This is a genomic window from Mesorhizobium sp. BR1-1-6 (assembly GCF_020165355.1).
In the GTDB taxonomy this organism is placed as follows: domain Bacteria; phylum Pseudomonadota; class Alphaproteobacteria; order Rhizobiales; family Rhizobiaceae; genus Mesorhizobium.
In genome coordinates this window covers 169,453-284,795 of sequence record NZ_JAIUHZ010000007.1, presented here as the reverse complement: position 1 = coordinate 284,795, position 115,343 = coordinate 169,453, and the positions used below count along the sequence as shown (strand labels likewise).

Here is a 115,343-nt window from a genome sequence, read left to right as displayed (position 1 = left end):
CTTCGACATGGGCGTCATCACGCGCGGCCAGACACGGATCGAGAACGAGCCGCTGATGGACCGGTTCAAGCTGAACGTGCCGACGCTGCATCTCGACACGATCGGCGCCGGCGCCGGCATGATCCTCAAGGTCGATCCGCTGACGAAGAAAGTCTCGCTCGGGCCGGAAAGCGCCGGTGCCGATCCCGGCCCGATCTGCTTCGCCAGGGGCGGCACCGAGCCGACCATCGCCGATTGCGACGCCATCCTCGGTCGGCTGAACCCGCATTATTTCCTCGGCGGCAAGGTCGTGCTGCAGGTCGAGAAGGCGCGCAAGGCCTTCGAGGAGAAGTGCTCCCGTCTGCTCGGCGTCGGCGTGGAGGAAGCCGCTGAAGGCATGATCGATATGCTGGAGGCCGACGCCAACAACGCGCTGCGCCGCGTCATCTCCGGCCAGGGGATCCACCCTTCGGAGTTCACATTGCTTTCCTATGGCGGCTCGGGGCCGCTGCATCTGGCCGGCTGCTCCAGGGGCATCGGCTTCAAGGATATCATCACCTTCCAGTTCGCGGCCGCTTTCTCCGCCTTCGGCTGCACCACGGCGGATTTCATGCGCCGGCATTCGGTATCCACCCAGATCGACATCGGCGCGCGGGCGAGTGAGGCCGAGCTGCTGGCCTTCGGTGCCAGAGTGACTGCGGTCTGGGACGATCTCACCAGGGCCGCGGTCGACGAGATGGTGGCCGACGGTCATGCGCTGGACAAGATCAGGACGGTGCCGTTCCTGATGATGCGCTATACCGGCCAGCTCGAGGACGTCGAGGTGATGGCGCCGCTCTCGGCGATCAATTCGGCCGGCGACATGTGCAAGGTCATCGACGAGTTCGAGGCGGTCTACGCCAAGGTCAACCATCGCGTCTCGCGTTATGGCGAAGCCGGCTTCTCGATCACCGAGCTCGGCCTGATCGCCACCGCCGACAAGGTCAAGCCCGTGCTGCTCAAGCGGCCGCTCGGCCCCTCAAACCCCGCATCCGCGCACAAGGGCGTGCGCGAGGCCTATATTGGCGGCCGCTGGCACAAGGCCGATCTCTACGAGATGGATCTTCTGCTGCCGGGGCATGAGGTGACCGGCCCGGCCATCATCGAACACCCCGCCACCACCCTCGTCGTCCATCCGCGGGACCGTGTCTTCGTCGACGAATGGACGCTGCTCCACTACTCCCACGCTTGAGAGGGCGAACGCCATGCTGGACAAACCCGCCTCCGCCCTGCGCCTCCGCGAGCGGCTGATCGAATCCGAACGGCTCATGGACGAGACCGGCTGCTATGACGGCATTACCGATCTCGAACTGCGCAACCAGGATCCGCTGAAATTCGAGACGCTGCACACCAAGCTGCGCGCCTACTGCGTCTCGGCGCGCGAGATGGCGCGTCGCATCTCGGCTTCGCCCGGCGTGCGCGAGGTCGGCGAGATGGTCGTCGCCATCTACACGCCCGAGGGCGACGCGATCGCGCTCTCCAACGGCATCATGGTGCATGTGCACACGATGAGCCGCTTCATCAAATGGATGATCAGACAAGGCTATGAGGAAAATCCCCGCATCGTCGACGGCGACATCTTCGCCAACAACGACGCCTTCATCGGCACCGTGCAGGTGCCCGACGTGATGGACGTGGTGCCGATCTTCCACTCGGGCAAACTCGTCGGCTGGGCGGGCGCGGTCTGCCACGAGCTGGAGGCCGGCGGCATCACGCCGGGCGGCGACGTGGCGCTGGCACAGGAGCGCTTCACCGAAGGCCTGTTCGTCTGCGCCGAAAAAGTCGGCCAGAACGACGAGTTGCGGCGCGACTACGTGATCCGCTGCGAGCGCAATCTGCGCATGCCCATCTACTGGGTGCTGGACGAGAAGGCCAAGGTCGCCTCCTGCATCGACATGCGCGAAAGCGTCAAGGCGCTGATCGACGAGATCGGCCTCGACTACTGGATGAAGGTGTCCAAGGAATTCATCGAGGAGGGCCGCCGCGCGCAGCTCGCCCGCACGCGACAACTGACCGTTCCCGGCATCTATCGGGGGCATACTTTTTACGGTCACGTCACCAAGGGCAAGCCGGGCTACCAGCCGCTCGGCGATCCCGACTGGCTCTACAACATACCGATCGAGATGGAGATCACCACGGGCGGCAAGATCATCATGGATTTCGAGGGCACGCAGCCCTGGGGCTACCATTCCATGAACTGCACGCCGGCCGGCATGGATGGCGGCATGTTCGTGACGCTGACCCAGCACATGAATTTCGAAGGCCTGGTCAATGACGGCGCCTGGATGGCAACGGAGCTGAAGCTGCCGCATGGCACCTGGACCAATCCCGACAATGAGATGGTGGCCACCGCCACGTCCTGGGCGCTGCTCTTGCCGGCCTATGGCGTCTTCCAGCGGCTCCTGTCGAGATCATTCATCGCCCGCGGCTTCGTCGAGGAGGCCTTCGTCGGCCAGGTCAACAGCCCGATGATCGAGATGGGGGGAACCAGCCAGTACGGCACGCTGTTCGGCATGGCGCATTTCGAATGCGCGGCCGCCGGTTCCGGCGCGCTTGCCATCAAGGACGGGCTGGACACCGCCTATGTCGGCTGGAACCCTGAATCCGACATGGGCAACATCGAGATCTGGGAACAGAACATGCCGATGGTCTATATCGGCCGCTCGATCGTTGCCAATTCCGGGGGCGCCGGCAAATATCGCGGCGGCTGCGCCTTCCTGTCGACCTGGCTGGTCAGCAAGACCGACCATCTCCGGCTGGTCACCTCGGAACACTCCTCGCGCGTCTTCGACAATGGCGGGCTCTGCGGCGGCTATCCGGCGCCGACCTGCCAAAAACACCGTGCGGTGCGCGACAGCAACATCTTCGAGCTTGCACAAAAGGGCGCGCCGCTGGCGCACCATACCGGCACCAATCCTTATCGTTCCGAACTCGAGGTCCGGCTCGAAGGCCAGCACGTGACGATGGAAGGGCCCTATATCACCGCACCCCACAAAACCGGCGACGTGTTCACCCATTCCTACAATGGCGGGGGCGGCTATGGCGACGTGCTGGAGCGCGACCCGCTCAAGACAGCATCGGACGTCGAGAACGGCTATCTCACCAGGGAAGCTGCCGAAAATATCTTCGGGATCGTGCTTGACGAGGACGAGGACGGCTATCCCGTCGCCGATCTCGAAGCCACCAAGCGCCACCGCGCCGAGACGCGGTCGCGCCGGCTCGCTCGGGCCAGGCCGGTCTCGGAGTGGTTGGCCAAGGAGCGCGAGCGGGTGAAGGCGGCCGATTTCGCACCCGAGGTGAAGAAGATGTATGCCAGCGCCATCAAGCTCTCGCCGCGCTTCACCAGGGATTTTTCAAGCTTCTGGGATGTCGACGCCAAATCGACCTTCGGCGTGGAGTAGGGACCATGACCTCATACAGCAAGGAAGTCATCGCCGATCTGGTCGCGGGCACGCTGCCCTGGCCGCAGACGCGCCGCGTCATGAGCGCCTACAAGGATGACGACCGGTTCTTCAAATATGTGTCGGTTTTGCAGGACCGAGTCGGCTGGAGCGATCCGATCCTGCTTCCCGTGGGCGACCACCTCTTCATCTGTCAGAGCGGCGATGAGCGGGTAACCCGTTGCGAATGCGGCCATTCCTTCGGCGACTACCGCAAGAACTGGAAGCTGAAGGCTTCGATCATCGTGCGCGACAGCGAGGAGGCGCTGCGCGAGATCTATCCCAACAGCGACCTGCCGGATCCCGAATGGATGGAAATCCGCGAGTTCATCTGCCCGCAATGCGGCACGCTGCACGAGGTCGAGGCCGCGGCGCCGGGTTATCCCATCGTGCATGATTTCGAACCCGACCTGGAAGGTTTCTACCGCGATTGGCTGGGCAAGCCGCTGGAGCCGATGGAGCCGATGGACAAGGAAAGCTGATGGCAAGGACACAAGTTTCGTCACCGGCTCCGAAGGTTATGTTGGCCTATGAAGTTCAGATACTCTCGGGACTGATGGACCGTCCCGTGCCGCGCGGAGGCCATGCCCGATGACAAACCTTTCCGGCCGCGGCGCAATCGTCACCGGTGGCTTCTCCGGAATGGGCCTGGCGATTGCCACGGCATTGGCGCAGGCCGGCGCCAATGTCGCCGTCGGTTCCTATGTCGCACCTGGCGGCGTGGAGAGATCCGACGCCGCCTACTATCCCGGCGCTGACGAGATAGAGCGCGTGCGTTCGGCTCTCGGCGCGCATGGAACGAGGATTTACACCGCCTATCTTGACGTGCGCGACAGCGACGTCACGAACCGTTTCGCGGCCGACGCCGAGGCGGCGGTGGGTCCTGTCGACATCCTGGTCAACGCCGCCGGCACCACGGCCGAGCAGCCGGTCTGCGGCCATTCCGACGCGCTGTGGGACAAGATCGTCGACACCAATCTCACCGGCGCCTTCCGCGCCACCCGCGCCGTGCTGCCCGGCATGATCGAGCGCGGCTGGGGCCGCATCGTCAACATCGGCTCGACCGCCGCCTCGGTCGGCTGGAAGGACAATCCCGCTTACTGCGCCTCCAAGGCCGGTCTCCTCGGCCTCACCCGTTGCGTGGCGCTCGAAGGGGCGGCGCATGGCGTCACCTGCGTCATGATCAGCCCGACCTGGGTCGAGACCGAACTGATGCGCCGCAACGTGGCGCAGGTCGTCGAGCGCGAGGGCAAGGGCCGCACGGCCGAGGACGCGATGGCCGAGATCGCCAGGGGCAGCCCCCAGCAGCGCATTCTCCAGCCGCAGGAGATCGCGGCGCTGGCCGTGTTCCTCTGCTCGGATATGGCCAAGGGCATTACCATGGAAAACATACAGGTCACCGGCGGAGCACTTTGGTAGCGCGCACGGCTGTTTGCGGGCCTCGATGGAGAGGCCGGCAATGGAAAGAGAAGTCCGATCCCGTCCGGGCGTGTCCCGGACCTGATCTCTCGGCGCTCGCCTGGCTGTAAGACAAGGTGACCGCATTTGCCATTGAGCGCGTGGCGCGATAGGTTATATTGCACTGCACAATGGAGATGCCGTCGATTGCACCCTTCTTACGGAGATGCCTGCCGGCTAGGCGGCGGTCCGGGGTAGGCTCGGCGAGAACCTGAGATGAAGATTCCAAAGTCCTTGCTGGTCGATCCCGAGAGGAACTCGGTCTACGGCAGTTTTGCCGTTGCCGTCTCGGTCTGGGCATTCTCCTACTCCGTCATATTCGGCCAGGTGCTGATCCTGGCCTACTATGCGGTGTGGCTGCCCCTCATCATGGTCGACTACAGGCGGTTCCTGCGGCATCTGTCCAGCGCCTGGCTGCCATTGTCGTTCGCGGCCTATGTATGCTTCTCCGTCTTCTGGTCGGACGCTCCCGGCGTCACCGCGAGAACGGCCGTCCAGTACTTCTCCCACATCGCCTGCGCCTATGTCGCGGCGCGAGCCGTCAGTGTGCGGACCCTGACGATCGGCGCCCTGGTCGGCATATTCGTCGTCCTGCTCTACTCTCTCAAGGTCGGGGCCTATTCCGAGGACGTCCTCGACGGCACTTATAATTTCGTCGGCGCCTTCGCCTCAAAGAACCAGATCGGCTTCGTCGCCTCGCTCGGCATCTATTTCAGCGTCGTCTTCATCGCCTTCCTCAGGCACGGCCGGCTGAGCCTGTTCCTGACCGTGCCGGTGGTGCTTTTGTCGGCCTATCTGCTGGTCATCTCGCATTCGGCCACCTCGATGGCCTCGACACCGGCGGTGCTGGCGCTGGTGATGCTGCTTGCCATGAGCAAGGTGCTGTCGCGACGCTACCGCCGGGTGATCTTCCTGGTCGGCACAGGCATGCTGGTCGTCGCTATCCTTGTGGCGCTGAATCTCGGCCTCATGGACTTCGTCCTCGGCCTGTTCGGCAAGGATTCGACGCTCACCGGGCGCACCTATCTGTGGGAGCAGGGCTGGAACGCCGCGCAGAGGGCGCCCATGCTCGGCGTCGGCTATGCCGCATACTGGGTCCAGGGTTTTGCCGAGGCCGAGCGCCTGTGGAACGAGTTCTACATCACCACCCGCACCGGCTTCCACTTCCACAACACCTACATCGAAGCCCTTGTCGAACTCGGCTTCGTCGGGGCGACGCTGGTTTCGCTGGTCATCCTGCGCACGCTTTACGGCCATGTCTCGGCGGTCGCGTTCGGAACATGGCGGGCGGATTCGGTCGTTCTGGCCGGCGTCATGGTGCTGCTCCTGATCCGCTCCTTCGTCGAGGTCGAGATCCTCAACCCCTACATCATGGGTTCCTTCCTGATGTATTTCAGCTTCTTCAAGCTGGCGCGACTGCCCGTTGCCCGTCCTCGCCTGTCTGCGGCAAGGATCGAAGAGGCAAATGCCGCCAGAGGCTGGAGCGGCCCCGAGCCTGGCACGGACGCCGCTCGATGAATACCGATCGGTTTCCCGTTTGGGATTGCGTCAAAGCAAGGCGATAGAGCGGCTGGCGATTCCCTCAAACGCCGCCCCGCTCCAGCAATTTCAGGAAAGTGTGTACGGCTTCCCCGGGAAACGCGCGCAGCGCTTTCCGTCCGGAATTGCGCAAAAACAAAGGGATAGAGCAGCTCACCGTTTTCGTGAACGGTGAGCTGCTCTTATCTCGGCCGTTCGACCACTTACTGGCTGGGCATTGGCGCCAGCTTGACCTTGATCACATCGCCCGGCAGCACCGGCGTGTCTTCCTTGACCGCAATCTCGCTCGTCTTGCCGTCGGCAGCGCGCAGCAGTGAATAGATCAGGGTGGGCTCTTCGTTGGTTGCGCTGGCGGCCACGGTGGCGGGATCGGTGGCCTGGGCCATCAATCCTTTCTGCATGTTGACCCTCAGCGCGGCCTCGTTCAGGTCGGCTTCGGTCTGCTGCCGGTCGGCGGCGAGGCTCGAGCTCAGCGTGTTCTGGGCATCGATGGCATCCTGCGTTGCCTTGCTGATCGCTTGCTTGGCGGTGAGGATGGCCGTTTCGTAGTCCAGGATCTTGCCCTGAAGGTCGGTGACGGACTGCTGCGAATCCAACAGTCTTGCGTTGGCGACCAGGCCTTTCTGGGCCAGCGGACCGATGCTGGTGAGTTGCTGCTGCGCCAGGTCGACCTGCTTCTGCTGGTTGACGATCTTCTTCTGCAGCGATTCGATCTCGGCCTGCAGGACCCCTTTCAGGTCGCTGAGCGCCTCGAGCTTCAGCTTCAGCGCCTTCTGGTCAGCCGTGAGGATCGTCATCTCGTCCGCGACGATGGCTTGCAGTCTCGGATCGCCCTCGACCTCCTTCGGCACGTCGAAGCTGGACTTGCCCGCAAGGTCGGCATCGATGCGCGCGCGCTTGACGATCAGTCGAACGCGCTGATCGTCATATATGTCGAAATTGCCTTTGGCGGTGACCAGGTCCTTGCCGAGCTGCGGGCCGTAGTCGGCGCTTCGCCGGATGCCGCCCGCGATGCTGACCGCCTTCAGCACCGTAAGATCGGGCACATAGGGGAATTGGCCGGGGTTCTGCACCTCGCCCGAAATATAGAACGGCCGGAACTGCGCCATTTCGACCGATGCCTCGGGCCGGTCCGACAAGGCGAGCTTGTGCTGCAGCGCCTCGCCGATCGCCGCCGCGACTTCGGCCGTTGTCTTGCCGGATGCCGGCAGCTCGCCGACGAAAGGCACCGACAGCATTCCGGCCGGCCCGACCGTGTATACGCCATTCACCGCCGACCAGTCGCGGAACGTGCCTTCGACGGTCTGCCACTCCGCGATACGGATGGTGAGCTTGTCTTGCGATCCGAGATGGTACTCGTCGGCAAGGGCGATCCGAGGCAGGGCGAGCGACAGGGCCAGGCAGCTGGCCACGAGCCGCAAACGCCGCGAGCGGCCCGAATGCGGGCCGCTGCAAAAAACTTCGAACATGTCTATCTTCAACTGAATGTTCCGATCCGCTTTGGCCCCACCAGCCCGATGAGCCTGCGCCCGATGCCTGCCGGGAGAAATCTCCCGCGTGCGATCCGGTTCGCGACCGCTCAGTAGCAGCCGCGCGACATCCAGACAGCCGGAACTGTCTTGATGATGATGCGAATATCCTCAAAAAGTGACCAATTCTCGACATAGTGGCGATCGAACGCGACGCGGCTGTCATAGGAGACGTCGTTGCGGCCGCTGACCTGCCACAGGCCGGTCAGGCCGGGGCGGGACTTCAGGTAATACACGGCGGCGCTGCCATAGATCTCCAGTTCGTCGCGCACGACCGGGCGAGGTCCAACAAGGCTCATGTCGCCCTGAAGGATGTTGATGACCTGCGGCAACTCATCGAGACTGAGTTTCCTCAGGACCGCGCCGACCCGGGTGACTCGCGGATCGTTCTTCAGCTTGCGGGTGGCTATCCATTCCGCCTTGGCTTCCGGATTGGCCGCCAGATAGGCAGCCAGCACCCTTTCGCCGTCCGGCACCATGGTGCGGAACTTGAGACAAGGGAAAACCCGTCCGCCACGCCCGATTCGCCGGTGACCGTAAAAAATCGATCCGCCATCGGAGAATTTGACGAGCAGCGCTATCATCACGAACAGCGGGCTGAGAGCGATCAGGGCGGCCAGTGAACCGGCAATATCGAAACTGCGCTTGATAAGGCCGCCGATCGGCGGTGGAAAATCGACGCCAGCCTGCGAAAACTCCGCTGTGGCCGACTTGGCAACATCCCTCATGCCAAAACTCCATGCGTTGACCGGATGGTTTACGGCACGATATCAAAAAAATGTTGCAGCGCAACACACAATTTCCCGCACCTTTGAAATAGTCACGTCATGAATTGACTAAATAATAAGCGTGCCCTGCACAAATTTCGGAATATTTAGCACATTTATGACAATAAATGGGCATAGCCGGAAAAATAGAGGCGCTTTTGGGGCAACTTCTAGGCGGGGCGTTCTTTATGCCCTTGAATGGAGCTCGTTGGTGCTTTAGCGCGGCACGATATTCGGTGGTATTCATATAAAATACTATTCAATATTGTAGATTCTACTGAAAAACACCAAAGAGCCGAAGTTGCGCGTAATCCCGTCGTGTGCGTTGCAGCATGAGCGAGTCGAGCGCAAAAGCTCACCTAAAAATAAATGCAGTTGCCCTTGCGGCCTTTTGCTCGCCTTAATAGAATTGCAAATTATACCTGTCAAAGTGGCGACAGGTTGAAAGGCCGGAAGCAACCGGCCGGGAGCGGGCGACTTAACAAGCCCGCATGACAAGGGACGACGCTCGGGTGGGGCAACGATTGGAATATACCCGGGCCGGTTTGTGGGCTGTTGGGTATGTCGCTTCCAAAATTCATCGTTGGGATGATTTTCGCTCTTGCGATCGTCGTTGGCTGGTCATGGCTGGGCGGCGCTTCAATAGGCACGACGCTGCTGCGCGTCATCATTTGTGCCGTGGTCATCCAGGCGGGCTACTTCGTGCTCGTCTATGCCATGATCGTCAAAAGCGCGCCGACGCCGGCCGACAGGACACGCGAGGCCGAAAGAAAGCTGAGTTCGGCCGAGGTGGCCGAGGGTGAAAAGCTCGGCGGCGCCGGGCGAAGCCTTCACTGACCCAGACCAGGCTGGCCTCAGGCCACGTCGGCGGGTTCGGACTGAGATTGTTCGCCCGAAAGCATCCGGGACAACCGGCTTCCTGCTTTCGCCTTCAGCCGCCGATATTGCCCGACCTCGACGACACGGCCGTTTTCCATCGCGACCACCCAGTCGGCGAACGCGATCATCGATGGCCGGTGCGCGATGGTCAGGATCGTCATCGAGCCGCGCAGCCCGTCGATCGATTGCGCGATCAGTGCCTGGTTTTGCCAGTCGAGCGCGCTGGTCGCCTCATCCAGGATGAGCAGTGACGGCTTGCGCAGCAAGGCGCGCGCCAGCGCGATCCGCTGGCGTTCGCCGCCCGACAACCGCACGCCGCGGTCGCCGACCACCGTTTCCAGCTTGAGGTCGAGCCGTTCGACGAATTCGGCCGCATGGGCCGATCGCAATGCGGCCCACAGTTCATCGTCGCTTGCTTGCTGTGCGGCCAGGCGTAGGTTCGCCGCGATCGTGTCGTGCAGGAGAAACACGTCCTGCGGCACGTAGGCGACCTGGTCGCGCCAGCCCCGGCGATTGGCGGCGTCGATCTCGACGCCATCGACGAGGATCGTGCCGGCTGTCGGCTCGAGCAGGCCGAGCAGCATGTCGGCGATCGTGCTCTTGCCTGATCCCGAAGGGCCGATAAGGGCGGTGACCTTGCCGGCCGGAAGGCCGAAGGTGATGTCGCTCACCACCGTCTTGGCGGCGCCGTCCTCGTAGGCGAAGGAGACGCCGCGAACATTCAGTCCGAAATCGAGCGACAGCTTTCGAGCGTCCTGGATCCCGGCATGGCCAGGTTCCCGCTGGGCGTCGAAACGCATCTGCAGACTACGCATCGCGGCATAGGCGGGCAGGTTGATCAGGACCTGCTGCGCCTGCGTCTGCATGTCCATGAAGCGCGGCGCGATGCGCATGAAGACCAGTAGCAGCACCACGATCTCGGCCAGTGAGAGGTCGAAGCGAACCAGCGCAACATAGATGAACAGGCTCAAGCCGATCACGCTCGCCACCTGGAACAGGGCGGTGCCGGTCGAACTGTTGCGCACATAGGCGATGTTGTCGGCCTTCATTCTTTCAAGTGTCGCCTGCAACTGCGCGAAATAGGTCGCCTCGATGTTCAGGCTCTTGGCCACCTTGATGCCGCCGAGGAATTCCGAGACCGTCCGGTATTGATCCTGGCGGTTGGTGGTCAGGACCTGGCCAAAGGCGGTGGCCCGCGACCGGAATGGCCGCAGCGCGAGGAACATCAGCATGCCGATGACCACGGCGAACAGCGTCATGACCGGCGAAATGAACATGGAGATCACGAGATAGCCGGCCAGAAGCACGGCGATCTGCACCAGCATCAGCAGCGAGAAGGCCGCGCCCTGGACGCGGTCTATGTCCCCGGTCAGCGCATGGTCGAGGTCGGAGCCGCGCATGCGCGTGAAGACGCCCCACCGTGCCTTGCCGATGCTTTCGAACAGGTTCATGCGCAGGCGGTTGATGAAATCGAAGAGAAGCCTGGCCATGTAGACCGACTTGAAGCGGTTGAAGGCGGCCTGCAGCGCGACCAGCGCCACCAGCATGCACAACATCGTGGTCAGCTTCAGCGTGCCGTCCGGCACCAGCCAACGCATGAAATCATTGTCGGGCAGCTTGATCGCGAAGTCCTGGCCGGAGCGTCCGACCAGCTGCAACAGCGGAACCAGCAACAGGATGGAGATGCCTTCGGTCAGGCTGCCCAGGATCAGGAAGAGCAGCGCCGTCCAGGCCCGCCGCCCGCCTATCTGGGCGATAACGGCGCCGAACCCGGCGATTTCCCGAAACAATGACGGGCGAAGGAGCGATGATTTCGACATCTCCTGCTATCCCTGTCCGGCCATCAGGTCATGCTCGACGAGGCTCACGACCTCGCCGATCCTGTCGAGGCCCGTCGGCACTTCGAGCCTGCACACGCCGACGCGATCGGCGAGCCGTGCGCAATGCCCGAGATGCGCCGCCGCGAAATCGCCGACCAGGGCGGCGCGGCCGAAACGCGTGACGTATGAAAATCTGATCACGGCCGGCAAAGCGGCGATGCCGGGCATGGGCGAGATCTCAGCCTTTCGGCCGCGCTCGAGAATATAGATGCGGGTCGCCGGAATCCTGTCGCGCGAGAACGCCCCGTGCAATCGGTGCTGGGCCTTGTTGATGGCCGGATGCACCTGCGGCCGCACTTGTGCCCCTTCGAGCGAAATCGCGGCAGCCGCGTCGGCCGCCAGCTTGATCTGGGGAAAACCCGGCACGATCATCGGCTCGTCCGGATGGCTGAGATCGAGCGCCACGACGTCATCGGTAAGCAGTTCGTGCCCGGCACGGATCATGGTGCTTGCCGTCGTCGATTTGCCGGCGCCCTTGTCGCCCATGAAGATGGCGCTTTTGCCGGCAATCGCGACGGCGCTGGCATGCAGCACGAGCAGGCCGCGCTGGTGCAGGATGAGCGCCATCACCGGTCCCAGCAGCGGGAACGCGATCAGCGCATCGTCGATGCCGGGCGCCGGCTCGACCTCGATGCGGCAGGCGTCGCTGATCAGGAACGCGCCGACGGCGTGCCATGCCAGATATTGCCGATCCGGTTCGAAGTGGAAAATGGTCGCGGCCTCGGGCGAAGGCTTCGGCATATCGATCGCGCCGACGCTGATCACGATATCCGCCGCTGCCGGTTCGGCCGGCTCCAGTTCTGGCAATGTCACCTCGGAAGCGATGGTCAGGCCGTAGGCTCGATAAAAACGGCGCTGTCCGCGCGGCCAGCCTTGCGCGTGCGCGCGGAGGGCCAGCGGCTCGTTCAACGGCGTCATGCGGCACTCCCGGCGCGCTGCACCTGCCGCAGCCACAGCGACAGCGACGCCGAGCGCCAGACATACTGGACATCGAGCGGCGCCGGCCGGTCGGGCCGACTGAGCAGCCGGGCATAGGCAGCCTTCACGGCCGGCAGGTTTATGTAGGGCTCGATGCGGCCGGCGTCCGGGCCGAGCACCTGTTCCAGGAGGTCGCGGTGGTTGCGCAGCATGCCGTTGACGAGATTGCCGGTGAAATCGATCTTGTCGCGCCGCCACTGGACCGCCGCCGGCAGCACGTCTTGCATGGCGCGGCGCAGCACGTACCGGCCAAAACCGCGGCTGAGCTTCTCCTCGCCCGGCAACGCCAGGCAGAACTCGACCAGCGGCTTGTCCCAGAAGGGATAACGAGGTTCGACGCCGAAATTGGCGGCCGCCTTGTCGAGGACTTCGAAAGCATGCGGCACATAGCCGTTGGAAAGAATCCAGCGGTGGGTCAGCGCCTCGCTGGCGCTGACGTCGGCCGGCTTGTAGCCGGCTCGGTGAACCCGCTCGATAAGCTCGGTGCGGCCGGCAAGATCGGCATTGATCAGGTCGCGCCAGCTTCCGCCTTGCGAAGCCTGGGCTGGTTTTCGCAGCCTCTGCAGGAGCCGGTTCGCGGTGTGCCTGAGCCTGGCCACGCGCCAGGCGGGTCCGTAGATGGTCAGGAACTGGAAGTACATGCCGAGCATGCCGTCGCCATAGGTGTTGGAAGCGCTGCGGATCTCGCGCCACAGCTCCAGCCACTTGCCTGCATTGGCAAGCTCGTGCAGATGGCCGTGCCCCTGCGATACGACTTCGTCCCCGCCATGGCCGTCGAGAAGCACCTTGACGCCTTTGGCGCCCGCCGTCCTGTAGACCTCCCGGGTGAGCGTAAGGCCCGGCGCCAGGAACGTTCCTTCCTGCTCTTCCAGCACCCGTTCGAATTCCGCGAACGGCGCGTAGTTGCCGACCGGGATCAGCGTGCCGTCGACGCGCCCTTGTTCCAGCACCGCGTCTATGAAGGGGGTTTCGTCCATCGCCGAACCGCGTTCGAAAACCAGCGAAAAGGTGGGCAGCCTCGGCTTTCTCTCGGACAGGTTTTGCCGGCCCGCCACGCAGGCGATCGAAGAGGAGTCCAGGCCGCCGCTCAGCATGGCCCCGACCGCCGCGCTTCCGCGCATGCGGTTGCGCACGGACTGCGAGAAGAGGTGGGCGAATTCCTCGGCGGCGTCCGGCCGCATAGGCCGCGACGACGGCTCGATCTTCCAGTATCGCTGCAGCGTCACGCGCTGCCCCGTCACAGTGAGGCTGTGGCGCGCCGGGAGGCGGAAAATATCGGTATAAGGCGTCGCTTGCGGATCGTCTGGCAGCCCTGCCAGGAAACCCGAGATCTGATGTTCGCTGAGGCGGGCGCCGGCGCTGGTGACGCCAAGGATCGGGCCGATTTCGGAGGCAAAGACAAAGCGCTGCCCGTCCGCGTGATAGTAGAACGGTTTGACGCCGAAATGATCGCGCGCGCAAAACAGCACCTGCCGCTCGGCATCCCAGATGGCGAAGGCGAAGTCGCCTTGCAGGTGCACGGGACAGGCTTCGCCCCAGCGCAGATAGGCCCACATCAGGAGCACGGCGTCGGCAACCGATGCGTCGCGGACGCCGAGCCGTGCCGTCAGCTCGTCGCGATTGTCCAGGCGGCAATCCGCGGTGACGGCCAGTTTGCCGCCCGCCATCGTCAGCGGGCCGGGGCCGGCTTCATCGGTCGTGTTGAGCCAGGCGTGGCCGAGCGCGACAGCCTTGTCGGTCCACCACGAACTGCCGTCGCGGGCGCGATGACGCATGCGGGCCAGCATGCGCTGGATATCAGCTGCGGACTCCGGCGCCTCGTGCCCGTGCAGGATACCGGCCACGCCGCTCATCAGTCATTGACCATAGTCGACGAGAGGGACAAACCTGTCTATCGAGCCGCCAAGGACGACATGGTTGCCGCTGATCAGCCAGGCATGCGCCTTCAGCTGCCGGCCGGTGTCGCGCTCGATGCCGATGCGGATCTTCGAGGCGTTGCCCTGGCGGGCGAGAATGTACTGGCCGGCGAGCGCCTGGGTGAGGCAGCTTGCGCGCGGCACCAGGCGGGCCGCGGCGGCAACGCCCCAGGCGACACGGCGCAGCTCTCCCGTGCTGGCGCATTCACGCGCCTCCAGCCGGGTGACGATGCCGCGAAGGCGGTTGTAGGAGAACAGGGTCAGCCCCAGGCGAACGGCCGCGACCACCAGCAGGCAGCGGCAGAGGAACAGCATTTCCGGGCCACTCAGGGAGAGAGCTCGAAGCCGACGCCGCCGGTGCTTCGTCTGGTCGGGACTTTTCTCCGTCGCAGGTTCTTGCCGCAAAACCGTGACCCGCTTTTGCGGAACCTGCCTAGACAGGTTCCTCATGATGCAGCCTCGCAAGTCCGCTATCGGCCAGACCTTTCAACAGCGCGTCGACATCGGCCCTGCAGCGCTCGGCGTCGACATCATAGCGCGCGAGCACGGCCCGGCGGATTTCGGCAATTGGTTTCGGCTCCTGAATCAGCTCCCAGATGAACGTGCCTACCCCGTTGAGGCTGTAGTAGATGTTGGATTTCAGGTTAAGAAGCGCCAGGCCATTGCCGAATTCGCAGGCAACCGCTTCCTTGGTCGCACTTACGCGATCGTGGTCAGATGGGTTCCAGTTCATCCGAAAACCTCGTTTGCTACACACTGTCCGCAATGCGTGCCGACCATTCTGGCGATGAAGAAAAGCCGGGTCAGGCAATGAAGAGAAGCCGGGATTTTCACCCCGACTCCCTGTATGGTTCTTGGATTCCAGAGGCCCAACGTGTCCCTCCAGAATCAGGACAGGTTCAGGAGAACGTCAGGTCGCCAATCGGCGTGTGCGCAGGAAATGCTGCGTCGAGCGCCGTGTTGCCGCCACCGCCCTGAGTGATGGTTTCAATCGAACCATGAACCGTCAGGCTGGGCGTTTCGTACTCCTGTTTTTCAACATTCTGTTCCATTTTACACTCCATCAAGGACTGGAAACGGCCTGTCGATTGCCGGCGGCACTTTCATGCTGCGATGCAATAGCTGCATGGCAGCATTTATGAGTCAAGCCTGATTTACCGCGCATTAATCAATTATGGACTGCGCGCGCAGACACAGTCGTGAGTAACGATCTCAAGCTTTGGCCTTGATCGCCTCGAGATCCCTGCATATGGGCCTAATGCACTAGGTCAGCATAAGAAATTGATTTGCATATATAAACTTTTTAAGCCCTGTCACTTCAAGGCATGGCGACAATAATGCCCTAGCGCCGGGTCTCCCGGTAGGTTTGCTACGGAACGCCGAAAAGGCCACTCGTCCCCTGGGGTCCAGCAGTTCTCCTCATCGTTCGCCCGAGCCGGTTTCGATAAACGTCGGGGCCGGATTTTTGCGCTGCAAAAGGAAAAACTGGACGGCGCAAAAGTTTTTGGCGATGCTTGCTTCGCACCTGCAGCATAGGCGTCGCGCCGATCGCTTCTGGAGAACCGTGCGCCCGATGGCCCTGACCGAACGTTCATATGAGCGACTGCGCGCCGCCGATTGCGCCAGCGAGATCGCCTATGTGCAGGCCTGTCTGCGGCTGTTCTTCGCGGCGCGATCCGGCGCCGCGCCCGGCGATGCCTCCGGCCTCTCCGTAACCAATGTCACCGACATAGCCAGGTTGAACAAGGTCGCGACCTTTATCCTCAAGGTGCTGTCGAGCGCACCCGCGAACGGGCCGCCGGCCCAGCTCTCCCAATGGCTCGACGCCTACCGCCGGAAGACCGTTTCGATGAACGCGTCCTGCATCATGGATTCGATGGCGATCCAGGCGGCGCTGCGCGACAGGCAGATCGATTTCGTTTTCCTGAAAGGTCCCTTCCAGCAGCATCTGCTTTACGACGACCATTTCATGAAGCCTTCGGGCGATGTCGACATATTGGTGGCGCCGGGCGGGTTTTTCAGGGCGCGCGAGGCGCTCCGCTCGATCGGCTACGAGATCGCCGGCAAGTCGCGCTCCGTCTGGTGGGTCCGTTTCCTCGGCGAACAGCACATGATCCGCGGCGACGGGCCGACGCAGTCCACCGTCGACCTGCATTATCGGCTCCAGCAACCCGGCTCGCCCAGCCCGCGCGACGCGGATGGCTTCCTGCGGCGCAAACGGCAGGTCGAGATCACCGGCGTCGAGGTGCCGTTCACATCGGTGGCCGACACTCTGCTGTTGTCCTGCATCAGCGTCGCCAAGGCGCTTTTTAACCGGGAACCCTGCGCCGGTTACGTCTGCGACGTGCGCGCCAGCGCCGACCGCTTGGACGAAGCCGAGCAGCAGCGCCTGCTCGACGCCGCCGCGGCGCAGGGGCTGGACGACACGCTGCTGCTTGGCCTGCGCGCCGCCGACGTGCTCCTCGGCGGCGCCGACACGCTCTTGTCGCAGCGCGCCGCGCGGATTCTGTCGCGCATCGGCAATGAGGATCTGCTCAACATGGTCATCGCGCCATGGCTGTCATCCCTGCGATGGCCGCAGCGGCGCACCGTGCTGTGGGAGTTGTGCGGTCGTGCGCCGGTCCGCTATCTGGCGGAAGCCGGCTGGGCGGCATCGGCCGACATCAGCCGCCGCATCTTCGAACGGCAGGGCAGCCCGTGACGGGAAGCCTGTCGGGCATCGAACACGTACAGGGCGAGGGCAGAATGGAACCTGTGCAAGAGGCAAATTCATGTCGATGACAAAATCAAAGGTCTGCGTGATCATCGCGGCCCGAAACGCGGCGCGAACAATCGCGGTCGCCATCGCGTCCGCGCTGCGCGAACCGGAAGTGGCCGAAGTCGTCGTCGTCGATGACGCCTCCACCGATGACACGGCCCAAGTCGCCCGCGCCGCCGATGACGGCAGCGACCGGCTCGCGGTGATCCGTCTCGACGTCAATCGCGGCCCCTCCTTCGCCCGCAACGCCGCCATCGCCGCCTCGCAATCGCCATTCATCGCCATTCTGGACGCCGACGACTTCTTTCTCGCGGGCAGATTTCACAATCTGTTTGCCGGCGCGGACTGGGATTTCGCGGCCGACAACATCATGCTCATCAGGGACGACGCCTTGAGCGATGTCACCCAGATCGTCGCACCGCAGTTCGCGGCCGAGCCGGAATTCCTCGACCTGGAGCGCTTCGTCGAAGGCAACATCTCCAGGCGCAACGTGCGCAGAGGCGAACTCGGTTTCCTCAAGCCGGTGATCAGCCGCGCTTTTCTCGACAGGCACGGCTTGCGCTATGACGAGAGCTTGCGTCTGGGCGAGGATTACGAACTCTACGCGCGCGCGGTCGCCAGCGGCGCGCGCTTCAAGGTCATCCGCTCCTGCGGTTACGGCGCCATCGTGCGGGCCGATTCGCTGAGCGGCCGCCACAAGACCCAGGACCTGAAGCGTCTTGCCGACGCCGACCTGGCGCTGCTGGCGATCGACAGCCTGCCTGAGGGTTCCAAAGCGGTGCTGCGCCGCCACGAGCGCCACGTGCGCGACAAATACCGGCTGCGCAATTTCCTCGACGTCAAGGCCGAGCGGGGCCTGGCGTCGGCCGCGGCCTATGCCTTCGCAAGCCAATCCAACCTGGTTCCCATCGTCCAGGGCGTGGCGTCCGACAAGCTCGAGGCGCTGTTTCGCCGCGTCGGGTTCGCCTCCCGTCGTCAACATGTGCCGCCAATGCGTTTTCTCATGGCCGGCACCAGCACGGGCAAGCAGCCTTGAATGCGGGCGTCCGGCCGCGCTCTTGCCAGCCCGTCGCGCAAAGCATTTCCGGCGGATTTATGAGTTTACGAATTGGGTGGTTGCCTAGCCGGCCGGAGGATGGCAGTCTATGTTGCGGTGCAGCAATTAGGATGGCCAATGAACCGGCCTCCGATCGGACTGCCCGATATTGAACCGGTAAGGGGCCCGGCCGACGGCCGGACTACCACAGGACTTTGAACGCATGGCCTCGATATTCGGCTTCAGATCAAGGAATCCGGCCCGCGACCGCCAGACCGACATCTCGCGCCTCGACCGCCTGGCGAAGCTGTTCGAGCAGATCGCGGCCGAGATCGAGGCCGAGCGAAACGGGCTGGAGAATCGCTACAAGGCGACGGCCACCAACGCCGCCTTTCTGGTCGAGGCCATGGAGAACGGCTCGGCGTCTGCGCGCCGTTCCGCCGAGGTCGATGAATTGACGACGTCGATCCTGAATTGCGAGCGCCGCATCGCGGCGCTGTCGCGCCAGAACGGCATGGTCCGGGAGCTTCGTCATTCGCTGGATATGGTTTTCGATGAGGACGGGTCGTCCGATATGACGGCCAGCGAGGGGCTCGCCAAACCGGCAGGCGCCGGCAGAGGGTGAAGGCTGAAGGGTGGATTTGGCGCGAGGCGAGAAGGCAGCTTGGGGAGGGGCTGACGAGAGAAAGAAAGCGCCGTTTGGCAACGGCTCGAATGGCTACTTTGGGTTGGGGATGCACAGCGCAAAGGTTGAGTTTCGTATGAATGCGGATCCGAGAACCACGTTCACCGTCGCAGTTCGCGGCATATCGTCAACGCGCCAGGCCAGGCAAGCCCGCCCGGGCGGTTCCACCGGACGCAGGGCTGCCCTGGTCGCGCTGGCCGCTCTCGCTGGCCTGTTCGCCGGGCCGGCGCCATCCTGGTCGCAGGATCTGAAGTCGGCGCCCTCATTCGTCGATGATTTCACCAGCTTCAACCGCCAGCGCTGGTATGTCTCCGATGGCTGGACGAATGGCGGCCATCAGAATTGCACCTGGGCGAAGGGGCAGGTCAGCCTGGCGGACGGCGTGCTGTCATTGGGTTTCGAGAAGCAGAAGACGAAGGATCGCGACTACGCTTGCGGCGAAATCCAGACCAAGCAGCGATTCGGCTACGGCACCTACGAGGCGCGCATGAAAACCGACACCGGTCCCGGCCTCAACGCGGCTTTCTTCTCCTATATCGGCCCGTCGGACAAGCAGCCCTGGGACGAGATCGACTTCGAGATCCTGACCAAGGACACGTCCAAGGTGCAGGTCAATGCCTACATCGCCGGCAAGGGCAAGAACGAGAAGCTGGTCGACGTGCCGGGCGGCACGGAAAAGGCCTTCAACGACTACGCCTTCGTCTGGCAGAAGGACAGTTTGCGCTGGTACGTCAACGGCCAACTGGTGAACACCATCACCGATCCGGCAAAGCTGCCCAGCCATGCTCAGAAGATCTTCTTCAGCCTCTGGGGCAGCGATACGATGACCGGATGGTTGGGCGCATTCGCCGATCCCGGACGCAAGCTTTCGCTGCAGATCGAGCGCGTCGCCTTCACCGCGCAGGGCGAACCCTGCCAGTTTCCGGAATCGCTGGCATGCAGCGTAAAATAGAACCTATTGGAAAAGTCGATTTGAACCGGCCGGGCCGAACACGGTCCGCTGCCCTGGACAGGAACAAAACAGAATGAATTTGACGGTGTTTGGTATCGGCTATGTCGGTCTCGTGCAGGCTGCTGTGCTTGCCGAAGTGGGCCACCAGGTCGTCTGCGTCGACATCGACGCGAACAAGGTCGAGCGGCTCAATCAAGGTCTCGTCCCGATTTTCGAGCCGGGCCTGGAAAGCATCGTGAGGGAGAACCATGCCGCCGGCCGCATCAAGTTCACCACCGACGCGGCCGCCGCCGTCAGGCATGGTGAAATCCAGATGATCGCGGTCGGCACGCCTCCCGGCGAGGATGGCTCGGCCGATCTCAAATATGTGCTGGCGGTCGCCGAGGCGATCGGCCGGGAAATGGATGCGCCCAAGATCGTCGTCGGCAAGTCGACCGTGCCGGTCGGCACCTGCGAGAAGATCAAGGCCAGGATCGCCGAAACGCTGAAGAAAAGAGGCCGCGAGGACCTGACCTTCGACGTCGCTTCCAATCCGGAATTCCTCAAGGAAGGGTCCGCCGTCGCCGATTGCATGAGGCCGGACCGCATCATCGTCGGCACATCGAGCGAGGACACCGAGGCGGTGATGCGTGAGCTCTACGCCCCCTTCAACCGCAACCACGAGAAGATGATCGTGATGGATGTGCGCAGCGCCGAATTCACCAAATACGCGGCCAATTGCATGCTCGCCACCAAGATCAGCTTCATGAACGAAATGGCGAATCTGGCCGAACAGCTCGGCGCCGACATCGAGGAGGTGCGCAAGGGCATCGGCAGCGATCCGCGCATCGGCTACCACTTCATTTATCCGGGCCTCGGCTATGGCGGCTCCTGCTTTCCCAAGGACGTGCGCGCCCTGATCAAGACCGCCGAAGGCGTCAAGTTCGACGCCAAGCTGCTGCGCGCCGTCGAGGAGCGCAACAACGAGCAGAAGTCCGTGCTGTTCGACAAGGTGAACCGCTATTTCAAGGGCAACCTCAAGGGCAAGACCTTCGCGCTCTGGGGCCTGGCTTTCAAGCCCAACACCGACGACATGCGCGAGGCGCCCGCCCGCACGCTGATGGAGGCACTCTGGAACGTCGGCGCCACCGTGCAGGCCTATGATCCCGAGGCGATGCAGGAATGCCAAGCCATCTATGGGCTGCGCGACGACCTGCTTCTGTGCGGCACCAAGGAAGCGGCGCTGCGCGGCGCCGATGCGCTGCTGATCGCCACCGAGTGGAAGAGTTTTCGCGCGCCGTCCTTCGACGCGCTGAAGGACGCGCTGACCACGCCGATCATCTTCGACGGCCGCAACCTCTATGATCCCAAGGTCATCGCCCGCCACGGCATCGAATATCACTCGATCGGCAGGATGGCGGCATGAGACCGGGTTTGGGCAATCCAATGTGGGATCGCCGCGGCCGGCCGGTGTGCTTGCCATGACGAACGCACAAGACCCGGAAAGGAGTTGCGGCTGATGGTGCTGGACGTAAAGCCGGAGCAGATCACCAAGGACCACTTCGACGTTGTCGCCATCGGTTCCGGTTTCGGTTCGGCCTTCTTCCTGCACGAATTCACGAAGCGGCGTAAGGCGCGCATCCTGCTCCTGGAATGGGGCCGCCACAACACGCATGAATGGCAGCTCAAGCAGAACGTCAACACCGACATCGAGGACGAGTCGACCTACAAGACCAATTCCGACAAGCCCTGGAACTACACGATCGGGCTGGGCGGCGGCACCAATTGCTGGTTCGCGCAGACGCCGAGGTTCCATCCCAACGATTTCAGGCTGAAAAGCACTTACGGCATCGGCAATGACTGGCCGATCAGCTATGACGACGTCGAGCCGTTCTATTGCGACGCCGAAGACATCATGTCGATCTCGGGCGATCCCGACATGGCGGCGATGCTGCCGCGCTCGAAGCCCTTTCCGCAGCCGCCGCACCGCATGTCGACGCCCGACCGGATGATGAAGGCGGCGCAGCCAGGCCAGCATTTCGTTATGCCCACCGCGCGCGCCCGCGTGCCGACCGCGCAGCGCACCTCGTGCTGCGCCAACCTCAGATGCTGGCTATGCCCGGTCGACGCCAAGTTCACCGCCAACAATGGCCTGATGCATGTCTTCGAGCATCCCGACGTGTCGGTCTGCCTCGGTTCGGAAGTGCGCAGGCTCGATCATGTCGGCGGGACGGTCCGCTCGGTCACCTTCGTCCACGCCGGCAAGGAATATCAGGTCAGCGGCGACCTCTTCATTCTCGGCGCCAATGCCATCCAGAGCGCCGCGATCATGCTGCGCTCCGGCCTGGGAGGCGAATTCGTCGGCCGCGGCCTGCATGAATCCTATGGCTGGAATTTCGAGGTCTATCTCGACGGTGTCGACAATTTCGACGGCAGCACCATCACCACCGGCTTGAATTTCGGTCTCTATGACGGTCCGCACCGGTCCGAGCACGCCGCGGCGCTGGTCTATTTCGAGAACCGCTGGCAACACGGCATGCGCGCCGAGAAAGGGCGGCTGCGCCAGGCGCTGCCCCTTGTCGTGGTGACCGAGAACCTGCTCGACCATGAAAATTTCGTCACGCTCGACGAGAACGACAACGCCTTCGTCAGCTTCAAGGCGCCGTCGGACTACGCGGTCAAGGGCATGGCGCGGGCGCTGGAGAAACTGCCCGGGCTGCTCGCCCCGCTACCGGTCGAACAGCTTTTCGATCGCGGCATCCGGCCAACCGAATCGCATGTCCAGGGTACGCTCCGGATGGGAACGGGCCCGGCCGATTCGGTGGTCGACAGCGGCATGATTCATCACCAGCTCAGGAACCTGGTCGTGGTCGGCACCAGCACATATCCGAGCTGTTCATGCGCCAATCCGAGCCTGACCGCGGCAGCGCTGTCCCTGCGGGCGGCGAGCCGGATGGCGTGAGAGGAGCAAACCAGATGATAGAGATCTCGCGACGCTCCGCACTGGCCGTCATGGCGGGCGGGGTGGTATCGACCGGCATTGCCTACGCGGCAGTGTCCTCGTTTTCGGATGAGGATCTGGTGCGCGTCACGCTCGAGAAATATTTCGGCAAGCTCAACATGCGCATCGAGCATTTGCAGCAGTTCGTCCTGGCGTTCCGCGACAGGAACCCATGGATATTCCCGAGCAAGAAACTCAGCGACGCCGTCACCTTGCTCGAGGAGACAAGGCTGGGCAAAGCCCGCGCTCTGCTGCCGGAGCAGAAGAAGCAGGACCTCCTGCATTTCGACCGCTGGCTGATCGCCGAATTCCACATGCTGACCGACTACGCCTGGCGCAGTTCGCCGGGCGATCCGATACGGTTCACCGGATGGCAGCCATGCACCAATCCGTTCGCCAATCTCGAGCAACAGAGTGCCTGAGGCGGTGCCGGAGCAAGCTCTCGGGCCACATTGAACGAAACGCGAAAGAACCAGGAGCCAGGACCATGAAAGTTCTTTTTGCAGGCGGCAACGGATACACGCCCGAATTCAGCGGCGGCGTCCAGTCGAGCACCCATCATCTGGCGGAACAGTTGATCGAGCACGGCCATGAGGCGGCCGTACTGGCCGCCCTGTTCGGCGACGGTGTCTTCGGCTTCAAGGCGCGCGCCAAGATGAAGCTGCTGCGTCAGCCGGCGGTCATCGACAGTTTTCCCGGCTATCCGGTGGTGCGGGCTTGGTTTCCCTGGAAGGCGGCCGACTTTGCCGTCCGCAGATTGAAGCCGGACGTGGCCGTCGTCCAGTGCCACAAGTCGGTTCCGGTGGGCAAGGCGCTGCAGGCCGAAGGCGTGCCGCTGGTCGTCTATCTCAGGAACGTCGAGTTCCATGAGCTGGGCGGCGATCTGCGCGAGCTGCATTCGGCGCTCTACATCGCCAATTCGCAATTCACCGCGCGCGCCTACAAACAGAAGTTCGGCATCGATGCGGCGGTGCTGCCGCCGACCATCAATGCCGCCCTCTACAGCACGCCGACCACGGGCCAGTTCGTCACCTTGATCAACCCGTACGAGGAGAAAGGCTTGGAGCTCGCCGTGCGCATCGCCGGCGCCTGCCCCGAGATTCCGTTTCTGTTCGTGGAGAGCTGGAAGCTCGCCGAGGATCATCGCGCCCGCATCGAGCAGACCATCGCCCCGTTCTCCAACATCAGGCTGGAGAACCGCACCGGCGACATGAAGACCGTCTATGGCCGCACCAGGATCCTGCTGGCGCCCAGCAAATGGGAAGAGGCCTGGGGCCGTGTGGCCTCGGAAGCCCATTGCAGCGGCATTCCCGTCATTGGCTCGCGGCGCGGCGGCCTGCCCGAAGCGATCGGACCAGGCGGCGTGGTGCTCGATTACGAAGCTCCGCTCGCCGACTGGGTCGCGGCTGTCAGGCTGCTGTGGAACGACCGCCAGGAATATGACCGGCTCTCGGCCACGGCGCGCAGCTTCTCCGAGCGTCCGGAGCTCGATCCTGACCGCCAGTTCCTCACCTTCTTTTCCATACTGGACAAGGCCACGCAGCAGCGTTCGCGACAGGCGGCGTAGCCAAGGCTCAGGCTGGCACCGGACCCGGCAGCCCTGGAATAGGAATTTTTTCTTGACAGGGTGAAGGCAGCTATGGTAGATTTTCGGTCATGGTGCTGAGTTGCGCCGGAGGCCCGCCGCACAGGCGGGTTTTTCGTTTGATGCTTCTCGACCGGCGCGCCGGCGAACACTCCGAAGGAACCCGTTAATCTGGATTCGCAGCCTTGGCGGATCAGGCCAGGCGCTTGACCCGGCTTTTCAGCGTCTCGTAGCCGCGGGCGCCGAGCAGGGCGCGGGCAAGGGCCTTGGCGGCGCCCTTGCGCCCTTCCTGTGACTTGGCCTGTCGCAACCTGGCCGGCAGGTTGCGCGCCGCCTGGCCGAGCGCCGGGAGCGACAGCGCGTTGGGAAAGCTGACCATGTGCGTTTCGACGCACAGCACCGGTTTGCCCGACAGCTCGGTGATCCTCAGCGCCTGCTCGTGCTCGCTCTCGATGAACAGGATGGCATCGGATTTTCGGTAGAATTCGGCCTTGAAACTGCCATGCGCGCCAAGCCGCTGACGCTCCGCCTTGCTCGGCAGGTCGAGCATGATCAGATGATCGTACTTGATCTCGTGCTTGGCCAGCCAGGCCTCGGTCAGCGCGCGGTATTTCTCCAGCCGGCTGGTCACCAGCCAGCCGATCTTGCGGGTCGCGGTATGGAGCGGCCGCGCTTCGCTGAGGAATTTCTCGTAGGCCGGACCGTCGTCGTTTTCCGCCTCGGTCGGATCGAGGCACAGCACCCCGTCTATGTCGACGCAGCATTGCGCCAGGAATTTGTGATGCATGAAGTTCCACTGGAACATGCGCGGATGCGGCACGACCTCGAAGACGACATCGGTCTCGGCATGCTGCGGCTCAAGCCCGAACACGGCGGCAAAGGTGTAGTCTGCCTCGATGCCGGCACCCTCTATGCGGGCGCGGGCGTCGCGCATGGCGTTGCCGCCGGAGACGCTGTCGTCGATCACCAGCACCTTGCGCATTTCCGCGACCTTGCGGTCGAGCACCGCACGGCGCTTGGTGATGCCCGATGTGTAGACGCGACCCTCGAGGAAGGAGTCCAGGTCGGTCATCGGTATGTTCGCCGCGAGACTGACCAGCGTCGCTGCCAGCACCCCGCTTCTGGGGACGCCGACCACCAGGTCGATGTCGCGCGGCAACCGGTGAAGGTTGCTCACGATCGCGTCGTTCATGTCTGAGATCGATCGGTAATGCATGGATCAGGCCTGATGCTCGGGTGAACGGTAAGGGTCGAAAGCGCCAAAATTATTGCGCCTCGCGCGGTGCTGCCGCCGGCGGCCTTGCCGGCAGCATTTTCAAGGCCTCGCGCAAGGCTTCACGGCCGGCTGCGAAGGCCAGCGCGATGACGATGGTGATGAGATAGGCAAGGATCGCGCCGCTGGCCAAGGCAATGACATGCTGCTGCGGCAGCAGCGGCTTGACCAACCAGACCACCGCCAGCGCCACATGCGCGCCGAGCACGAACGGCGTCGCCGCGCGAAGCACGTGGCTTGCCCGCAGCGGCCCGCTCCTGCCGACATAGAGCCACAGGAAAGGCGTGCGCAGATATTCGCTGACGGCATAGGCGATCGCCACGCCGAGCGCGCCATAAGGCAGGCCCAGCAGGAAAGCGAGCACCGACGTCACCGCCGTGATGATGCCCCAGCGCATGAAGTCGCCGGAGCGGCCCTGGCTGACGAACAGCCATCCGGCCGGATTGTTGAGCGGCTGCAGCAGCCCGGCGAAGCCCAGCGCCAGGAAAATCGAGGCGCTTGCGCGCCATTGCTCACCGAGCACGAAGGGGATGAGTATGTCGGACATGGCGGTGGCGAAAGCGACGCCGGGAAGCGCCACCAGCAGGATCAGCGGCATGACGCGAAGATAGGCGCTGCGGTAGCGGTCGGGCTCGTCCTTCAGCCTGGAAAGAGCCGGCACCATCACCTTCGACAGCGGGTTCGTGATCTGGCTCAGCGGGAACAGGAGCAGCTTGTAGGCACGGTCATAGAGGCCGAGCTGCGCCTCGCCCCAGTATTTTCCGATCAGCACGTTGTCGAGATTGCGGGCGAAGAAATTGGCGAAGTTGAAGCCGGTTATGCCGGCGCCGAAATTGATCAGCTCGCTGATCCCGGCGACCTTGCGCGGCAGGCTGGGCCGCCAGCGCGAACTGGCCCAGTAGCACAGCGTCGGCAGCACGGCTCCGGTCAAGGTGCCGGCGAAAAGTGCCCAGTAGGAGCGGTCGATGAAGGTCCAGGCGATCGACACGGCAAGACCAGCCACGGCGCCTGCGACATCGATGATGGCCAGGCGGCCGAACTGCATGCGGCGGGTCAGGAGCGCCAGATGCTGCGCACCGAGGCCGTAGGCCATGATCTGCAGGCCCAGCGCCGCCACCAGGCCAGCCACACGCGGTTCGCCGTAGAAGGCGGCGACCAGCGGTGCCGCGCCGGCAAGCACGCAGGCCAGGATGGCGCTGACGGCGACATTGATCCAGAACAGGTAGTTCACCTCGTCGTGCCGTATGCCCGATTTCTGGATGGTCGCCTGGGTGAGGCCGAAATCCTGGAACAGCGCGATGAAGGCCAGCACCGGCGCGCACATCGCCACGACGCCGAAATCCTGCGGCAACAGGAGACGCGACAGCACGATGACGGAAATGATCTGCGTGGCGACCCGCACGGACTGCGACAAGGCCGTCACGACCGCGCCACGCCCGACCGATTTGCGCAGCGAGCCTTCTGGCGGATCGAATGGATTGGCTTCCAAATTCAGGATTCCTGATTCTTGTGCAGGTTCCGACAGGAACCCTGCAACCGCCGCCGCGGCCAAATTACGGCATTTATTTTGCAGTGCAACAAAAAACGTGGATTTTGCTACGCTGCACCAAAAATGTTGCGATGCAGCAAGACCTGTACTAGGTTCGCCGTGGGTGGGCCAACAGCGGTCGAGTTTTCATGCTGAATGTCTTGTACCTTGTGCATGACGTTTCCGACCCGGCAGTGCGCCGGCGGATTACAATGCTCAGGGCAGGTGGCGCCCAGGTCACGCTCGCAGGCTTCCGCCGCACGGCAAATCGCATTGCCGACGTCGAGGGTTTGCGGCCGCTGGATCTCGGCGCGACGCGTGACGGGCGATTCGCCCAGCGCCTGACGGCAGTCGCCAAGGTGGCGGTTTCGATCGGCACCAGGCTCCGCGGCATGCCGAGGCCCGATCTCATCATCGCGCGCAACCTGGAAATGCTGGCGCTCGCCCGCCGCGCCAACACGGCATTCGGCGCCGCGGTGCCGATCGTCTATGAATGCCTCGACATCCATCGCCTGATGCTTCGCAGCGATGCGGTCGGCAAGGCGCTGCGGGCCACGGAACGTTACCTTGCCAGGGACGTAAGGCTGCTGGTGACCAGTTCGCCCGCGTTCACCGCCAATTATTTCGAACCGTTCGGCCAGGTGACGGCGCCGGTCGAACTGGTCGAAAACAAATATTTCGAGGCAGCGGCGATCCTGCCGGCCGAGCATGAGATGGCCGAGGCGCCTGTCGCGCCACCCTGGCGCATCGGCTGGTTCGGGGCATTGCGCTGCCGCCGCTCGCTCGAACTCCTGGCCGATTTCTCGCGCCGCGCCGATGGCCGGTTCGAGATCGTGCTGCGCGGCCGCCCGGCGTTGACCGAATTCCCGGATTTCCACGCCTTCGTCGAGGCCGAGCCCTGGCTTTCGTTTCGCGGACCCTACCGCAACCCGGAGGACATGGCGGCGATCTACCGGGACGTGCATTTCTCCTGGGCGATCGATTTCTTCGAGGCGGGCCAGAATTCCGAATGGCTGCTGCCCAACCGACTCTATGAAGGCTGTCGTTTCGGCGCGGTGCCGATCTCGATGGCCAACACGGAAACTGGGCGGTTCCTCGGCCGGCAAGGCATCGGCATTCTGTTGCCCGAAGCCTCACCCGACGCGCTCGAAGCCGCCATCGGCAAGATGGAGGAGCGCCGCTTCAGCACGTTGAAGGAGCGCGTTCTGTCGCGCAACCCCAGGATATGGAGCTATGATCGCAGCGATTGCCAGGCGCTGGTCGACAAGCTTCGCAGCCTGGCCGCCATGCGCCAACCCTTCGCGGCCGAGGCTTTGGCCTAGGATGGAGATCGCCCGATGATGCAAGCGCTCCCCTCCAGCCTGATCGTGATTCCCTGCCTCAACGAGGCAGCCCATATCGGTGTGCTGCTCGACCAGCTCAGCCCCGCGGCCGCGAGGCTCGGCGCCAGGATCGTCGTTGCCGATGGCGGCAGCACCGATGGTACCCCGGCCATTGTCGGCGAGCGTGCGAAGGAAGATCCCCGCATCATCCTGCTCCACAATGAAAAGCGCATCCAGAGCGCGGCGATCAATCTTGCCGTCGCCAGATTCGGCGATGGTGCCGAATATCTGATCCGCATCGATGCCCATGGCGGCTATCCCGCCGACTATTGCGACCGGCTGGTCGAGGAAGCGCTGGCCACGGGCGCCGATTCTGTCGTGGTCTCGATGCTGACCAGCGGCAGCGGCACCGTGCAGAAGGCGGCCGCGGCGGCACAGAATTCAAAGCTCGGCACCGGCGGTTCCAAGCACAGGCATCTGTCCGCCGGAGAATGGGTCGATCACGGCCATCACGCGCTGATGCGGATTTCTGCCTTCCGGGCCGTCGGCGGCTATGACGAGACGTTCAGCCATAATGAGGACGCCGAGCTCGACTACCGGCTGAGACAGGCCGGCTACAGGATCTGGATGAGCGGCAGGACGCAGATGGTCTACTATCCGCGCGCGTCGCTCAGCGGCCTCTATTTCCAGTATCTCGGCTACGGCCGCGGACGCGCCAAGAATGTCCTGAAGCACCGCGTCATCCCGAAGGTCCGGCAGATGGTGCCGCTGCTGGTGTTCCCGGTGGTGGTGCTCGCGGCCTTTTCCTTCGTGCACTGGCTGGCGGCGGTGCCGCTTTTGATCTGGGCATCCGTATGCCTCGGCTATGGCCTGTGGACGGCGGTAAGCCAGCGCAATGCCGACATCGCGCTTGCCGGCGTCTCGGCGATGGTCATGCATTTCGGCTGGTCCGTCGGTTTCTGGCTGCAGCTTCTCGGCCTTGGCAAACAGCGCGGGGTCGCGTGATGGCGGTTACAGGCAAGAACCGCCGCATCGACATCGGCGTGTGCACGTTCCGCCGGCCGGAATTGGCCCACACGCTGCGCTCGCTCGATGCCATGGACAGGCCGGCCGGTTTCGATGTCCGGGTCATCGTCGCCGACAATGACGACACGCCGAGCGCCAGGGATCTGGTGACGGCCCTGGCGCGGGAACTGACGCTGCCGATCAGCTATCACCACTGCCCGGCGCGCAACATCTCGATCGCCCGCAATGCCTGTCTTGACGCCAGCACGTCGGATTTCGTCGCCTTCATCGATGACGACGAGACGGCTTCGCCGCGCTGGCTTGCCGAGCTCGTCGCAACAGCCCAGGCAAGTCGCGCCGCCGCTGTGCTGGGCCCGGTCAAGGCGCGCTATGGGGCCGATGCGCCGGACTGGATGCGGCGTGGCGACTTCCATTCGACCTTGCCGGTCTGGGTGCGCGGCGAGATCCGCACCGGCTACACCTGCAACGTGCTGCTCGACATGGGGTCGGACAGCCTGCGCGGGCGCCGCTTCAGCTTGGCGCGTGGCCAGACCGGCGGCGAGGACACCGAATTCTTCGACCAGATGCACAAGACCGGAGGCACGATCGCCTTTTCTCCGGAGGCTTGGGTGGACGAGGCCGTGCCGCGGACCAGGGCCGCGTTCGACTGGCTTGGCCGCCGCCGCTTCCGCGTCGGGCAGACGCATGGCCATCTCCTGGGGCGCAATGCGAGCGGCATTGGCCTGGTCAAACAGGTCGGCATTGCCTCGGCAAAGGCAGCCTATTGCTTCGCCGCGGCGTTTCCCTTCCTTGGCAGCCCCGTGCGGCGGAACCGCAGCGTGCTGCGCGGCATTATGCATGTCGGCGTCGTCAGCGGCCTTGTCGGCATCCGCGAGATTCGTCTCTACGGCCAGCCCTCGCCACAGGAAGGAGGCAAGCGTGCAGCCTGACGTCAGCTTCGTCCCGGACGTTTCCTTCGTCATTGCAGCCTACAACGCCGAAGCGACCCTCGACCGGGCGATCGCCAGCGCCATCGCGCAAAAGGGTGTCAGCGTCGAGGTCATCGTCGTCGACGACAAGTCGCGCGACGCCACGCTCGACGTGGCAAGGGCCTATCCGCAGGACATCGTGCGCGTCGTGGCGCTCGCGCAGAACAGGGGCCCCGGCGGCGCCAGGAATGCCGGCCTCGAGGCTGCCCGAGGTCGCTGGGTCGCGGTCCTCGATTCCGACGACGCGGTCTATCCCGGCCGCATCGCCGCCATGATCGCGCGGGCTGAAAGGGCGGGCGCGCAAATCGCCGTCGACAACCTCCAGGTCGTCCGCGAGGACGGCGTGATCGAGGATGCGATGTTCCCGACGCGCTATCTGGAGGAATTGGGCGAGATCTCGCTGGCCAGCTATATCGCCGGCAACGTCGTCTTCGAATCGAAGTTCAATCTCGGCTATCTCAAGCCGATCTTCGAGCGCCGCTTCCTGGAAGAAAACGGACTTCGCTACGACGAGGACCTGATCATCGGCGAGGATTACATTTTCCTGGCCAACGCCCTGGCCAAGGGCGGCAGGTGCGTGGTCGAGCCTGACATCGGCTATGTCTATCACATCCGCAGCGGCTCCATTTCGCGCGTGCTCGAGCCTCATCACGTCGAGGCGATGCGCAAGGCCGATGCGATTTTCGCTCAAAGCCATCAGATGGACGCGGCCACGCAAGCGGCCTTCGCCCGGCGCAGCCGCAGCCTGCGCAAGGCGGCTTCGTTCCTGTCGATGGTCCAGCACATCAAGGCGCGGTCCCCGCTCAAGGCGATCCGGACGGCGCTCAGCGACCCGGCGGCGGTCAGGCATATGGGCATGCCGATCGCCGTGCGGTTGCGACGAGTAGCGGCACAATTTGCCGTGGGGGCGGGGAGGTGAAGATGCAGGCACATGGAGGGATTTTTCCTGGCCTGCGAATGGACTGAAGTCGATCTCCTCAGAAGGAATTTGCGATGAAGAAAATCAGGAAGGCCGTGATACCGGTGGCGGGGCTTGGAACGCGGTTCCTGCCGGCGACCAAGTCGATGCCGAAGGAAATGCTTCCCGTCGTCGACCGGCCCGTCGTGCAATACGCCGTCGATGAGGCCTTCGAGGCCGGCATCGAGCACATCGTGTTCGTGACCGGCCGCAACAAGGCGGTTATCGAGGATTATTTCGACCTGCATCCGGAATTGATCGGAACACTGGAGCAGAGCGGCAAGAAGGCGCAATTGCAGTCGCTGGAAAGCCTGCTGCCGGTGGCCGGCGCCACCAGCTTCATCCGCCAGCAATCCCCGCAAGGCCTTGGCCACGCCGTCTGGTGCGCGCGCGAGGTCATCGGCAACGAGCCCTTCGCCCTGCTTTTGCCTGACATGGTCTCGTTCGGCGGCCGCGGCTGCCTGGCCGAGGTCGCCGACCTCTATGCCGAGACCGGCGGCAACGTCATTGCGGTCGAGCGCTGTGACCCGACCGAGACCAACAAATACGGCATTGTCGGCCGCGGCGCCGACATTGGCGGCGGTTTCGAGGTGACGGCGATGGTCGAAAAGCCGGCGCCGGCCAATGCGCCGTCGAACTTCTACATCAACGGCCGCTATATCCTGCAGCCCGAGATCTTCGCCCTGCTCGGCAACCAGCAGCGCGGCGCGGGCAATGAGATCCAGTTGACCGACGCCATGGTCCGCCTGGCGCAGGAGCAGTCCTTCTTTGCCCAGCCTTTCAAGGGCCGCATGTTCGACTGCGGCTCGAAGGAGGGCTTTATCCAGGCCAACATCGCCTTCGCCTTGGCGCGCGACGACATGAAGGGTCCGGTTTTCGAGATGCTCCAGGAGTTCGTCCGGTCGCATGAACGACAGGAAGAAGCCGCATAATGCCCATGTTTCGGGAGCATTGTCGGACGGCTGACGGTGCGATGCGCGCAACGCCCTGTGGCGTCCGGCATGGAACTTGCGTTGCTTTTTGGCAATGCTCCCGATCTTCGAAGTGCCTGGGAGCCAAGGCATGATCCCGGAAAGCGCAAGGCGGTTTTCGGAAAAGATCATGTTCAAACAGTGAGATAGAGCCCATCCCGATGATTGGGATGGACGGGCTCTGGAATTGGACCGAAGATGAACTATGCCAACTTTCCTCTCGACAAGAGGATGCCATTGCCGAATTCGGAAGCAGGAGACGGCGAAGACTTCATCGATGTCGAGCGGCTGCTTGGCATGGCAGCGCGGCAGGCCAAGGTGGTTGTCCTGGGCGCGGTCATTGGTCTTGTCCTGGGCCTGCTCTATCTGCAGACCACGCCGCCCAAATACCAATCGGTCTCGAGCGTGCTGATCGATGAGGGGCTGAACAAGATCGTCGACGACATTTCGGCGGCGTCGACGACCATGCAGACCGATTCGGCCATCCTGAGCCAGATCGAAATCCTGACCTCGACGAGGCTTGCCGCCGTGGTCGTCGACAAGCTGAAGCTCGACCGCAACGACGCATTCATGAACCCGCCCCAGTCGGCGCTCGCCCAGGGCATTGGCCTGATCCGCGGCCTGATCCAGTATGTTCGCCCTAGTCCTCCCATGCCGGGCGTCGGCGACGTCACCAAGCTCGACCCCGCCACCCGCGATGCGCTGATCGCGACCTCACGTCGCGACTACGCGATCCTCAAATTGCAGAACGAGGTGCAGGCGGAGCGCGTCGGGCGAAGCTATGTCATCGCGCTCGGCTACCAGGCGACGGACCCGGCACTGGCGACCGCGATCACCAAGGCCTATGCCGATGCCTATCTCGCCGACCAGCTCGACGCCTCCTTCGATGCCACCGAGCGCGCCGCGGTCTGGCTGCAGGGCCGGCTGACGGAACTGCGCGAAAGCTCGCAGGCGGCATCGCTCGCGGTCGAGAAATTCAGGGCCGAGCACGGCCTGTCCGCCAACAGCGACGGCCAGCTGATGAGCGCCAAGCAGCTTGCCGACCTCAACGCCCAGCTTATCGTGGCGCAGGCCGATACGGCCCGGGCCAGCGCCCGCTACCAGCAGTACAAGTCAATCGTCGAAAGCGGTTCGGAGAACGCCTTCAAGGATGCCGCCATATCGAGCGACCAGCCGAGCAGCTCGGTCATCGCGGCGCTCAAGACGCGCTATCTCGCCGTCGCCAAGCGGCAGCAGGATGTCGAGGCCAATTTTGGGCCGCAGCATCCGCAGGCGGTGGCGCTCGCCAAGGAGAAGGCCGACATATCGGCGCAGATATTCGGCGAGCTGAAGCAGCTGACCGAAAGCTATCGCAACGAATATGAAGTGGCGCTGGCGCGCGAGACCGCGCTCAGGGCCAATGTCGCCGCGGCGCAAGGCAAGAGCGCCATCGACAACCAGTCGCAGGTCAAGCTGCGTGAACTCGACCAGAAGGCGACGGCGCTCTCCACGCTCTACCAGACATTCCTCGGCCGCTACGAGGAAGCCGCCCAGCAGCAATCCTTCCCGGTCGGCAAGATCCGCATCATCTCGGATGCATCGACGCCGCTCAGCGCCTCCAGCCCGCGCACGGTGGTTGTGCTGGCGCTCTCGCTTGTGCTGGGCACGTTGATGGGTGCCGGGCTCGGCGGCCTGAACGAATTCAACGAGCGTTTCTTCAGGACCGGCGAGGATGTCCGCGACCGCGTCGGCCTCAAATTCCTCGGTTATCTGCCTGTCATCGGCGGCAAGACCGCCAGGGAGGAAAAGCCGGCCGACCCGGATCTCAAAACCGCCAAATCGCCGGCCGCGGCCGAAAAGCGCGCGCGCATGCGCGTCAGCGTCGATGCTCCGGCGTCGATGTTCTCCGAGACGCTGCGCAGCGCAAAGATCGCCTTCGACGTCGTCATGGAAGGGCAGGGCAGCCGCGTCATCGGCGTCATCTCGGTCCTTCCCGGCGAAGGCAAGTCGACGGTCGCGGCCAATCTGGCCGGACTGCTCGCCGCCAACGGCGCCAGGACGCTGCTGATCGACGGCGACCTGCGCAATCCGGGCTTGAGCCGCAGCCTCGGCATGGAGGCCGAGCAGGGACTGATGGAAGCGGTGGTGAGCGGCCAGACCTGGCAGTCGGTCGGCAAGATCGACCGGCAGACGAAGCTGGCGATCATTCCGGCCGTGCTGCGCGGCAATTTCTCGCATACCAGCGAGCTTCTCTCCTCGGCCGGCATGCGGCGCTTCATCGACAACGCCAAGGAGACCTTCGAATACATCGTCGTCGATCTGCCGCCGCTGGGGCCGGTGGTCGACGCCAAGGCCTTCGCGCCGCTTGTCGACGGCTTCGTGCTGGTCACCGAATGGGGCCGCACGCCGCGCGCGATGGTGAGGTCGATGCTCGAATCCGAACCCTATGTCGCCAACAAGATCGTCGGCGCGGTGCTGAACAAGGTCGATCTCAAGAAGCTCGCCAAATACGGCTCGTTCGGAGCGTCCGAAAAATTCTTCGGCCAGTACTCGAGCTATTATCTCGACAAGACCGAAGTGCGCAGCAAGACAACGGTCTGAGTTCAACCGTGGCGATTTCCGTGCCTGAGTGACGAGGCAGGTCATCGCCTATGTGGCTGCGGCGGGCTACAGTGGGAGTCTAAACCCGGGCATCATTCGGCAGGCAATGTCAGCTTACGCGGCCAATAGCGGCTCGCCACCAAAAGACTGAGATGGACGACAACTATTCCGAGGATGCCTGCCAAAGCCTTCAGTGAGCCGTCCGAAAGGCGCGCATGCCGACCGGGTTCGAGGAGCTGCATCAGCTCCAGCACAGTGGCTACGACGACAACTATAGTGACAGTTCCAGCCAAGCGGTTTGGAAAGCCGAGCCCCATTGCCACGCCGAACAGAACGTAGGCGAGGGCGCGTTCGAAATCTGGGTCACCCAGGTGGGGCCGCATCTGGATTGGCGACAGCGTCGCGAACACAATGATGGCGAGCAAAGCAAGGGCGGCAATGCGAGAGATGAGGGTCATTGCCGTTCGTAAAGCGAACAAGCCGGCGAAACAAGTACGGGCATCTTCAAGGGTCGAATTTATAACGAGGTAGCTTCCGTACTGCTTGGCGGATTCAAGCAGCCGCGCCCGATCCAAAGACCCATGCTAGCCCGTGACGCCCGGTTTCTTTGGCTGATTGGCGATGTCTATGAAATGACATCCGGAGCAATATTATATTGCGCAGAATCGACGCGCTTTGAGGTTGGCGACATGGATTGGAAGCAGGTCGGCCCCAGAGCAGATCAGTCTATTTCGCTTGCCAGCGATTTCGACGGCAGGTCGATCGTCCGCTCTGGATGGACGGCGGTGTCGGTCCAAGCCCTGGTCAGTTTGAGTTCTGACCGGGTTTCGCAGACAGCGCGATCGGGTCGGTTTCGATAAGCCGAAGCGACCGCACCATGTTCGCCGTTTGCGTCTTGTACTTGAGAAAATGCGGTGTGGTCAGATGGGCTTCGTACGCCGTCTGATCGGCGTAGCATTCGATCACGCGCACCTTTTCAGGCGCACCTTTTACCGACACGGCATGAAGGAAGAGCACGCCCGGCTCGATTCGCACGGAGGCCTCGATCTCTTCGGCAATCAGGGCCTTGTAGCTGTCGATCTGGTCAGGATCGATTTCCAGTTCGGCTATCCTGACGATCCGCATCGATTGGTCCCTAACTTTGTACAGGGCGGCGACTCACTATCCAGGCCTCGGAACCCTGCGGCTGGACAGTGCGCTCCTGCGAGGAAGGCACCGAGGTGCCCGTTGGTCAATCCTCATTGGTCAACAAGATCGCGACTACGCGGCCCTGAGCCGGTAGCGGAACACCGTGTGGTCGAGCAGCAGCCGGATGCGCGGTTCGGCTTCGGTCGCCACCAGCCAGCTTGCCGCGATCATGGTCGCGCCGACCATTGCCATCGACAGGAGATAGGGAAATCCCGCGCGGACCATCGCGCCGAGCATCGCCGCGCCGATGACGTCGTGGATCAGATAGAGCGGGTAGGTCATCAGGCCGATCCGGCGCCAGCCGCTCCAGCTGAGGTCGAGCCGCAGCGACCATGCCATCAGGGCGATGGCGACCAGGAAGACAAGGATCGGCGGCGCATAGGGCATCGCGGCGCCGACCTTGGCGCTGTGGACATCGACCGAACTGGCGATTTGCAGCACGCCCCCGCCCAGGAACAGCAGGCAGAAGGCCAGGCGCGAGGCCGTCACCGCCTTGAACCGCATCAGCCAGATGAGCACGCCGACGGCGAAAAAAGAGCCATGGTGCACCAGGACGAGCTGCAGCCAGCGTGTCTCGGCGAGGTCGGACCAGCCGAGCGGATAATAGAGGCACCAGAACAGCGTGCTGACGAGGCCGATCACGACTGCCACCGTCTCCATCAGGTGGAAGCGGCCAAGCCGCAACAGGATCCAGACGACAGCGTAGAAGGCGATCTCGATGCCGAGCGTCCAGTAGACGCTGTCCACCCAAGGGCCGTAGGGCGCGAAAAGGCCGGTGCGAACGAGCCTGATCACGGCATCGGTTGGCCAGCTCAGACCGGTGAGCAGCAGCACCGCCGCGGTCACCGGCGCGCAGATCCAGACCGCCGGCGCCAGCCTTTTCACCCTTGCCTCGAAAAACCGCAGCGGCGTCGAATTCTCGGCGCTGAAGGCGATGACGAAACCGCTGATGACGAAGAATATCTGCACGCCGACCCAGCCGGAGCCGACCAAGGCCATTTCGGGATGGGGCGGGATGCCGCCGGTCGCGCGCGCCGAAACCCCGTCAGGGAATGCCCATACCCAGAAGCCATAGTGATAGAACATCACCATGACGGCGGCCAGGAAACGCAATATGTCGACGCCGCCGAATGTCGCCTTGTGCTGAGCCATGCCGTGCCTTTGGAATGGCCCCCCAAGCCAAACCCTAGAGTCTGTTGTTGCATTGCACAACAAAAGATTGGCCAGATGTGACAGTTGGCGCCGACCGCTCAACAAACGGAAGGATCGGGTCTGCTGCGCCCGATCATCTAGACCCCGATGCCGCGCTCCTTCAGCACGGCCGTGATCTCGTCGAGGATGACCGGGTCGTCGATCGTCGCCGGCATGGTCCAGTCTTCCTTGTCGGCGATCTTCTGCATGGTCCCGCGCAGGATCTTTCCCGACCGCGTTTTCGGCAGCCGCTTGATCGTCACCACCGTCCTGAAGGCGGCGACCGGGCCGATGCGCTCGCGCACCAGCCCCACCACTTCGCTCTCGATGAGGCCGATCTCGCGCGAGACACCAGCGTTGAGCACGACGAAGCCGAGCGGAACCTGGCCCTTCATCGAATCGGCGATGCCGACGACGGCGCATTCCGCGACGTCGGGATGCGTTGCCAGCACCTCTTCCATGGCGCCGGTCGACAGCCGGTGGCCGGCGACATTGATGATGTCGTCGGTGCGGGCCATCACGTAGAGGTAGCCGTCCTCGTCGATCATGCCGGCATCGGCCGTCTTGTAGAAGCCGGGGAACTCGTCGAGATAGGCTTGGCGGAAACGGGCGTCGGCGTTCCACAGCGTCGGCAGGCAGCCCGCCGGCAGCGGCAGCTTGACCACGACATTGCCGAGCGTGCCGCGCGGCACCTCGTGGCCGGCATCGTCGAGCACGCGGATGTCGTAGCCGGGCATCGGCACGCCGGGTGAGCCGTATTTTACCGGCAGCAGGCCAAGGCCTGCGGGGTTGATGGTCATTGGCGAGCCGGTCTCGGTCTGCCACCAATGGTCGATGACCGGCACGTTCAGTTTCTGCTCCGCCCATTTGATGGTTTCGGGATCGGCGCGCTCGCCGGCGAGGAACAGCGTTCGGAATTTCGACAGGTCGTATCTGGCGACGAATTCGCCCCTGGGATCCTGCCCCTTGATGGCGCGGAACGCCGTCGGCGCGGTGAACAGGGCGACCACGCCATGCTGCGCGATCACCCGCCAGTAGGTGCCGGCATCGGGCGTGCCGACCGGCTTGCCTTCGAACAGGATGCTGGTGCAGCCATGCAGCAGCGGCCCGTAGACGATGTAGGAATGGCCGACCACCCAGCCGACGTCGGACGCCGCCCAGAACACTTCGCCGGGCTTGACGCCGAACTCGTTTTCCATCGTCCATTCGAGCGCCACCATGTGGCCGCCATTATCGCGAACGATGCCCTTGGGCTGGCCGGTCGTGCCTGACGTGTAGATGATGTAGAGCGGGTCGGTGGCAAGCACCGGAACGCAGTCGACATTGGCGCCGGCCGCCCGCTCGCGCGCGACCGCGTCCGCATAGTCGATGTCGTAATTGTCCCTGAGCTCGCAGCGCAATTGGTCGCGCTGCAGGATCAGGCAGGCGTCCGGCTTGTGGCGGGATATCTCGATCGCCTTGTCGAGCAGCGGCTTGTAGGCGACGACGCGGCCGGGCTCCAGGCCGCAGGAGGCCGAAATGATCACCTTCGGCCTGGCGTCGTCGATGCGGGTGGCGAGCTCATGCGAGGCAAAACCGCCGAAGACGACCGAATGCACGGCGCCGATGCGGGCGCAGGCAAGCATGGCGATGGCCGCTTCCGCCACCATCGGCATGTAGATGATGACGCGGTCGCCCTTGCCGACGCCGCGGTTCTTCAGCACCGAGGTCAGCGCCACCACTTCGCGTTTGAGCTCGGCATAGGTGAATGTCTTCACGGTGCCGGTGATGGCGCTGTCATGGATCAGCGCGATCTGGTCGGCACGCCCGCCGGCGACATGCCGGTCGAGGGCATTGTAGCAGGTGTTGCAGGTGGCGCCGGTAAACCAGCGGCCATAAACGCCGGCTTCCGCATCGAACACCTTGTCGTAAGGCGTGTACCAATCGATGGCGTTCGCCGCGTCCGCCCAGAACTTTTCCGGGTCGCGTTTCCAGCCGTCATAGACCTCGTGATAGCGTGAAGCCATCCGTTTCCTCCCCAGGAAGATTTGCCGTCTTGGCAATAGCCTATGCTGTTTTTTCCGGCGATGTCTTCCCTCAATTCGTCTGATCCGGTCCGGTCCTGGTCGCAAAGGTGCGACATCGTGGCCCTCCGGGAAGAAAAGCAACGGTCCGGCCCGGGCGTTCCCATGTGGCCGTGTGCACCGGCGCGTCGGCCGGTGGTCTCGTCGTCGGGCATGGTCACCGCGATCGAGCAGCCGTCTTCCGGGTCAGTCGATCCTTTTTGTGCTCACCATCACCGGCCGGATCGGCGGCGCCGGCGGCAGCAGGTCGCGAATGTCGGCGAAGGGAAACATCGGCTCGAAGCGGAAGGCTTCGGCCTGCGATCCCGGCGCGCCGTTGCACTGGCCGGCGCGAAAAAAATTCTGCGTCCGGGCGATGTCGACGAAGTGCTCCGGATCCTGCGACTGGTGCAGGCGGATCGCCTTGGCCTTGATCTCGGCCTGGGCTGATATCTCGACATAGTGGGTCGGGGAGAATCCGGTGCCGCCCATCGTGTCGGCATGCAGCACCGGTACGGCGAACGAGGCCGCGATGCGCACGGCGTCCGACAGCGCGCGGTGGTCGGCGTGATAGTCGTTTGGCGCATGGGTAATCACCAGATCCGGTCCGATTTCGCCAATCAGCGTCTTCAGCGCGCCGATCAGCGCGGCATCCGCCACCAGTCCGCCGTCGTGAAAGTCGAGGAAGCGCGGCGCCGCCCCGAGCAGCGCGGCCGCGGCCGTTGCCTCCTCGCGACGGACACGGGCGAGAACCGTGGGATCGCTCTTGCCGCCCCTGGCACCATCCGTGGCTATGGCAAAAGTCAGTTCTGCGCCTTGCGCCGCATAGGCCGCCATCGTACCGAACATGAATATCTCGATGTCGTCAGGATGCGCGCCGAGCGCCAGTATTTTCAACGCTTCTCTCCCCGGAAATGGAAAAACGTGACGAACGGAATCCTGCTCGCCCTGATCGCCTATGCAAGCTATTCGGGCAGCGATGCCGTTGTCAAAAGCCTGGGCGGGCAGTTCACGGTGTTCGAGATCGGTTTCTTCTCGATATTGTTCGCCGGCTGTTTGCTCTTCTTCACCCGGCCGGCGGACGAGCGTTGGCGTGATTTCTGGCGCACCAAACGACCCTGGGCGGTGCAGGCGCGCGCCTGGGCGGGTATCGCCTCGGGCGTGCTCAGCGTCTATGCCTTCACCACCATTCCGCTGGCCGAAGTCTACGCGCTCGTCTTCCTGGCGCCGCTCTGCGTCACCATCCTCTCCACGGTCGTCCTCAAGGAAAAGGTCGGGCCCTGGCGCTGGCTGGCGGTGGTCGCCGGTTTTGCTGGCGTCATGCTGGTGGTGAGACCGGGTTTTCGCGAACTCAATCTTGGACACCTCGCCGCCTTTGGCGTGGCCTTTCTGGCAGCCGCCAGCGTCATCCTGATGCGCTCGCTGGCAAAGCAGGAAAAGCGCACGACCATGCTCGGCGTGCTGATCGGCTACGGCCTGTTGTTCAACGGCATCGGCATCGCCGCTACCTCGTTCACGCTTCCCGACGCAAGGCAGCTTGCATGGCTGATAATGGCCGGCGCCTTCACCGCATGCGGACAATTGCTGCAGCTGCTGGCCGTCAAATACGCGCCCGCCAACCGGATCGCGCCGACGCATTACTCGCAGATGGTCTGGGCGGTCATCCTCGGTGCGCTGTTCTTCCGGGAATATCCCGACTGGCTGTCGCTGGTCGGCCTCGCGGTCGTCGGTGGGTCCGGCCTGCTCACCATGGTGCGCGAGGAAGTACGGTTGGGCACGGTGCGCTGGAACCCATTTTCGCGCACCCGGCTTTGATCTGGCGCCGGTTGCATGGCGACCACGAGCGCTGATATGCGGGCGCGATGACGACAAAAGTCTTGCCGGAGCTTCCGGTATCCGCCGTGCTGCCGGCGCTGGGCCATGCACTCGGCTCCGGCAACGGCGCCGTGCTTGTGGCGCCGCCCGGCGCCGGCAAGACGACGCTGGTGCCGCTGGCGCTGCTCGATGCGCCATGGCTGGGCACGGGCAAGATCGTGCTGCTGGAGCCGCGCCGGCTCGCCGCCCGCGCCGCCGCCCGCCGCATGGCCGAATTGCTTGATGAGGAGCCCGGCGCCACCGTCGGCTATGCCATGCGCATGGAGAACCGCACTTCGGCCCGGACAAAAATACTGGTCGTCACAGAAGGTGTGCTGGCGCGGATGATCCTTGACGATCCCGAACTGCCCGGAATCTCGGCCGTGATCTTCGACGAATTCCACGAGCGCTCGCTCGACGGCGATTTCGGCCTCGCTTTGGCGCTCGACGTGCAAGGCGCGCTGCGGCCGGACCTGCGCGTCTTGGTGATGTCGGCGACGCTGGACGGCGCCCGTGTCGCGAAGCTGTTGTCGGGCGCGCCGGTGATCGAAAGCGAAGGCCGTGCCTTTCCCGTCGACATCCGCTACGACGAACGGCCGGCCGGCATCGCAATCGAAGATGCCATGGCCAAGGCGATCCGCTCCGCTCTTGCCGACGAGAGCGGCAGCGTGCTTGCCTTCCTGCCCGGCCAGCGCGAGATCGAGCGCACCGCCGAGCGGCTTGCCGGCAAGGTCGGCGCCGACACCGATATCGTGCCGCTCTACGGCATGCTCGATGGCAAGGCGCAGGACGCGGCGATCAGGCCGGCGCCGGCGGGCCGCCGCAAGGTGGTGCTGGCTACGTCGATCGCCGAGACCTCCATCACCATCGACGGCGTGCGGGTCGTCATCGATTCCGGCCTGTCGCGGCTGCCGCGCTACGAGCCGGCCAGCGGCCTGACGCGGCTGGAGACGGTGCGCGCCAGCAAGGCCTCCGCCGACCAGCGCGCCGGCCGTGCCGGACGCACGCAGGCCGGCGTCGCCATCCGACTGTGGCGCGCCGAACAGACGGCGTCGCTTCCAGCCTTCACCCCGCCGGAAATCCTCGAGGCCGACCTTTCCGGCCTGCTGCTTGACTGCGCCGCCTTCGGCGTCGCCGATCCGACGAGCCTCGCCTTCCTCGATCCGCCGCCGGCCCCGGCGCTCAACGAGGCAAGGGCGCTGCTGCGCGCGCTTGATGCCATCGACGAGGCGGGGCGGCTGACGGAAGCGGGCGCCGCGATGCGCAAGCTCGCTCTGCCGGTGCGGCTGGCGCATATGGTCGCCGAGGCGGCCCGCGGCGGCCATGCCGGCGAGGCGGCCATGCTCGCGGTGCTGCTGACCGAGCGCGGGTTGGGCGGTGACGGCGCCGATCTCGAACGCCGGCTGATGCGCTTTCGCCAGGAAAGATCGCCGCGCGCCACCGCCGCGCGGCAACTCGCCGAACGCCTGGCGAGGCAGGCCTCTTCACCCTCCCCCTTATGGGGGTCCGAAGGACGGGCGAGACCCGTGGCTCGCCCCGGAACGTCGATCCGCGAAGCGGAGCGGGGCGGGGGGCTTTGGCGCCGCACCCCCACCCCGGCGCTACGCGCCGACCCTCCCCACAAGGGGGAGGGTGGCAGCGCTGGTCCTCTCCTCATCCATGCCTGGCCCGACCGCGTCGCCAAGGCGCGCGGCGAGCGCGGGCGTTTCGTGCTGGCCAACGGCTCCGGTGCCATGCTCGATGCTGCCGATCCGCTTGCCGGCGAGGCGTTTCTGGTTGTCGCCGACCTGCAGGGCAAGGCGCAGAATGCGCGCATCACGGCGGCGGCGGCGATCAGCGAGGACGATATTCGTTCAGCACTGGCGGAAAGGATCGAAACCCGCAGGCAAACGAGCTTCGATCGCGAGCGCCGCGCCGTGCGCGTGCGCGAAACCGTACGCCTCGGCGCTATCACGCTGGCCGAGCGCATGCTGCCTCCGCCAACCGGCAATGAGGCCGACCGCGCCATGCTTGACGCCTTGCGCGAACATGGACTTTCGCTGCTGAGCTGGAGCAAGGAGGCCGAGACGCTGCGCCAGCGCCTGTCCTGGCTGCATCGCGGCCTTGGGGCGCCGTGGCCCGATATGTCCGACACGGCACTTATCGATCGCCTCGACGACTGGCTGCTGCCGTTCCTGTCGGGTGCCGCATCCTTCTCGGCCATCGATCCGGGTGTCGTCCCGGCCGGGCTGACGGCGCTTGTGCCGCACGATTTGCAGCGCCGGATCGACGCGCTTGCGCCGACCCATTTCGACGTGCCGTCCGGCAGTCGCGTGCCGATCCGCTATGACGGCGAATGGCCCGTTTTGGCGGTTCGTGTCCAGGAACTGTTCGGCCTCGACCGGCACCCTGCAATCGCAGGCGGCACCGTGCCGCTGACGCTCGAACTGCTGTCGCCCGCGCACCGGCCGATCCAGACGACGCGCGACCTGCCCGGTTTCTGGCGCGGCTCCTGGGCCGATGTGCGCGCCGACATGCGCGGCCGCTACCCCAAACACGTATGGCCGGAAAATCCGCTGCTCGCCGCCGCCACCAGCCGCGCCAAGCCGCGCGGGACGTAGTTGCTTGGCGATTGGCGCAAACGCCATCGCTTCGTCATCCACCTAGCGCTGGCCGCTTCGCGGCTGTATTTCATGGCCATGATCAACGTATTGCGTTCTCCCGACTTCCAGCAGAGCCAGCGACTGCGCCTCAACACGCTGATCCGGCTGCGCTGGCTTGCCATTGTCGGCCAGAGCGTGACGGTGCTTTTCGTCGCCTACGGCCTGAAATTCCCACTGCCGGTCAGCCTGTGCTTTGCCCTGATCGCCTGTTCGGCCTGGATGAACCTGCTCCTTGCCTTTCGGTTCCCGGCCGCGCACCGGCTCACGCCGTTCGCCGCCTTCGGCATCCTGATCTTTGATAGCCTCCAGCTTGCCGGCCTGCTCTACATGACCGGCGGCCTTACCAATCCGTTCTCGCTGCTGATGACGGTGCCCGTGGTCATTTCGGCGACGTCGCTGCCCTTGCGCCTGACCGCGGTGCTTGGGGGGCTGGTGATGACGACGGCGACCTTGCTGGTCTTTTTCCACTTGCCATTGCCCTGGCATGAAGGCGCGCCGCTGGCGATGCCCTTCATCTATGTTGCCGGCATGTGGATGGCGGTGCTGTCTTCGATCGCCTTCACCGCCATTTACGCCTTCCGCGTGGCCGCGGAAGCCCGCCTCCTGGCCAATGCGCTCGCCGCCACCGAACTGGTGCTCCAGCGCGAGCAGCATCTGTCGGCACTCGACGGGCTGGCCGCCGCCGCCGCGCATGAGCTGGGCACACCGCTCGCCACCATCACGCTTGTCGCCAAGGAGATGGAAAAGGCGCTCGGCAAGGACGCGAAATACGGGGAGGATGTGACGCTGCTGCGCTCCCAGAGCGAGCGGTGCCGCGAGATCCTCAAGCGCCTGACCAGCCTGTCGTCCGAGGGAGAGGCGCATTTGTCCCGCCTGCCGCTGACCTCGCTGGTCGAGGAGGTCACCGCGCCGCACCGCGACTTCGGCATTTCGATCAAGCTCAGGCCCGGCGAGCGCAGCGGCCCCGAGCCGGTCGGGCGCCGCAATCCCGGCGTCATCTACGGCCTTGGCAATTTGGTGGAGAACGCCGTCGATTTCGCCCGCGAGAGCGTCACCGTGCGCTGGAGCTGGGACGAGGCCACCGTCTCCTTCTCGATCATCGATGACGGTCCCGGCTTTCCGCCCGAGATCATCGACCGCATCGGCGAGCCCTATATGTCGACACGCCAGGGCACGGAGGCCGGCGGCGGGCTGGGGCTGGGCCTGTTCATCGCCAAGACATTGCTCGAGCGATCGGGCGCCACGCTCGACTTTCGCAATTCGAGCGGACTGGGCGAGGGCGCCATGGTGCGGATTTCATGGCCTAGAAATGTTTTCCTGAACCCGGAATCGGCGCCCGCGACGATGTTTGACACCGCGTGAATTGGACAATCGCCCCGCAAAACTATATCTGCGTAAAATTAAGGCAGCAGGAATTTCAAGACGATGACAGGCGATGAAAACAGTGGCGCAATGGTTGAGGGCGAGGACACCTCGCTTCTGATCGTCGACGACGACAAACCGTTCCTGACCCGTCTGGCCCGCGCCATGGAAACCAGGGGGTTCGTGGTCGAAACGGCCGAGAGCGTCGAGGAGGCGGTCGGCAAGGCACGCGCCAATCCGCCCGCCTACGCGGTGGTCGATATGCGGCTTGGCGACGGCAACGGCCTCGACGTCGTGGCCGCCATCCGTGAGAAGCGCGAGGATTCCCGCGCGATCATCCTGACCGGCTACGGCAACATCGCCACCGCGGTGACGGCGGTGAAGCTCGGCGCCGTCGACTATCTGTCGAAGCCGGCCGACGCCGACGACGTCTTTGCCGCGCTAACCCGCACGGCCGGCGAGCGCGCCGCGCCCCCGGAAAATCCGATGTCGGCCGACCGCGTGCGCTGGGAGCACATCCAGCGTGTCTACGAAATGTGCGAGCGCAACGTCTCCGAGACCGCGCGCCGCCTCAACATGCATCGCCGCACCCTGCAGCGCATCCTGGCCAAGCGCGCGCCGCGCTAGGAGTGTGCGCGCTGAGCAATTCCTTCGGACCGGTTTCTGCTTACGGGGAAGCATCCAATTGTCGAACTCGGCGCCGCCCCTCACCTGCCTGCCGGCATCCTCTCCCCGTATAGTGACGGGGAGAGGGGCGCTGTCATCGCCGATTTCGCTAACCACCAGCGTTGCAAAAAGGCGCCGACGCTGCGGCCAGCCTCTTTCTCCCCGTCACTATACGGGGAGAAATGCCCGGCAGGGCAATGAGGGGCGGCGCCGGCCTCGACAATAAAGCCTGCCGGACAGGGCGGCATAACGGAGGGTGAAATGCGGGACTTGAAACAGCGGCCGGTTTCCGTCCTGCGCGAATTTCTCGACAGCGAGGCGGCCGGCGGCATCATGCTGATGGTGGCGGCGGCATTGGCCTTGATCGTCGCCAACTCACCGCTTTCCGGAACCTATTTTGCCGTCCTCCACGCCTATCTCGGCCCGCTCAGCGTGTCGCACTGGGTCAATGATGGGCTGATGGCGGTATTCTTCCTGCTCGTCGGCCTGGAGATCAAGCGCGAGATGCTGGACGGCCAGCTCTCGACCTGGCCGCGCAGGGTGCTGCCCGGCATCGCGGCGGCCGGCGGCATGGTGGTGCCGGCGCTGGCCTATGTCGCCATCAACCGTGACAATACGGCCGCGCTGTCCGGCTGGGCGATCCCGACCGCCACCGACATCGCCTTCGCGCTCGGTGTGCTGTCGCTGCTCGGCAATAGGGTGCCGGCCTCGCTGAAGATCTTCCTCACCGCCCTTGCCATCATCGACGATCTCGGTGCGGTGATCATCATCGCGATCTTCTACACGAGCGGCCTGTCGCTTGCCTATCTGGGCGCCGCCTTCGCGGTCATCGCCGCGCTTGTCGTGCTCAACCGCATGCGGGTGATGAGCCTCGTGCCCTACCTCGTGCTCGGTGCGATCCTGTGGGTGCTGGTGCTGAAGTCGGGCGTGCATGCCACGCTTGCCGGCGTGGCGCTGGCGCTGACCATTCCGCTCGAACGCACCGCCGGCATCGAACACGATCTCGACCATTCGCCGCTGCACCGGCTCGAGCACGGCCTGCACGCAATAGTGCCTTTCGTGGTCATCCCCATCTTCGGCTTTGCCAATGCCGGCGTTTCGCTCGCCGGCTTGAGTGTCGGCGCGCTGTTCGAGCCGCTGACGCTCGGCGTCGCCGCCGGCCTCGTCGTCGGCAAGCTGGTCGGCGTGTTCGGTTCCTCCGCGCTCGCCATCCGCTTCGGTCTCGCCGACCTGCCGGCCCATGCCGGCTGGCTGCACATGATCGGCATCTCGCTGCTGTGCGGCATCGGCTTCACCATGAGCCTGTTCATCGGCCTGCTCGCCTTCGCCAGCGACGTCGCGCTGCAGGACGCGGTCAAGGTCGGCATTCTCTCCGGCTCCCTGGTCGCAGCGCTGCTCGGCGCGGCCGTCCTGCTGATGGCGCCGGCGGCGACTGAGGTGGATGAGGGCGAGGAGTAGGGGCCTATCAGCGACTTCAATGCACTCTTTTCGAGGTCGCGCTGCCCCTCATCTGCCTGCCGGCATCTTCTCCCCGTATAGAGACGGGGAGAAGGGGTGACGCGACCCCTTGGCGCTTTCTTCCATAAGTTGGCGAATCGCCGACGACAGCACCTTTCTCCCCGTCTCTATACGGGGAGAAATGTCCGGCAGGACAATGAGGGGCGGCGCCGTCGGTTGCGTTCTATCTCCTGCCTGCCAGCCTATTCGCTCTCTCCCTCCAGCGCAGGCACGGCCACCCCGGCGAGCTCCGCCGCCAGCAGCCGCGCGGCGCCGGCCCGCGCGATCCGCAGCATCAGCGCCTTGCGCGTCGCCGCCACCATGCGGTGCTCGGGCGCCTCGCGCAAAATCTCGGCGCCATAGCCGTCGGAGAGGATGAAGCCGCATTCTTCGGGAAAAATCTCCGCCGGCACGCCGGGATGGGTGGCGAAGAAGAAGCGGTCCGAGTGCAGCCGGTAGTCGGGCCATTTGCGGTCGACACGAAAATCCTCGACCGAGGATTTGATCTCGATGATCCATATGTCGCCGTGGCGGGTCAGCGCGACGAGGTCGGCGCGGCGGCCGGTCGCCAGCGACAGTTCAGGCAGCACATGCGCGCCCATTTCGCGGAGCAGGCGCTGCACCCCGCGCCGCACCAGCATGGCGCGTTCGGACTGGCGACCATCGATGAGCGGGTTCAGGGGAATCGGTGAGATGATTGGCATGACGGGACCATGCCAGATTTTGTTCACGATTTGAACCCGTACCGCTCATTTGGTGGCCACCCAAATCAATGGGTGCTCGATAGCATGAGCAGGCACGGAGAACCGTATGGCCACCTTCACTTTCCGTGATGGGTGAACGTGGCGGGACGACCTACGGCGCGGGAGAAGTCCTGGCGTTTATGAGCGACCAGGCCCCGTCGTTTCGATCGTAACCGGCACGCCCTGGCGCAACGAGTTGCTGACCGTGGAAACCACGCTTGCACGGTCAATGATCCTTTGGGGATCGGACCCGTCCAAGGTCTCGCAGGAAACCGTCATCCTTGCCGCGGTCGCCAGCAGGGGCTTGCCGTCGAGGTCAAGCCTCACCGAGACGGCGATCCTGCCGAGTTTCACGCCGATCTCGTCGGCGACATAGCGAAGGTCGTTGCAGAAGCAGCCGCCAATCGCCAGCGCCAGCAGCTGGCCGCCATTGAAGCCCAGGCCCATGCCGCCGGCCTTGCCCTCGGGCCGGTCGACGACGATCGTGTGGCCGCCGGCCCAGCCCATGGCGGCTTCGGTGCCTTCGACATTGTGCAGTTCGACAGTCATCGAGGCCATCGGCATCCTCCCTCCGTAGCCGAGAGGCGTCGGGCCTGGCCGGCACGGATCTATGCGACCGTGACGGCTTTATCGCCGAGCGGCGCGGTTCCCGCAATGTCATCGATGATCGGGCAGTCCGGCCGGTCGTCGCCATGGCAGGCCTGGACGAGCTTCTGCAGGGTCGATCGCATCGACTGCAGCTCGCGCACCTTCTCCTCGATCGCCCTGACATGGGCGGTGGCGATCTCGCGCACGTCGTGGCTGGCGCGGCTGCGGTCCTGGTAAAGCGCCATCAACTGGCGGCAATCGTCGATGGAAAAGCCCAGGTTGCGGGCACGGCGCAGGAAGGTCAGCCGATGGATGTCGTCGCCCGAATAGTCGCGATAGCCGTTGCCGGCACGCGCAGGCGCGATCAGGCCAATTTCCTCATAGTAGCGGATGGTCTTGGCTGGCAGACCGGAACGCTGGGCGGCGTCGCCGACATTCATGGTTGTTCCTCGATTCCTGCTGGCCCGAGAGTCATGGCCATTGAATTTCCTTCACAATCCGGTGAAGGCTGTTGCCGAAATGCCGCAGTTGCTGGCTTACCGGCAGGTGAGGTCTTGCATATAGGCATCGCGTACTTGGCAAGCAAAGCAAATGCCAGCATGAATGATGGCAAGAAAGCGGCCGACTCGTGCCGCGGATGTTTGGCGGGGCACGGATCACCTCATGCGCATGAAGTCGCTTGCAGTAATTGCCGCACTGGCGCTGTCGACCGCACTCGCCGGTTGCAGCACCATTGGCGGGCAGATATTCTCCAACGACTATGGCGCGGTGACCGACGCCGGCTACCAGCTGCCGCGCATCCCGATCGAAAAGGTGCCCGCGAAGTATCACCGGCAGGAGGTGAACTACGACACCAAGGAAAAGCCGGGCACCATCATCGTCGATACACAGAACAAGTTCCTCTACTTCGTCGAGGGTGACGGCCGGGCAATTCGCTACGGCATCGGCGTCGGCCGCGAGGGCTTCGAGTGGCATGGCACCGCCCATGTCGCCATCAAGCGCGAATGGCCGACCTGGACGCCGCCGTCGCAGATGATCAAGCGCCAGCCGGAACTCGCCAAGTTCGCCGGCGGCATGGAGCCGGGCCTGAAGAACCCGCTCGGCGCGCGCGCTCTGTACCTGTTCAACAAGGGCGGTGACATGGGCTATCGCCTGCATGGCAGCCCGGAATGGAACTCGATCGGCAAGGCGATGTCGTCGGGCTGCATCCGGCTGATGAACCAGGACATCATCGACCTTTACGATCGCGCCGAGGTCGGCGCCAAGGTCATCGTTCTCTGACCGTGACCGCGAGGTTCATGGTCAAAACCGTTCGTACGCGGACCGTCTAGGCAACAACGGACGTCCCCAACAAAAAACCGGGCAATTCGGCCCGGTTTTTTGTTGCTTGCTTTTTGAGAATCGTCGCCGCGCTCGGCGAAGACGAATGGTCAGGCGACCTGTTCGACCTGCTGGACCTCGGGAACGAAGTGGCGGAGCAGGTTCTGGATGCCGTGCTTCAGCGTCGCCGTCGATGACGGGCAGCCGGCGCAGGCGCCCTTCATGTGCAGGAACACGGTGCCGTTCTCGAAGCCGCGGAAGGTGATGTCGCCGCCATCCTGGGCCACTGCCGGGCGCACCCGTGTGTCGAGCAGCTCCTTGATGGTGATGACGAGTTCCTCGTCGGCCTTGTCGTAGAACTCGCCGGTCTGGCTGGTCTCCGCGGCCGGGCCGGCATTGGCCATGACAGGCGCGCCGGACATGAAATGCTCCATGATGGCGCCCAGGATCGCCGGCTTCAGATGCTGCCAGTCGGGCCCGTCCTTGGTCACGGTGATGAAGTCGTAGCCGAAGAAGACGCCGGTGACGCCCGGTATTTCGAACAGCCGGCCGGCCAGCGGCGAGGCCGTCGCCGCACTATCGGCATCACGGAAATCGGCGGTGCCTTCCAAAAGCACTTCCTTGCCGGGCAGGAATTTCAGCGTCGCCGGGTTTGGCGTCGATTCGGTCTGGATGAACATGGCCGTCTCCGTGCCCGTCTCGGGCAGATAGTTTGGAATAATTCTAAATAAGCTCTATCGGCTGGACATTCAAGCGAAACGCGTCGCCCGAACGGCTGGCTGGCGGAATGTTTTTGCGACTCCTGCCAAGCACTATGAAGTGTGTCGAGATTCGGGTCAGGCCGAGTCGAAAATGGTGGTTTCCGAGAACCGGAGCGGAGCGTACTTGAAGTACGTGAGCACCGGAAGCGCAGGAACCCGCCATTTGTAGGCCGGCATCACCCGAATATCGATACACTTCAGGCGAGGCTGTCGATCTCCTCGTCCGAAAGGTTTTGCGGCACCACGGTCACCGGGATAGGGAAGGCGGCGCCCTTGCCGGCCACCGCGCCGACCAGCGGCCCGGGCCCTTCCTTGCCGGCGCCGGCCGCCAGCACCAGGATGGCAATATCCTGATCTTCCTCGATCAGCTTGTGGATCTCTTCGGTGGGCTTGCCCTCGCGCACCACCATCTCGGGTTCGATGCCGAGCTTCTGGCGCACCTTGTTGGCATAGCTGTCGAGCGCGGTGCGTGCGGTGGCGGTCGCCTCCTCGCGCATGATCTTCTCGACGCCCAGCCAGTGCTGGAAATCGTCCGGTTCGATGACATAGAGCAGCACCAGCACGCCGCTGGTGCTCAGCGCCCGCTTCGAGGCGTAGGCGACGGCGCGCTCGCATTCGGGCGTATCGTCGATGATCGCCAGGAACTTCCGGCGATGTCCGGCTTCGCGGCTGAGGCGTTTGGAGACCATGTCTATTTACTCGATGTCATTTCGGCCGCAATCTGCCACTGCGGCTGACCGGCGGCAAGCCGCCGGTCTTTGGCCGGTATGGTGCGGGGCATAAGGATGCGGATCAGTCCTGCAGCAGCCCGATGATGTCGCGCACCGTCTTCATCGTCGCTTCGGCCAGCACGCCGGCGCGCTCGCCGCCGTCCCGCAGTACCGCGTCGACATAGGCGCGGTCATCGGAAATGCGGCGCATTTCGGCGGCGACGGGAGCCAGTTTTTCGACTGCCAGGTCGGCCAGTGCCGGCTTGAACACCGAAAACTGCTGGCCGCCGAACTCCTTCAGCACCGCCTCTTTCGATATGTCCGCAAGGCCGGCATAAATGCCGACCAGGTTTTCCGCTTCCGGCCGGGTGGCGAGGCCGTCCACTTCGCTCGGCAAGGCTTCCGGATCGGTCTTGGCCTTGCGGATCTTCTTGGAGATGGCGTCGGCATCGTCGGTCAGATTGATGCGCGACAGATCCGACGGGTCCGACTTCGACATCTTCTTGGAGCCGTCGCGCAGGCTCATGATGCGCGCCGCCGGCCCGCCGATGACCGGCTCGGTGATCGGAAAGTAGCCGTTCACAATTTCCTCTCCGACCTGCATCTCGACGCCGACGCCAAGACCGGCGATGCGGTCCGAAAAGTCGTTGTTGAATTTCTGGGCGATGTCGCGCGTCAGTTCCAGATGCTGCTTCTGGTCCTCGCCGACCGGCACATGGGTGGCGCGGTAGAGCAGGATGTCGGCTGCCATCAGCGAGGGATAGGCAAGCAGGCCGAGCGAGGCGTTCTCGCGGTCCTTGCCGGCCTTGTCCTTGAACTGCGTCATCTTGTTCATCCAGCCGATGCGCGCCACGCAGTTGAAAATCCAGGCGAGCTCGGCGTGCTGCATCACCCGCGACTGGTTGAACACGATGTGCTTCTTCGGATCGATGCCGGAGGCCAGGAATGCCGCGGTGATGGAGCGCGTCTGGTCCTTGAGGTCGTCATAAACCAGCTGGGCCGTCAGCGAATGCAGGTCGACGACGCAGTAGATGCAGTCGGACGTCTCCTGCAGGGCGACGAATTTCTTGATGGCACCGAGATAGTTGCCAAGATGCAGATTGCCGGTCGGCTGGACGCCGGAGAAGACGAGTGGCTTGAAGGCGGACATGGTTTCCTCGTGGCTTGTGGAGGGCCGTATAAGCGTGATTCCGAAAAGTTGCAGACTTTTCGGAGCCAATCACGCGGCTGGAAACCGCGTGCGGCGAAAGTCTTGCGACGGCGCGCTTATGGACGAACATGACGCTGCGATCAAGACTGCTATTGCAGTCGGGCTGCCCGGCCTACTCGTCCAGCTCGGCGTTTACGGCTGGTGGTGTCGCTTTGCCTGAGCCGCGCTTCACATTGCGGCGGATCATGCCGAAATCGGCGCCGCCGCTGGCAAAGGCCGTGACGAAGTAGAGCAGCGCCCCGCCGGCCACCAGCCCCAGCAGCGTCGTCGCCTTGACGACCAGCGGCGAGCCGGAGCCGAGCCTGGCGCTCAGCCAGTGTTCGGCGAAATAGAGGGCGACGCCCATCACCGCCGCCGAGAGCACCAGACGCGGAATGCGCTTCAAAAGAGGCACGTCGCGGCCCCAATGGCCGCGCCGGATCAGCACCCCGAGCAGCATCAGCGCGTTGACCCAGCCGGCCACCGCCGAGGCCACGGCGATGCCGGGCGCGCCCATCCTCGGAAACAGCGTCAGCGCGGTGGCGACGTTCACCGCCACCGAGATGGCGGCGAAGATCATCGGCGTGCGTGTGTCCTCGCGGGCGAAATAGCCCGGGGTGAACGCCTTGATCAGCACGAAGGCCGGCAGGCCGAGCCCGAAGATCGCCAGGATCGCCGCCACGACAGGCGTCGAATGGTTGGCGGCGAACGCGCCGCGCTCATAGACCAGCCGCACGATCGGCTCAGACATGACCCAGAGCGCCACCGCAGCCGGCAAGGTCATGAACAAGGTGAATTCGACCGAGCGGTTCTGCAGATTGGCCGCCTCGATCAGATTGCCCGACTTCAGCGCCCGCGACAGTTCCGGCAACAGCACGATCGCAACGGCGACGCCGACCACGCCAAGTGGCAGCTGGTAGACGCGGTCGGCATAGGCGAGCGAGGAGACGGCGCTGTCCTGCGCCGAGGCGATGGCGGTGCCGATCAGCTGGTTGATCTGGGTGATGCCGCCGGTGATCGCCGCCGGCAGCGCCAGGATCAGGAGCCGCTTCACGTTCGGCGTCATCTTCGGCCGGCGGAAACCGATCGAGATGCCGGCGTTGCGAACCGCCACCCAGACGATGGCGAGCTGCACGAGGCCCGCCGCCAGAACGCCCCAGGACAGGCTGAAGCCGACGGCATGCGCATCCAGCCCATGATACCAGGCATAGCCAAGCACGCTGATCAGGATGATGTTGAGAAAGGCAGGCGCGATCGCCGCGGCGAAATAGCGGCGTAGCGAATTCAGCATGCCCGCCATCATGGCGGCCAGCGACATGCAGATGAGATAGGGGAACATGATCGTCGCCAGAGTGACGGTCGTCTCGAACTTTCCCGGCGTGTCGGCGAAACCCGGCGCCACCAGGTAGCGCACGATCAGCGGCATCGCCAGTTCCATGGCGATGGTCAGCGCCAGCAGCGCCGTGAACAGCACCCCGAACACTTCCTCTGAAAAGCGCTTGGCGCCGTCGGTGCCGTGCGTCTCGATCTCCTTGGCGAACAGCGGCACGAAGGCGGCGTTGAAGGCGCCTTCGGCGAACAGCCGGCGAAAGGTGTTGGGAAACTGGAAGGCGGCGTTGAAGGCGTCGGCCACCGGCCCGGTGCCCAGTGCTGCCGCCATCAGCATCTCGCGGCCGAAACCGAGCGCGCGGCTCATCAGCGTGCCGGAAGCGACCGTAGCGAATTTCTTGACGAGGCTCATGCGTTTGGAGACTGCCTGCGCGATTGGGACAAAGTGATGGTGGCGCTCACTCGGCGGCGGCCCTGGTCCTGCTGCCGCGTTCGGAGGCCGTGCCCTCGAGCGTCGCCGTCAGCCGGTTACGGATGGTGGTGGTGCGTGACGGGCTGTCGATCTTCTGGCCGGTGAGGTCGGTGACATAGAACGTATCGATCACCTTTTCGCCGAAGGTGGTGATGTGGGCCGACGCGATGTCGAGCGACAGGTCGGACAGCGTTCCGGTGATCTCCGACAACAGACCCGGCCGGTCCAGCCCCTCGACCTCGATCACCGAAAATCGGTTCGACAGCGTGTTGCGGATTTCGGCGCGCGGCGCGATCCGGAAGACCTTGGCGCCGCGCTTGGGCTTGGTGCGCTTCTCGATCATCTCCGGCAGCCAGCTCTTGCCCGACAGCACGTCCTCGATCAGCCGCCCGACGCGCTCGGCGCGCCGGCGCTCGTCCTCGTCGCGGTCGAACTCCCTCGAGATCAGGATCGTGTCCAGTGCGCGGCCATCCGAGGTGGTGAAGATCTGCGCGTCGACGATGTTGCCGCCGGCCGCCGCACAGGCGCCGGCGATCACCGACAGCAGGCGCGGATGGTCCTGCGCCAAAACGGTGATCTCGGTCACCGCCTCGAACTGGTGCGTCTTGACCATGGTGGCAAGCTTGTTGCCGGAGGCATCCGCCTCGCGGATGAATTCGGCGTGGCGAAGCTGGTCCGGCAGGTCGACGGTCAGCAGGTAATTCTCATAGTGCAGGCCGACATAGCGTTTGCGGATCTTGTCGGGCCAGCCGGCGAGCGCTTCGGCCAGGCACTCGCGCGCCGCCGCCGTGCGCTGGGCGCGCGACACTTCCGAGAAGCCGCCGGTGAGCAGCAGTTCGGTCTCGTAGTACAGCGTGCGCAGCAACTGGCCCTTCCAACCGTTCCAGACGCCCGGTCCGACGCCCCTGATGTCGCAGACGGTGAGGATGAGAAGCAGCTTCAGCCGCTCGACGGACTGCACGATCGAGGCGAAGTCCTCGATCGTCTTGCGATCGTTGAGATCGCGCGTCTGCGCCGTCATCGACATGACCAGATGGTTCTCGACCAGCCAGGCCACCGTTTCGGTGTCGGTGGTCGAAAGTCCCATATGCGGGCAGATGCGCCGGGCGATCCGGGCGCCGGCTTCCGAATGGTCCTCCGGCCTGCCCTTGGCGATGTCGTGCAGCAGCACGGCGACGTAGAGCGCCTCGCGGCTCTTTCTCAGTCCCGGCATCAGCGAATGCGACAGCGGATGCACCTTCTCGCCGTCGCCGCGCTCGATCTCGGCCAGCACGCCGATGCAGCGGATCAGATGCTCGTCGACCGTGTAGTGGTGGTACATCGAGAACTGCATCATGGCGACGATCTTGCCGAAATCGGGGATCAGCCGGCCGAGCAGCCCCGCCTCGTTCATGCGGCGCAGATTGAGCTCGGCGTTGCGGTCCGAGGTCAGGATGTCGAGGAACAGCCGGTTGGCCTCCTCGTCGCGCCGGAGCGATTTGTTGACCAGGCCGAGCGAGCGGGTGAGCAGCTTCAGCGCGTCGGGGTGAAACTCCAGCCCGTGCTTGTCGGCGAACCAGAACAGCCTGAGCAGATTGACCGGATCGCGCTCGAACACCTGGTCGTCGGCGATGTTGATACGGTGGTTGTCGACGATGAAATCCGACGTGCCGGCAAGCTTGCGCTTGCGGCGCTGGAAGGTGAGGAAGATGCGGTTGAAGCCCGGCACATGCTTGGCCTGCTCCTCTTCGAGCGCGGCGCAGAAGATGCGGGTCAGGTCGCCGACATCCTTGGCGACGAGGAAATAGTGCTTCATGAAGCGCTCGACCGCCGACAGGCCGGGATGCGTGGTGTAGCCCAGCCGCTCCGCGATCTCGCGCTGGATGTCGAAATGCAGCCGCTCCTCGGCCTTGCCGGTGAGGAAATGCATGTGACAGCGCACGGCCCACAGGAAATCCTCGGCCTTCTGGAATTCGCGGTATTCGGCCTGCGTGAAGACGCCCTTCTCGACCAGCTCCTCGCCGGTGCGCACCCGGTAGAAATATTTGCCGATCCAGAACAGCGTCTGCAGGTCGCGCAGGCCGCCCTTGCCGTCCTTGACGTTGGGCTCGACCAGATAGCGGCTTTCGCCGGCCTTGGCATGGCGCTCGTCGCGTTCGGCGAGCTTGGCCTGCACATATTCCGGTCCGGTGGTGCGCACCACCTCATGGTCGAAGCGCAGCATCAGTTCGTCGTAGAGCTTCTGCTCACCCCACAGGAAGCGCGCTTCCAGGATCGAGGTGCGGATGGTGATGTCGGTGCGCGACAGCCTGAGGCATTCCTCGATGTTGCGGGTCGCGTGGCCGACCTTCAGCCCGAGGTCCCACAGCATGTAGAGCATGTATTCGACTGTCTGTTCGCCCCACGGCGTCTGCTTGTAGGGCAGCAGGAACAGGAGGTCGATGTCGGATCCCGGCGCCAGCGTGCCGCGCCCATAGCCGCCGACCGCGACGACGGCCATGCGTTCGGCGACCGACCGGTTCTTTACCCGGTAGACATGGGTCGCGACAAAATCGTAGAGCGCCCGGATCAGCTCATCCATCAGATGCGACAGCCGCTCGGCGCAGGCATTGCCGCCGCCATCCTGCTTCAGCATGGCCTCGGCTGTTTTGCGGCCCGCGGCGAGCCGGCCCTTGAGAAGCTGGAGAACCCCGGCGCGGGCGGCCGATCCGGAGCCGTCCCCGGTCGTGGCCGCCGTCAGCGCGGTCATCTCGCGGCGCAAGGCGTCGCCGTCGATCAGTTCATCGAGCTTCAAGGAGATTTTCGCCATGGTACCGGTTGGCCTTGCCTTTTGGGCGGCGTCTATAGCGCGTTTCCGCGGCGCTGGGTATGGGGGCGGGTTGACGCGTTTCCATGGTGCGGGACACCCGCGACAATAAAATTCAAGCCAGTCCTTGACCTTCCAGTTACTGGAAGGACTACCTCCGGCTCGAAGCAGTTTGATAGAGGCATTCGAAATGACGCATTCAGATCACGATCATCACGCGCATGGTGGTTGCTGCGCGGCAAAAGGTGCGGCCGTGGATGCGGGCGCCGTCACACGCGATCCGGTCTGCGGCATGACCGTCGATCCAGCCGCCGGCAAGCCGACATCGCAGCATGCTGGCCGTCTCTATCATTTCTGCAGCGAAAGCTGCCGTTCGAAATTCCGGGCCAAGCCGGAAACATACCTGACCGCCACCGACCCCGTCTGCGGCATGAGCGTGGACCGCGCCACGGCAAAGCATTTTCTGCGCCATGACGGCCAGGGCTTCTATTTCTGCTCCGCCGGCTGCAAGTCGAAATTCGAGGCGGCGCCGCAAACCTATCTCGGCGACAGACCGGCGCCGGAAGCGATGCCGAAGGGCACGCAATACACTTGCCCGATGCATCCCGAGATCATCCGTGACAAGCCCGGCTCCTGCCCGATCTGCGGCATGGCTCTCGAGCCGATGGGCGTTCCGACCGGTGACGAGGGGCCAAATCCCGAACTGGTCGATTTCACCAGGCGGTTCTGGGTCAGTGCGGTGCTCTCGGTGCCCCTTCTCATCGTCGCCATGGCGCCGATGATCGGTCTGTCGTTCGAGAAGCTGGTCGATGACCGGACAAAAGTCTGGATCGAGCTGGCGCTCGCGAGCCCGGTCGTGCTTTGGGCCGCATTTCCGTTCTTTCATCGTGGTTGGGATTCGATCCGCAACCGCAGCCCGAACATGTGGACGCTGATTTCGCTCGGCGTCGGTGCGGCCTATCTCTACAGCGTCGTCGCGACGCTGTTCCCGGACATTTTTCCGCATCAGTTCCGCGGCCATGGCGGGGCGGTGCCGGTCTATTTCGAGGCCGCAGCCGTCATCGTCGCGCTGGTCTTTCTCGGCCAGGTGCTGGAACTGCGCGCCCGCGAAAAGACCGGCTCGGCCATCCGCGCCCTGCTCGACCTTGCGCCCAAGACCGCCCGCCGCATAGGAGAGGACGGTTCGGAGAGCGATGTGCCGCTGGACAGCGTCAAGGCCGGCGAGCGCCTGCGCATCCGGCCCGGCGATGCCGTGCCGGTCGATGGCACCGTGCTCGAAGGCCGCTCTTCCATCGACGAATCCATGATCACGGGCGAACCGTTGCCGGTCGAGAAAGCCGAAGGTGATACCCTCACCGGCGGCACGCTCAACAAGAACGGCTCGCTGATCATGCGCGCCGAGCGGATCGGCGCCGAGACCACGCTCTCGCGCATCGTCGAGCTGGTCGCCAAGGCGCAACGCTCGCGCGCGCCGATACAAGGGTTGGCCGATCGCGTTTCCTTCTACTTCGTCCCGGCTGTCGTTCTGGTCGCCATCGCTGCCTTTGTCGCCTGGGCGATCTTTGGGCCCACGCCCAGCCTGATCTTCGCCATCGTCTCGGCGGTCTCGGTGTTGATCATTGCCTGTCCCTGCGCACTCGGCCTCGCCACGCCGATGTCGATCATGACCGCCACCGGACGTGGCGCCCACGCCGGCGTGCTGATCAAGGAGGCCGCCGCGCTCGAACGCTTCGCTTCCGTCGATACGCTGATCGTCGATAAGACGGGGACACTGACCGAAGGCCGGCCGAAACTGACGGATGTCGTGGCGGCCGATGGGTTTTCGGAGGAGGAATTGCTGGGCCTCGCCGCGAGCCTGGAGAAGGGCTCGGAGCATCCCCTGGCCGAGGCTATTGTCGAAGGCGCCGCGACCCGCGGTGTAAGGGTCGCCGAAGCCAATGGCTTCGAGGCGGTCACCGGCAAGGGTGTTTCCGGTGCCGTTTCGGGCAGGAATGTAGCGCTCGGCAACGCCGCGATGATGCGTGATCTCGGCGTCGACGTGTCCACCGTTTCGGCCGCGGCCAAGGCGCTGCAAGGCGATGGCAAGACGGCGATGTTCGTCGTCGTGGACAGGAAACTGGCCGGCATCGTCGCCGTCGCCGATCCGGTCAAGGCGACCACCGCCGAGGCGATCAAGGCCCTGCACGACAGCGGCTTGAGGATCATCATGGCGACCGGCGACAATGAGCGCACGGCAAACGCGATCGCCAGAAGCCTCGGCATCGACGAAGTCCGCGCCGGCCTATTGCCGGAACAGAAGGGCGCGCTGGTCGAGGAATTGCGCGGCAAGGGCGCCGGCGTCGCCATGGCCGGCGACGGCGTCAACGACGCACCGGCCTTGGCCGCCGCCGATGTCGGTATCGCCATGGGCACCGGCGCCGATGTCGCCGTCGAAAGCGCCGGCATCACATTGGTCAAGGGCGACCTCAACGGCATCGTGCGTGCCCGCACACTGGCCCAGGCGACCATCCGCAATATCAGGCAGAACCTGTTCTTCGCCTTCCTCTACAATGTGCTTGGCGTGCCGGTTGCGGCCGGCGTGCTCTATCCGCTGACCGGCACGCTGTTGTCGCCGATGCTGGCGGCGGCGGCGATGAGCCTGTCCTCGGTTTCAGTGATCGCCAATGCGTTGCGGCTGAGGACATTGAAACTTTGAGCCGATCCCCCAAATACGAAACCCGATCAACAGGAGACCATCAATGACCTTGGCCAAAAAAATCGTGCTGCTGCTGATGGCGGCTGGAATGCTGGTTGCCGTCTTTCTCGAAAGCGTTCCCGCACAAAGCGAGGAGATGAAGCACGACATGGCCGGCATGGCGACGGGGGCGGAAGGCCCGTCGACCGCAGGCTACAAGGCGGCGATGAACAAGATGCACGCCGACATGATGGCCTCCAAATACACCGGCGATGCCGACGTCGATTTCGTCCGCGGCATGATCCCTCACCACCAGGGCGCCATCGACATGGCCAGGGTCGAACTCGCCAACGGCAAGGACCCCGAGATCCGCAAGCTGGCCGAGGCGGTCATCGCGGCGCAGGAAGCCGAGATCAAGCAGATGCAGGACTGGCTCGCCGCCCATCCGGTGAAGTAAGCTTTCGCGGCTCGGCGAGAACGCCTCTGAATTTCTCGTCCGGCCTGTGATGCGATCCCGTCTCAACTGGAGCCTGCCATGCCATCGAGCGTCAGAACCACCACGCTGCCCTGCGGCGAAGCCATCCCCGTTCTCGGCCAGGGCACCTGGAAAATGGGCGAGGATTCGCGCCGCCGCGCGGAGGAGGTGAATGCCCTCAAGCTTGGTCTCGATCTCGGCGTCAAGCTGATCGACACCGCCGAAATGTACGCCAGCGGCGGCGCCGAGGAGGTGGTGGCCGAAGCCATTGCCGGGCAGCGTGCCGAGGTCTTCCTGGTCTCGAAGGTGCTGCCGTCCAACGCCTCGCGCGCCGGCGTGCAGCGCGCCTGCGAAAACAGCCTGAAGCGCCTCGCCACCGACCGTATCGATCTTTATCTGCTGCATTGGCCGGGCAGCGTGCCCCTGGCCGAAACCGTCGAAGCTTTCGAGGCGCTGAAGAAAGCCGGCAAGATCCGCCACTGGGGCGTCAGCAATTTCGACACCGGGGAGATGGAAGAGCTGGTCGGCCTGCCCGACGGCGGCAACGTCCAGACCAACCAGGTGCTCTACAATCTGGTCCGGCGCGGCCTTGAGTTCGATCTGGCGCCCTGGAGCCGGAAACGCGGAATTCCTCTTATGGCCTATTCGCCGGTCGAGCAGGGCGCCTTGGCGCGCAATGCCAGTTTAGACGCGGTCGCAGACCGCCACGGTGCGACACCGGCGCAAATCGCACTGGCCTGGGTGATGCACCAGGATGGCGTCATCGCCATTCCCAAGGCCAGCAGCCAGGACCATGTCCGCCAGAATGTCGCGACACTCGACATCGAGCTTACGCGCGAAGACCTCGCCGACCTCGACCGCGCCTTCCCGCCGCCGAGCCGCAAACGCGGGCTGGAGATGATCTGAGCGTTATCGGTGAAGCTGCCAATCTCCCCCCTCGAGGGGGAGATGCCCGGCAGGGCAGAGGGGGGCGCTGTCCCGCCAACACATCAATTTTTACAACGACGGCTTCCGCGCTGGCATACTCCGGCGAGCATCGCCAGAGGGCAAGTTAATCAAGGCCGCCACTCTACGAGGCCCCCCTCTGTCCTGCCGGACATCTCCCCCTCAAGGGGGGGAGATTGGCGGTTTCGGCGATACCGCCATGCCAGCAGGTTCAATTTACATCCCCGCCAACCCCTTCAACCGATAAAGCGCTTCCAGCGCTTCCCTCGGCGTCATCTCATCGGGATTGATGTCACTGAGTGCGACGCCCAGCGCATCGCTCTTGACCGGCTTCTGCGCTTCCCGCTTCACCGCCACGGAAAACAGCGGCAGGTCGTCGACCAGCCGGTTGGTCTTGCCCGAAACCTCGCCTTCCTCGAGCTGGTGCAGCACTTCCTTGGCACGGTCCACCACCGCCTCCGGCAGGCCGGCCAGCCGCGCCACCTGGACGCCGTAGGAGCGGTCGGCCGCGCCCTTGCCGACCTCGTGCAGGAAGACGACGTCGTTCTCCCATTCCTTGACCCGCATGGTGACGTTGTGGAGCCGCGCCAGCTTGCCGGCAAGCGAGGTCATTTCGTGGAAATGCGTGGCGAAGATCGCCCGGCAGCGGTTCTTCTCGTGCAGATATTCCACCGCAGCCCAGGCGATCGACAGGCCGTCGAACGTGGCGGTGCCGCGGCCGATCTCGTCGAGGATTACCAGCGCCCGTTGGCCGGCCTGGTTGAGGATCGCCGCCGTCTCGACCATCTCGACCATGAAGGTCGATCGGCCGCGCGCCAGATCGTCCGAGGCGCCGACGCGGGAAAAGAGGCGGTCGACGACGCCGATATGGGCCGATGTCGCCGGGACGAAAGAGCCGGTCTGGGCCAGGATGGCGATCAGCGCGTTCTGCCGCAGGAATGTTGATTTACCGCCCATATTGGGGCCGGTCAGCAGCCAGATCGCGCCGTTCTTGGCGCTGCCCTCCGGCGACAGGTCGCAGTCATTGGCCACGAACGGCCCTTCGCCCGAGCGCCGCAGCGCCTGTTCGACCACGGGATGGCGCCCACCCGAAATCTCGAAGGCAAGGCTGGCGTCGACCAGCGGCCGGCACCAGGCCTCGCTTTCCGACAAAAGCGCGAGCGCCGCCGACACGTCCAGCACGGCGAGCGCATCGGCCCCGGCGCGGATCTTCTCCGCTTCGCCGACCGCTTCCGCCGTCAGCGCGTCGAAGGCGGCAAGCTCGATGCTCAGCGCCCGGTCGGCGGCATTGGCGATCTTTGTTTCCAGCTCCGCCAGCTCCGTCGTGGTGAAGCGCATGGCGTTGGCCATGGTCTGGCGGTGGATGAAGCGCGCCTTGGCGCCATCGCTGCCGGTCATCACCGCGTGATGGTTGGCGGTCACCTCGATGTAGTAGCCGAGCACATTGTTGTGCCGGATCTTCAGGGACCGAATGCCGGTCTCCTCGATCAGCGAACGCTCCAGCCCGGCGATCACTTTTCGCGACTCGTCGCGCAGCGCCCGCATCTCGTCGAGCTCGGCGTTGTAGCCGCCTCGGATGAAGCCGCCGTCGCGCTTCAGCAGCGGCAGTTCCTCGCCAAGTGCCTGCGTCAGATGCCCGGCAAGCGCGTGCGGCAGCGCCCGGATGGCGGCGAGCGCCGCCGCCAATTCCTGGGGCAGGGCGGTCGCGGCAAAGACCTCCGCGATCGCGCCGGCCGCCTCGAAGCCGGCGCGCAGCGCGCCGAGGTCGCGCGGGCCGCCGCGGTTGAGCGCCAGCCGCGACAACGCGCGCGGCATGTCGGCGACGCTCTTCAGGCTCGCCCGCACGGCCTGGCAAAGCCGCGTCTCGGAACGGAAGAACGACACCGAATCCAGCCGCGCGGCAATTGCCGCCGGATCGGTCAGCGGCGCCATCAGCCGGTCGGCGAGCAGCCTGGCGCCGCCGCCGGTCACCGTGCGGTCGATCGCCTTGAACAATGAGCCTTCACGGCTGCCCGACAGCGTGCGCAGGAGTTCCAGGTTGCCGCGCGTCGCCGGGTCGATGAACAGGGTCGAGCCGGCCTCCTCGCGCTCGGGGCGCGACAGCGGCGGCCGCTCGGCCTTCTGCGTCTTTTCGACATAGGCGATGGCGCCCGAGATCGCCGACAGCTCGGCACGGGAAAACGCACCAAAGCTGTCCGGTGTCGCCACCTCGAAGAAGCGGGCGATGCGCGCGGCCGCCGAGGCCGAATCGAACAGGCTCGGCGGCTGCGGGTTGGCGACGCGGCCGAGCATGTCGAATACCGGTCGCAATTCGGGATCGTGGAACACCGGATCGGCGACGATCAGTTCGCGCGGATCGACGCGGAAGATGTCGGCGAGCAGCCGGTCTGCGGTGGTGTCTGTGACCCGGAAGGCGCCGGTCGAAATGTCGATCCAGGCTAGGGCAAAGCTCCCCTGGTTCCCGGTCGCGCCGCCGCGCTCCCCGCCTCTTGCATCGCTGCTGCCCTTCACCCGTCCCAGCGCCATCAGGAAACTCGATTCCGACGGCGCCAGCAATTTGTCCTCGGTGATGGTGCCAGGCGTCACCAGCCGCACCACATCGCGGCGCACCACCGATTTGGAGCCGCGCTTCTTGGCTTCGGCCGGATCCTCGATCTGCTCGCAGACGGCGACGCGGAAACCCTGCGCGATCAGTTTCTGCAGATAGTCATCCGCCGCATGCACCGGCACGCCGCACATCGGGATGTCGTGGCCCTGATGCTTGCCGCGCTTGGTCAGCACGATGCCGAGCGCCCGGCTCGCCTTCTCCGCATCCTCGAAGAACAGCTCGTAGAAATCGCCCATCCGGTAGAACAGCAGCGAATCCGGGTTCGCCGCCTTGATCTCGATGAACTGCTCCATCATCGGCGTGACGCCGCCAGCGGCTGCCGGCGTGATCGCCTCGGGAGCGTCCGGTTCGTTTTGAATGTGCATGTTCATGCGCTCACGCTAGCAGATGTGGCGGCGGGGTTTAATGCCGGCCATTGGAAAAGCAGGGGAAGAACGGAGATCAACCACCATTGAACGCCATGCGTCCTTCCGACGCCAGTTCGGTAACGCTTGGCGGTTTACACGCGGCGGCGCGTAGTCTTAATTCGGAATCACACAAGGCACCCGCCTCAAGGAGGTGCCGCATGGCGAGGAAATCAAAAGCATCATGGCAAGGAAAACCGAAAACAGCGGTCCGTCCGTTAGCGCGCAGGAAGCGCTCGAATTCCACGCCATGGGGCGGCCCGGCAAGCTCGAGATCGTCGCCACCAAGCCGATGGCCACGCAGCGCGATTTGAGCCTCGCCTATTCGCCTGGCGTTGCCGTGCCGGTGCTGGCCATCGCGGAGGATCCCAGCCGCGCCTTCGACTACACGTCGCGCGGCAACATGGTCGCCGTCATCTCCAACGGCACCGCGATCCTGGGCTTGGGCAATCTCGGCGCGCTGGCCTCCAAGCCGGTCATGGAGGGAAAGGCGGTGCTGTTCAAGCGCTTCGCCGACGTCGATTCCATCGACCTCGAGGTCGACACCGAGGACGCCGACGAGTTCATCAACTGCGTACGCTTCCTTGGGCCCTCCTTCGGCGGCATCAACCTGGAGGACATCAAGGCGCCGGAATGCTTCATCATCGAGCAGCGGTTGCGCGAGCTGATGGACATCCCGGTCTTCCACGACGACCAGCACGGCACCGCCATCATCTCGGCCGCCGGCCTGATCAACGCGCTGGAGATCACCGGCCGCGACATGAAGACCACCAGGATGGTCTGCAACGGCGCCGGTGCGGCCGGCATCGCCTGTATCGAGCTGATGAAGGCGATGGGCTTTGCGCCCGAAAACATCATCCTGTGCGACACCAAGGGCGTGGTCTTCCAGGGCCGCACCGAAGGCATGAACCAGTGGAAGTCGGCGCATGCGGTCAAGACCGACGCGCGGTCGCTGGCCGAGGCGCTGGACGGCGCCGACGTGTTCCTCGGCCTTTCCGCCAAGGGCGCGCTGACCACCGCCATGGTGCGTTCCATGGCCAAGAACCCGATCATCTTCGCCATGGCCAACCCCGATCCCGAGATCACGCCCGAGGAAGTGGCGGAGATCCGCACCGACGCCATCATGGCGACCGGGCGTTCGGATTATCCCAATCAGGTCAACAACGTGCTCGGCTTCCCCTATATTTTCCGCGGCGCGCTGGATGTGCGGGCCACCACCATCAATGACGACATGAAGATCGCCGCCGCGCGTGCGCTTGCCGACCTGGCACGCAAGGACGTGCCCGACGACGTCGCCGCAGCCTACCAGGGCAACCGGCCGAAATTCGGCCCCAACTACATCATCCCGGTGCCGTTCGATCCGCGCCTGATCTCGGCCATTCCGCTGGCCGTCGCCAGGGCGGCGATGGATTCTGGCGTCGCCCGCAAGCCGATCCTCGATCTCGACCGCTACGCGCAGGAGCTGTCGGCCCGCCGTGATCCGATCGCCTCGACCTTGCAGCGCATTTACGACCGTGTGCGCCGCCAGCCCAAGCGCATCGTCTTCGCCGAGGGCGAGGAGGAGCAAGTGATGCGCGCCGCCGTCTCCTATGTGAACCAGCGGCTCGGCACCGCCATCCTGCTCGGCCGCGACGACGTCATCAAGGAGAACGCCAGGCACGCCGGCATCGACCTCGACAAGCAGGGGCTGGAGATCATCAATGCTCGCCTGTCGCGCCGCAATTCGGTCTATACCGATTATCTCTACGAGCGCATGCAGCGCAAAGGCTTCCTGTTCCGCGACTGCCAGCGCCTGATCAACAACGACCGCAACCATTTCGCCGCCTGCATGGTGGCGCTGGGGGATGCCGACGGCATCGTCACCGGCGTCACCCGCAACTATTCCACCGCGCTCGACGATGTCAGGCGCGTCATCGACGCCAAGCCGGGCCATCGCGTCATCGGCGTGTCGATCGTTTTGGCGCGCGGCCGCACCGTGATCGTCGCCGACACCGCCGTGCACGACATGCCGAACGCCGAGCAGATCGCCGATATCGCGGAGGAAGCGGCAGGCTTTGCCCGCCGCATGGGCTATGAGCCGAGGCTCGCCATGCTCGCCTATTCCACCTTCGGCCATCCCCACGGCGAGCGCTCCGAGCGCATCCAGGAAGCCGTGCGCATCCTCGACAAGCGCCGCGTCGATTTCGAGTATGACGGCGAGATGGCCGCCGACGTCGCGCTCAACGCCCGTGCCATGGCGCAATACCCGTTCATGAGGCTGACCGGCCCGGCCAATGTGCTGATCATGCCGGCCTTCCACTCCGCCTCGATCTCCACCAAGATGCTGCAGGAGCTCGGCGGCTCGACGGTCATCGGCCCGCTGCTGGTCGGGCTGAACAAGCCGGTGCAGATCGTCTCGCTGAACGCCAAGGACAGCGATATCGTCAACATGGCGGCGATCGCGGCCTACACGGCGGGGACCTGAGGAAGGTCCGCGCGTCGGATGCGAAAGCTGCGGCGGATCTGGTCGCGCTTAATCCGCGGAAAACACCCGCGCCGCCTCGACGACCTCCTTGACCTGGTCTTGCCGCAGCAGGTCGATGGGAATGCGCTCGTCGAGCAGCGCCGAGGGGCGGGTCAGCCACAGCCATGCCAGCCTCGGATTGCCGATCAACGACAGCACGTCTCGAATGCCCGCCACCGGCCTGCCGTCCACGAACTGCGCCAGCGGGAAGACGTGCTTGCGGCCGCCCTTGCGCAAGGCGACCACCTCGCCCCGCCTTTGCCAGCGGTGCAGGGTCGAGCGGGCAATGCGCAGGTGTTCCTCCAGATAGGTCGAACCGGCGACCCGCCCGGCCCAGTCTTCGATCAGCATTGATTCGAGATCGTCGGACTGGGTGCGCGGAAGCGGGGAGGCGGGGCCGTCGAAACCCGCCGACGGATTTGTGGCGCCCGCGGTGCCGGCTTCGCTGCGGCGCGCGGCTTCCACGGCCAGCGCACGCACGAATTTCGATGCCAGCCCCGGAAGGTCGGCATGGATGGCGTCGATGGCGCGCTGATGCTTCGGCGACAGCAAGGTGACGGCGGACGCTATGCTGCCGGCGATCTTGCCGACCGAGACCATGGTGGGTTTGTTGATGGCCTCGTCATAGTGGGCAAGCGCCCGCTCGACCTTCTCCGCGACCATGTCCGCGAAGTCGTCTTGTTTAAGACCGGTTATGTGAAATCTGTTCATGCATCTGTCTTCTGGCCGCGAGCGCTCCTCCCCGATCGCGGCCCGTTGCTGAATTTCTAATGTGGAAAGCGGAAATCGCGGCGGCAACAAATCCGGCGGCCCGACAGCTTGCTGTCTTGCATCTTGGCACCCCAACTGGCTGAGGGCGCCCAAATGTCAGTCAAGGACGCCCCGATTGCGTGTAGGTGCGATGTGTGACAGCCGCGCGACGGTGAAGCTGCCGATCTCCCCCCTCGTGGGGGAGATGCCCGGCAGGGCAGAGGGGGGCGCGAAGGATCGCTAGGTTGCGGTGGTTCCCTTCCGCGTGCCCATACTCTTCGAACTGGCGCCCCGACATGACAGTACGTTCATGCCGTTCATTTCGGGCTTGGCGGCAGTGTAGAACCCTGGAGATGCCAGCGGGACAGCGCCCCCTCTGGCCTGCCGGGCATCTCCCCCACGAGGGGGGAGATCGGCAGCTTCACCGCCCCCTACAGCAGCCCCGCCAGTTCGGCCTCGCGACGCAGATTCTGCCTTGGCCTCGGCCCGATCTGCTGGATCACCAGGCCGGCCGCCAGTGAGCCGAGATCGCCGCAGGTCTTGAGGTCGCGGCCTTGCGTGTAGCCATGCAGGAAACCGGCAGCGTAGAGATCGCCGGCGCCTGTCGTGTCGACCAGCTCCTTGATGGCGGTCGCCTGGATGACGACGGTCTCGTCGCCGCGCGCGATGACCGATCCTTTTTCCGAGCGCGTCACGGCGGCGACCTTGCAGTCCTTGCGGATCCGGGCCAGCGCCTCGTCGAAGGACGAGGTCTGGTAGAGCGACTTGATCTCGTGGCTGTTGGCGAAGACGATGTCCACGGTGCCCGAGCGCATCAGCTCGAGGAACTCGTCGCGGTAGCGGTCGACGCAGAACGAATCCGACAAGGTCATCGACACTTCGCGGCCCGCCGCGTGCGCCAGCTTGGCCGTCTGCCGGATCGCCTCCTTGGCGCGCGGCGGATCCCACAGATAGCCCTCGAAATAGGTAACCTTGGCGCCCGACGCCTTGTCGGCCTCGACGTCCTCCGGCCCGAGCTCGACGCAGGCGCCGAGATAGGTGTTCATCGAGCGCTCGCCGTCGGGGGTGACGAAGATCATCGAGCGCGCCGTCGGCGGCTCGCCCTGAAGCGGCTTGGTGTCGAAGGCGACGCCCTGGGCATGGATGTCATGCGCATAGATCTCACCGAGCGCGTCGTTGGAGACCTTGCCGAAGAAGGCGGCGCGGCCGCCGAAGGAGGCAACGCCGGCCGCCGTGTTGCCCGCGCTGCCGCCGGACGCCTCGATCGCCGGGCCCATGCGGCTGTAGAGCAGTTCGGCGCGGTGCGTGTCGATGAGGTTCATCGCGCCCTTGATGATGCCGTTGGTCTCCAGGAATTCCTCTTCGCACTGGGCGATGATGTCGACAATCGCATTGCCGATGCAAAGCACGTCATAGTCCGGCATCAATGTCTCCGCCAAAATCCGCGCCGGCTTCTTGCCATGCCGGCCGGGCGCGGGTCTAGCGATTTGCAACCGGTTTGCCTAGGCCATGTTCATATCGCGTGATGCCCAGGCGCTACGACAATTCGGTCGTGGCCGAAGCATTTCACCGCGGCTTTGCCTAAAAAGGGCCGTTCGATCCCGGCCCGAAGGCGGCAAACCCATGCCTGCAAGAAACGACATGAACACCGATCTGGCGCTGCTCGCCCTCCTGGCGGTGCTTTGGGGCGCCTCCTATACGTTCATCAAGATCGGCGTCGAGACGATCCCACCGGTGACGTTCATCGCCGCCCGCACCTTGATCGCGGGCGCGATCCTGCTGGCCATCATCCGCTGGCGCGGGCTCGCCATGCCGGGCGATGCAGCGAGCTGGCGTCGTTTCGCCTTCCAGGCGTGCCTCAACAGCGTCATCCCGTTCACCCTGATCGCCGCCGCCGAGCGCTCGGTGGATGCCGGCCTCGCCACCATCCTCAACGCGACGTCGCCTATCTTCACCTTCCTACTGACCGCGCTCATCACCCGCCATGAACCGGTGACGCTGCGCAAACTGATCGGCGTCGGCGCCGGCATTGCCGGCATCTGCCTCATCGTGGGCACACAGGCGCTGGGCGGTCTCGGCCATGAACTTTGGGCGCAGCTTGCCATCGTCCTTGCAACGGTCTGCTATGCGGGGGCGGCGATCTTCGGCCGAGGCTTCAAGGGCCTCGACCCGATGCTGCCCGCCGCCGGCTCGATGCTCTGCGGCGCCGTCATCCTGGTGCCGCTCAGCCTCGCCGTCGACCAGCCCTGGACCTTGGCGCCGTCGACGGCGTCGATCCTGGCCTTGCTCGGCCTGTCGGTGTTTTCGACCGCGCTGGCCTTCGTCATCTATTTCCGCCTGATCCACACGCTGGGCTCGGTCGGCACGACCTCGCAGGCCTATCTGCGCGTGCCGATCGGCGTCGGCATCGGCGCCGTTTTCCTTGGCGAAAGCCTGGGTTCCACGGCCTGGCTCGGCATGGCCTTCGTCGTCGCCGGCGTCGCGGCCATGACCATTCCCACCCGCAAGCCGGCGCTCGCACAATAGGCAGACAGGGCAATCGCCTCAGACCACATGGCTCCGATTGTCGAGGTAGCGCCGCCCCTCATCCGCCTGCCGGCGTTCGTCACTCGAAAAGCCAAGCAGTTGGCTTTTCGTCCGCTTCGCGGACGCTCCTCAACTCCCCGTAAGTGACGGGGAGAAGGGCGCTGTCATCACTGGTTTCGCCAATCACCACGTTGCGATGGAGGCACCGGGGTTGCCGCCAGCTCCTCTCTCCCCGTTCTACGGGGAGAGATGTCCGGCAGGACAGTGAGGGGCGGCGCCGGCGCTCGCAAGAGGGGTGATGCGGAGAGTTCGAAACCTGAAACGACCGCCTTGACCCACGGCAGGCAATAGAGCTTGTGACCGGCGAACCTGCTGCCTATCCTCCCAGGGGCAATCCGCCGAAGCGAGGAAGCACCGTGATCTCCAGCGCCGCCCGTGCCGCCGCCGGCCAGTTGTTGTCGCCCGAATTCCGCGCCGTCTTCCTCAAGACGCTGGGCTTGACTGTGCTTGCTCTGGTTGCCTTGTGGTTCGGGCTGACCAGCCTCGTCGAGTGGCTGGCGCTGCCATGGCTGCAGACGCTCTTTCCCGGCCTGCCGTCCTGGGCCGGTTGGCTGGGCGGCATCATCGCGGCCATCGCGCTTGCTTTCGGCATGGCGCTGCTCGTCGCGCCGGTCACGGCCGTCATCGCCGGTCTGTTCCTCGACGATGTCGCCGAAGTGGTGGAGCGTACCGATTATCCCGGCGATCCGCCCGGCCGCGCCATGCCGGCGCTGCGCTCGCTGGTGCTGGCGATAAAGTTCTTCGGCGTCGTCGTTTTGGGCAACATCGTCGCCCTGCTGCTCCTGCTGGTGCCGGGCATCAACATCGCCGCCTTTTTCATCGTCAACGGCTACCTGCTTGGGCGCGAGTTCTTCGAATTCGCCGCTATGCGCTTCCGTCCGGAAGAAGAGGCCAGGGCCTTGCGCCGGCACCATGCCGGGACGGTCTTTCTCGCCGGCCTGGTGATAGCGGCCTTCCTTGCCGTGCCGGTGCTCAATCTGGTGACGCCGCTCTTCGCCGCAGCCATGATGGTGCATCTGCACAAGGCGATCTCGGCCCGGCCCGATCGGGGGAGCAAGCCGTTCCGTTGATGCGCCAGTCCCTACCGCAGCAGAAAGCCGCGCCCCAGTTCGTCGTCGGGCTCGACGATGAATTCCGCCCGGCCGCAATAGTAGGCGCGGCCGCCGACGCGGGCGATGATCGCTTCATGCGGTCCGGCTTTCGCCGTCCGCGCCACCGCGCCGGAAAAGTGCGAGCCGGCGATGCTCTCGAAAGTGCGTGTCTGGCCTGTTGCGATCTCGCCCTTGGCATGCATCGCCGCCAGCCGGGCGGTCACGCCGGAACCGGTCGGCGAGCGGTCGACCTGCGCCTCGGCGAAGACGCAGACGTTTTTCGTCGGCTCACCGGAAAACGCGTCCTTCCCGTCAGTCAGGATCGTACCGTAGAGGAAGGCGAGGTCGACATGGTCGGGGTGCGACAGGGGGAATTCCTGCTTCAGCCTTTCGGTCAGCGCCGTCGCCGCGTCGACGAAGTCGCGTACCCGGCCGCCGCCGAATTCGAGCCCGAACTGGTGACAGTCGGCCAGCGCATAGAATGCGCCGCCATAGGCGATGTCGAAGCCGATCGCGCCGTAGCCGGGCAGCTCGATCTTGCGGTCACGTGCGAACAAGAAAGCCGGCACGCTGTCGAACGACACAGCACCTGCCTTGCCGTCGTGCACCTCGACCGAGGCAATCACCATGCCGCAGGGCGCCTCGATGTTGACCATCGTCACCGGTTCCCGCTTGGCCACCAGCCCTTCGTCGACGGCATAGCGGCCGAGCGCGACGATGGCGTGGCCGCACATGGTCGAATAGCCCTCATTGTGCATGAACAGCACGGCAAGGTCGGCGCCCGGCAAATCGGGCTCGACCAGCAGCGCGCCGTACATGTCGTAATGGCCGCGCGGCTCGAACATCAGGATTTTCCGGAGATGATCGAGATGGTCGCGCACATGGGCGCGCTTTTCCAGGATCGTGCCCTTCGGGATATCGGGGTAACCCCCGGTGACGATCCTCAGCGGCTCGCCGCCGGTGTGCATGTCGACGACGGTCAGCGTCATGTGTTCGGCCCGCTTATCCCGATTTGCCAAACAGCGCCTGCAACTTGCCGAAGGGCATGGCGGCGCGGGCGAAGCCGAACGTGCCGTCCTGCTGGATCTCGCGCGCCGCCGTTTCCAGCATGCCATAGGCGAAGTTGGTGAGCCACGGCCCAAGCGAAACGCGCTTTGCCCCGGCCGCGGTCAGATCGGCAATGGTGAAGTCGGGCCTTGCCATGACGTTGACCGGCTTGCTCACCGCCGAGCAGACCGTGCGCACCATCTCGACGTCGCCGATGCCCGGCGCGTAGAGCACGTCGGCGCCCGCCTTCTCGAATGCCTGCAGCCGCTTGATGGTGTCGTCGAGGTCGGACTTGCCCCAGAGGAAGTTCTCCGCCCGCGCGGTGAAGACGAAATCGCGTTTCAGCGCGCGGGCCGCTTCCGCCGCCGCCGCGACGCGCTCCACCGCGTGCGAAAAATCATAGATCGGCTTGTTCGGGTCGCCGGTGTGGTCCTCGATCGAGCAGCCGGCAAGGCCGGCGGCTTCAGCCGCGAAGATGGTTTCGGCGGCCTGCTCGGCGCTGTCGCCCTTGCCGCGTTCGAGGTCGGCCGAAACCGGCAGCTCGGTTGCCGCCGTCACCTCGCGGCAATGATGGATCATCTGGTCGAAGGTCACCGCGCCGTCCGGCAGGCCGCGCGAGAAGGCGAAACCGGCGCTGGTCGTCGCCAGTGCCTTGAAACCGAAGGATCCAAGCAGCTTCGTCGTGCCGACGTCCCAAGGGTTGGGCATGACGAAGGTCGAGGCATGCAGGTCGCGAAAGATCTTGCCCTTGTCCATGGAAGTTCCCCCATCGTGTTGAGTGCGATGGCGCGGATTTTAGCTTGCCCGCCTTGCCCGGGCAAACGAATGCGGTTGGCTCAGAAGCGTTTCGCGTTCTCTGCTGACAATTCGTCCGGCGCGTCCCTGCAACCCCGTCAAAACCGGCGCCGATCAGTGGATCGGCACCAGTCCGGCCAGTGTGCGCATGTCGTCGAACAGGATGCCGCCGGCTCGCATCAAGCCGTCACGGTCGCTGTAGGGATCGCCATGATAGGAAAATACCCGCATGCCGGCGGCGATGCCGGCCTGCGTGCCGGCGACGCTGTCCTCGATGACGATGCAGTCGGCAGGCGCAAAGCCCATCGTCTTGGCCGCATGCAGGAAGAGGTCCGGAAACGGCTTGCCGCGCGCGACCATGGTCGAGGAAAACATCGCATGTTCGAACAGCGGCAGCAGGCCGGTCTGGCCAAGCGTGATGTGCATTTTCGACACCCTGGCCGAGGTGGCGACGCAATAGGCGATGCCGGCCGCGCGGACAGCCTCGACGAACTCCCGGACATAGGGAATCGCCTCGACCCCATGGGCGAACAGGTCCGGCAGCCCTGCATTCCAGCGCTCGACGAAGTCTGCGCCGAGCCTGACGCTGGTCTCTTCTTCGATCTGCTTCTGCACTGAGACCATGCTGCGGCCGGAGAAGTTCTTGCGGCAATATTCAAAGCTGGTGGGATACCCGGCTTCGCTCAGCCATTCGGCGAGACGCCGGTTGGCCAGGTTCTCGGTATCGACCAGAATTCCGTCGCAGTCGAAGATGACAAGTTTCGGTATGTTCATCAGGCCGTGCCGGTCGAGCCGAACCCGCCCGAACCGCGCGCCGTGCCGCCGGCCAGGTCGCGCTCTTCGACGCCCGCCTGCGTCACCGCGGCGAACACCATCTGGGCGATGCGCATGCCGCGCGTCACCGCAAAATCCTCGTCGCCGAGATTGACCAGCAGCACTTTCACCTCGCCGCGATAGTCGCTGTCGATCGTGCCCGGCGTGTTGAGGACGGTCAGCCCGTGTTTGAAGGCAAGGCCGGAGCGCGGCCGCACCTGGCCTTCCATGCCTTCGGGGATTTCCAGGATCAGTCCGGTCGGCACCAGCGCACGTTTTCCCGGCAGGATCAGCAGCGGCCGATCGTCGGGCACCGCCGCGCGCAGGTCCATGCCGGCGGCGCCGGGGCTTTCATAGGCAGGGAGGGGGAGTCCTTCCGCATGCGGTAACCTTACGAAGCCGACGGTCGGACCGATGACGGAGGAATTTTGGATGGCTGCGCGCATAAAATCGATCCTATCGGCGCGATTGCCGATTCGGTCAATTCGCCCGCGACCCTATCAACGGCTTTCTTTCGGGCATCACTATGGCCGGAGCCAATCCTTAGCGCATTTCCATCGGCACCACCGTCGTCTCCTTGATCTCCTCCATCACGAAGGACGCCGAAACGTCCGACAGCGCCACCTTGGCGATCAGCCGCTGGTAGAGCCGGTCATAGGCCTTCACGTCGGCGACGCGGGCGCGCAAGACATAGTCGAGGTCGCCGGACATGCGGTAGACTCCCGTGATCTCGGAAAACCCGGTCACCGCCGCCCGGAATTTCTGCAACCACTCGGGATCATGATTTGAGGTCCGAACCAGGATGAACACGGAGAGGCCGAGCCCGAGCTTCTCGGCATCGACCAACGCCACCCGGCCGGTGATGACGCCATCCTCCTCCAGCCGCTTGACGCGCCGCCAGCAGGCGTTGCGCGACAAGGCTACCCGTTCGGACAGCTGATCGACCGACAACGTGCCGTCGCGTTGCAATTCGGCGAGCAATTTCCGATCGATTTCGTCGATTTCGATGGCCATGTGGGATGTTTGTCCCACGAACAAGCAAAATACAAGGACATTTTGAGACCGATGAACCGACGAACCGTGCCAGGATACCCCATATCAGGAACTTTAAGCGCTGAAGGGAAGCAGCATGTCGGTCGCAAGGATTTTCACCTCCCATCCGGCCAAGGTCGGCGAAACCTATTTCGGTCACATGGCCTTTGCCGCCTGGTTTTCCTCGCGCCTGCTGACGGCCGCCGGGGCCGCCCTCGTTCACGCTTTCTTGCCATTTCTGTTCGAGACTACCGCCAGCCGAATCGTCCGCGAACTTTACGAGCGGACGCACAACAGAGGTTCGCACGCGGTCAAGGAGCCCAAGGCCCTTCCGGACCACGCCTAGGAACGGAAGAAGCGATGTGCCGGTGGGCGGCCTATCTCGGTGAAGCGGTCTTCCTCGAAGACATCCTCACGGCGCCCTGCCACTCGCTGATCGCCCAGAGCCATTGCGCCGAGGAAGCCAAGTCGCCGACCAATGGCGATGGTTTCGGCCTTGCCTGGTATGGCGACCGGTCCGAGCCCGGCCTCTACCGCGACATCCTGCCGGCCTGGTCCGATCCCAATCTGAAGAGCTTGTGCCGACAGATCAAATCCGGATTGTTTCTCGCCCATGTGCGCGCCTCGACCGGCGGCGCCACCAGCCGCATGAATTGCCATCCCTTCATCTCGGGCCCTTGGTCGTTCATGCACAACGGCCAGATCGGCGGCTTCGAGAAGATCCGCCGCGCGCTGGAAAATTCGCTGTCCGACGCCGTCTTCGACCAGCGCGAGGGCACCACCGATTCCGAGCTGTTTTTTCTCCTGATGATCGACGAAGGGTTGGCCGCCGATCCGAAAGGCGCCGTCGCCCGTGCCACCAGCCGCGTGCTGGAGGCTTCGCGGCGTGCCGGCATCGAGCCGGCGCTGAAGCTGACGGCCGCCTTTTCCGACGGGCAGGCCCTCCACGCGGTCCGCTACGCCACGGATGACCACGCGCCCACCCTCTATACCGCTGCCAAGGGCGGCGGCCGCTGCATCGTCTCCGAACCCTTCGACCGTGAAGGCGGCGACTGGCAGGCGATCCCGCCATCGAGCTTCGTCACCATGACCAGGGATGGCGTGAATATTCAGCCGTTTGCGCCGGCCCCGGCGAAGCTGGCGCTGGCCGGGTAGCCTCCTCGCGGCGCGAATTGCCGTAGAGAGCCGTCCACCAAGCTATTGAGCGAATCGATCCAACCCATAGGGCGCCAGCAATGGATCACGCTCGCCGTCGAGGATTTCGCGCGCGGCGAACAAGCCGACCGCCGGCGCCAGCGTGATGCCGGAATGCGTGACCGCGATATAGAGGCCGTCCATGCCCTCGGCGCGGCCGATGATCGGGAAGCCGTCGATCGGCGTCGGCCGGTAACCGAGCGTATGGAAATCGAGCTCCAGGCCGTCACCGCCGCGCAGCATGGCCTGCAGCGCCGCAAACAGCTCGCGCGCCGTCGCCGCCGCATCCATCCCCGGATCGGCACCGCCGAAATCTGATCCGGCGATGATGCGGCCTTGCGCCGTCTGGCGCATGTGCAGCCGCTCGGTCAGCACCAGCCCGTTGAGCAATTTTTTGTAAGGCCGCGAATGGACGATCAGGCCGGGCGGCATTTCGATCGGTAGCCTTATGCCGGCCGTCGCGGCAATCTCTGGCGAGCCGACGCCAGCCGCGATCACCACCTCGTCGGCGGCGAGCAGGCCATGGGCGGTGTCCACGCCCGTCGTCCTGCCCCCGGTCTGAACAAGCGCTGTAACCGTGCTGGAGACGAAGCGCGCACCGCGCCGTTCGGCGTCGGCCAGCAGCGCGTTCGTCGCTGCGACCGGCTCGGCGACACCCTCCTCGGCGACATGTAAGGCAAAGTCGGGAAGCTCGGCGAGATTGGGCTCGATGCCGACCGCGCCGGCGCGGTCGACCCGCCTGATGCCATAACCCCAGGACGAATGCTCCGCCGCATAGGCCTCCAATTTGTCCGCCGGCAAGTCCCAGCACAGCCCGCCGCACCAGGCGAGCGGAAGGCCGGGCAGGTCCTGCGCCAGCCGCGACCATTCCGCCATGGAGCGGATGCGCAGCCGGAAATACGGTTCCGGATTGCCCCAGCTGGCATTTATCCAGGCAAACGAGTTCGGCGTCGCCACGCCGCCGGCAGCGCTGTCGGCAATGACCGTCACCTGCGCGCCCGCCTTGGCCAGGTGCCAGGCGATCGAGGCGCCGATGATGCCGGCGCCGATGACGATCACTTTCTTGCTCATGCAGGATCTCCATCGAACAGGTCTTCTGATGCCATCGCGTCGTCCCTATCTCAAGAGCCGGCGGACCGATCCGGGCAAATCTGTTCGACAGGCCGGGAAAGCGCTGCTAGAAGCCCGCGCCACAGACAGGATTTCATAAATTGGCTGAAGACATCGAACAGGCGGTATCGCGCCGCCGTACTTTCGCGATCATCGCCCACCCGGACGCCGGCAAGACGACGCTCACCGAAAAGCTGCTGCTGTTCGGTGGCGCCATCCAGCTTGCCGGTGAGGTCAAGGCCAAGAAGGACCGCATCCAGACCCGGTCGGACTGGATGAAGATCGAGCGCGAACGCGGCATTTCGGTCGTCACCTCGGTGATGACGTTCGAGTATGAGGACAACGTCTTCAATCTGCTCGACACGCCCGGCCACGAGGATTTCGCCGACGACACCTACCGCACGCTGTCGGCGGTCGACTCGGCGGTCATGGTCATCGACGCCGCCAAGGGCATCGAACCGCGCACGCTGAAGCTGTTCGAGGTCTGTCGGCTGCGCGACATCCCGATCATCACCTTCGTCAACAAGATGGACCGCGAGAGCCGCGATCCCTTCGAGATACTGGACGAAATCGAGCAGAAGCTGGCGCTCGATACCGCGCCCATCACCTGGCCGATCGGCCGCGGCAGGACGTTTTCGGGCACTTACCACCTGGCGCTGAACGCCGTGCGCAAAGGCGACGACGAGAAGGAACGCACGCCGGTCAATGGTCCGGATTCCAACCGCGTCGCCGGCCTGTTGCCGGAAAACGAGCGCGAGGCCTTCATCGAAGAGCTGGAGCTCGCGCGAGAAGCCTGCAGGCCCCTTGATATCGACGCTTTCCGTGAGGGCCATCTAACGCCGGTCTATTTCGGCTCGGCGCTGCGCAATTACGGCGTGCGCGACCTGATCGAGGCGCTCGGCGCTTTCGGGCCGCCGCCGCGCGCGCAGGATGCCGACATCCGGACGGTGGAGGCGACCGAGGACAAGATGACCTCCTTCGTTTTCAAGATCCAGGCCAATATGGATCCCAACCACCGCGACCGCATAGCCTTCGTGCGCGTCTGCTCGGGCAAGCTGGAGCGCGGCATGAAGGCCAAGCTGGTGCGCACCGGTAAGCCGATGAGCCTGTCGGCGCCGCAATTCTTCTTCGCCCGCACCCGCGTCACCGCCGACGAGGCCTTTGCCGGCGACGTTGTCGGCATCCCCAACCACGGCACGTTGCGCATCGGCGACACGCTGACCGAGGGTGAGGAAATCCTCTTCCGCGGCGTGCCGAACTTCGCCCCGGAAATCCTGCGTCGTGTGCGGCTCGGTGATGCGATGAAGGCCAAGAAGCTGAAGGAGGCGCTGCACCAGATGGCGGAGGAGGGCGTCGTGCAGCTGTTTTCGCCGGAAGACGGCTCGCCGGCCATCGTCGGCGTCGTCGGTGCGCTGCAGCTCGACGTGCTGAAGGAGCGGCTGAACTTCGAATACACACTGCCGGTCGAATTCGAGATGTCGCGTTTTTCGGTCTGCCGCTGGATATCGGCCGACGACAAGACGGAAGTGCAGCGCTTCATCGAAGCCCATCGCGGCGACATCGCCCGCGACCTCGACAACGACCCGGTGTTCCTCGCCCAGCACGCCTTCTCGCTGAACTACGAAGCCGAGCGCTGGAAAGCGATCCGCTTCGCCACGATCAAGGACTATCAGGCCCGCGACAAGGCGGCTTGAGGGGCGGTCTTCCCTTCTCCCCGTTCACGGGAGAAGGTGCCCGAAGGGCGGATGAGGGGCAGCGCCGGCCTCAAAAGTCAATGGACAGCCCTGCCCTTCGCAGGCTCAGGGCGTTCGAAGCTCGGAAAAGCCAATCAATTGGCTTTCCGTCCGCTTACGCGGACCACTTCTCACCCCTTCGCCGCCTCTTCGATCTTGGCGATGTCGATCTTGCCCATCTTCATCATCGCACTCATCACCCGGCCGGCCTTTTCCCGGTCCGGATCCTGGAGCAGGCGCGGCAGCTGTTCCGGCACGACTTGCCAGGAGACGCCGAACTTGTCCTTCAGCCAGCTGCACGGGCCGGGCTCGCCGCCCTCGGTGAGCCTCTCCCAGAAATAGTCGACCTCTTCCTGCGTCTTGCAGTCGATCGACTGCGACATCGCCTCGTTGAACTTGAATTGCGGTCCGCCGTTGAGCGCCTGGAACGGTACGCCGTCGAGCTCGAACGTGGTCAGCAGCACTTTGCCTTCATCGGCGTGGCCCTTGGGCCAACGCATGACGCTCAGCACCTTCGAATTCTTGAAGATGGAGACATAGTGGTTCATCGCCTCTTCGGCCTGTCCATCGAACCACAGGCAGGTGGTGATCTTTTGCATGTCGTGCTCCTCGGTTGCTTCTTGCTGCTACAATGGAACGGCTGTCTGAGAAAATGGTCCCACTCCCTTGCCGTTGATCTAAGGACGGGCGTCCGGCAGGCGATCCGACACGGGAGGCGATCTTTTTCGCAAACTCTGAATTTTTCTGGAGAATCTGGCGCATTGCAAAAATGTGGCCAGACAATAATTGCCGGTCTATAACGCCTGCGATCCATATTCAGGGCCGCGACGCTCCGCATCGGGCGCAGCCAGCCAGCTAAGGAAAGTTCATGCCTGCCTATCGCTCCCGCACCACCACCCATGGCCGCAACATGGCCGGCGCCCGCGGCCTCTGGCGCGCCACCGGCATGAAGGACAGCGATTTCGGCAAGCCGATCATCGCCGTGGTCAACTCCTTTACCCAGTTCGTGCCGGGCCACGTCCACCTGAAGGATCTCGGCCAGCTGGTCGCGCGCGAGATCGAGAAGGCCGGCGGCGTCGCCAAGGAATTCAACACCATCGCCGTCGATGACGGCATCGCGATGGGCCATGACGGCATGCTCTATTCGCTGCCGTCGCGCGAGCTGATCGCCGATTCCGTCGAGTACATGGTCAACGCCCACTGCGCCGACGCCATGGTCTGTATCTCCAATTGCGACAAGATCACGCCCGGCATGCTGATGGCCTCGCTGCGCCTCAACATCCCGACCGTCTTCGTCTCCGGCGGGCCGATGGAAGCGGGCAAGGTGGTGCTCGCCGGAAAGGCGCAGGCGCTCGACCTGGTCGACGCCATGGTCGCCGCCGCCGACGACAAGATTTCCGACGAGGACGTCAAGGTCATCGAGCGCTCCGCCTGCCCGACCTGCGGTTCCTGCTCGGGCATGTTCACCGCCAATTCGATGAACTGCCTGACCGAAGCGCTCGGCCTGTCGCTGCCGGGCAACGGTTCGACACTGGCGACGCACGCCGACCGCAAGCGGCTGTTCGTCGAGGCCGGACACTTGATCGTCGATCTCGCCCAACGCTATTACGAGCAGGACGACGAGACGGCGCTGCCGCGCAGCATCGCTTCAAAGGGCGCGTTCGAGAACGCCATGACGCTCGACATCGCGATGGGTGGCTCGACCAACACCGTGCTGCACATCCTGGCCGCGGCGCATGAGGGTGAGGTCGACTTCACCATGGAGGATATCGACCGGCTGTCGCGGCGGGTGCCCGTGCTGTGCAAGGTGGCGCCGGCCAAGTCCGACGTGCACATGGAGGACGTCCACCGCGCCGGCGGCATCATGGCGATCCTCGGCCAGCTCGACCAAGCCGGACTGATCAACCGCGACCTGCCGACCGTGCACACATCAAGCCTCGGCGAGGCGCTCGATCATTGGGATATTTCGCGCACCTCAAGCCAGAACGTGCGAGATTTCTTCCTCGCCGCGCCCGGCGGCGTGCCGACGCAGGTCGCCTTCAGCCAGGATCGTCGCTGGGACGAGCTCGATCTGGACCGCGAGACGGGCGTTATCCGCTCGGCGAAGACGCCTTTTTCCAAAGACGGCGGCCTTGCCGTGCTCAAGGGCAACCTGGCGCTCGACGGCTGCATCGTGAAGACGGCCGGCGTCGACGAGTCGATCCTGAAATTCACCGGCCCGGCGCGGGTGTTCGAAAGCCAGGATGCCTCGGTCAAGGCGATCCTGTCGAATGAGATCAAGGCCGGCGACGTCGTCGTCATCCGCTATGAAGGACCGCGCGGCGGCCCCGGCATGCAGGAAATGCTCTATCCGACCAGCTATTTGAAATCGAAGGGCTTGGGCAAGGCTTGCGCGCTGATCACCGACGGGCGCTTCTCCGGCGGCACGTCGGGGCTCTCGATCGGCCATGTCTCGCCGGAAGCCGCCGAAGGCGGCACGATCGGGCTGGTGCGGGAAGGCGACACGATCGAGATCGACATCCCCAACCGCTCGATCCGCCTCGCCGTGAGCGATGAGGAGCTCGCCAGCCGCCGGGCGGCAATGGCGGCTAAGGGCGCTCTGGCGTGGAAGCCCGAAGAGAAGCGTAAGCGCAAGGTGACGACCGCATTGCGCGCCTACGCCGCCTTCGCCACCAGCGCCGACAAGGGTGCGGTGAGGCACGTTCCGGAGTAGGGCTCGAATCGGCCAGGTTCGTGCTGCCCCTCATTGTCCTGCCGGACATTTCTCCCCGTAAGTGACGGGGAGAAAGGGCTATAACCAAAGATTTCGCCAATTGTAGACGTTGCAAAAATGGCGGCGAGGTCGCAGCATCTCCCTTCTCCCCGTCTCTATACGGGGAGAAGATGCCGGCAGGCGGATGAGAGGCGGCGCCACGTGGCAAGATTTTTCGCCCGCCGCGATCACGGCGGCAGCCGACAGGTGCTGATTCTTCGGGGACGACACAGATGGATTTCGACCTTATCGTTCGCGGCGGCACATTGCCTGACGGCAGGGTTGCCGACATCGGCATCGTCGGCGAGACGATCGCGACGATCGAGCCGAAGCTCGATGGCAACGCCGGCACGACGATCGACGCGCGGGGCAATCTGGTCTCTGCGCCGTTAGTCGACCCGCACTTCCATATGGATGCGACGCTCTCCTACGGCATTCCGCGGATAAACGCCTCGGGCACGCTGCTCGAAGGCATTGCTCTGTGGGGCGAACTGAAGCCGCTCCTGACGCATGAGGCGGTGCGCGATCGCGCGCTCGCCTATTGCGACTGGGCGGTGTCGATGGGATTGCTCGCCATCCGCACCCATGTCGACGTTTGCGACGACAGGCTGCTGGCGGTCGAGGCGCTGCTCGATGTCAAGAAGACGGTGGCGCCCTATATCGACCTGCAATTGGTCGCCTTTCCGCAGGATGGGCTCTACCGCTCGCCCGGGGCACGGGAAAACACCATCCGCGCGCTGGATCTGGGCGTCGATGTCGTCGGCGGTATTCCGCATTTCGAGCGCACCATGGCCGACGGCACGCGTTCGGTGACCGAGCTTTGCGAGATCGCGGCAAAACGCGGCCTGATGGTCGACCTGCATTGCGACGAGACCGACGACCCGCTGTCGCGCCACATCGAGCAACTGGCCTATGAGACGCAGCGCCTCGGCCTTCAGGGCAAGGTGGCCGGCTCGCATCTCACCTCGATGCATTCGATGGACAATTACTACGTCTCGAAACTCCTGCCGCTGATTGCCGAGGCAGGCGTCTCCGCCATACCCAATCCTTTGATCAACATCATGCTGCAGGGGCGCCACGACGCGTTTCCCAAGCGCCGCGGCATGACCCGGGTCAAGGAGATGCTGGCGCTGGGCATCCGCGTCGGGTGGGGCCAGGATTGCGTGCTCGATCCCTGGTATTCGCTGGGCACCGCCGACATGCTCGACGTCGCCTTCATGGGGCTTCACGTCGCCCAGATGTCGAGCCCGGCCGACATGGCGCGCTGTTTCGACATGGTCACCAACGTCAATGCCGCCATCATGGGGCTCGATCATCTGGGCCTCGCCGTCGGCAAGCGCGCCAGCCTGGTCGTCCTCGACGCCGGCAATCCGGTCGAGGCCATTCGCCTGCGCCCCGAACGCATTTGCGTCATCGCCAGGGGCAAAGTGGTGGCGGAACGAACCAGGCAGGACACCAGGCTTGCCATCCCCGGCAGGCCGGCATTGGTGAACCGGCGGCACGTATCGTCCTAGACCCAGCCGATTTCCGGCGCTGGCCTTGCCGATTCCCGGATTTCTCCTCGTCAAAACGGCCGCTTCCGTCTACGACGCGGCCTGGACAGGCAAGGGATCGGCATGACGCAACCCGTGGCGCAGAATACCACAATCAGGAACGTGCTTCTGGCCGGCATTCTGCTGATGCTGGCCGGCGACTTCCTGTTTGCGCTCAACGACGCCATGGGCAAATGGCTGGTCGCCAGCTTTTCCGTCGGCCAGGTGGTTCTGATCAGGTCGATCGGCGCGTTTTTCGTGCTCGGTCCGATGATCGCCCACCAGGGCGCCGCCAAGCTGTTCCGCATGGAAAGGCCCGAATTGCAGGTCCTGCGCGTCATCATGACCACGCTCGATACCGGGCTCTTCTATGCCGCCGTCGTCTATCTGCCGCTTGCGGATGTGATGAGCTTCTATATGGCCGGGCCGATCTATGTGGCGGCACTCTCGCATCTCCTGCTTGGCGAGAAGGTCGGCTGGCGCCGCTGGATGGCGATCCTGCTCGGCTTCTGCGGCGTGCTGATCATGCTCAAGCCCTCCTCGGCGGCTTTCTCGCTGTCGTCGGGCTTCGCGCTGGCGGGCAGCATTGCCTTCGCTTTCGCCATCATCCTCAACCGGCGCTTGCGCGGCACCAGCGACACCAATCTGGTGACATGGCAGACCATCGGCACGCTGCTGGTCGGCGGCGCCCTGACCATCGGCGCCTGGCACACGCCGTCGGCGCTCGATTTCGGCGCCATGCTGCTGCTCGGCATCGTCTCCTGCGGTGCCCATCTGATGATCACGCGGGCGCTCAAGCTGGCCCCGGCCTCGACGCTGGCGCCGCTGCACTACACGCTGCTTCTATGGGCGGTGGTCTTCGGGCTGGCGTTCTTCGGCGACGTTCCCGGCCCGCGCATCCTCATCGGCTCGGTCATCGTCGTGCTGGCCGGCTTGTTCATCTTCCATCGCCAGAAGGTGGTCGACACGACGGTGCCGCCTGAAAACGTGCCGAAGGGCGTGAATTAGCCCTCGCGGATCGCCGCCAGGTGCCGTGAAAATTCCGGCGTCTCCATCAGCGCCTTGCAGCGCGCGAAGCGGCCGTCGGCATAGGCCCGAAAATCGTCGACGGGATTGTCGTTGGCGAGCTGGATCAGTCCCCACAGTGTCCACAACAGGTCGCACATCCCCTTGTAGATGACGATGCGGCCGCGCTCCGCCGGTTTCGCCTCGCCGCCGAAATAGGCGCGCATCATCTCCTCGTCCTGCGCGGCATCGAACTTGCCTTCGACGGAGAGGTCGCCAAGATCCCAGAGCGGATCGTTCATTCCTGAATATTCCCAGTCGACGATCCACATCCTGTCACCCGCATCGATAAAATTCTCGCACAGCGGGTCGCAATGACAGGCGACGACGGGCAGCGGGTGGGCCGACAGCGCCGCGCGCACGCCACCGGCCTCGCGCACCACGTCGTGATAGCCGGCGGGCAGGGCGACCTCCTTGGTCGACAGCACCTTCAGATAGTCATCGATCATCGCGAACAGTTCGAAACGGAACGGAAACACCGCACCGGACGAATGCAGCTTGCGGAAGGCCTCTCCCGCACGCGCCGGGCTGCCCGGCCGAACCCTGAATTTTTCCGGCGACATGGTTACGGCGCCGGCGATGAAGCGCGTCACCATCACGCCGGTGCCCGGATCGACATGCAGCACCTCGGGGCTGACGCCTGCCTTAGCCGCCTCGCGCGCCGCCACCGCCTCATTGGCGCGGTTGATATATTCCTCGGTGCCTTTGCCTGGAATGCGCAGGCAGAAGTCCCCGGCCTTGAAAACCAGGTTGGTGAGGCCGCCAAGCCGTTCCAGCGTCCCGTTATAGCCGGCCAGCATGGGAATGGCGGCAAGTTTTGTCCGTGCCTCGTCCATTGTCATGCCCGCTCCCCCGCTGTTATTTGTCGCAGAGACGGTTCCACAAAATTCGTGCTTTGGCTATCATCCGTGCGAGACCAATTTAGGGCATGGCGGACAGGACGAAAGTGACCGACAGCAAGCATAAGGGCGCGCTTGGCGCTGCCTACGCGGCCAAGCGCCCGGAAGACGTGGCGGCGCTCTATGACCGTTGGTCGCAGACCTACGACAGCGACATGTCGGCCGCCGGCTATCGCCATCCCACCATCTGCCTGGCCTTGCTGGCAAGGCATCTGCCGCGTGGCTCGGCACCGCTGCTCGATGCCGGGGCCGGCACCGGGCTCATCGGCGAATGGCTCGACATTGCCGGCTATCCCGAGGTCGAGGCGCTCGACATCTCGCAAGGCATGCTGGATCAGGCAGAGCGCAAGGGCGTCTATTCGGCCCTGCATTGCCTGGCGCTTGGCGGGCCGCTGCCCTTTGCCGACAATGCCTATGCCGGGGTGATCTCGGCCGGCGTCTTTACCTCGGGCCATGTCGGTGCCGAAGGGCTGGACGAACTGATCCGCATCTGCCGGCCGGGCGGCGTGATCGTGCTGACGGTCAAGAACACGATCTGGGATCTGGGCTTTAACGCGCGGGTCGCGGAGCTGGAGGCGCAGGGGCTGGTCACCCGCATCGAGGAAACGCGCCCGTACGTCTCGATGCCGGGCGAGGCCGACACGGTGCCCAGCCGCTGCCTCGCCTTGCGTGTGAACTGATCAGGCTTTGATCCTGTTCCCGGCCGGATCATACATCGGCTCGAGATGGATCTTTGCCGGCGTGCGCTGCATCGCCACGACCAGCTCATAGCGGCCCGAGGCGAGAAAATCGTCGCTCACGCCGTCGGCATTGCGCACATAGCCGTAGCCGATGTTCTTCTCCACGGTGTAGCCATAGCCGCCGCTGCTGAGATAGCCGACCGGCTCGCCATTGCGCAGGATCGTCTCGCGCCCGACGAGCACGATGTCCTGATCGTCGACCGTGAAGCCGGCGAAACGCTTCTTCAATGGCCCGCCAGTGATTTTCTCCAAGGCGCGCCGCCCTACGAAATCCGTGTTCTTGCGAAGCTTCACCGCCCAGCCGAGGCCGGCTTCCAGCGGCGTGTCGTTGGGGGTGATATCGGAGCCCCAGGCGCGATAGCCCTTTTCCAGTCGCAGCGATTCCAGGGCCCGGTAGCCGACCGGGCGGATATCATGTTGCTTGCCTGCCGACATCAACGCGTCGAAGATCTCGCCGGTTGCGGAGATCGGCACGTGCAGCTCCCAGCCGAGTTCCCCGACATAGGTGACGCGCAACGCCCGCACGGTGTGGCCGGCAACGACAATCTCGCGGGCATGGCCGAATGGGAAACCGCTGTTGGAAACGTCGGCATCGGTCACGCCGGCCAGCACTTCGCGGGCGCGCGGTCCCATCAGCGACAGCGTGCCGAAATCCTCGGTGACGTCGGTGAGCGTGATGTCGAGCTCCTTTTCGACATGGTCGCTGATCCAGGACAGGTCATGGGTGCGGAAGCCCGTGCCGGTAACGATATAGAACCTGTCCTCGCCGAACCGCGACACGGTGAGATCGGCCTCTATGCCGCCGCGCGTGTTGAGAAGCTGCGTATAGGTCAGCCGGCCGGCCGGCTTGTTGACGTCATTGGCGCAAATCCAGTCCAGCGCCTTCGGCGCGTCGGGCCCGGTCAGCTCGTATTTGGCGAAGGACGACTGGTCGAAGATGCCGACCTTCTCGCGCACATGGCGATGTTCGTCGCCGACGGCTGAAAACCAATTCTGCCGGCCCATGGAATAGACGTCACGCGGCTCGACGCCTTCGGGGGCGAACCAGTTCGGCCGCTCCCAGCCGAGCTTCGAACCGAACACGGCGCGATGCTGTTTCAGCCTGTTGTACAGCGGCGAAACGATGCGCGGCCTGCCGGAGAGATACTCCTCATGTGGAAAGCCGATCGTGTAGTGCTTGCCATAGGCTTCCAGCGTGCGCTCGCGGACCCAATGCCGGTCGCGGTGCAGGCTGGAAAAGCGCCTGATGTCGACGACCCACAGATCGAACGGCGCCTCGCCATCGACCACCCATTGCGCCAGCACCCAGCCGGCGCCGCCGCCCGAAGCGATGCCGAAGGCGTTGAAGCCGGCGCCGACGAACATGTTGGCGCATTCGGGCGCCACGCCGAGGATGAAATTGCCGTCCGGCGTGAAACTCTCGGCCCCGTTGATCATCTGCTTGACGCCGACGGTTTCCAGCGCCGGCACGCGCGCGATCGCCTGGCTCATATGCTGTTCGAAATGATCATAGTCGTCGTCGAACAGCCGGAACTCCCAGTCATTGGGCACGTCGCCTCCGGGGAGATCTGTCGTCCAGGCCTGCGGGTTTGGCTCATAGCCGCCCATCACCAGCCCGCCGACCTCTTCCTTGAAATAGGTGCGCCGGTCCGGGTCGCGGATGGTCGGGACATCGGTCGCCAGCCCGTCGATCTTCTCGGTGACGATAAACTGGTGCTTCACCGGCTGCAGCGGCACGTTGATGCCGGCCATGGCGCCAACCTGCCGTGCCCATTGTCCTGCGCAGTTCACCACCTTGTCGCAGGCGATGTCGCCCATGTTGGTCTTCACCGCAATGATGCGGCCGCCTTTGATCTCGAAGCCGGTGACGCGCACTTCCTCGTAAAGCCTTGCGCCATGCATGCGCGCGCCCTTGGCCAGCGACTGGGTGACGTCGGATGGGCTCGCCTGACCGTCGGTCGGCAGCCAGGAAGCGCCGACGAGATCGCCGGTTTCCATCAGCGGCCACATGTTCTTGACCTCTGCCGGCGACAGCAACTCCATGTCCATGCCAAAGCTCTTCGCTGTCGTCGCCAGCCTCTCGTACTCGGTCCAGCGGTCGGCATTGGTGGCAAGGCGCAGGCACCCGCTCATCTTCCAGCCGGTGGCAAGGCCGGTCTCGGCCTCCAGGCCCTTGTAGAGGTTGACCGAATATTTGAGCACGCGGGTGATCGAGGCCGACGAGCGCAGCTGCCCGACCAGGCCGGCGGCGTGCCAGGTCGAGCCCGAGGTCAGCTTGCCCTGTTCGAGCAGCACCACATCTGCCTTGTGGTCGCGGGCCAGATGGTAGGCCGTCGAGCAGCCGATAATGCCGCCGCCGATGACGACGATCGCTGCCTGGGTTGGCAAGGTCATGAATTCAGGTCCCGTATTTTGTCCGGTAGTTTTCCAGCGCGGCATCGAGCCGCGTCAGGTTCTCTTCCGTGTAGGCGACGTAGTCGATGCCGGGCACGTCGAGGTAGAGTTCCGAAACCATGCTCCACATCGCCTCGCGCAGCAGCGAGGCGCATTGCATGGCCGCATGCGAGCGGCGGATCGCCTCGTCCGGCTCCTTCATGAAATAAGCGGTCAGGAAGGCGAAGGATTCCTCGTCGCTCATGCCGGCGTTCGAGGCGACGCCGGCAAGGTCGAACATCGCGGTATTGAAGCCGGCATATTCGAAGTCGATCAGCCATAGCCTGCTGCCGTCGTCGAGAATATTCGCCGGCAAAAGATCATTGTGGCCGAACACGATCGGCAGCAGTTTCTGGGCGCGTTCGAGCTCGTCGGCCAGCATCAGCAGACGCGGCAGGTCGCTCGCCTTGCGGCTGCCGGCGTCCTCCAGCGTGCGCGCATAGTCGCGGATGACGTGGAACACCCAGAACATGAAGCCGGCACCGGAGACGTGGTTGGGCATCTCACGGTGGAAGCCGCGCATCAGGGCGGCGACACGGCCGAGATTGGCGCGCACGTCCTCAGCCAGACAGGTCTTGGCGCCGAGATACTCCGTCACGAGAATGCCGGGTTCGGCATGGCGGACCGCCGGCGCGAAACCGGCGGCATGCGCGGCGCGTGCGGTCATCACCTCACGCTCGCGAAAGACGTGGTGGAAGGGATAGTCCCTGCCGAAACGCACGACATGCCTCCCGGCCGCGTCCTTAACCCGATAATTGGCATTGCTCAGCCCGCCGGGCAGCGGCTCGATCTCGACGCTGCCTGTCCAGCAAGGCAGGGCGCGGATGCGGTCCTCGGCCGTCATGAATTCGCCCTTCGTCCGGCAAGGCGCCGACGGGGCGGCACCACCGTGGCGACCCGCCGTTTGTCCGGACGCTCGTTCTGGCAAAGACCTCGCCGGCGCGGCATTCGGGATCGGTATCCCGCGCCGCACCGACGAGCCCCACGTGCCGGGCTCTTCGAGGCCGGCATCCGCCCCCGCGGATGAGAAAATTCTTCCAGTCGCCCTCGCGTCAGGCAGTTTCCAGACCTTGGGGCACACAAATTCGGATCAGGCTCCGCTATCGCTTTTCCGTGGCAGTGCGAGCCTGACACGGCATCAGTGTCACGCCGGGTAAGCCACGTTGTCAACGAGATTCTGTGGCTTTTTCTGCTTTCCTGCCCGTATTCTTTCGAGATTCCTTGTAATATGCGGCAGATTTGCCATAGAAGCGGTCACTGCATCATGGCGCGACTGGAAATGACCCGATGAGCCATTCCAAGCGGCACGGCGAAATCCTGCGGTTTCTGCAGGAGGAAGGCACCGTCACCATCGCCAGCCTGGCCGACCGGCTAGGCGTCTCGCTGGAAACCGTTCGCCGCGACGTCAAGCCCCTCACCAGCGACGGCTCGCTCCTGAAGATGCATGGCGCCGTCGGCCTGCCGTCGACGATCGGCGAAGCGCCGTTCGAACGGCGCATGCGCGAGAACGCCGAGGCCAAGCGCCTCATCGCCCGCATGGTCGCCGCCACCATCCGCGACGGCGAATCGATCATGCTCGACACGGGAACGACCACCTCGTTCCTGGCGCGTGAACTGCTCGGCCATCGGCGGCTGACGGTCGTCACCAACTCATCCGACATCGCCCGCACGCTGGCCACCGTCAACGGCAACAAGGTCTACATGGCCGGCGGTGAGCTGCGCAGCGATTCCGGCGCCGCCTTCGGCGCCTCGGCCATCGACTTCGTCAGCCGCTTCTCGGTCAGCCATGCGGTGATCTCGACGGGTGCCGTCGATGCGGTGACGGGTGTCATGGATTACGATCTCGACGAGGCCGAGTTCGCCCGCATGGTGCTGTCGCGCGGCCAGCGTTCGCTCGTCGTCACCGATCATTCCAAGTTCGGGCGCCAAGGCCTGGTCCAGGTCTGCGGCTTCGATGGCTTTTCCGAGCTCGCCACCGACCGGCCGCCGCCGCGCGACATCGCTGCTGGCCTGGCGCAGGCCGGCGCGCGGCTCAGCGTCGCGGGCGAGGCAGCCTGAGCTAACCGAATACCAGCGACTGGTGGGCGCATATGCCGGCGAAGGCGCCGCCCGATACGGCGAAGGCGATGTTGTGCATCGCGCGTGACGCGTCCCCGGCGGCGTAGACGCCGGGAACCGTCGTCTGCTGCCTGTCATCGATTGATATCACCGGGCCAAGGGGACCGTCCGTGAAGCCGCAACCGAGCTGTTCGGCCACCGGGCTCGCCATTGTATTGCGCGGCGCGGTGAATATCGCGCGAACCCCCGCCTTTCGGCCGCCGTCGAGGATCACCGTCAAGCCGCCCGCGCCATCCTCCCGCAGTTCGGCGACCGCAGCGGGTTCGAACCTCACATTCTTGCCTTCAAGGACAGACATCTGTTCGGCATCGGGCTCGATCAGGCGATTGCCGAACAGCGTGACGTCGCCCCAGTCGGCGATCAACTGCGCCTGATGCAGGGACATGGGCCCGGTCGCCAGCACGCCAAGCGGCCCGCCGGAAACCTCGTAGCCGTGGCAATAGGGGCAGTGCAGCACGGTCTTGCCCCACTGCTCGGCAAGCCCGGGAACTTCCGGCAGGATGTCGCGCACGCCGGTGGCCAGAACCAGCCGCGCGGCGCCAAAGGTCTCGCCGCCCTCTGTGCTGATTTCGAAGTCGCTGCTGCTATTGGCGACCGCCTTGTCCGCACGTCCGTTGACAAGGCGAGCCGTCGGATAGGCTAGCAACTGCCGTCTTGCCTCCTCCAGGATGGCGCCTGGCGTGCGCCCGTCCTGGCCGAGGAAGCCGTGCGAATGCGCGGCGAACCGATTTCGGGGCTGGCCGGCGTCGATCACCAGGACGTTGCGCCGGGCCCGGGCCGCCTGGATGGCGGCGGACAAGCCGGCAAAGCTGCCGCCGACGACGGCAAGATCATACTGCATGGCTGGAGACTCCGATGAGGTCGTAACGGCGGCGGAAGTCGGAGGTCAGGTCGGCCAGCGTGATACGGCTGAGCTTCTCCGCCAGCAGCTTCTCCGCCGCGATCCGAAAATCGTCGAGGACGGCGATCACGGCCTGCTCGACAAGGCAGCCGGGGCTCTCCGGCTCGGTGCCGAACGGCAGCAGCGTCTCGCCAAGCGCGGCGCTGATTTCGGCCAGCGAGATCTCGTCGGGCGGGCGCCCGAGCAGCCAGCCGCCGCCATGTCCGCGTGAAGAGGTGACGATGCCGGCATCCCGCAACCCGGCGATGTTGCGGCGCACCACGACCGGATTGGTATGGATGAAGGTGGCAAGCTGCTCCGAGGTCAGCGCCCGCTCGGGCTTCTCGGCCATGTGGACCAGAATGTGCAAGGTGGAAGACAGCCGGCTGTTGCGTTTCATGTAACTTATTTAGTTACGATTCTGGGGCCGTCAAGTTGCCGATCCGTTCCACTTCCCAGCGTCGTCTCCGCCGTGTTTAGTCCGGGCCATGGCTTTCACCATCCGCCAGTTGCAGTTCTTCATCGCCGTCGCCGAGCAGGGCACGGTGTCGGGTGCCGCGCAGAACCTCTCCATTTCGCAATCCTCGGTCACCGAAGCGATCAAGGAGCTCGAAGGCGACCTCGGCGTCGAATTGTTCGACCGCCATCCGCGCGGCCTCAACATCACCCACAAGGGCCACCAGTTCCTGCGTCACGCCACCAAGATCCTGGCCGATGTGTCCGATGCGCGCCGCGCCTTCCTCGGCGAGCAGGCGACAGCGGGCGGCAGGCTGCAGCTCGGCGTCACCTCGCTGGTCGCCGGCTATGTGCTGTCGGACCTGCTTGCCCGCTACCGCCGTGCCTATCCCGGCGTCGAGGTCTCGGCAATCGAGGACAATGGCGACTATCTCGAGCATCTGCTGATCGGCGGCAAGCTGGACATCGCGGTCATGGTCACGTCCAATCTGCGCGACCGAACCGCGCTGCAATCCGAAATCCTCGAAGTCTCGGCTTACCGCCTGTGGCTGCCGCTCGGGCATCCGCTCGCCGGCGCCGACATCATCGGCATCGGCGACATCGCTTCGGAGCCGCTGATCATGCTGACCGTCGACGAGATCGAGGAGAACACCGGCAAGCTGCTGACGGCAATCGGCGCCAAGCCGCATGTCGCCTTCCGCACCCGTTCGGTCGAAGCGGTGCGCAGCCTTGTCGCCACCGGCGCGGGCGTGGCGCTGCTGCCCGACCTCGTCTACCGGCCGTGGTCGCTGGAAGGCGACCGCATCGAATCGCGCGACGTCTCCGGTGCCCTACCCGTCGTCCAGGTCGGGATGGTCTGGCGCCGCGGCTCCGGCCTGCCGCAGGCTGCGCGCGATTTCATCGGCCTGGCGCAGTCGCAGCGCATGGTTCGCCAGCGCCCCGACAAGAACGGCCGCTGATCTATCGGAAAAACCGATATCCCCCTTCTGATAAATGAATTTGCGAAACCGGGATTTTCACAGCAACTTCGCTTCAGGGAACAAGCCGCCGCCGAAGCGCGGGCCCTATCAATGGGAGATCGACGATGAATTCATTCCTGAAGTCATGCACTGCATTGACGGTCGCGCTGACCTTCTCCGGCCAGGCCATCGCTCAGGTCACGGAACTCGGCAAAGGTGAAGGCGAGGTCAATATCGTCGCCTGGCCGGGCTATATCGAGCGTGGCGAAACCGACAAGGGCTATGACTGGGTAACCGCCTTCGAGAAGGAAAGCGGCTGCAAGGTCAACGTCAAGACCGCCAACACGTCGGACGAGATGGTCTCGCTGATGAACGAGGGCGGCTTCGACCTCGTCACCGCTTCGGGCGATGCATCGCTGCGCCTCGTTGCCGGCAAGCGCGTGCAGCCGATCAATACCGATCTCATCCCGAGTTGGAAGACGGTCGACGACCGCATCAAGGACGCCCCCTGGTTCACCGTCGACAAGGTGCATTACGGCGTTCCCTACCAGTGGGGGCCGAACGTGCTGATGTACAATACCGATGTCTTCAAGGAAGCGCCCAAGAGCTGGAACATCGTCTTCGAGGAGATGAAGCTGCCGGACGGCAAGTCCAACAAGGGCCGCGTCCAGGCCTATGACGGCCCGATCCACATTGCCGATGCCGCCAACTACCTGATGTTTCACAAGCCGGAGCTCGGCATCAAGGACCCCTATGAGTTGAACGAGGACCAGTACAAGGCCGCGCTCGAGTTGCTGCGCGTCCAGCGCACGCTGGTCGGCCGCTACTGGCACGACGCCGCCATCCAGGTTGACGATTTCCAGAACGAAGGCGTGGTTGCCTCCGGTTCGTGGCCATACCAGGTCAACACGCTGGTCGCCGCCAAGAAGCCCGTTGCCTCGACCGTGCCGGAGGAAGGCGTCACCGGCTGGGCCGACACCACCATGATGGAGACCGACGCGGCGCACCCGAACTGCGCCTACATGTGGCTCGAACACTCGCTCTCGCCCAAGGTGCAGGGCGACGTCTCGGCCTGGTTCGGCTCGCTACCGGTCGTCCCCGCCGCCTGCAAGGGCAACGAGCTGCTGACCGACGAAGGCTGCAAGACCAACGGCTACGAAAATTTCGACAAGATCAAGTTCTGGAAGACGCCGGTGACCAAATGCGCCACCCAGAACGACCAGTGCGTGCCCTATTACCGCTGGGTGTCGGACTATATCGGCGTCATCGGCGGGCGGTGACCTAGCCTTACTTTGCCGAAGCCGGCGCCGCCCCTCACCCTTACCCTCTCCCCGTGAAGAACGGGGAGAGGGGATCGCCAGCGTTGGCGCGCGTCCCTTCCCCTGTCCTTCACGGGGAGAAGGTGCCGGCAGGCGGATGAGGGGCGGCGCCGCCTGAGATCGATGAGCCCGGCAGATCAGGACACTCCATGACCTCAGCCGTTTCCTTTCAAAAAGTCTCGCGCCATTTCGGCAGCGTGCGCGCCGTCGACACGGTCGACCTCGAAATCGTACCTGGCGAGTTCTTCGCCATGCTCGGGCCGTCCGGTTCCGGCAAGACGACCTGCCTGCGCCTCATTGCCGGTTTCGAGCAGCCGACGGCGGGTTCGATCTCGATCTTCGGCGAGCGCGCCGAGGGCGTTCCGCCTTTTCGCCGCAACGTCAACACTGTCTTCCAGGACTATGCGCTGTTCCCGCATCTCGATGTGCTCGACAATGTCGCCTACGGATTGATGGTCAAGGGCGTCGGCAAGGCCGGGCGGCACAAGGCAGCGGAAGAGGCGCTGTCGCTGGTCAGGCTGCCCGGCTACGGCGCCCGCCGCCCCGGCCAGCTTTCCGGCGGCCAGCGCCAGCGCGTCGCGCTGGCCCGCGCACTGGTCAACCAGCCCAAGGTGCTGCTGCTCGACGAGCCGCTCGGCGCGCTCGACCTCAAACTGCGCGAGAACATGCAGGAAGAGCTGAAGTCGCTGCAAAAGGCGCTCGGCATAACCTTCGTCTTCGTCACTCACGATCAGGGCGAGGCGCTGTCGATGGCCGATCGCGTCGCCGTCTTCAACGACGGCAGGATCATGCAGATCGGCACGCCGGAAGATATCTACCAGCGGCCGAGCACCCGCTTCGTCGCTGATTTCGTCGGTTCCTCCAACGTGCTGCCGCCGGATTTCGTCCAGCGCTATTGCGGCCAGCGCCGCTGGGGCAGCCTGCGACCCGAATCCATCCGCGTCGGCCGCGCGGCGAGCGGCGAGGGCGTCGCCGCGCGCCTCGTCTCAACTAACTATCTCGGGGCGACCACCAGGCTGGCGCTCGATGCCGACGGTCTGAAATTGCACGCCATCGTGCCTGCCGGCACGGCCTTGCCCAGGGAAGGCGAGGCGGTGGTGCTCACCTTCAACCGCGAGAGCCTGCATTTGATGGACGAGCCGGTGTGATGAAGGCTTGCGCGAAGCACCCCCCTCTGTCCTGCCGGACATCTCCCCCTCAAGGGGGGAGATTGGCTGCCCTTTCGGGTTTCGCCAATTTCCAACGTCGCAGAATTGGCGAGGCCGAGAAATTGCCAATCTCCCCCCGTGAGGGGGAGATGTCCGGCAGGACAGAGGGGGGCGACGCAGAACGCGGCCTCTCATATAATTCTCTTCAGCACACGGCGGCCCCATGACCATTGCCGCGCTCAACCCCAGCCCAGCCCCTGCCATCCTGCCCGGCAGCGGCGGCATACGCGGCGCGCTCTCCGACCTCTTCTGGCGCAGGCCGCAACTGCTCCTTCTGCTTATGCTGCTGCCGCCGGTCCTGTGGCTCGGCATCGTCTACATCGGCTCGTTGTTCGCTCTTTTGGCGCAGAGCTTTTTCTCGATCGACGAGTTCTCCGGCCTCATCAATCGTGAGTTCACGTTGAAGACCTATGGCGACCTGTTGCAGGCCGCCAATCTCGACATCATCCTGCGCACGGTGACGATGGCGGCCCTGGTGACCCTGGCCTCGGCCGTCGTCGCTTTCCCCATCGCCTACTACGCGGCGCGCTATGCGCGCGGCCGCTGGAAGGCGCTGTTCTATCTCGGCGTCATGCTGCCGCTGTGGTCGAGCTACCTGGTCAAGATCTACGCCTGGAAACTGATCCTGGCCAAGGAAGGCATTCTCACCTGGCTGCTCGCCAAGCTGAACCTGTTGTGGTTGCTCGATGCGTGGCTGTCGCTGCCGGTCGTCGGCGGCAACTCGCTGTCGGTGTCCTTCACCGGCACCTTCATCGTCTTCGTCTATGTCTGGCTGCCCTTCATGATCCTGCCGGTGCAGGCAGCCCTCGAGCGCGTGCCCGGCAATCTGGTCGAGGCCTCTTCCGATCTCGGTGCCTCGCCAGGCCAGACCTTCCGCAATGTGCTGTTCCCGCTGGCGCTGCCGGGGATCGTCGCCGGCTCGATCTTCACCTTTTCGCTGACATTGGGCGACTACATCATCCCGCAGATCATCGGCACGTCGCGCCTGTTCATCGGCCAGGCCGTTTATTCGCAGCAAGGCACGGCCGGCAACATCCCGCTCGCCGCCGCCTTCACTGTCGTGCCCATCGTCATCATGGGCTTCTATCTCTGGGGCGCCAAGCGCATGGGGGCCTTCGATGCGCTCTGACCGTGCCCAATCGGCTCCGCTTGGCCTCAAAATCGCCGCCGCTTGCGGGTTGCTGTTCCTGCATCTGCCGATCCTGCTGATCTTCGTCTATGCCTTCACGACGGAGGAGAAGAGCTTCGTCTGGCCGCCGCCGGGGCTCACCACGCAGTGGTTCGCTGTCACCTGGAACCGGCCGGACGTGTGGGAAGCGCTGTCGCTCTCGGTGCGCGTCGCCGCCATCTCGACGGCCATCGCGCTGGTTCTCGGCACGCTGTGCGCCGCCGCGGTGTCACGGACGAAATTCTTCGGCCGTGAAACCATTTCGCTGCTGGTCATCCTGCCGATCGCGCTGCCCGGCATCATCACCGGCATTGCGCTGCGTTCGGCTTTCGCGCTGGCCGACATTCCGTTCTCGTTCTGGACGATCGTGCTCGGCCACGCCACCTTCTGCGTGGTTGTCGTCTACAACAATGCCGTTGCCCGCTTCCGCCGCACCTCGGGCTCGATGATCGAGGCCTCGATGGATCTCGGCGCGGATGGTTTCCAGACCTTCCGGCATATCGTGTTGCCCAACATCGCCACGGCGCTGCTTGCCGGCGGCATGCTGGCCTTCGCGCTGTCGTTCGACGAGGTCATCGTCACCACCTTCACCGCCGGCCAGCAGCAGACGCTGCCGATCTGGATGCTTGAAGAACTGATCCGCCCGCGCCAGCGCCCGGTCACCAATGTCGTGGCGATGGTGGTGGTGCTGGTGACGCTGCTGCCGATCCTCGCCGCCTACTACCTGACCCGCGACGGCGACCAGATCGCCGGCAGCGGGAAATGAAATAGTGAGCAGTGAGTAGTGAGTAGTGAGTAGTGAATAGTGAATGGGAGGATGCAGAATAGTAGTTTTGGATAGTGAATACGCGGCAGAAACCTACTCACTACTCACTACTCACTACTCACTACTCACTACTCACTACTCACTACTCACTACTCACTACTCACTACTCACTATTCACTACTCACTATTGCCAATGGAGAACCCAATGGACACCCAGATGCTGATCGGCTCGAAGTTCGAGAAAGGCACCGAGACCGAGGAGTCGGTCCTCAATCCGAAGACCGGGGCGACCATTCTCAATCTCCCCGAGGCGAGCCCGGCGCAGATCGAGGCGGCGGTGACGGCTGCCGGGAAGGCGTTCACGGCTTGGTCGCGTACCACGCCCGCGCAGCGCTCGGGCTATCTCCTTAAGATCGCCGACCGCATAGAGGCCGAAGCCAGGGAATTCGCGGCGCTCGAGGCGCTGAACTGCGGCAAGCCGATCAATGCCGTGCTCAATGATGAAATCCCGGCGATCGTCGACTGCTACCGTTTCTTCGCCGGCGCCGTCCGCTCCATGCCAGGCCAGGTAGCCGGCGAATACCTGCCGGGCCACACCTCGATGGTCCGGCGCGATCCGATCGGCATCGTCGCTTCCATCGCGCCGTGGAATTACCCGTTGATGATGATGGCCTGGAAGCTGGCGCCGGCGATCGGCGGCGGCAATACGGTCGTCTTCAAACCGTCGGAACAGACGCCGCTGACGGCGCTGAAACTGGCGAAGATCCTGGCCGAAATCCTGCCCGAAGGGGTCGTCAATGTCGTGCTCGGACGCGGCGACAGCGTCGGCAATACGCTGATCAACCATCCCAAGGTCAACATGATCTCGATCACCGGCGATGTCGCCACCGGCAAGAAGGTGCTGCAGGCGGCCGCCAAGTCGGTCAAGCGCACGCATCTGGAACTCGGCGGCAAGGCCCCGGTCATCGTCTTCGATGATGCCGACCTCGGCGCCGTGGTCAACGGCCTGCGCGCCTTCGGCTACTACAATGCCGGCCAGGACTGCACCGCCGCCTGCCGCATCTATGCCGGCAAGAAGGTCTACGACAAGCTCGTCGCCGATCTCTCCTCGGCCGTGTCGACCATCAAGTACAATCTGCCGGACGATGCCGAGAACGAGATCGGCCCGCTGATCTCGCGCCGCCAACGCGACCGTGTCTCGAGCTTCGTCGAGCGCGCCTCGGAATTGAAGCACATCGAGATCACCACCGGCGGCAAGCCGGGCGAGGGCACCGGCTTCTACTACCAGCCGACCGTCGTCGCCGGCGCCTTGCAGGAGGACGAGATCGTGCGCCGCGAAGTCTTCGGCCCGGTCGTCTCGGTGACCCGCTTCTCGGATGTCGACGAGGCGGTGAACTGGGCCAATGACAGCGATTATGGCCTGGCATCGTCGGTGTGGACCAGGGACGTCTCGCGCGCCATGGCGACCGCCGCTCGCCTGCAATATGGCTGCACCTGGATCAACACCCACTTCATGCTGACCAACGAGATGCCGCATGGCGGGCTGAAGCAGTCCGGCTACGGCAAGGACATGTCGCTCTACGCGCTGGAGGATTATACCGCCGTGCGCCATGTGATGGTGGCGCACGGGTAATCTGTCTCGTTCCGGCAAAGGCAGATCTTATATGGCTGTGGCCGGCGCCGGCGACCCCGCTTGAGAGGGTCGTCAGCGCCATTCCACTTCGCGATTGCGCTGCATCTGACAGGCACGGCCGCCGAACGGCATCAGCGGCGAGACCCCGGCACTACGCGGCCGTCCGGCCCGGCATCGCCGATGTCGCAGGCTTGATGTTTAGGTTGACCCGGAAGACATTGGATGGGTCGTAGGTTCGCTTAACCTGGCTCAGCCGCTCGTAATTTCCGCCATAGCTCGCCTGCAAGCGCGCGTCTCCTTCATCGTCCATCATGAAGTTCACGTAGCCGCCCTCGCCATTATGGGGATGGACGCTCGCCCAGTAATTCCGTGCCCACGCGGTCAGGTCGGCGGCTTTGCCCGGATCGGGGTCGATGGCGGCGATGACCATCGACCAGCTTGCGTCACGCGCGTTCCAGGCGGTCTCGTCCTTGCCGACGCGGCGGACGGCGCCGTCAATCGGGTATAGATGCATGAGCGACAATTCGCTGGGCGCCTGGGCGGCCTGTGCGATATGGGTCGCGATCGCTTCGTCGGGAAGCGACTTGACGAAATCGCCCTTCCAGTACCATTGCAGGCCTTTCGGAAGGAGCGGGTCGAATAGCGACTGCATCGCCGGGAACGGCATTACGCCCATCCAGTTGAACATTGGCGGCGGCAAGGTGTCCAGCAGCGGCGCCATCGCCTTGCGCCCGTCCTCCTCCGTGCCGTTGTAGCACGAGATGATGGCACAGGCGCGCTTGCCCCAATGCTCGCGCGGGAAAGGATCGCTCGAAGGGACGGATTTGAGGCCGACGAAAGCGCCGAGGTCTTCCGGCGCTTCCGGCAGGTAGTCGCGATAGGTACGCATGACCGCCGACGCGTGCCTGGCGTCCCAGAACACCGGACCGCCGAAGATCATGTTCACCGGATGAGCCTGGAACAGGAAGCTGGTTACCACGCCAAAATTGCCGCCGCCGCCCCGGAGCGCCCAGAACAGGTCGGGATTCTCGCTTTTGCTGGCCTTCGCCATGCTGCCATCGGCCAGCACCAGATCGGCCTCGATCAGATTATCGATGGTGAGGCCGTATTTGCGCGTGAGATAGCCGGTTCCTCCACCGAGGGTAAGGCCGGCGACGCCCGTGGTCGAAACGATGCCGAACGGAACGGCGAGCGCGAAAGGATGGGTGGCGTGGTCCACGTCGCCCGAAGTGCAGCCGGGCGCGACCCTCACGGTGCGGGTTTTCGGGTCGACATGGACGCCTTTCATCATCGACAGGTCGATGACGAGACCGTTGTCGCAAATCCCCAATCCCGCGCCGTTGTGGCCGCCGCTGCGCACGGCGATGAGGAGGTCGTTTATGCGCGCGAACCTTACAGCGGTGATCACGTCGGCGACATCGACGCAGCGTGCAATCAGCGCCGGACTCTTGTCGATCATGCCGTTGTAAACCTTGCGGGCCTCCTCATAGCCGGCTTCGCCGCGCAGGATCAGCTCTCCGCGCAAGCCTTCACGCAGTTTTGCATAGGTTTCGTCGGTCATCGGTTTCCTCCCTGATCGCGCCCGCGCCATATGGTTTCGACGCGACGATTTATCTTGTTGCTTTGCTTGTGCCGTCCATCCGTCGGGTGCGCAGGATGGTGCAGGAGAGCACATTGCACCGATCCGGCTCCTCGCTGCTTCGCCCGAAAGGGCCAGTGGGGAAATGGCCCGGGAGAGCCATAGCGGGCAGGCGGAAGCCGTCATGGTAGCGAAAGCGCGTCGCGTCGAAAGGGACCGATGCGGCGCGCTTCAGATCGTTGTTCTATGGGCACCTTTGGGCGACATGCATTATTCGACGATGCGGAAAATCTGCCAGAGGCTGGTGCCCGACACGACGTAAGGCTCGATCTCCTTGCCCCATTTGGCATGCGCGTCGATCTTGCCGATCCTGGCGAAGAACTCTTCCAACTGGGCCAGGCTTTCGACCTGGTGGTGAGATTCGACCGTCGCCTCCCGCGCGCCGATCGAACCCGTCATGATCTGGAACTTCAGGTCGGCGACGCCGACCTGCGAACCGATCTCGGATTCCCATTTCCGCAAGAGGTCGAGCACGGTCTGCTTGTGTCCGAACCTGGCGTCGATCTGCCATCTGGCGCTGAACATGTTTTCCTCCTCCGAAGATGCGGCTGATGCCGCTTACTCGTCCCAGGCCTGCACGACCGTCTGCCGTGCAATCCGCCCGCCCTTGAGTTCCAGCATCGCCGCACAGAACACCTTGGTCCCGTCCGGGTAGGCGCAGGCTTGCGTGAAGGCGAGATTGTCGCCATCGGCAATGGTGGTATCGACCTTGTGGGTCATTGCCCGGCTGCAGATGTCGTCCCAGAATGTGCTGATCGCCGCTCGGCCGCGGATCTCGCGCGGCTTGCTCGGCGGATTATTGCGGTCGACGACCCGCAACACCGCATCGTCGGCGTAAAAGCTCGACAGCATCTGTCCGTCGCGCCCTTCGATGGCTTTCTTGATTGCCGCGCCGTCAACGGTCTGTGTCTTGGTCAGCATTTCGTCCTCCATGGGCCCGTCTTCCCGATCGGGCGGTTGATGAGCAAAGTGCTGCCCGGCGGTCATCGCCGTGCAGCGATAGTGTCACTGCGACTTGGCCTTCACGGCCGCGAACACGTCGTCGGTCTGCTTCTTGAAGGCTGTGAGGTCGACCTGGCTGCCGTTGAGCATCGTCGACCAGTGGCGAACGATCGCCGCCATCGCCACCGCTTCCTTGATCTCCTCGTCGGTCGCGCCGTTGAGCTTGGCGGCCTCGGTGTGGAAGTAGACGCAGTACTGGCAAGGAATCTGCGAGGCGACGGCAAGCCCCATGAGTTCCTTGGTCTTGCCGTCGAGTGCGGTCTTGGGGTTGAGCTGCATCGACTTTATCTCGGCCCAGGCACCGGCGACCGCCACGTCAGGCAAAGTCCTGAACATGTCCGGTATGGAGCCGAGCGTGGCCTCTATGTCCTTGTATGCTGCCGTCGCCGAGGCATCCTCGGCCCGCGCCGGAGCCAGGGCCAGCAAGGCGCCGACGCCGGCCGCGATGACGAGCAATCTGGTCTTGCGACTTGATTTCACCATTTCATCCTCCCTTCGCAGTACCGTCACGGCGATATCGCCTGGCCTGCATGGGAAGAATTGATAATCCCCGACGCCATCGGCCGCTTCGCCCGAAAGCGCCATGGCCTTTATGGCCCGTGCGGGCCAGGGTTCCGTGCCGAAAACGCGGCCGCCGCCGCCCGCGACGGCAGGTCGAGCTTGAGCAATATGTTGGCGACGTGACGCTTGACCGTATGCTCGCTGAGGTTGAGCTCGGCGGCGATCGCGGCATTGCTTTTGCCGTCGGCGATCAGGCTCACCACCTCGCTTTCGCGCGCCGTCAGCGCGGCCGGTTCGGCAGGCCTGGGCTTGGATCGGCAGGCGGGTTCCAGATGCTGCTCGGACGTCGCAAGAACAAACGCCAACGGCTCGTCCAACTCGTCGAGCGCAATGCGTCCGCCATCGATGAAGTGTAGGCCGGAGCCGGTCGCCAGGTCGGAAACCAGCCGCGACGCCAGGATCTCGCCGCGGCTGGCATGGGCCGCAAGTTGTATGGTCACGCGTGCAGTCAAGCCGACCGGCGGTCCGCGCATCTCGATCTCGCCGACATGCACGCCCTGTGCACTGGCCACACCGATCTCCTGCGCCGCTTCGCGCAATGCCGCCGCGCAGCGTATGGCGCGCGCCGGACCGTCGAAGCGCGAGATCATCAGCTCGCCATGCGTGCCTGCGACACGTCCGCCATGGCGCCCCACCAGCAATCGCCAGGTCTCCTGGAATCGCTGGCTGCGCTCGCTCCACATGCGGTCGCCGAGGCGCGCCGTATCGTAGATACGCGTCACCAGCAATGCGGCGAGCACGCGCTCGCTGTCGGCCACGGCCGGCTCGCCGGTCAGGAATTCCTCGATCAGGTCGGCGACCCGGTCGACATCACCGGTCCACACCGGGTGGTCGCGCCCGGGGATTTCGACAAGCCGGGCGTTCGGGATTTTCCGGGCGAGAAAGCGGCTGGCATCGGGATCGACGCGCGCGTCGTTGCGGCGGTGGATCAGCAGCGTCGGCGCGCTGATCGCCGAGAGTATGCCGCGCACGTCTATGCCGGCATTCATTCGCGCCAGCGCCGCCGCCGCCGTTGGACTTGCCGACAGCCGCTCGAATCGCGACCACCAGGCGGCAAAGTGACTGTCTTCGACGCGGCCGGGCGCAAAATGCGGCAAGGTGGCGCCTGTGCCCCAGGCGGTTTCCGTCGTCGCGATGAATGCCTCCAGCCGTTCCGGCGGCATCACCCATCGGTGGAAATGGGCATAGCCGCCATAGAGCGCCAGGGCGCGTGTCCGCTCCGGATAGGTGGCGGCGAACAGCATGGCCATCGGAGCGCCTTCCGAGGCGCCGAGCAGGGCCGCGCGGCCGCTGCCGGCCGCGTCCATCACCGCACGCACGTCGTCCATGCGCGTTTCGAGGCTGGGGAGATGGTTGGCATCGACGCGGTCGGACAGGCCGGTGCCGCGCTTGTCGAATAGGATCAGCCTTGAGAAGGCGGAAAGCCGTTTCAGCAGCCTGCTATAGCCTTCATCCTCCCAATGCAGGTCGAGGTTGGAGATGAAGCCCGGCACGAAGACGAGATCGAACGCGCCTTGGCCGACCACCTGATAGGCGATCCGCACGTCGCCGCTACGGGCGTATCGGGTCTCGATCGGCCTCACGAGTTGTTCCGCCCGGCCTGGCGATTTCGGATCGCCGACCATAGCAGAGCTGCGTCGCGTGCGGCAGCTTAAACTTTAGCGGAAGGAAATATAAGCGGACGCGAACCAATGGCTATTTTTGCGAGACGGCTACGTCGCCTGGGGGAAGCTTGAGCCCGAGCTTCAGATCGGCCTCGGCGGGCGAGACCGGCCGCTTGATCCTGGTCGAGGCAGCCACGACGAGTTCATCGAAGCCGTCGCCGCCGCTGTCCAGCATCTCGAAGAACTGACGCCGCATCCTCGGCTCCCAGAATTTGTTGATATGCTCGGCCACCCCGGCCACGCCTTCTTCGCGCGGCCTGGAGTGGAAAAAGGCCGCGATCTGGTTGGCCATCCGCACCAGCTTCTCGCTGGTGCTCATGATGTGGTCTTCGTCATGCGACATGTTTGGCAACTCCGCGAACCACCCGGTCCGGATGGGTGAAAATATCGAAATCGTCGCCGCGAACCAAGGCCACCAGCGTCATGCCGGCCTGTTCGGCGGTGCGGACGGCGAGCGCGGTCGGCGCAGAGACGGCAATGATGAAGGGCGAGCCGATCGTCGCCGTCTTCTGCACCATCTCGACGGAGACGCGCGACGTCACCACTACCGCGCCGGTCGCGCCGTCGATGCCGGCCTTGGCCAATGCACCGGCCAGCTTGTCCAGTGCGTTGTGACGGCCAACATCCTCGCGCGCCATGACGGCGCCCTTGCCGGGGATATAGAAGCCGGCGGCGTGCACCGCGCCCGTCTCGCTGTGCAGCGGCTGCATCTTGGCGAGAAGCTTGACGGAACGGACGATGTCGCCGGCATCAAGCGTAAGTTTAGACGCACCAACCGAATCGACCGCGCGCATCGCTTCCTCGATGGATTCGATGCCGCAGAGCCCGCAGCCAACCGGTCCGGCGAGCCTGCGCCGCCGCGCCTCGAAGCGCGTGTTGGCCTGGTCCTTCAGTCGAATCTGGATGTCGATGCCGGCGCCGAGATCCTCGACCTCGATCGCCTCGATTTCGTCGGGTGAAGCGATGATGCCTTCGGTCAGCGAGAAACCGAGTGCGAAATCCTTCAAATCGGCCGGGCTCGCCATCATCACCGCGTGCGTCGTGCCGGCAAAGGAGAACGCCACCGGCGTTTCTTCCGGCACCATGCGGCGGGCCGCTGCCGTGCCGCTGGCGCGATGGGCTAGGCGGGAGGTCTGGGAAATGGCGGCACGCTTCACGCAGCACCGCCTGTCCTGCTGGATATTTCGTCGAGAAAGCAAAGGGATTTGCCAGCCTTAAACGGCATTTGCTCTCGGAGGGCTTCCCCCACTCCGTCGCTGCTACGCAGCGCCACCTCTCCCCCCTTCGGAGGGAGAGGAAGGAAGCCAGCTGACGCACGCTCGCGCCTTTCCTCTCCCCCGTCGATCGGGGGAGAGGTGTCGAGCGAAGCTCGACGGAGTGGGGGTCGACCTGCCGTCAAGATTTTGTCTCTATACTACTCCGCCGCTTCCAGCGGGGCGATGCGGCGGCTGTTGCGCGCCTGCTCGTCATAGTTGCGTTGCCATTCCGATGGTCCGTTGGAGGCACCGACCTGCACCGCCGTCACCTTATATTCCGGACAGTTGGTCGCCCAGTCCGAAAAATCCGTGGTGATGACGTTGGCCTGCGTGTCGGGATGGTGGAAGGTCGTATAGACCACGCCCGGTGACACCCTGTCGGTGATCTGCGCGCGCAGCGTCGTCTCGCCGGAGCGGCTGGTCAGCCGCACCCAGTCGCCGTCGCGCAGGCCACGGTTCTCGGCGTCGTGCGGATGGATCTCCAGCCGGTCCTCGGAGTGCCACATGATATTGTCGGTGCGCCGCGTTTGCGCGCCGACATTGTACTGCGACAGGATCCGGCCGGTGGTCAAAAGCAGCGGGAAGCGCGGCCCGGTTCGCTCGTCCGTCGCCACATATTCGGTGCGGATGAACTTGCCCTTGCCGCGCACAAAGCCGTCGACATGCATGACCGGGGTGCCGAGAGGGGCCTTCTCATTGCAGGGCCACTGCACCGATCCGAGGCGGTCGAGCAACTCGAAGGAGACGCCGGAGAAGCTCGGCGTCGTCTTGGCGATTTCGTCCATGATCTCGGACGGATGCGCATAGTTCCAGTCCAGCCCGACGGAACGGGCAAGCTCCTGCGTCGCTTCCCAATCGGCGTAACGCGCCTTCGGTTCCAGCACCTTGCGCACCATGTTGATGCGGCGCTCGGCATTGGTGAAGGTGCCGTCCTTCTCAAGGAAGGTCGAGCCCGGCAGGAACACATGCGCGTAGTTCGCCGTCTCGTTGAGGAAAAGGTCGTGCACGACCACGCATTCCATCGCGGCCAGTCCGGCGGCGACATGCTTGGTGTCGGGATCTGACTGCAGGATGTCCTCGCCCTGGATGTAGATGCCCTTGAAGGAGCCGTCGACGGCGGCATCCAGCATGTTGGGGATACGCAGGCCGGGTTCGTCGTCCAGCTTCACGCCCCACAGGCTTTCATAGATGTCGCGCACCGCGTCGCCCGAGACATGGCGATAGCCTGGCAGTTCGTGCGGGAAGGAGCCCATGTCGCACGAGCCCTGCACGTTGTTCTGGCCGCGCAGCGGGTTCACGCCGACGCCCGGGCGACCGATATTGCCGGTGGCCATGGCGAGATTGGCAATCGCCATCACCGTGGTCGAGCCCTGGCTGTGCTCGGTGACGCCGAGGCCGTAGTAGATCGCCCCGTTGCCGCCCTTGGCGTAGAGACGCGCAGCACCGCGGATCAGTTCGGGATCGACGCCGGACAGCTTGCCGACGGTTTCGGGGCTGTTCTCCGGCAGGGCGACGAAGGACGCCCAGTCCTGGAATTCCGTCCAGTCGCAGCGCTCGCGGATGAAGGCCTCGTCGAACAGGCCTTCGGTGACGATGACATGTGCCAGCGCCGTCAGCACGGCGACATTGGTGCCGGGCTTCAGCGGCAGGTGGTAGTCGGCTTCGATATGCGCCGACTTGACCATCTCGGTGCGGCGCGGGTCGAGCACGATCAGCTTGGCGCCCTGGCGCAGCCGCTTCTTCAGCCGCGAGGCGAAAACCGGGTGTGCGGAAGCCGGATTGGCGCCGATGATGACGGCGACGTCGGTGAATTCGACGGAATCGAAATCCTGCGTGCCGGCCGAGGTGCCGTAGGTCTGGCCGAGCCCGTAGCCGGTCGGCGAATGGCAGACGCGCGCGCAGGTATCGACATTGTTGTTGCGGAAGCCTTGGCGCACCAGCTTCTGGACCAGATAGGTCTCCTCATTGGTGCAGCGCGACGAGGTGATACCGCCGATCGCCGTGCGTCCATACTGGTACTGGATGCGGCGGAACTCCTTGGCCGTGTGGGCGATCGCCTCCTCCCAACTCACCTCGCGCCAGGGATCGCTCACCTTCTCGCGGATCATCGGCGACAGGATGCGGTCCTTGTGGGTGGCATAGCCATAGGCGAAGCGGCCCTTCACGCAGGAATGGCCGTGATTGGCCTTGCCGTCCTTGTAGGGCATCATGCGGATGACCTCGTCGTCCTTCACTTCGGCCTTGAACGAGCAGCCGACGCCGCAATAGGCGCAGGTAGTGACGGCCGAGCGTTCCGGCAGGCCCTTGGCGAGCACTGTCTTCTCGCGCAGTGCATCGGTCGGGCAGGCCTGCACGCAGGCGCCGCAGGACACGCATTCGGAAGCGATGAAATCCTCGTGCATGCCGGCGACCATGCGCGATTCGAAGCCGCGGCCCTCGATCGTCAGCGCGAAGGTGCCCTGCACCTCTTCGCAGGCCCGCACGCAACGCGAACAGACGATGCATTGCGCCGGATCATAGGTGAAATACGGGTTGGATTCGTCACGCGCGATGTAGTCGACGGCCAGCGAGCCGTGGCCGGGCGCGACGCCATCCTCCTTGACGTGATTGCGGCCTTCGACGCCGTAGCGATTCTCGGAAAGGCCGACCGACTTCGCCACCGCGTCGAACTCGCTGGCGCCGGTGCCGGCCTTCTCGTTCCAGCCCACCGGATGGTCGGAGACATAGAGCTCCATGACGCCGCGGCGAATGGCATCGAGCCGCTCCGACTGCGTGCGCACCACCATGCCTTCGCCGACGGGCGTCGTGCAGGACGCCGGCGTGCCGCCGCGGCCATCGATCTCGACCAGGCAGACGCGGCAGGAGCCGAAGGAGTCCAGCATGTCCGTGGCGCACAGCTTCGGGATCTCGACCCCGCTTTCCATCGCGGCGCGCATGATCGACGTGCCTTCCGGCACGCTGATGCTGCGGCCGTCGACGGTCAGCGTGATCCGCTTCTCAGCTTTCGATTGCGGAGTTCCGTAGTCGATCTCTTCGATGAGCGTCGGGAAGTCGGCCTTGATGTTCATCTGCCAGGTCCTATTCAGCAGCCACGCGCGCCGGCGCGGGCTTGAAATCCTCGGGGAAATGCGTGATCGAGCTCATCACCGGGTAGGGCGTGAAGCCGCCCAGCGCGCAGAGCGATCCGAACTTCATCGTGTTGCAGAGATCGGTGACCAGGGCGAGGTTCTTCTCCGGCTCGATGCCGGCGGCGAGCCTGTCGATGGTCTCCACCCCGCGCGTCGAGCCGATGCGGCAGGGCGTGCATTTGCCGCAGCTTTCGATGGCGCAGAACTCCATGGCGAAGCGCGCCTGTTTCAGCATGTCGGCGGTGTCGTCGAACACGGTGATGCCGGCATGGCCGATCAGTCCATCGCGCTTGGCGAATTCCTCGTAATCGAACGGCGTGTCGAACAAAGCGCGCGGAAAATACGCGCCGAGTGGACCGCCGACCTGCACCGCTTTCACCGGCCGGCCGGTGGCCGTGCCGCCGCCGATATCGTCGACGATTTCGCCCAGTGTCATGCCGAAAGCCGCCTCGAACAGGCCGCCACGCTTGACGTTGCCGGCGATCTGGATCGGGATCGTGCCGCGCGAGCGGCCCATGCCGAAATTCTTGTAGTAGGCGGCGCCCTTGTCCATGATGACAGGCACCGAAGCCAGCGAGATGACGTTGTTGATCACCGTCGGCTTGCCAAAAAGGCCCTGGATTGCCGGCAGCGGCGGCTTGGCGCGCACCACGCCGCGTTTGCCTTCCAGACTGTTCAGAAGCGAGGTCTCCTCGCCGCAGACATAGGCGCCCGCGCCGACGCGGATCTCCATGTCGAAGGCGTTGGGCGAACCGAGCACGTTGACGCCGAGCACCCCGGCCTTGCGGGCGACCTCGACGGCCTTGTTCATCACCGCCACCGCATGCGGATATTCCGAGCGGATGTAGACGAAGCCCTTGGTCGCGCCGGTGGCGATGCCGGCGATCGCCATGCCTTCGATCAGCACGAAGGGATCGCCCTCCATGATCATGCGGTCGGCGAAGGTGGCGCTGTCGCCCTCGTCGGCGTTGCAGACGATGTATTTGCGCTCGGATGTCGTATCGAGCACCGTCTTCCATTTGATGCCGGTCGGGAAGCCGGCGCCGCCGCGGCCGCGCAGGCCGGACTCCGTAACCTGGCTGACGATCTCTGCCGGGGCCATGGCCACCGCGTTCTGCAGGCCCTTCAGCCCGCCAAGCGACTTATAGGCGTCGAGTGACAGCGGGTCGTTGATGCCGCAGCGCGCGAAGGTCAGACGGGTCTGCTTGGCCAGGAACGGGATCTTGTCCGGCGCGCCCAGCCAGCGCTTGTGATGGCCGCCGGTGAGAAAGCCATTGTCGAACAGGCTCTTGACGCCGGAAGGCTTCACCGGCCCGTAGGCGACGCGGCCGTTTGCTGTGGCGACCTCGACCATAGGCTCTAGGAAATAGGCGCCGCGCGACCCGTTGCGGACGATCTTGGCCTCAACGCCGCGCTCGGCGAGTTCAGCGCGAACTGCCTTGGCGACCCTTTCGGCACCGAGCGCCAGCGCGCCGGAATCGCCGGGAATGTAGATGCGCGGGATCATGAGCGCACCTCCGCGACGATCTCTTCGATCTTCTCGTTGTCGAGCCGCCCGATCACCTCGCCATCGAGCATCGCCGAGGGCGAGCAGGCGCACAGTCCCAAGCAATAAACCGGCTCCAGGGTCACCGAACCGTCTTTCGCCGTCTCGTGGAAATCAATGCCGAGCAATTGCTTGATCCTGGCGGCCACCGCATCGGAACCCATCGACTGGCAAGCTTCGGCCTGGCAGAGCTTGAGCACATGCCGGCCTGCCGGGCGGGCGCGGAAATCGTGATAGAAGGTGACGACGCCGTGCACCTCTGCTCTGGAAAGGTTCAGTCCGTCGGCAATGACCGGGAGTGCTGCCTGCGGCACATGGCCGAACTCTTCCTGAATGTTATGGAGGATCGGCAGCAGCGGACCTTCGAGGTCTTTCAGATCCTGGATGATCGCGGCCGTGCGCGATGCGATCTCGGTACTTGCAGGCTGCATCGTCACGCAGCGCCCTCCCTGGTCGGTGGCTTTATCGCTAAGTCTTTACAAAATCAGGAGAAACCCCTGAAATCAATAAAGCGGATCCGTCGCTTGATAGAAATTTTCTATCGAATTCCAGCACCTGCATTTCCTAACCTAGCGGGGGGCGCGGAAATCGTCTGCAAGCGCCATCGCCTCGTCCAGCAGCGCCGAAACCAGCGGCGTGTGCGGTTCGCGCAACGCGGCCACCAGCCCGACCGTGTGGCTGGCGTCCGGCTCGACGATCGGGATAGCCCTGATAGGTTCGGAAAAGCCGAACGTTTCCGTGAGGTTGAGCGGCATGATCGAGGACCATTTGCCCGTGCGGATATGCGAGAACAGCACGATCATCGAATTGGATTCCAGCGTCGGCCGGACCTCGACACCGGCCTCGGCCAGGTGCTGGTCGATGATGCGGCGGTTCTGCATGTCCGGGGTCAGCAGGCAGAGCGGCAGGTGGCTGATCTCGGCCCATGTCACCTTGTCGCGGTCGGAATAGGGGTTTCCGATGGCGGTGATCAGCTGATAGCGCTCATCGTAGAGTGGTACGCTGGTCACTCGTCCGAGCGGTTCGTTGTCGAGATAGGTGATGCCGGCGTCTATATCGAAATTGCCGAGCAGCGACAGCACTTCGATCGAGGTCCGGGACAGTACCGAGAAGGTGACGCCGGGGTGTTTTTCGCGGAATGGCGTCGTCAGCCGCGCCACCATGGCGAGCGCGGTGGGAATGGCGGCGATGCGGATACGTCCCGACAAGCCGTGCCGCGCCGCCCGCATCTCCTCGCGCATGGTTCTGGTATCGCCGACGATGCGGCGCGCCCACACCAGCACCTGCTTGCCCTCCGGGGTCAGGCCCTGGAAGCGCGAGCCGCGCAGGACCAGCATCACGCCCAGCTGACCCTCAAGTTGCTTGATGCCGGCCGACAAGGTGGGCTGGGTGACGCCGCACACTTCGGCAGCCCGCCCGAAATGCTCTTCCTTGGCCAGCGCGATGAAAAATTCCAGCTTGTCGATCATATCTGAAGCTAACCGCCGCCGCCGCACCGCGCCAGAGGGCTGCCGGCCACTGCGATGTCGATCGCCCCAAGCCGATGCTTGATCGCAGAAACCTATCGGTCGACGAGATTGAGGATGTTGCCGTCCGGATCCTTGAACCAGGCGACCTTCATGCCGTGACCGACATGGATGTCGCCTTCCAGTGTCAGGCCGGGCATCTCGTAGTGCTCGAACGCAACGCCTTTCGATTTCAGCCCGCTGACGACGGTGTCGATCTCATCGCCGACCGTCCACGTCACCGCCGTCGCCTTGTTGGTTCCGGCGAACTGAGAGCGATAGACATTGATCGTGGTGTCGCCGCTTTTGTACACGATCAGTTCGCCACCCTCGTCATGCACCTGTTTCAGGCCGAGCGTCCCCTCGTAGAAAGCCTTTGCCTTCGCCAGCTCTTTCACCGCGAGGTTGGCCGTCGCGTTGCTGTTTGCAAGCATGATCGTTTCTCCTTCGCTGCTTGTCGTCCCCGGCGTCTCCTTGGAAATAGGTCGCTCCGGTCGCCTGACGAGCCCCGCTTTGCCGGCGGCCAGCCAATTGCGAGCGGTGCCTGCAATTGGCTGCATCCACATCTTTCAGCCGGCTTACTGTTCCCCATGGGCGCATGCGGCGCTATGTGGATGGAACTGGTGCGCCGGGAGGGACGAACATGCTGGGCTGGTTCCGCAAGCTGTTGCCGCGCGAAGATCGCTTCTTCGACCTGTTCGAGCGGCATTCCCGCACGGTGGTCGGTGGCGCGGAGGCCCTGCAGCAGCTCCTCCTGGGCAAGGACATCGAGCATTGGTGCCAAAAGATCGTCGATCTCGAGGACGAGGCCGACCATATCACCGCCGAAGTCCTGCTTGCCGTGCGGCGCTCATTCATCACGCCTTTCGACCGCGGCGATATCAAGGACCTGATCCAGTCGATGGATGACGCCATCGACATGATGCACAAGACCGTCAAGACGGTGCGGCTGTTCGAGAAGAGGGAATTCGATCCGCTGATGCAGGAAATGGGCGCCGTCATTGTCGATGCCGCCAGGCTCGTCGCGGAGGCGATCCCGCTGCTGGCCAAGGTCGGCGCCAACAGTGCGCGCTTGAACGAACTCGCCGAGGAAGTCATGCGTGCCGAAGGCCGAGCCGACGATCTGCATGAGCAGGGCCTGAAGGATCTCTTCAGGCGGCACGGCCGCAGCGATGCGATGGCCTATCTGATCGGCTCGGAGATCTATGGCCAACTGGAGAAGGTGGTCGACCGCTTCGAGGACGTCGCCAACGAGATCAGCGGCATCGTCATCGAGAACGTCTAGCGATGGAAGTCGCGATCGCCTTTCCCTTGCTGGTCGGCCTCGTCGCCGTCGCGCTGTTCTTCGATTTCCTCAACGGCCTGCACGACGCCGCCAACTCGATCGCCACCATTGTCTCGACCCGGGTGCTGAGACCGCATTACGCGGTGTTCTGGGCGGCCTTCTTCAATTTCATCGCCTTCATGTTCTTTGGCCTTCATGTCGCCGAAACCGTGGGCAAAGGTATCATCGATGCAAGCATCGTCACCCCGGCGGTGATCTTCGCCGCCCTGGTCGGCGCCATCGTCTGGAATATCGTCACCTGGATCGCCGGCATCCCGTCGAGCAGTTCGCATGCGTTGATCGGCGGATTGGTGGGGGCAGGCGTCGCAAAGGCCGGCACGGGTGCCATCGTCTGGGCGGGGCTCGGCAAGACGGTCGCCGCCATCGTCCTGTCGCCGGCGACGGGCTTTGTCCTGGCGCTTCTCCTGATCCTGGTGGTTTCCTGGCTGTTCGTGCGCCAGACGCCGTTTGCCGTCGACAGTACCTTCCGTGTCATGCAGTTCTTTTCCGCCTCCCTCTATTCGCTCGGTCATGGCGGCAACGATGCGCAAAAGACCATGGGCATCATCGCCGTGCTGCTCTATTCCCAAGGCATGCTCGGAACGGATTTCTACGTGCCGCTCTGGGTGGTCCTGACTTGCCAGTCGGCATTGGCGCTGGGCACGCTGTTCGGCGGTTGGCGCATCGTCCACACGATGGGCTCGAAGATCACCAGGCTCAACCCGATGCAGGGATTCTGCGCCGAGACCGGCGGCGCCATCACCCTCTTCGCCGCGACATGGCTCGGTGTTCCGGTTTCGACCACGCACACCATCACCGGCGCCATCATCGGCGTCGGCGCCGCCCGCCGTGTCTCGGCGGTGCGCTGGGGCATAGCCGGCAACATCGTCATCGCATGGGTCGTCACCTTGCCGGCGACGGCGGCGATTTCTGCACTGACCTATCTGGCGGTTCGCCTGGCAGGCTGATGTCGCGGCCTGGCGCTTGGAGCCGCCGGCGATCTGCACTATGTGAGCAGCAGCCGAACGCCAGGGAAGCAACAGCCATGTCCGTCACCAAGGAAACCGTCATCGAGCGCCTGAAAACGGTCAATGGCCCCGATTTCACCGGCAACATCGTCGACCTCGGCATGGTTTCCGAGATTTTCATCGCCGATTCGAAAGTGTTCTTCTCGATCACCGTTCCGGCCGCCAGGGCGCAGGAGATGGAGCCATTGCGCGCCGCGGCCGAGCGTGTCGTGAAAGCTATTCCAGGTGTCGCTGGCGCCGTCGTCGCCTTGACGGCGGAGAAGAAGGGCGGCGGCATGGAGGCGCCTGTCGCGGCGCGCCCGGCGCCACGTCCCGCCCCGCCCGTTGCCGCGCCGCGCCCGGCGCCCCATGCGCCTGCCTCGCACAGCCAGGGCAAGCGCGGCGTGCCCGGCATCGAGGCGATCATCGCGGTTGCGTCCGGCAAGGGCGGTGTCGGCAAGTCGACCACGGCCGTCAATCTGGCCCTCGGCCTCGCCGCCAACGGGCTGAAGGTGGGCGTGCTCGATGCCGACATCTATGGCCCGTCCATGCCAAGGCTGCTCAACATCCGCGGCCGGCCGCAGACCGTCGACGGCAAGATCCTGAAACCGATGCAGAATTACGGTCTCAAGGTGATGTCGATGGGCTTCCTCGTCGACGAGGAAACGCCGATGATCTGGCGCGGGCCGATGGTGATGTCGGCGCTGACGCAGATGCTGCGCGAAGTCGAATGGGGGCCGCTCGACGTGCTCGTCGTCGATATGCCCCCCGGCACCGGTGATGCCCAGCTCACCATGGCCCAGCAGGTGCCGCTGGCCGGCGCGGTCATCGTCTCGACGCCGCAGGATCTGGCCCTTATCGATGCTCGCAAGGGCCTCAACATGTTCAGGAAGGTCGACGTGCCGCTGCTCGGCATCGTCGAGAACATGAGCTATTTCCTCGCCCCCGACACCGGCAAGCGCTACGACATCTTCGGCCATGGCGGCGCACGCCGCGAGGCCGAGCGCCTCGGCGTCACCTTCCTTGGCGAGGTGCCGCTGGAGATGGGCATCCGCGAAAGCTCGGATGAAGGTGCGCCGGTGGTGGCATCGAAGCCCGACAGTGCCGAAGCGAAGATCTATCGCGATATCGCTTCGAAGGTCTGGGACCGGGTCAACGAAGAGCGCGGCGCGGCCGCGGACGCCGTGCCGAGCATCGTCTTCGAGTAATTTTCGTCCAGGCGGCGCTAACGCTGGATAGACCAGCCTAAGCAGCACCCACCTTCTCGCCGAAGCTCGAAAAGAATTGTCCCGCCAATTTCTTCGAGGTCGACTCGATCAGCCGGCTGCCGAGTTGGGCGATCTTGCCGCCGACCTCGGCCTTGGCCGCATATTTCAGAACGGTGGTGCCAGGTCCATCCTCGGTCAGCGTCACGTCGGCGCCGCCCTTGGCGAAGCCGGCGATGCCGCCCTTGCCTTCGCCCTGGATCGTGTAGGCATGCGGGGGATTGAGATTTCTCAACGTCACCTCGCCGTTGAAGGTCGCCTTGATCGGGCCGATCTTCAGCACCACCGTCGCCGCCATCTCGGTCGGCGACTTCATTTCCAGGCTTTGGCAGCCGGGGATGCTTTCTCTCAGCACCGCCGGATCGTTCAGCGCTTCCCAAACTTTCTGGAGGG

100 protein-coding genes (2 of these 100 only partly in view) are annotated in these 115,343 nt (G+C 64.3%); 49 read left to right on the top strand and 51 right to left on the bottom strand.

Features of this window, described 5'->3' with window-relative positions; all coding sequences use genetic code 11:
- The 5 genes from LB545_RS16840 to LB545_RS16820 form a co-directional block, all read left to right on the top strand.
- Positions 1-1,210, top strand: the 3' portion of a protein-coding gene (locus tag LB545_RS16840; RefSeq protein ID WP_224705496.1) for a hydantoinase/oxoprolinase family protein. The gene continues 932 nt to the left of window position 1, outside the view; 1,210 of the gene's 2,142 nt are visible here — the last part of the coding sequence; the start codon falls outside the window, past its left edge; its stop codon occupies positions 1,208-1,210.
- Positions 1,211-1,223: 13 nt separating this feature from the next.
- Positions 1,224-3,419, top strand: a complete 2,196-nt coding sequence (locus tag LB545_RS16835; protein WP_140670766.1) for a hydantoinase B/oxoprolinase family protein — start codon at positions 1,224-1,226, stop codon at positions 3,417-3,419.
- A 5-nt stretch (positions 3,420-3,424) separates the two neighbouring features.
- Positions 3,425-3,940 carry an acetone carboxylase subunit gamma gene (locus LB545_RS16830; protein ID WP_140670768.1) on the top strand — a complete coding sequence of 172 codons (516 nt, stop codon included), beginning with the start codon at positions 3,425-3,427 and terminating at the stop codon, positions 3,938-3,940.
- 109 nt (positions 3,941-4,049) lie between these two features.
- On the top strand, positions 4,050-4,877 hold the full coding sequence (locus LB545_RS16825; RefSeq protein ID WP_224705495.1) for an SDR family NAD(P)-dependent oxidoreductase: 828 nt from the start codon (positions 4,050-4,052) through the stop codon (positions 4,875-4,877).
- 255 nt (positions 4,878-5,132) lie between these two features.
- A complete protein-coding gene (locus tag LB545_RS16820) occupies positions 5,133-6,434 on the top strand; it encodes an O-antigen ligase family protein (RefSeq protein WP_140670771.1) in 1,302 nt (433 codons plus the stop codon).
- A 224-nt stretch (positions 6,435-6,658) separates the two neighbouring features.
- Here LB545_RS16820 and LB545_RS16815 read toward each other — a convergent pair whose 3' ends face one another.
- Positions 6,659-7,924 (bottom strand): polysaccharide biosynthesis/export family protein, encoded by a 1,266-nt coding sequence (locus LB545_RS16815; protein ID WP_181165291.1) that lies wholly within the window; start codon positions 7,922-7,924, stop codon positions 6,659-6,661.
- Positions 7,925-8,034: 110 nt separating this feature from the next.
- On the bottom strand, positions 8,035-8,712 hold the full coding sequence (locus LB545_RS16810) for a sugar transferase (protein WP_140497203.1): 678 nt from the start codon (positions 8,710-8,712) through the stop codon (positions 8,035-8,037).
- A gap of 600 nt (positions 8,713-9,312) precedes the next feature.
- Between LB545_RS16810 and LB545_RS16805 the strand changes: the two genes are divergently transcribed.
- On the top strand, positions 9,313-9,588 hold the full coding sequence (locus LB545_RS16805) for an exopolysaccharide production repressor exox (protein ID WP_140512914.1): 276 nt from the start codon (positions 9,313-9,315) through the stop codon (positions 9,586-9,588).
- Between the two features lie 17 nt (positions 9,589-9,605).
- Here LB545_RS16805 and LB545_RS16800 read toward each other — a convergent pair whose 3' ends face one another.
- The 6 genes from LB545_RS16800 to LB545_RS16775 all read right to left on the bottom strand — a co-directional run bounded on the left by LB545_RS16800 (position 9,606) and on the right by LB545_RS16775 (position 15,456).
- A complete protein-coding gene (locus LB545_RS16800; protein ID WP_224705494.1) occupies positions 9,606-11,450 on the bottom strand; it encodes an ABC transporter ATP-binding protein in 1,845 nt (614 codons plus the stop codon).
- A 6-nt stretch (positions 11,451-11,456) separates the two neighbouring features.
- On the bottom strand, positions 11,457-12,428 hold the full coding sequence (locus tag LB545_RS16795) for a serine kinase (RefSeq protein ID WP_224705491.1): 972 nt from the start codon (positions 12,426-12,428) through the stop codon (positions 11,457-11,459).
- Positions 12,425-14,341, bottom strand: coding sequence for a lasso peptide isopeptide bond-forming cyclase (locus LB545_RS16790; RefSeq protein ID WP_140497195.1), 1,917 nt, complete (start codon positions 14,339-14,341; stop codon positions 12,425-12,427). Before LB545_RS16790 ends, LB545_RS16795 begins: the two co-directional genes overlap by 4 nt.
- Before the next feature lie 3 nt (positions 14,342-14,344).
- On the bottom strand, positions 14,345-14,719 hold the full coding sequence (locus LB545_RS16785; RefSeq protein ID WP_224618327.1) for a lasso peptide biosynthesis B2 protein: 375 nt from the start codon (positions 14,717-14,719) through the stop codon (positions 14,345-14,347).
- Between the two features lie 118 nt (positions 14,720-14,837).
- Positions 14,838-15,137, bottom strand: a complete 300-nt coding sequence (locus LB545_RS16780; protein ID WP_140497191.1) for a PqqD family protein — start codon at positions 15,135-15,137, stop codon at positions 14,838-14,840.
- A 166-nt stretch (positions 15,138-15,303) separates the two neighbouring features.
- Complete coding sequence (locus tag LB545_RS16775) at positions 15,304-15,456, bottom strand: lasso peptide (protein ID WP_140497189.1); 153 nt, start codon at positions 15,454-15,456, stop codon at positions 15,304-15,306.
- A 521-nt stretch (positions 15,457-15,977) separates the two neighbouring features.
- On the opposite strand from LB545_RS16775, the gene LB545_RS16770 reads away from it, so the two are divergent.
- The 8 genes from LB545_RS16770 to LB545_RS16735 all read left to right on the top strand — a co-directional run bounded on the left by LB545_RS16770 (position 15,978) and on the right by LB545_RS16735 (position 24,382).
- Positions 15,978-17,105 carry a nucleotidyltransferase family protein gene (locus LB545_RS16770; protein ID WP_224705489.1) on the top strand — a complete coding sequence of 376 codons (1,128 nt, stop codon included), beginning with the start codon at positions 15,978-15,980 and terminating at the stop codon, positions 17,103-17,105.
- A 70-nt stretch (positions 17,106-17,175) separates the two neighbouring features.
- Positions 17,176-18,198, top strand: a complete 1,023-nt coding sequence (locus LB545_RS16765; RefSeq protein WP_140559754.1) for a glycosyltransferase family 2 protein — start codon at positions 17,176-17,178, stop codon at positions 18,196-18,198.
- Positions 18,199-18,421: 223 nt separating this feature from the next.
- On the top strand, positions 18,422-18,823 hold the full coding sequence (locus tag LB545_RS16760) for a hypothetical protein (RefSeq protein WP_140512927.1): 402 nt from the start codon (positions 18,422-18,424) through the stop codon (positions 18,821-18,823).
- A gap of 136 nt (positions 18,824-18,959) precedes the next feature.
- The gene (locus LB545_RS16755; RefSeq protein WP_140497181.1) at positions 18,960-19,835 is read left to right on the top strand and encodes a family 16 glycosylhydrolase; all 876 of its coding nucleotides are present in this window, start codon (positions 18,960-18,962) and stop codon (positions 19,833-19,835) included.
- 73 nt (positions 19,836-19,908) lie between these two features.
- Positions 19,909-21,240: a UDP-glucose dehydrogenase family protein gene (locus LB545_RS16750; protein ID WP_140497179.1), complete on the top strand. Its 1,332-nt coding sequence runs from the start codon at positions 19,909-19,911 to the stop codon at positions 21,238-21,240.
- 93 nt (positions 21,241-21,333) lie between these two features.
- On the top strand, positions 21,334-22,776 hold the full coding sequence (locus LB545_RS16745; RefSeq protein WP_140559753.1) for a GMC oxidoreductase: 1,443 nt from the start codon (positions 21,334-21,336) through the stop codon (positions 22,774-22,776).
- Between the two features lie 14 nt (positions 22,777-22,790).
- Positions 22,791-23,237 (top strand): hypothetical protein, encoded by a 447-nt coding sequence (locus LB545_RS16740; RefSeq protein ID WP_140497175.1) that lies wholly within the window; start codon positions 22,791-22,793, stop codon positions 23,235-23,237.
- Between the two features lie 65 nt (positions 23,238-23,302).
- A complete protein-coding gene (locus tag LB545_RS16735) occupies positions 23,303-24,382 on the top strand; it encodes a glycosyltransferase (RefSeq protein ID WP_224705487.1) in 1,080 nt (359 codons plus the stop codon).
- Between the two features lie 211 nt (positions 24,383-24,593).
- Here the strand turns inward: LB545_RS16735 and LB545_RS16730 are convergent, their stop codons facing one another.
- On the bottom strand, positions 24,594-25,616 hold the full coding sequence (locus LB545_RS16730; RefSeq protein WP_140497171.1) for a phosphoribosyltransferase family protein: 1,023 nt from the start codon (positions 25,614-25,616) through the stop codon (positions 24,594-24,596).
- 49 nt (positions 25,617-25,665) lie between these two features.
- The gene (locus LB545_RS16725; RefSeq protein ID WP_140559751.1) at positions 25,666-27,162 is read right to left on the bottom strand and encodes a lipopolysaccharide biosynthesis protein; all 1,497 of its coding nucleotides are present in this window, start codon (positions 27,160-27,162) and stop codon (positions 25,666-25,668) included.
- Positions 27,163-27,350: 188 nt separating this feature from the next.
- On the opposite strand from LB545_RS16725, the gene LB545_RS16720 reads away from it, so the two are divergent.
- The 6 genes from LB545_RS16720 (at position 27,351) to LB545_RS16695 (ending at position 35,026) form a co-directional block, all read left to right on the top strand.
- On the top strand, positions 27,351-28,523 hold the full coding sequence (locus tag LB545_RS16720) for a glycosyltransferase family 4 protein (protein ID WP_140559750.1): 1,173 nt from the start codon (positions 27,351-27,353) through the stop codon (positions 28,521-28,523).
- A gap of 15 nt (positions 28,524-28,538) precedes the next feature.
- Positions 28,539-29,528: a glycosyltransferase family 2 protein gene (locus LB545_RS16715; protein ID WP_140497165.1), complete on the top strand. Its 990-nt coding sequence runs from the start codon at positions 28,539-28,541 to the stop codon at positions 29,526-29,528.
- Entirely contained in the window at positions 29,528-30,478 is a 951-nt protein-coding gene (locus tag LB545_RS16710; protein ID WP_140559749.1) for a glycosyltransferase, read from the top strand. Before LB545_RS16715 ends, LB545_RS16710 begins: the two co-directional genes overlap by 1 nt.
- Positions 30,468-31,436, top strand: coding sequence for a glycosyltransferase family 2 protein (locus tag LB545_RS16705; protein ID WP_140559748.1), 969 nt, complete (start codon positions 30,468-30,470; stop codon positions 31,434-31,436). Before LB545_RS16710 ends, LB545_RS16705 begins: the two co-directional genes overlap by 11 nt.
- A gap of 74 nt (positions 31,437-31,510) precedes the next feature.
- On the top strand, positions 31,511-32,407 hold the full coding sequence (locus LB545_RS16700; RefSeq protein WP_140512943.1) for a UTP--glucose-1-phosphate uridylyltransferase: 897 nt from the start codon (positions 31,511-31,513) through the stop codon (positions 32,405-32,407).
- Between the two features lie 237 nt (positions 32,408-32,644).
- The gene (locus LB545_RS16695) at positions 32,645-35,026 is read left to right on the top strand and encodes a polysaccharide biosynthesis tyrosine autokinase (RefSeq protein WP_140497157.1); all 2,382 of its coding nucleotides are present in this window, start codon (positions 32,645-32,647) and stop codon (positions 35,024-35,026) included.
- A 92-nt stretch (positions 35,027-35,118) separates the two neighbouring features.
- Here the strand turns inward: LB545_RS16695 and LB545_RS16690 are convergent, their stop codons facing one another.
- From LB545_RS16690 to LB545_RS16670, 5 genes are all read right to left on the bottom strand, one after another.
- Positions 35,119-35,601, bottom strand: a complete 483-nt coding sequence (locus LB545_RS16690; RefSeq protein WP_181176915.1) for a hypothetical protein — start codon at positions 35,599-35,601, stop codon at positions 35,119-35,121.
- Between the two features lie 229 nt (positions 35,602-35,830).
- Positions 35,831-36,151 carry a putative quinol monooxygenase gene (locus LB545_RS16685; protein ID WP_140897569.1) on the bottom strand — a complete coding sequence of 107 codons (321 nt, stop codon included), beginning with the start codon at positions 36,149-36,151 and terminating at the stop codon, positions 35,831-35,833.
- A 135-nt stretch (positions 36,152-36,286) separates the two neighbouring features.
- Entirely contained in the window at positions 36,287-37,366 is a 1,080-nt protein-coding gene (locus tag LB545_RS16680; protein WP_140728830.1) for an acyltransferase family protein, read from the bottom strand.
- Between the two features lie 137 nt (positions 37,367-37,503).
- Positions 37,504-39,411: a propionyl-CoA synthetase gene (locus tag LB545_RS16675; RefSeq protein ID WP_224705485.1), complete on the bottom strand. Its 1,908-nt coding sequence runs from the start codon at positions 39,409-39,411 to the stop codon at positions 37,504-37,506.
- A gap of 243 nt (positions 39,412-39,654) precedes the next feature.
- Positions 39,655-40,344 carry a PIG-L deacetylase family protein gene (locus tag LB545_RS16670; RefSeq protein ID WP_224705484.1) on the bottom strand — a complete coding sequence of 230 codons (690 nt, stop codon included), beginning with the start codon at positions 40,342-40,344 and terminating at the stop codon, positions 39,655-39,657.
- A gap of 27 nt (positions 40,345-40,371) precedes the next feature.
- On the opposite strand from LB545_RS16670, the gene LB545_RS16665 reads away from it, so the two are divergent.
- From LB545_RS16665 to nhaA, 5 genes are all read left to right on the top strand, one after another.
- Positions 40,372-41,262, top strand: coding sequence for a DMT family transporter (locus tag LB545_RS16665; RefSeq protein WP_140624886.1), 891 nt, complete (start codon positions 40,372-40,374; stop codon positions 41,260-41,262).
- A gap of 47 nt (positions 41,263-41,309) precedes the next feature.
- Complete coding sequence (gene hrpB, locus LB545_RS16660; protein ID WP_140559745.1) at positions 41,310-43,901, top strand: ATP-dependent helicase HrpB; 2,592 nt, start codon at positions 41,310-41,312, stop codon at positions 43,899-43,901.
- Between the two features lie 72 nt (positions 43,902-43,973).
- Positions 43,974-45,305, top strand: a complete 1,332-nt coding sequence (locus LB545_RS16655; protein ID WP_140559744.1) for an ActS/PrrB/RegB family redox-sensitive histidine kinase — start codon at positions 43,974-43,976, stop codon at positions 45,303-45,305.
- A 63-nt stretch (positions 45,306-45,368) separates the two neighbouring features.
- Positions 45,369-45,932 (top strand): ActR/PrrA/RegA family redox response regulator transcription factor, encoded by a 564-nt coding sequence (locus LB545_RS16650; protein WP_140497143.1) that lies wholly within the window; start codon positions 45,369-45,371, stop codon positions 45,930-45,932.
- Positions 45,933-46,232: 300 nt separating this feature from the next.
- Positions 46,233-47,429, top strand: a complete 1,197-nt coding sequence (gene nhaA, locus LB545_RS16645; protein WP_140674161.1) for a Na+/H+ antiporter NhaA — start codon at positions 46,233-46,235, stop codon at positions 47,427-47,429.
- A 242-nt stretch (positions 47,430-47,671) separates the two neighbouring features.
- Here the strand turns inward: nhaA and LB545_RS16640 are convergent, their stop codons facing one another.
- The 3 genes from LB545_RS16640 to cueR all read right to left on the bottom strand — a co-directional run bounded on the left by LB545_RS16640 (position 47,672) and on the right by cueR (position 49,239).
- Positions 47,672-48,172 (bottom strand): MmcB family DNA repair protein, encoded by a 501-nt coding sequence (locus tag LB545_RS16640; RefSeq protein WP_140497303.1) that lies wholly within the window; start codon positions 48,170-48,172, stop codon positions 47,672-47,674.
- Between the two features lie 177 nt (positions 48,173-48,349).
- Positions 48,350-48,769, bottom strand: a complete 420-nt coding sequence (locus tag LB545_RS16635) for an OsmC family protein (protein WP_140497139.1) — start codon at positions 48,767-48,769, stop codon at positions 48,350-48,352.
- Positions 48,770-48,819: 50 nt separating this feature from the next.
- On the bottom strand, positions 48,820-49,239 hold the full coding sequence (cueR, locus tag LB545_RS16630) for a Cu(I)-responsive transcriptional regulator (protein WP_140497137.1): 420 nt from the start codon (positions 49,237-49,239) through the stop codon (positions 48,820-48,822).
- Between the two features lie 223 nt (positions 49,240-49,462).
- Between cueR and LB545_RS16625 the strand changes: the two genes are divergently transcribed.
- On the top strand, positions 49,463-50,080 hold the full coding sequence (locus tag LB545_RS16625; RefSeq protein WP_140497135.1) for a L,D-transpeptidase: 618 nt from the start codon (positions 49,463-49,465) through the stop codon (positions 50,078-50,080).
- Positions 50,081-50,229: 149 nt separating this feature from the next.
- Here the strand turns inward: LB545_RS16625 and LB545_RS16620 are convergent, their stop codons facing one another.
- The 5 genes from LB545_RS16620 to LB545_RS16600 form a co-directional block, all read right to left on the bottom strand.
- Positions 50,230-50,799, bottom strand: coding sequence for a NifU family protein (locus LB545_RS16620; RefSeq protein ID WP_140497133.1), 570 nt, complete (start codon positions 50,797-50,799; stop codon positions 50,230-50,232).
- A 278-nt stretch (positions 50,800-51,077) separates the two neighbouring features.
- Positions 51,078-51,569 carry a universal stress protein gene (locus tag LB545_RS16615; protein ID WP_140497131.1) on the bottom strand — a complete coding sequence of 164 codons (492 nt, stop codon included), beginning with the start codon at positions 51,567-51,569 and terminating at the stop codon, positions 51,078-51,080.
- Between the two features lie 103 nt (positions 51,570-51,672).
- Positions 51,673-52,740 (bottom strand): tryptophan--tRNA ligase, encoded by a 1,068-nt coding sequence (trpS, locus tag LB545_RS16610; RefSeq protein WP_140497129.1) that lies wholly within the window; start codon positions 52,738-52,740, stop codon positions 51,673-51,675.
- 172 nt (positions 52,741-52,912) lie between these two features.
- Entirely contained in the window at positions 52,913-54,520 is a 1,608-nt protein-coding gene (gene murJ, locus LB545_RS16605; RefSeq protein WP_140556847.1) for a murein biosynthesis integral membrane protein MurJ, read from the bottom strand.
- Between the two features lie 46 nt (positions 54,521-54,566).
- A complete protein-coding gene (locus LB545_RS16600) occupies positions 54,567-57,368 on the bottom strand; it encodes a [protein-PII] uridylyltransferase (protein WP_140512962.1) in 2,802 nt (933 codons plus the stop codon).
- A 187-nt stretch (positions 57,369-57,555) separates the two neighbouring features.
- On the opposite strand from LB545_RS16600, the gene LB545_RS16595 reads away from it, so the two are divergent.
- The 3 genes from LB545_RS16595 to LB545_RS16585 all read left to right on the top strand — a co-directional run bounded on the left by LB545_RS16595 (position 57,556) and on the right by LB545_RS16585 (position 61,420).
- Entirely contained in the window at positions 57,556-60,060 is a 2,505-nt protein-coding gene (locus LB545_RS16595) for a heavy metal translocating P-type ATPase (RefSeq protein ID WP_224705483.1), read from the top strand.
- A gap of 43 nt (positions 60,061-60,103) precedes the next feature.
- Positions 60,104-60,496, top strand: coding sequence for a DUF305 domain-containing protein (locus LB545_RS16590; protein ID WP_140523609.1), 393 nt, complete (start codon positions 60,104-60,106; stop codon positions 60,494-60,496).
- A gap of 78 nt (positions 60,497-60,574) precedes the next feature.
- Entirely contained in the window at positions 60,575-61,420 is an 846-nt protein-coding gene (locus LB545_RS16585) for an aldo/keto reductase (RefSeq protein ID WP_224705482.1), read from the top strand.
- 255 nt (positions 61,421-61,675) lie between these two features.
- Here the strand turns inward: LB545_RS16585 and mutS are convergent, their stop codons facing one another.
- Positions 61,676-64,438, bottom strand: coding sequence for a DNA mismatch repair protein MutS (gene mutS, locus LB545_RS16580; protein WP_140685074.1), 2,763 nt, complete (start codon positions 64,436-64,438; stop codon positions 61,676-61,678).
- A 217-nt stretch (positions 64,439-64,655) separates the two neighbouring features.
- Here mutS and LB545_RS16575 point away from each other — a divergent pair, with 217 nt between their 5' ends.
- A complete protein-coding gene (locus LB545_RS16575; protein ID WP_140497115.1) occupies positions 64,656-66,935 on the top strand; it encodes an NADP-dependent malic enzyme in 2,280 nt (759 codons plus the stop codon).
- A 48-nt stretch (positions 66,936-66,983) separates the two neighbouring features.
- Here LB545_RS16575 and LB545_RS16570 read toward each other — a convergent pair whose 3' ends face one another.
- Positions 66,984-67,685 (bottom strand): hypothetical protein, encoded by a 702-nt coding sequence (locus tag LB545_RS16570; RefSeq protein WP_140685073.1) that lies wholly within the window; start codon positions 67,683-67,685, stop codon positions 66,984-66,986.
- A gap of 470 nt (positions 67,686-68,155) precedes the next feature.
- Positions 68,156-69,148, bottom strand: a complete 993-nt coding sequence (locus LB545_RS16565) for an adenosine kinase (protein ID WP_140523618.1) — start codon at positions 69,146-69,148, stop codon at positions 68,156-68,158.
- A gap of 217 nt (positions 69,149-69,365) precedes the next feature.
- On the opposite strand from LB545_RS16565, the gene LB545_RS16560 reads away from it, so the two are divergent.
- Together LB545_RS16560 and LB545_RS16555 are read left to right on the top strand one after the other, a co-directional pair.
- The gene (locus LB545_RS16560; RefSeq protein WP_224705481.1) at positions 69,366-70,250 is read left to right on the top strand and encodes an EamA family transporter; all 885 of its coding nucleotides are present in this window, start codon (positions 69,366-69,368) and stop codon (positions 70,248-70,250) included.
- Between the two features lie 416 nt (positions 70,251-70,666).
- Positions 70,667-71,380, top strand: a complete 714-nt coding sequence (locus LB545_RS16555) for a sulfate transporter family protein (protein WP_224705480.1) — start codon at positions 70,667-70,669, stop codon at positions 71,378-71,380.
- An 11-nt stretch (positions 71,381-71,391) separates the two neighbouring features.
- Here the strand turns inward: LB545_RS16555 and LB545_RS16550 are convergent, their stop codons facing one another.
- From LB545_RS16550 to LB545_RS16530, 5 genes are all read right to left on the bottom strand, one after another.
- Positions 71,392-72,390: a proline racemase family protein gene (locus LB545_RS16550; protein WP_224705479.1), complete on the bottom strand. Its 999-nt coding sequence runs from the start codon at positions 72,388-72,390 to the stop codon at positions 71,392-71,394.
- A gap of 13 nt (positions 72,391-72,403) precedes the next feature.
- Positions 72,404-73,204, bottom strand: coding sequence for an oxaloacetate decarboxylase (locus LB545_RS16545; protein WP_140523629.1), 801 nt, complete (start codon positions 73,202-73,204; stop codon positions 72,404-72,406).
- A gap of 153 nt (positions 73,205-73,357) precedes the next feature.
- Positions 73,358-74,017 (bottom strand): HAD family hydrolase, encoded by a 660-nt coding sequence (locus tag LB545_RS16540; protein WP_181167621.1) that lies wholly within the window; start codon positions 74,015-74,017, stop codon positions 73,358-73,360.
- Positions 74,017-74,502 carry a dUTP diphosphatase gene (gene dut / locus LB545_RS16535; protein WP_140624875.1) on the bottom strand — a complete coding sequence of 162 codons (486 nt, stop codon included), beginning with the start codon at positions 74,500-74,502 and terminating at the stop codon, positions 74,017-74,019. The genes LB545_RS16540 and dut overlap by 1 nt, the downstream gene beginning before the upstream one ends.
- Positions 74,503-74,599: 97 nt before the next feature.
- Positions 74,600-75,070, bottom strand: coding sequence for an Lrp/AsnC family transcriptional regulator (locus tag LB545_RS16530; protein ID WP_140817605.1), 471 nt, complete (start codon positions 75,068-75,070; stop codon positions 74,600-74,602).
- 115 nt (positions 75,071-75,185) lie between these two features.
- On the opposite strand from LB545_RS16530, the gene LB545_RS16525 reads away from it, so the two are divergent.
- Complete coding sequence (locus LB545_RS16525; protein WP_140523640.1) at positions 75,186-75,434, top strand: DUF6356 family protein; 249 nt, start codon at positions 75,186-75,188, stop codon at positions 75,432-75,434.
- A 14-nt stretch (positions 75,435-75,448) separates the two neighbouring features.
- Entirely contained in the window at positions 75,449-76,243 is a 795-nt protein-coding gene (locus tag LB545_RS16520) for a class II glutamine amidotransferase (RefSeq protein ID WP_140817607.1), read from the top strand.
- Between the two features lie 42 nt (positions 76,244-76,285).
- On the opposite strand, the gene LB545_RS16515 is transcribed toward LB545_RS16520, so the two are convergent.
- Positions 76,286-77,353, bottom strand: coding sequence for an NAD(P)/FAD-dependent oxidoreductase (locus LB545_RS16515; RefSeq protein WP_224705478.1), 1,068 nt, complete (start codon positions 77,351-77,353; stop codon positions 76,286-76,288).
- A 140-nt stretch (positions 77,354-77,493) separates the two neighbouring features.
- Between LB545_RS16515 and LB545_RS16510 the strand changes: the two genes are divergently transcribed.
- Positions 77,494-79,086 carry a peptide chain release factor 3 gene (locus LB545_RS16510; RefSeq protein WP_224705477.1) on the top strand — a complete coding sequence of 531 codons (1,593 nt, stop codon included), beginning with the start codon at positions 77,494-77,496 and terminating at the stop codon, positions 79,084-79,086.
- Positions 79,087-79,256: 170 nt separating this feature from the next.
- On the opposite strand, the gene LB545_RS16505 is transcribed toward LB545_RS16510, so the two are convergent.
- A complete protein-coding gene (locus LB545_RS16505) occupies positions 79,257-79,724 on the bottom strand; it encodes a VOC family protein (protein ID WP_140497085.1) in 468 nt (155 codons plus the stop codon).
- 269 nt (positions 79,725-79,993) lie between these two features.
- Between LB545_RS16505 and ilvD the strand changes: the two genes are divergently transcribed.
- The 3 genes from ilvD (at position 79,994) to LB545_RS16490 (ending at position 84,417) form a co-directional block, all read left to right on the top strand.
- Complete coding sequence (gene ilvD, locus LB545_RS16500; RefSeq protein ID WP_140559734.1) at positions 79,994-81,838, top strand: dihydroxy-acid dehydratase; 1,845 nt, start codon at positions 79,994-79,996, stop codon at positions 81,836-81,838.
- Between the two features lie 272 nt (positions 81,839-82,110).
- Positions 82,111-83,391 (top strand): amidohydrolase family protein, encoded by a 1,281-nt coding sequence (locus LB545_RS16495; RefSeq protein ID WP_224705475.1) that lies wholly within the window; start codon positions 82,111-82,113, stop codon positions 83,389-83,391.
- 102 nt (positions 83,392-83,493) lie between these two features.
- Positions 83,494-84,417: a DMT family transporter gene (locus LB545_RS16490; protein ID WP_140497079.1), complete on the top strand. Its 924-nt coding sequence runs from the start codon at positions 83,494-83,496 to the stop codon at positions 84,415-84,417.
- On the opposite strand, the gene LB545_RS16485 is transcribed toward LB545_RS16490, so the two are convergent.
- On the bottom strand, positions 84,414-85,316 hold the full coding sequence (locus LB545_RS16485) for a phosphotransferase family protein (protein ID WP_140497077.1): 903 nt from the start codon (positions 85,314-85,316) through the stop codon (positions 84,414-84,416). The genes LB545_RS16490 and LB545_RS16485 overlap by 4 nt on opposite strands.
- A gap of 104 nt (positions 85,317-85,420) precedes the next feature.
- Between LB545_RS16485 and LB545_RS16480 the strand changes: the two genes are divergently transcribed.
- Entirely contained in the window at positions 85,421-86,053 is a 633-nt protein-coding gene (locus LB545_RS16480) for a class I SAM-dependent DNA methyltransferase (protein ID WP_181165288.1), read from the top strand.
- Here the strand turns inward: LB545_RS16480 and LB545_RS16475 are convergent, their stop codons facing one another.
- Both LB545_RS16475 and LB545_RS16470 read right to left on the bottom strand, forming a co-directional pair.
- Positions 86,054-88,507: an FAD-dependent oxidoreductase gene (locus LB545_RS16475; RefSeq protein ID WP_140624872.1), complete on the bottom strand. Its 2,454-nt coding sequence runs from the start codon at positions 88,505-88,507 to the stop codon at positions 86,054-86,056.
- Positions 88,508-88,511: 4 nt separating this feature from the next.
- The gene (locus LB545_RS16470) at positions 88,512-89,390 is read right to left on the bottom strand and encodes a phosphotransferase family protein (protein ID WP_140497071.1); all 879 of its coding nucleotides are present in this window, start codon (positions 89,388-89,390) and stop codon (positions 88,512-88,514) included.
- A gap of 443 nt (positions 89,391-89,833) precedes the next feature.
- Here LB545_RS16470 and LB545_RS16465 point away from each other — a divergent pair, with 443 nt between their 5' ends.
- Entirely contained in the window at positions 89,834-90,604 is a 771-nt protein-coding gene (locus tag LB545_RS16465; RefSeq protein ID WP_140497069.1) for a DeoR/GlpR family DNA-binding transcription regulator, read from the top strand.
- A 1-nt stretch (position 90,605) separates the two neighbouring features.
- Here the strand turns inward: LB545_RS16465 and LB545_RS16460 are convergent, their stop codons facing one another.
- Together LB545_RS16460 and LB545_RS16455 are read right to left on the bottom strand one after the other, a co-directional pair.
- Positions 90,606-91,505 (bottom strand): NAD(P)/FAD-dependent oxidoreductase, encoded by a 900-nt coding sequence (locus tag LB545_RS16460; protein WP_140497066.1) that lies wholly within the window; start codon positions 91,503-91,505, stop codon positions 90,606-90,608.
- Positions 91,495-91,944: an RrF2 family transcriptional regulator gene (locus tag LB545_RS16455; protein WP_224705473.1), complete on the bottom strand. Its 450-nt coding sequence runs from the start codon at positions 91,942-91,944 to the stop codon at positions 91,495-91,497. Before LB545_RS16455 ends, LB545_RS16460 begins: the two co-directional genes overlap by 11 nt.
- 88 nt (positions 91,945-92,032) lie before the next feature.
- On the opposite strand from LB545_RS16455, the gene LB545_RS16450 reads away from it, so the two are divergent.
- The 6 genes from LB545_RS16450 (at position 92,033) to LB545_RS16425 (ending at position 99,053) form a co-directional block, all read left to right on the top strand.
- The gene (locus LB545_RS16450) at positions 92,033-92,959 is read left to right on the top strand and encodes a LysR substrate-binding domain-containing protein (RefSeq protein ID WP_027023699.1); all 927 of its coding nucleotides are present in this window, start codon (positions 92,033-92,035) and stop codon (positions 92,957-92,959) included.
- 125 nt (positions 92,960-93,084) lie between these two features.
- A complete protein-coding gene (locus LB545_RS16445; protein WP_140497062.1) occupies positions 93,085-94,239 on the top strand; it encodes an ABC transporter substrate-binding protein in 1,155 nt (384 codons plus the stop codon).
- Between the two features lie 188 nt (positions 94,240-94,427).
- A complete protein-coding gene (locus tag LB545_RS16440) occupies positions 94,428-95,426 on the top strand; it encodes an ABC transporter ATP-binding protein (RefSeq protein ID WP_140497060.1) in 999 nt (332 codons plus the stop codon).
- A gap of 223 nt (positions 95,427-95,649) precedes the next feature.
- The gene (locus LB545_RS16435; protein WP_140497058.1) at positions 95,650-96,615 is read left to right on the top strand and encodes an ABC transporter permease; all 966 of its coding nucleotides are present in this window, start codon (positions 95,650-95,652) and stop codon (positions 96,613-96,615) included.
- On the top strand, positions 96,605-97,420 hold the full coding sequence (locus LB545_RS16430; protein WP_140497056.1) for an ABC transporter permease: 816 nt from the start codon (positions 96,605-96,607) through the stop codon (positions 97,418-97,420). The genes LB545_RS16435 and LB545_RS16430 overlap by 11 nt, the downstream gene beginning before the upstream one ends.
- Positions 97,421-97,625: 205 nt before the next feature.
- On the top strand, positions 97,626-99,053 hold the full coding sequence (locus LB545_RS16425) for a gamma-aminobutyraldehyde dehydrogenase (protein ID WP_140497054.1): 1,428 nt from the start codon (positions 97,626-97,628) through the stop codon (positions 99,051-99,053).
- A gap of 151 nt (positions 99,054-99,204) precedes the next feature.
- On the opposite strand, the gene LB545_RS16420 is transcribed toward LB545_RS16425, so the two are convergent.
- The 12 genes from LB545_RS16420 to LB545_RS16365 all read right to left on the bottom strand — a co-directional run bounded on the left by LB545_RS16420 (position 99,205) and on the right by LB545_RS16365 (position 111,788).
- A complete protein-coding gene (locus LB545_RS16420; protein WP_140497052.1) occupies positions 99,205-100,614 on the bottom strand; it encodes an FAD-binding oxidoreductase in 1,410 nt (469 codons plus the stop codon).
- 288 nt (positions 100,615-100,902) lie between these two features.
- Entirely contained in the window at positions 100,903-101,217 is a 315-nt protein-coding gene (locus LB545_RS16415; RefSeq protein WP_140497050.1) for a hypothetical protein, read from the bottom strand.
- 33 nt (positions 101,218-101,250) lie between these two features.
- Positions 101,251-101,679, bottom strand: a complete 429-nt coding sequence (locus LB545_RS16410; protein ID WP_224518980.1) for a nuclear transport factor 2 family protein — start codon at positions 101,677-101,679, stop codon at positions 101,251-101,253.
- An 18-nt stretch (positions 101,680-101,697) separates the two neighbouring features.
- The gene (locus LB545_RS16405) at positions 101,698-102,177 is read right to left on the bottom strand and encodes a carboxymuconolactone decarboxylase family protein (RefSeq protein WP_140513022.1); all 480 of its coding nucleotides are present in this window, start codon (positions 102,175-102,177) and stop codon (positions 101,698-101,700) included.
- 107 nt (positions 102,178-102,284) lie between these two features.
- Complete coding sequence (locus tag LB545_RS16400; protein WP_140497048.1) at positions 102,285-103,838, bottom strand: alpha/beta fold hydrolase; 1,554 nt, start codon at positions 103,836-103,838, stop codon at positions 102,285-102,287.
- A 112-nt stretch (positions 103,839-103,950) separates the two neighbouring features.
- Positions 103,951-104,262, bottom strand: a complete 312-nt coding sequence (locus LB545_RS16395) for a formate dehydrogenase subunit delta (RefSeq protein ID WP_140559723.1) — start codon at positions 104,260-104,262, stop codon at positions 103,951-103,953.
- On the bottom strand, positions 104,252-105,076 hold the full coding sequence (fdhD, locus tag LB545_RS16390; protein ID WP_224705472.1) for a formate dehydrogenase accessory sulfurtransferase FdhD: 825 nt from the start codon (positions 105,074-105,076) through the stop codon (positions 104,252-104,254). Before fdhD ends, LB545_RS16395 begins: the two co-directional genes overlap by 11 nt.
- 257 nt (positions 105,077-105,333) lie before the next feature.
- Entirely contained in the window at positions 105,334-108,243 is a 2,910-nt protein-coding gene (gene fdhF / locus LB545_RS16385) for a formate dehydrogenase subunit alpha (RefSeq protein ID WP_224705471.1), read from the bottom strand.
- A gap of 10 nt (positions 108,244-108,253) precedes the next feature.
- Positions 108,254-109,810 carry a formate dehydrogenase beta subunit gene (locus LB545_RS16380; RefSeq protein WP_224705470.1) on the bottom strand — a complete coding sequence of 519 codons (1,557 nt, stop codon included), beginning with the start codon at positions 109,808-109,810 and terminating at the stop codon, positions 108,254-108,256.
- On the bottom strand, positions 109,807-110,286 hold the full coding sequence (locus LB545_RS16375; protein WP_140513030.1) for a formate dehydrogenase subunit gamma: 480 nt from the start codon (positions 110,284-110,286) through the stop codon (positions 109,807-109,809). Before LB545_RS16375 ends, LB545_RS16380 begins: the two co-directional genes overlap by 4 nt.
- 132 nt (positions 110,287-110,418) lie before the next feature.
- Positions 110,419-111,318, bottom strand: a complete 900-nt coding sequence (locus tag LB545_RS16370) for a LysR family transcriptional regulator (RefSeq protein WP_140556811.1) — start codon at positions 111,316-111,318, stop codon at positions 110,419-110,421.
- A gap of 92 nt (positions 111,319-111,410) precedes the next feature.
- On the bottom strand, positions 111,411-111,788 hold the full coding sequence (locus LB545_RS16365; RefSeq protein WP_140513034.1) for a VOC family protein: 378 nt from the start codon (positions 111,786-111,788) through the stop codon (positions 111,411-111,413).
- 209 nt (positions 111,789-111,997) lie between these two features.
- Between LB545_RS16365 and LB545_RS16360 the strand changes: the two genes are divergently transcribed.
- The 3 genes from LB545_RS16360 to LB545_RS16350 all read left to right on the top strand — a co-directional run bounded on the left by LB545_RS16360 (position 111,998) and on the right by LB545_RS16350 (position 114,893).
- Positions 111,998-112,639: a DUF47 domain-containing protein gene (locus LB545_RS16360; RefSeq protein ID WP_140550195.1), complete on the top strand. Its 642-nt coding sequence runs from the start codon at positions 111,998-112,000 to the stop codon at positions 112,637-112,639.
- 2 nt (positions 112,640-112,641) lie between these two features.
- Complete coding sequence (locus tag LB545_RS16355) at positions 112,642-113,646, top strand: inorganic phosphate transporter (protein WP_140497030.1); 1,005 nt, start codon at positions 112,642-112,644, stop codon at positions 113,644-113,646.
- A gap of 77 nt (positions 113,647-113,723) precedes the next feature.
- Positions 113,724-114,893, top strand: coding sequence for an Mrp/NBP35 family ATP-binding protein (locus tag LB545_RS16350; RefSeq protein WP_140497028.1), 1,170 nt, complete (start codon positions 113,724-113,726; stop codon positions 114,891-114,893).
- Between the two features lie 37 nt (positions 114,894-114,930).
- Here the strand turns inward: LB545_RS16350 and LB545_RS16345 are convergent, their stop codons facing one another.
- Positions 114,931-115,343: the 3' portion of an SRPBCC family protein gene (locus LB545_RS16345; protein ID WP_140580489.1), read on the bottom strand. The gene runs 40 nt beyond the window's last position; the window shows 413 of its 453 coding nt (coding positions 41-453); its start codon lies beyond the right edge, outside the window; it ends in the stop codon at positions 114,931-114,933.

Excerpts from the sequence above, each read along its gene's own strand:
- LB545_RS16435 (WP_140497058.1), top strand. The coding sequence starts at position 95,650 with ATGACCATTGCCGCGCTCAACCCCAGCCCAGCCCCTGCCATCCTGCCC.
- cueR (WP_140497137.1), bottom strand. The coding sequence starts at position 49,239 with ATGAATGTCGGCGACGCCGCCCAGCGTTCCGGTCTGCCAGCCAAGACC.
- LB545_RS16565 (WP_140523618.1), bottom strand. The coding sequence starts at position 69,148 with ATGCCGGACTATGACGTGCTTTGCATCGGCAATGCGATTGTCGACATC.
- LB545_RS16625 (WP_140497135.1), top strand. The coding sequence starts at position 49,463 with ATGCGCATGAAGTCGCTTGCAGTAATTGCCGCACTGGCGCTGTCGACC.
- LB545_RS16765 (WP_140559754.1), top strand. The coding sequence starts at position 17,176 with ATGTCGATGACAAAATCAAAGGTCTGCGTGATCATCGCGGCCCGAAAC.
- LB545_RS16785 (WP_224618327.1), bottom strand. The coding sequence starts at position 14,719 with ATGCTGTTCCTCTGCCGCTGCCTGCTGGTGGTCGCGGCCGTTCGCCTG.
- LB545_RS16700 (WP_140512943.1), top strand. The coding sequence starts at position 31,511 with ATGAAGAAAATCAGGAAGGCCGTGATACCGGTGGCGGGGCTTGGAACG.
- LB545_RS16685 (WP_140897569.1), bottom strand. The coding sequence starts at position 36,151 with ATGCGGATCGTCAGGATAGCCGAACTGGAAATCGATCCTGACCAGATC.
- trpS (WP_140497129.1), bottom strand. The coding sequence starts at position 52,740 with ATGTCCGCCTTCAAGCCACTCGTCTTCTCCGGCGTCCAGCCGACCGGC.
- LB545_RS16635 (WP_140497139.1), bottom strand. The coding sequence starts at position 48,769 with ATGGCCTCGATGACTGTCGAACTGCACAATGTCGAAGGCACCGAAGCC.
- LB545_RS16405 (WP_140513022.1), bottom strand. The coding sequence starts at position 102,177 with ATGGTGAAATCAAGTCGCAAGACCAGATTGCTCGTCATCGCGGCCGGC.
- LB545_RS16460 (WP_140497066.1), bottom strand. The coding sequence starts at position 91,505 with ATGCAGTATGATCTTGCCGTCGTCGGCGGCAGCTTTGCCGGCTTGTCC.
- LB545_RS16530 (WP_140817605.1), bottom strand. The coding sequence starts at position 75,070 with ATGGCCATCGAAATCGACGAAATCGATCGGAAATTGCTCGCCGAATTG.
- LB545_RS16520 (WP_140817607.1), top strand. The coding sequence starts at position 75,449 with ATGTGCCGGTGGGCGGCCTATCTCGGTGAAGCGGTCTTCCTCGAAGAC.
- LB545_RS16760 (WP_140512927.1), top strand. The coding sequence starts at position 18,422 with ATGGCCTCGATATTCGGCTTCAGATCAAGGAATCCGGCCCGCGACCGC.
- LB545_RS16810 (WP_140497203.1), bottom strand. The coding sequence starts at position 8,712 with ATGAGGGATGTTGCCAAGTCGGCCACAGCGGAGTTTTCGCAGGCTGGC.
- LB545_RS16740 (WP_140497175.1), top strand. The coding sequence starts at position 22,791 with ATGATAGAGATCTCGCGACGCTCCGCACTGGCCGTCATGGCGGGCGGG.
- LB545_RS16360 (WP_140550195.1), top strand. The coding sequence starts at position 111,998 with ATGCTGGGCTGGTTCCGCAAGCTGTTGCCGCGCGAAGATCGCTTCTTC.
- LB545_RS16600 (WP_140512962.1), bottom strand. The coding sequence starts at position 57,368 with ATGGCGAAAATCTCCTTGAAGCTCGATGAACTGATCGACGGCGACGCC.
- LB545_RS16465 (WP_140497069.1), top strand. The coding sequence starts at position 89,834 with ATGAGCCATTCCAAGCGGCACGGCGAAATCCTGCGGTTTCTGCAGGAG.
- LB545_RS16415 (WP_140497050.1), bottom strand. The coding sequence starts at position 101,217 with ATGTTCAGCGCCAGATGGCAGATCGACGCCAGGTTCGGACACAAGCAG.
- LB545_RS16395 (WP_140559723.1), bottom strand. The coding sequence starts at position 104,262 with ATGTCGCATGACGAAGACCACATCATGAGCACCAGCGAGAAGCTGGTG.
- LB545_RS16640 (WP_140497303.1), bottom strand. The coding sequence starts at position 48,172 with ATGCCAATCATCTCACCGATTCCCCTGAACCCGCTCATCGATGGTCGC.
- LB545_RS16590 (WP_140523609.1), top strand. The coding sequence starts at position 60,104 with ATGACCTTGGCCAAAAAAATCGTGCTGCTGCTGATGGCGGCTGGAATG.
- LB545_RS16425 (WP_140497054.1), top strand. The coding sequence starts at position 97,626 with ATGGACACCCAGATGCTGATCGGCTCGAAGTTCGAGAAAGGCACCGAG.
- LB545_RS16770 (WP_224705489.1), top strand. The coding sequence starts at position 15,978 with ATGGCCCTGACCGAACGTTCATATGAGCGACTGCGCGCCGCCGATTGC.
- murJ (WP_140556847.1), bottom strand. The coding sequence starts at position 54,520 with ATGAGCCTCGTCAAGAAATTCGCTACGGTCGCTTCCGGCACGCTGATG.
- LB545_RS16445 (WP_140497062.1), top strand. The coding sequence starts at position 93,085 with ATGAATTCATTCCTGAAGTCATGCACTGCATTGACGGTCGCGCTGACC.
- LB545_RS16795 (WP_224705491.1), bottom strand. The coding sequence starts at position 12,428 with ATGACGCCGTTGAACGAGCCGCTGGCCCTCCGCGCGCACGCGCAAGGC.
- LB545_RS16825 (WP_224705495.1), top strand. The coding sequence starts at position 4,050 with ATGACAAACCTTTCCGGCCGCGGCGCAATCGTCACCGGTGGCTTCTCC.
- LB545_RS16595 (WP_224705483.1), top strand. The coding sequence starts at position 57,556 with ATGACGCATTCAGATCACGATCATCACGCGCATGGTGGTTGCTGCGCG.
- mutS (WP_140685074.1), bottom strand. The coding sequence starts at position 64,438 with ATGAACATGCACATTCAAAACGAACCGGACGCTCCCGAGGCGATCACG.
- LB545_RS16380 (WP_224705470.1), bottom strand. The coding sequence starts at position 109,810 with ATGATCCCGCGCATCTACATTCCCGGCGATTCCGGCGCGCTGGCGCTC.
- LB545_RS16350 (WP_140497028.1), top strand. The coding sequence starts at position 113,724 with ATGTCCGTCACCAAGGAAACCGTCATCGAGCGCCTGAAAACGGTCAAT.
- hrpB (WP_140559745.1), top strand. The coding sequence starts at position 41,310 with ATGACGACAAAAGTCTTGCCGGAGCTTCCGGTATCCGCCGTGCTGCCG.
- LB545_RS16655 (WP_140559744.1), top strand. The coding sequence starts at position 43,974 with ATGGCCATGATCAACGTATTGCGTTCTCCCGACTTCCAGCAGAGCCAG.
- LB545_RS16780 (WP_140497191.1), bottom strand. The coding sequence starts at position 15,137 with ATGAACTGGAACCCATCTGACCACGATCGCGTAAGTGCGACCAAGGAA.
- LB545_RS16720 (WP_140559750.1), top strand. The coding sequence starts at position 27,351 with ATGCTGAATGTCTTGTACCTTGTGCATGACGTTTCCGACCCGGCAGTG.
- LB545_RS16370 (WP_140556811.1), bottom strand. The coding sequence starts at position 111,318 with ATGATCGACAAGCTGGAATTTTTCATCGCGCTGGCCAAGGAAGAGCAT.
- LB545_RS16775 (WP_140497189.1), bottom strand. The coding sequence starts at position 15,456 with ATGGAACAGAATGTTGAAAAACAGGAGTACGAAACGCCCAGCCTGACG.
- LB545_RS16450 (WP_027023699.1), top strand. The coding sequence starts at position 92,033 with ATGGCTTTCACCATCCGCCAGTTGCAGTTCTTCATCGCCGTCGCCGAG.
- LB545_RS16410 (WP_224518980.1), bottom strand. The coding sequence starts at position 101,679 with ATGACCGCCGGGCAGCACTTTGCTCATCAACCGCCCGATCGGGAAGAC.
- LB545_RS16745 (WP_140559753.1), top strand. The coding sequence starts at position 21,334 with ATGGTGCTGGACGTAAAGCCGGAGCAGATCACCAAGGACCACTTCGAC.
- LB545_RS16525 (WP_140523640.1), top strand. The coding sequence starts at position 75,186 with ATGTCGGTCGCAAGGATTTTCACCTCCCATCCGGCCAAGGTCGGCGAA.
- LB545_RS16495 (WP_224705475.1), top strand. The coding sequence starts at position 82,111 with ATGGATTTCGACCTTATCGTTCGCGGCGGCACATTGCCTGACGGCAGG.
- LB545_RS16730 (WP_140497171.1), bottom strand. The coding sequence starts at position 25,616 with ATGCATTACCGATCGATCTCAGACATGAACGACGCGATCGTGAGCAAC.
- LB545_RS16715 (WP_140497165.1), top strand. The coding sequence starts at position 28,539 with ATGATGCAAGCGCTCCCCTCCAGCCTGATCGTGATTCCCTGCCTCAAC.
- LB545_RS16615 (WP_140497131.1), bottom strand. The coding sequence starts at position 51,569 with ATGGTCTCCAAACGCCTCAGCCGCGAAGCCGGACATCGCCGGAAGTTC.
- LB545_RS16420 (WP_140497052.1), bottom strand. The coding sequence starts at position 100,614 with ATGACCGACGAAACCTATGCAAAACTGCGTGAAGGCTTGCGCGGAGAG.
- LB545_RS16680 (WP_140728830.1), bottom strand. The coding sequence starts at position 37,366 with ATGGCTCAGCACAAGGCGACATTCGGCGGCGTCGACATATTGCGTTTC.
- LB545_RS16790 (WP_140497195.1), bottom strand. The coding sequence starts at position 14,341 with ATGAGCGGCGTGGCCGGTATCCTGCACGGGCACGAGGCGCCGGAGTCC.
- LB545_RS16560 (WP_224705481.1), top strand. The coding sequence starts at position 69,366 with ATGAACACCGATCTGGCGCTGCTCGCCCTCCTGGCGGTGCTTTGGGGC.
- LB545_RS16545 (WP_140523629.1), bottom strand. The coding sequence starts at position 73,204 with ATGGACAAGGGCAAGATCTTTCGCGACCTGCATGCCTCGACCTTCGTC.
- LB545_RS16835 (WP_140670766.1), top strand. The coding sequence starts at position 1,224 with ATGCTGGACAAACCCGCCTCCGCCCTGCGCCTCCGCGAGCGGCTGATC.
- LB545_RS16575 (WP_140497115.1), top strand. The coding sequence starts at position 64,656 with ATGGCAAGGAAAACCGAAAACAGCGGTCCGTCCGTTAGCGCGCAGGAA.
- LB545_RS16675 (WP_224705485.1), bottom strand. The coding sequence starts at position 39,411 with ATGGCTTCACGCTATCACGAGGTCTATGACGGCTGGAAACGCGACCCG.
- LB545_RS16470 (WP_140497071.1), bottom strand. The coding sequence starts at position 89,390 with ATGACGGCCGAGGACCGCATCCGCGCCCTGCCTTGCTGGACAGGCAGC.
- LB545_RS16755 (WP_140497181.1), top strand. The coding sequence starts at position 18,960 with ATGAATGCGGATCCGAGAACCACGTTCACCGTCGCAGTTCGCGGCATA.
- LB545_RS16815 (WP_181165291.1), bottom strand. The coding sequence starts at position 7,924 with ATGTTCGAAGTTTTTTGCAGCGGCCCGCATTCGGGCCGCTCGCGGCGT.
- nhaA (WP_140674161.1), top strand. The coding sequence starts at position 46,233 with ATGCGGGACTTGAAACAGCGGCCGGTTTCCGTCCTGCGCGAATTTCTC.
- LB545_RS16820 (WP_140670771.1), top strand. The coding sequence starts at position 5,133 with ATGAAGATTCCAAAGTCCTTGCTGGTCGATCCCGAGAGGAACTCGGTC.
- dut (WP_140624875.1), bottom strand. The coding sequence starts at position 74,502 with ATGCGCGCAGCCATCCAAAATTCCTCCGTCATCGGTCCGACCGTCGGC.
- LB545_RS16430 (WP_140497056.1), top strand. The coding sequence starts at position 96,605 with ATGCGCTCTGACCGTGCCCAATCGGCTCCGCTTGGCCTCAAAATCGCC.
- LB545_RS16455 (WP_224705473.1), bottom strand. The coding sequence starts at position 91,944 with ATGAAACGCAACAGCCGGCTGTCTTCCACCTTGCACATTCTGGTCCAC.
- LB545_RS16485 (WP_140497077.1), bottom strand. The coding sequence starts at position 85,316 with ATGACAATGGACGAGGCACGGACAAAACTTGCCGCCATTCCCATGCTG.
- LB545_RS16585 (WP_224705482.1), top strand. The coding sequence starts at position 60,575 with ATGCCATCGAGCGTCAGAACCACCACGCTGCCCTGCGGCGAAGCCATC.
- LB545_RS16355 (WP_140497030.1), top strand. The coding sequence starts at position 112,642 with ATGGAAGTCGCGATCGCCTTTCCCTTGCTGGTCGGCCTCGTCGCCGTC.
- LB545_RS16800 (WP_224705494.1), bottom strand. The coding sequence starts at position 11,450 with ATGTCGAAATCATCGCTCCTTCGCCCGTCATTGTTTCGGGAAATCGCC.
- LB545_RS16365 (WP_140513034.1), bottom strand. The coding sequence starts at position 111,788 with ATGCTTGCAAACAGCAACGCGACGGCCAACCTCGCGGTGAAAGAGCTG.
- LB545_RS16475 (WP_140624872.1), bottom strand. The coding sequence starts at position 88,507 with ATGACCTTGCCAACCCAGGCAGCGATCGTCGTCATCGGCGGCGGCATT.
- LB545_RS16735 (WP_224705487.1), top strand. The coding sequence starts at position 23,303 with ATGAAAGTTCTTTTTGCAGGCGGCAACGGATACACGCCCGAATTCAGC.
- LB545_RS16570 (WP_140685073.1), bottom strand. The coding sequence starts at position 67,685 with ATGAACAGATTTCACATAACCGGTCTTAAACAAGACGACTTCGCGGAC.
- LB545_RS16750 (WP_140497179.1), top strand. The coding sequence starts at position 19,909 with ATGAATTTGACGGTGTTTGGTATCGGCTATGTCGGTCTCGTGCAGGCT.
- LB545_RS16830 (WP_140670768.1), top strand. The coding sequence starts at position 3,425 with ATGACCTCATACAGCAAGGAAGTCATCGCCGATCTGGTCGCGGGCACG.
- LB545_RS16540 (WP_181167621.1), bottom strand. The coding sequence starts at position 74,017 with ATGAACATACCGAAACTTGTCATCTTCGACTGCGACGGAATTCTGGTC.
- ilvD (WP_140559734.1), top strand. The coding sequence starts at position 79,994 with ATGCCTGCCTATCGCTCCCGCACCACCACCCATGGCCGCAACATGGCC.
- fdhF (WP_224705471.1), bottom strand. The coding sequence starts at position 108,243 with ATGAACATCAAGGCCGACTTCCCGACGCTCATCGAAGAGATCGACTAC.
- LB545_RS16695 (WP_140497157.1), top strand. The coding sequence starts at position 32,645 with ATGAACTATGCCAACTTTCCTCTCGACAAGAGGATGCCATTGCCGAAT.
- LB545_RS16550 (WP_224705479.1), bottom strand. The coding sequence starts at position 72,390 with ATGACGCTGACCGTCGTCGACATGCACACCGGCGGCGAGCCGCTGAGG.
- LB545_RS16505 (WP_140497085.1), bottom strand. The coding sequence starts at position 79,724 with ATGCAAAAGATCACCACCTGCCTGTGGTTCGATGGACAGGCCGAAGAG.
- LB545_RS16620 (WP_140497133.1), bottom strand. The coding sequence starts at position 50,799 with ATGTTCATCCAGACCGAATCGACGCCAAACCCGGCGACGCTGAAATTC.
- LB545_RS16440 (WP_140497060.1), top strand. The coding sequence starts at position 94,428 with ATGACCTCAGCCGTTTCCTTTCAAAAAGTCTCGCGCCATTTCGGCAGC.
- LB545_RS16805 (WP_140512914.1), top strand. The coding sequence starts at position 9,313 with ATGTCGCTTCCAAAATTCATCGTTGGGATGATTTTCGCTCTTGCGATC.
- LB545_RS16650 (WP_140497143.1), top strand. The coding sequence starts at position 45,369 with ATGACAGGCGATGAAAACAGTGGCGCAATGGTTGAGGGCGAGGACACC.
- LB545_RS16710 (WP_140559749.1), top strand. The coding sequence starts at position 29,528 with ATGGCGGTTACAGGCAAGAACCGCCGCATCGACATCGGCGTGTGCACG.
- LB545_RS16515 (WP_224705478.1), bottom strand. The coding sequence starts at position 77,353 with ATGAGCAAGAAAGTGATCGTCATCGGCGCCGGCATCATCGGCGCCTCG.
- LB545_RS16490 (WP_140497079.1), top strand. The coding sequence starts at position 83,494 with ATGACGCAACCCGTGGCGCAGAATACCACAATCAGGAACGTGCTTCTG.